At 67.7% G+C, this 98,213-nt stretch carries 77 protein-coding genes; 30 read left to right on the top strand and 47 right to left on the bottom strand.

Features of this window, described 5'->3' with window-relative positions; genetic code table 11:
* Positions 1-95: 95 nt before the first annotated feature.
* The 15 genes from ACWGCN_RS07050 to ACWGCN_RS06980 form a co-directional block, all read right to left on the bottom strand.
* A complete protein-coding gene (locus ACWGCN_RS07050; RefSeq protein ID WP_378632332.1) occupies positions 96-389 on the bottom strand; it encodes a WXG100 family type VII secretion target in 294 nt (97 codons plus the stop codon).
* Between the two features lie 31 nt (positions 390-420).
* The gene (locus tag ACWGCN_RS07045) at positions 421-750 is read right to left on the bottom strand and encodes a WXG100 family type VII secretion target (protein ID WP_378993625.1); all 330 of its coding nucleotides are present in this window, start codon (positions 748-750) and stop codon (positions 421-423) included.
* Positions 751-792: 42 nt separating this feature from the next.
* A complete protein-coding gene (locus ACWGCN_RS07040; RefSeq protein ID WP_378993626.1) occupies positions 793-1,584 on the bottom strand; it encodes an ESX secretion-associated protein EspG in 792 nt (263 codons plus the stop codon).
* The gene (locus ACWGCN_RS07035; RefSeq protein WP_452458625.1) at positions 1,581-2,561 is read right to left on the bottom strand and encodes a PPE domain-containing protein; all 981 of its coding nucleotides are present in this window, start codon (positions 2,559-2,561) and stop codon (positions 1,581-1,583) included. Before ACWGCN_RS07035 ends, ACWGCN_RS07040 begins: the two co-directional genes overlap by 4 nt.
* The gene (locus tag ACWGCN_RS07030; RefSeq protein ID WP_358062216.1) at positions 2,561-2,863 is read right to left on the bottom strand and encodes a PE family protein; all 303 of its coding nucleotides are present in this window, start codon (positions 2,861-2,863) and stop codon (positions 2,561-2,563) included. Before ACWGCN_RS07030 ends, ACWGCN_RS07035 begins: the two co-directional genes overlap by 1 nt.
* 28 nt (positions 2,864-2,891) lie before the next feature.
* Positions 2,892-4,226 (bottom strand): hypothetical protein, encoded by a 1,335-nt coding sequence (locus ACWGCN_RS07025; RefSeq protein WP_452458626.1) that lies wholly within the window; start codon positions 4,224-4,226, stop codon positions 2,892-2,894.
* Positions 4,227-4,258: 32 nt separating this feature from the next.
* Positions 4,259-4,570: a type VII secretion target gene (locus ACWGCN_RS07020; protein WP_378632320.1), complete on the bottom strand. Its 312-nt coding sequence runs from the start codon at positions 4,568-4,570 to the stop codon at positions 4,259-4,261.
* A 100-nt stretch (positions 4,571-4,670) separates the two neighbouring features.
* Positions 4,671-4,967: a YbaB/EbfC family nucleoid-associated protein gene (locus ACWGCN_RS07015; protein ID WP_452458627.1), complete on the bottom strand. Its 297-nt coding sequence runs from the start codon at positions 4,965-4,967 to the stop codon at positions 4,671-4,673.
* A 25-nt stretch (positions 4,968-4,992) separates the two neighbouring features.
* A complete protein-coding gene (locus ACWGCN_RS07010; RefSeq protein WP_378993630.1) occupies positions 4,993-5,325 on the bottom strand; it encodes a hypothetical protein in 333 nt (110 codons plus the stop codon).
* Positions 5,326-5,354: 29 nt separating this feature from the next.
* Entirely contained in the window at positions 5,355-6,137 is a 783-nt protein-coding gene (locus tag ACWGCN_RS07005; RefSeq protein ID WP_378993631.1) for an ESX secretion-associated protein EspG, read from the bottom strand.
* Positions 6,134-7,891 (bottom strand): hypothetical protein, encoded by a 1,758-nt coding sequence (locus ACWGCN_RS07000; RefSeq protein WP_378993632.1) that lies wholly within the window; start codon positions 7,889-7,891, stop codon positions 6,134-6,136. The genes ACWGCN_RS07005 and ACWGCN_RS07000 overlap by 4 nt, the downstream gene beginning before the upstream one ends.
* A 175-nt stretch (positions 7,892-8,066) precedes the next feature.
* Positions 8,067-8,543, bottom strand: coding sequence for a YbaB/EbfC family nucleoid-associated protein (locus tag ACWGCN_RS06995; RefSeq protein ID WP_452458628.1), 477 nt, complete (start codon positions 8,541-8,543; stop codon positions 8,067-8,069).
* Between the two features lie 97 nt (positions 8,544-8,640).
* Entirely contained in the window at positions 8,641-9,840 is a 1,200-nt protein-coding gene (locus ACWGCN_RS06990) for a hypothetical protein (RefSeq protein WP_378993633.1), read from the bottom strand.
* 16 nt (positions 9,841-9,856) lie between these two features.
* The gene (locus ACWGCN_RS06985; protein WP_452458629.1) at positions 9,857-10,606 is read right to left on the bottom strand and encodes a toxin-antitoxin system YwqK family antitoxin; all 750 of its coding nucleotides are present in this window, start codon (positions 10,604-10,606) and stop codon (positions 9,857-9,859) included.
* Positions 10,607-10,628: 22 nt separating this feature from the next.
* Positions 10,629-26,708, bottom strand: coding sequence for a WXG100-like domain-containing protein (locus tag ACWGCN_RS06980; protein WP_452458630.1), 16,080 nt, complete (start codon positions 26,706-26,708; stop codon positions 10,629-10,631).
* 315 nt (positions 26,709-27,023) lie between these two features.
* Between ACWGCN_RS06980 and ACWGCN_RS06975 the strand changes: the two genes are divergently transcribed.
* From ACWGCN_RS06975 to ACWGCN_RS06950, 6 genes are read left to right on the top strand one after another with little or no spacing between them, the layout of a single operon-like run.
* Complete coding sequence (locus ACWGCN_RS06975) at positions 27,024-27,407, top strand: hypothetical protein (protein WP_452458631.1); 384 nt, start codon at positions 27,024-27,026, stop codon at positions 27,405-27,407.
* Between the two features lie 46 nt (positions 27,408-27,453).
* Positions 27,454-28,476, top strand: coding sequence for a hypothetical protein (locus ACWGCN_RS06970; RefSeq protein WP_452458632.1), 1,023 nt, complete (start codon positions 27,454-27,456; stop codon positions 28,474-28,476).
* On the top strand, positions 28,473-28,964 hold the full coding sequence (locus ACWGCN_RS06965) for a DUF6301 family protein (RefSeq protein WP_452458633.1): 492 nt from the start codon (positions 28,473-28,475) through the stop codon (positions 28,962-28,964). The genes ACWGCN_RS06970 and ACWGCN_RS06965 overlap by 4 nt, the downstream gene beginning before the upstream one ends.
* Positions 28,961-29,404: a TY-Chap domain-containing protein gene (locus ACWGCN_RS06960; protein WP_452458634.1), complete on the top strand. Its 444-nt coding sequence runs from the start codon at positions 28,961-28,963 to the stop codon at positions 29,402-29,404. Before ACWGCN_RS06965 ends, ACWGCN_RS06960 begins: the two co-directional genes overlap by 4 nt.
* 57 nt (positions 29,405-29,461) lie before the next feature.
* Positions 29,462-29,947 (top strand): DUF6301 family protein, encoded by a 486-nt coding sequence (locus ACWGCN_RS06955; protein ID WP_452458635.1) that lies wholly within the window; start codon positions 29,462-29,464, stop codon positions 29,945-29,947.
* A complete protein-coding gene (locus tag ACWGCN_RS06950; protein WP_452458636.1) occupies positions 29,944-30,390 on the top strand; it encodes a TY-Chap domain-containing protein in 447 nt (148 codons plus the stop codon). Before ACWGCN_RS06955 ends, ACWGCN_RS06950 begins: the two co-directional genes overlap by 4 nt.
* Positions 30,391-30,402: 12 nt before the next feature.
* Here the strand turns inward: ACWGCN_RS06950 and ACWGCN_RS06945 are convergent, their stop codons facing one another.
* The 3 genes from ACWGCN_RS06945 to ACWGCN_RS06935 all read right to left on the bottom strand — a co-directional run bounded on the left by ACWGCN_RS06945 (position 30,403) and on the right by ACWGCN_RS06935 (position 33,552).
* A complete protein-coding gene (locus ACWGCN_RS06945) occupies positions 30,403-30,723 on the bottom strand; it encodes a WXG100 family type VII secretion target (RefSeq protein WP_301904962.1) in 321 nt (106 codons plus the stop codon).
* Positions 30,724-30,847: 124 nt separating this feature from the next.
* On the bottom strand, positions 30,848-31,648 hold the full coding sequence (locus tag ACWGCN_RS06940) for an ESX secretion-associated protein EspG (protein WP_452458637.1): 801 nt from the start codon (positions 31,646-31,648) through the stop codon (positions 30,848-30,850).
* A complete protein-coding gene (locus ACWGCN_RS06935; RefSeq protein WP_452458638.1) occupies positions 31,645-33,552 on the bottom strand; it encodes a hypothetical protein in 1,908 nt (635 codons plus the stop codon). The genes ACWGCN_RS06940 and ACWGCN_RS06935 overlap by 4 nt, the downstream gene beginning before the upstream one ends.
* 220 nt (positions 33,553-33,772) lie before the next feature.
* Between ACWGCN_RS06935 and ACWGCN_RS06930 the strand changes: the two genes are divergently transcribed.
* Together ACWGCN_RS06930 and dtd are read left to right on the top strand one after the other, a co-directional pair.
* Positions 33,773-35,308: a hypothetical protein gene (locus ACWGCN_RS06930; protein WP_378993642.1), complete on the top strand. Its 1,536-nt coding sequence runs from the start codon at positions 33,773-33,775 to the stop codon at positions 35,306-35,308.
* Positions 35,309-35,416: 108 nt separating this feature from the next.
* Complete coding sequence (gene dtd, locus ACWGCN_RS06925; protein ID WP_378993643.1) at positions 35,417-35,860, top strand: D-aminoacyl-tRNA deacylase; 444 nt, start codon at positions 35,417-35,419, stop codon at positions 35,858-35,860.
* Here dtd and ACWGCN_RS06920 read toward each other — a convergent pair whose 3' ends face one another.
* From ACWGCN_RS06920 to ACWGCN_RS06855, 14 genes are all read right to left on the bottom strand, one after another.
* Positions 35,861-37,147 carry an ABC transporter permease gene (locus ACWGCN_RS06920; RefSeq protein ID WP_378993644.1) on the bottom strand — a complete coding sequence of 429 codons (1,287 nt, stop codon included), beginning with the start codon at positions 37,145-37,147 and terminating at the stop codon, positions 35,861-35,863.
* Complete coding sequence (locus ACWGCN_RS06915) at positions 37,144-38,421, bottom strand: ABC transporter permease (RefSeq protein WP_452458639.1); 1,278 nt, start codon at positions 38,419-38,421, stop codon at positions 37,144-37,146. Before ACWGCN_RS06915 ends, ACWGCN_RS06920 begins: the two co-directional genes overlap by 4 nt.
* 8 nt (positions 38,422-38,429) lie before the next feature.
* The gene (locus ACWGCN_RS06910; RefSeq protein ID WP_452458640.1) at positions 38,430-39,947 is read right to left on the bottom strand and encodes an ABC transporter ATP-binding protein; all 1,518 of its coding nucleotides are present in this window, start codon (positions 39,945-39,947) and stop codon (positions 38,430-38,432) included.
* An 11-nt stretch (positions 39,948-39,958) separates the two neighbouring features.
* Positions 39,959-41,044 carry a BMP family lipoprotein gene (locus ACWGCN_RS06905; RefSeq protein WP_452458641.1) on the bottom strand — a complete coding sequence of 362 codons (1,086 nt, stop codon included), beginning with the start codon at positions 41,042-41,044 and terminating at the stop codon, positions 39,959-39,961.
* Between the two features lie 74 nt (positions 41,045-41,118).
* Positions 41,119-41,916, bottom strand: coding sequence for a type I methionyl aminopeptidase (map, locus tag ACWGCN_RS06900; RefSeq protein ID WP_449969507.1), 798 nt, complete (start codon positions 41,914-41,916; stop codon positions 41,119-41,121).
* Positions 41,917-41,942: 26 nt separating this feature from the next.
* Positions 41,943-42,488 (bottom strand): adenylate kinase, encoded by a 546-nt coding sequence (locus tag ACWGCN_RS06895; protein ID WP_378632266.1) that lies wholly within the window; start codon positions 42,486-42,488, stop codon positions 41,943-41,945.
* Positions 42,485-43,807, bottom strand: a complete 1,323-nt coding sequence (gene secY, locus ACWGCN_RS06890; RefSeq protein WP_378993648.1) for a preprotein translocase subunit SecY — start codon at positions 43,805-43,807, stop codon at positions 42,485-42,487. The genes ACWGCN_RS06895 and secY overlap by 4 nt, the downstream gene beginning before the upstream one ends.
* A gap of 164 nt (positions 43,808-43,971) precedes the next feature.
* Positions 43,972-44,415, bottom strand: a complete 444-nt coding sequence (gene rplO, locus ACWGCN_RS06885) for a 50S ribosomal protein L15 (protein ID WP_101464424.1) — start codon at positions 44,413-44,415, stop codon at positions 43,972-43,974.
* A gap of 2 nt (positions 44,416-44,417) precedes the next feature.
* The gene (gene rpmD / locus ACWGCN_RS06880; protein WP_056819257.1) at positions 44,418-44,597 is read right to left on the bottom strand and encodes a 50S ribosomal protein L30; all 180 of its coding nucleotides are present in this window, start codon (positions 44,595-44,597) and stop codon (positions 44,418-44,420) included.
* Between the two features lies 1 nt (position 44,598).
* Entirely contained in the window at positions 44,599-45,258 is a 660-nt protein-coding gene (gene rpsE / locus ACWGCN_RS06875; protein WP_378632262.1) for a 30S ribosomal protein S5, read from the bottom strand.
* 31 nt (positions 45,259-45,289) lie between these two features.
* Positions 45,290-45,697 (bottom strand): 50S ribosomal protein L18, encoded by a 408-nt coding sequence (gene rplR, locus ACWGCN_RS06870; RefSeq protein ID WP_266296784.1) that lies wholly within the window; start codon positions 45,695-45,697, stop codon positions 45,290-45,292.
* 2 nt (positions 45,698-45,699) lie between these two features.
* The gene (gene rplF, locus ACWGCN_RS06865; RefSeq protein ID WP_378993649.1) at positions 45,700-46,239 is read right to left on the bottom strand and encodes a 50S ribosomal protein L6; all 540 of its coding nucleotides are present in this window, start codon (positions 46,237-46,239) and stop codon (positions 45,700-45,702) included.
* A gap of 15 nt (positions 46,240-46,254) precedes the next feature.
* Positions 46,255-46,653 (bottom strand): 30S ribosomal protein S8, encoded by a 399-nt coding sequence (gene rpsH, locus ACWGCN_RS06860; protein ID WP_056818383.1) that lies wholly within the window; start codon positions 46,651-46,653, stop codon positions 46,255-46,257.
* A 267-nt stretch (positions 46,654-46,920) separates the two neighbouring features.
* Positions 46,921-47,652 (bottom strand): YoaK family protein, encoded by a 732-nt coding sequence (locus ACWGCN_RS06855; protein WP_378993650.1) that lies wholly within the window; start codon positions 47,650-47,652, stop codon positions 46,921-46,923.
* A 370-nt stretch (positions 47,653-48,022) separates the two neighbouring features.
* Here ACWGCN_RS06855 and ACWGCN_RS06850 point away from each other — a divergent pair, with 370 nt between their 5' ends.
* Complete coding sequence (locus ACWGCN_RS06850; RefSeq protein WP_452458642.1) at positions 48,023-49,579, top strand: alpha/beta hydrolase; 1,557 nt, start codon at positions 48,023-48,025, stop codon at positions 49,577-49,579.
* Here ACWGCN_RS06850 and ACWGCN_RS06845 read toward each other — a convergent pair.
* Together ACWGCN_RS06845 and ACWGCN_RS06840 are read right to left on the bottom strand one after the other, a co-directional pair.
* Positions 49,572-49,784, bottom strand: a complete 213-nt coding sequence (locus ACWGCN_RS06845) for a hypothetical protein (protein ID WP_378632256.1) — start codon at positions 49,782-49,784, stop codon at positions 49,572-49,574. The two genes, ACWGCN_RS06850 and ACWGCN_RS06845, sit on opposite strands and share 8 nt — an antisense overlap.
* 174 nt (positions 49,785-49,958) lie before the next feature.
* Positions 49,959-50,264, bottom strand: coding sequence for a hypothetical protein (locus ACWGCN_RS06840; protein ID WP_378993652.1), 306 nt, complete (start codon positions 50,262-50,264; stop codon positions 49,959-49,961).
* Positions 50,265-50,470: 206 nt separating this feature from the next.
* Between ACWGCN_RS06840 and ACWGCN_RS06835 the strand changes: the two genes are divergently transcribed.
* Positions 50,471-52,303 (top strand): sensor histidine kinase, encoded by a 1,833-nt coding sequence (locus ACWGCN_RS06835; RefSeq protein WP_452458643.1) that lies wholly within the window; start codon positions 50,471-50,473, stop codon positions 52,301-52,303.
* Positions 52,304-52,327: 24 nt separating this feature from the next.
* Entirely contained in the window at positions 52,328-53,896 is a 1,569-nt protein-coding gene (locus ACWGCN_RS06830) for a protein kinase domain-containing protein (RefSeq protein WP_452528981.1), read from the top strand.
* An 88-nt stretch (positions 53,897-53,984) separates the two neighbouring features.
* On the opposite strand, the gene ACWGCN_RS06825 is transcribed toward ACWGCN_RS06830, so the two are convergent.
* Genes ACWGCN_RS06825 through rplN form a run of 4 tightly spaced genes read right to left on the bottom strand, consistent with a single transcriptional unit; the run spans position 53,985 to position 55,428 of the window.
* Positions 53,985-54,170, bottom strand: coding sequence for a type Z 30S ribosomal protein S14 (locus ACWGCN_RS06825; RefSeq protein ID WP_056818387.1), 186 nt, complete (start codon positions 54,168-54,170; stop codon positions 53,985-53,987).
* A 4-nt stretch (positions 54,171-54,174) separates the two neighbouring features.
* Complete coding sequence (gene rplE, locus ACWGCN_RS06820; protein WP_056818389.1) at positions 54,175-54,738, bottom strand: 50S ribosomal protein L5; 564 nt, start codon at positions 54,736-54,738, stop codon at positions 54,175-54,177.
* 1 nt (position 54,739) lies between these two features.
* The gene (gene rplX, locus ACWGCN_RS06815) at positions 54,740-55,057 is read right to left on the bottom strand and encodes a 50S ribosomal protein L24 (RefSeq protein ID WP_056818391.1); all 318 of its coding nucleotides are present in this window, start codon (positions 55,055-55,057) and stop codon (positions 54,740-54,742) included.
* A 2-nt stretch (positions 55,058-55,059) separates the two neighbouring features.
* Positions 55,060-55,428, bottom strand: a complete 369-nt coding sequence (rplN, locus tag ACWGCN_RS06810) for a 50S ribosomal protein L14 (RefSeq protein ID WP_056818394.1) — start codon at positions 55,426-55,428, stop codon at positions 55,060-55,062.
* Between the two features lie 267 nt (positions 55,429-55,695).
* Between rplN and ACWGCN_RS06805 the strand changes: the two genes are divergently transcribed.
* From ACWGCN_RS06805 to ACWGCN_RS06760, 10 genes are all read left to right on the top strand, one after another.
* Entirely contained in the window at positions 55,696-56,139 is a 444-nt protein-coding gene (locus ACWGCN_RS06805) for a hypothetical protein (protein WP_378993655.1), read from the top strand.
* Positions 56,140-56,237: 98 nt separating this feature from the next.
* Positions 56,238-58,274 carry a M13 family metallopeptidase gene (locus ACWGCN_RS06800; RefSeq protein ID WP_452458830.1) on the top strand — a complete coding sequence of 679 codons (2,037 nt, stop codon included), beginning with the start codon at positions 56,238-56,240 and terminating at the stop codon, positions 58,272-58,274.
* Between the two features lie 81 nt (positions 58,275-58,355).
* Positions 58,356-59,333, top strand: a complete 978-nt coding sequence (locus ACWGCN_RS06795; RefSeq protein ID WP_378993657.1) for an ABC transporter substrate-binding protein — start codon at positions 58,356-58,358, stop codon at positions 59,331-59,333.
* 39 nt (positions 59,334-59,372) lie between these two features.
* On the top strand, positions 59,373-60,722 hold the full coding sequence (locus ACWGCN_RS06790) for a SagB family peptide dehydrogenase (RefSeq protein ID WP_379311870.1): 1,350 nt from the start codon (positions 59,373-59,375) through the stop codon (positions 60,720-60,722).
* A gap of 88 nt (positions 60,723-60,810) precedes the next feature.
* On the top strand, positions 60,811-61,326 hold the full coding sequence (locus ACWGCN_RS06785) for a YbaB/EbfC family nucleoid-associated protein (protein WP_452458829.1): 516 nt from the start codon (positions 60,811-60,813) through the stop codon (positions 61,324-61,326).
* Positions 61,323-61,643: a hypothetical protein gene (locus tag ACWGCN_RS06780; RefSeq protein ID WP_378656646.1), complete on the top strand. Its 321-nt coding sequence runs from the start codon at positions 61,323-61,325 to the stop codon at positions 61,641-61,643. The genes ACWGCN_RS06785 and ACWGCN_RS06780 overlap by 4 nt, the downstream gene beginning before the upstream one ends.
* Positions 61,643-68,161: a toxin glutamine deamidase domain-containing protein gene (locus ACWGCN_RS06775; RefSeq protein WP_452458828.1), complete on the top strand. Its 6,519-nt coding sequence runs from the start codon at positions 61,643-61,645 to the stop codon at positions 68,159-68,161. The genes ACWGCN_RS06780 and ACWGCN_RS06775 overlap by 1 nt, the downstream gene beginning before the upstream one ends.
* Before the next feature lie 19 nt (positions 68,162-68,180).
* A complete protein-coding gene (locus ACWGCN_RS06770; protein WP_378993661.1) occupies positions 68,181-68,669 on the top strand; it encodes an SMI1/KNR4 family protein in 489 nt (162 codons plus the stop codon).
* Positions 68,659-68,790, top strand: a complete 132-nt coding sequence (locus tag ACWGCN_RS06765; RefSeq protein WP_452458827.1) for a hypothetical protein — start codon at positions 68,659-68,661, stop codon at positions 68,788-68,790. Before ACWGCN_RS06770 ends, ACWGCN_RS06765 begins: the two co-directional genes overlap by 11 nt.
* A 29-nt stretch (positions 68,791-68,819) precedes the next feature.
* Positions 68,820-69,200 carry a VOC family protein gene (locus tag ACWGCN_RS06760; RefSeq protein WP_387446481.1) on the top strand — a complete coding sequence of 127 codons (381 nt, stop codon included), beginning with the start codon at positions 68,820-68,822 and terminating at the stop codon, positions 69,198-69,200.
* A gap of 49 nt (positions 69,201-69,249) precedes the next feature.
* On the opposite strand, the gene ACWGCN_RS06755 is transcribed toward ACWGCN_RS06760, so the two are convergent.
* The gene (locus ACWGCN_RS06755; protein ID WP_449969457.1) at positions 69,250-69,651 is read right to left on the bottom strand and encodes a MerR family transcriptional regulator; all 402 of its coding nucleotides are present in this window, start codon (positions 69,649-69,651) and stop codon (positions 69,250-69,252) included.
* Positions 69,652-69,724: 73 nt separating this feature from the next.
* On the opposite strand from ACWGCN_RS06755, the gene ACWGCN_RS06750 reads away from it, so the two are divergent.
* Complete coding sequence (locus ACWGCN_RS06750) at positions 69,725-70,579, top strand: NAD(P)-dependent oxidoreductase (RefSeq protein WP_452458826.1); 855 nt, start codon at positions 69,725-69,727, stop codon at positions 70,577-70,579.
* Between the two features lie 87 nt (positions 70,580-70,666).
* On the opposite strand, the gene ACWGCN_RS06745 is transcribed toward ACWGCN_RS06750, so the two are convergent.
* The 5 genes from ACWGCN_RS06745 to ACWGCN_RS06725 are packed head-to-tail and all read right to left on the bottom strand — an operon-like array spanning position 70,667 to position 85,722.
* Entirely contained in the window at positions 70,667-75,256 is a 4,590-nt protein-coding gene (locus ACWGCN_RS06745) for an amino acid adenylation domain-containing protein (RefSeq protein WP_452458825.1), read from the bottom strand.
* A gap of 43 nt (positions 75,257-75,299) precedes the next feature.
* Complete coding sequence (locus ACWGCN_RS06740; protein WP_452458824.1) at positions 75,300-80,510, bottom strand: amino acid adenylation domain-containing protein; 5,211 nt, start codon at positions 80,508-80,510, stop codon at positions 75,300-75,302.
* Positions 80,511-80,523: 13 nt separating this feature from the next.
* Positions 80,524-83,667, bottom strand: coding sequence for a nocobactin polyketide synthase NbtC (nbtC, locus tag ACWGCN_RS06735; protein WP_452458823.1), 3,144 nt, complete (start codon positions 83,665-83,667; stop codon positions 80,524-80,526).
* Entirely contained in the window at positions 83,660-84,973 is a 1,314-nt protein-coding gene (locus ACWGCN_RS06730; RefSeq protein ID WP_452458822.1) for a beta-ketoacyl [acyl carrier protein] synthase domain-containing protein, read from the bottom strand. The genes nbtC and ACWGCN_RS06730 overlap by 8 nt, the downstream gene beginning before the upstream one ends.
* Positions 84,970-85,722 carry a thioesterase II family protein gene (locus tag ACWGCN_RS06725; protein WP_379313202.1) on the bottom strand — a complete coding sequence of 251 codons (753 nt, stop codon included), beginning with the start codon at positions 85,720-85,722 and terminating at the stop codon, positions 84,970-84,972. Before ACWGCN_RS06725 ends, ACWGCN_RS06730 begins: the two co-directional genes overlap by 4 nt.
* Before the next feature lie 255 nt (positions 85,723-85,977).
* Here ACWGCN_RS06725 and ACWGCN_RS06720 point away from each other — a divergent pair, with 255 nt between their 5' ends.
* Positions 85,978-86,640: a GNAT family N-acetyltransferase gene (locus ACWGCN_RS06720; protein WP_452458821.1), complete on the top strand. Its 663-nt coding sequence runs from the start codon at positions 85,978-85,980 to the stop codon at positions 86,638-86,640.
* Between the two features lie 61 nt (positions 86,641-86,701).
* On the opposite strand, the gene ACWGCN_RS06715 is transcribed toward ACWGCN_RS06720, so the two are convergent.
* Positions 86,702-87,970 (bottom strand): SidA/IucD/PvdA family monooxygenase, encoded by a 1,269-nt coding sequence (locus tag ACWGCN_RS06715; RefSeq protein WP_452458832.1) that lies wholly within the window; start codon positions 87,968-87,970, stop codon positions 86,702-86,704.
* Between the two features lie 105 nt (positions 87,971-88,075).
* Here ACWGCN_RS06715 and ACWGCN_RS06710 point away from each other — a divergent pair, with 105 nt between their 5' ends.
* From ACWGCN_RS06710 to ACWGCN_RS06700, 3 genes are all read left to right on the top strand, one after another.
* Entirely contained in the window at positions 88,076-88,783 is a 708-nt protein-coding gene (locus ACWGCN_RS06710) for a siderophore-interacting protein (protein ID WP_379316193.1), read from the top strand.
* A 100-nt stretch (positions 88,784-88,883) separates the two neighbouring features.
* Positions 88,884-89,303, top strand: a complete 420-nt coding sequence (locus tag ACWGCN_RS06705) for a TIGR03667 family PPOX class F420-dependent oxidoreductase (protein WP_378993677.1) — start codon at positions 88,884-88,886, stop codon at positions 89,301-89,303.
* 74 nt (positions 89,304-89,377) lie between these two features.
* A complete protein-coding gene (locus ACWGCN_RS06700; RefSeq protein WP_378632188.1) occupies positions 89,378-90,589 on the top strand; it encodes a pyridoxal phosphate-dependent aminotransferase in 1,212 nt (403 codons plus the stop codon).
* Positions 90,590-90,736: 147 nt separating this feature from the next.
* Here the strand turns inward: ACWGCN_RS06700 and ACWGCN_RS06695 are convergent, their stop codons facing one another.
* Together ACWGCN_RS06695 and ACWGCN_RS06690 are read right to left on the bottom strand one after the other, a co-directional pair.
* The gene (locus ACWGCN_RS06695) at positions 90,737-92,473 is read right to left on the bottom strand and encodes an ABC transporter ATP-binding protein (protein WP_452458820.1); all 1,737 of its coding nucleotides are present in this window, start codon (positions 92,471-92,473) and stop codon (positions 90,737-90,739) included.
* Positions 92,470-94,302: an ABC transporter ATP-binding protein gene (locus ACWGCN_RS06690; protein ID WP_452458819.1), complete on the bottom strand. Its 1,833-nt coding sequence runs from the start codon at positions 94,300-94,302 to the stop codon at positions 92,470-92,472. The genes ACWGCN_RS06695 and ACWGCN_RS06690 overlap by 4 nt, the downstream gene beginning before the upstream one ends.
* Before the next feature lie 408 nt (positions 94,303-94,710).
* Here ACWGCN_RS06690 and ACWGCN_RS06685 point away from each other — a divergent pair, with 408 nt between their 5' ends.
* The 4 genes from ACWGCN_RS06685 (at position 94,711) to ACWGCN_RS06670 (ending at position 98,200) form a co-directional block, all read left to right on the top strand.
* Positions 94,711-95,286 (top strand): putative glycolipid-binding domain-containing protein, encoded by a 576-nt coding sequence (locus ACWGCN_RS06685; protein ID WP_378993683.1) that lies wholly within the window; start codon positions 94,711-94,713, stop codon positions 95,284-95,286.
* A 70-nt stretch (positions 95,287-95,356) separates the two neighbouring features.
* On the top strand, positions 95,357-96,298 hold the full coding sequence (locus ACWGCN_RS06680) for an RluA family pseudouridine synthase (RefSeq protein ID WP_452458818.1): 942 nt from the start codon (positions 95,357-95,359) through the stop codon (positions 96,296-96,298).
* A 126-nt stretch (positions 96,299-96,424) separates the two neighbouring features.
* The gene (locus tag ACWGCN_RS06675) at positions 96,425-97,159 is read left to right on the top strand and encodes a CPBP family glutamic-type intramembrane protease (RefSeq protein ID WP_378993687.1); all 735 of its coding nucleotides are present in this window, start codon (positions 96,425-96,427) and stop codon (positions 97,157-97,159) included.
* Positions 97,160-97,363: 204 nt separating this feature from the next.
* Positions 97,364-98,200, top strand: coding sequence for an SDR family oxidoreductase (locus tag ACWGCN_RS06670; protein ID WP_452458831.1), 837 nt, complete (start codon positions 97,364-97,366; stop codon positions 98,198-98,200).
* The last annotated feature ends 13 nt before the right edge of the window (positions 98,201-98,213 follow it).

The following is a 98,213-nucleotide window of genomic DNA, read 5'->3' as shown; positions in this document are numbered from 1 at the left end:
GGGACAAAGTGCCGAAGGCACGAGTCCCGCCCCGTTTTTCGGGTGGCCCCTCAGGGGCCGCGCTCGAGCGCGCCAGCGCTCCAATAACTCAGCTCCTAGAAATCAGCGAAACCGTCGCCGACCTTGCCGTCGGCCTCGAGCGCGCGGTTCAGCGCGGACTCGACCTGAGCGGCGAGCTTGTCGAGCTTGTCGAGCGTGTCGGTCAGCTCGGTGGTGACGTTCTTGTGCGCGGTGTCGAAGGTCGAGATCGCCTGGTCACCCTGCAGGTTGTTGCGGAAATCCGAAGCGGCGCCCTCGAGTTCGTCGATTTCGCCCTTCATCTTCCCGCCGTAGGTCTGCAGGTCGCTGAACAGCTCGTTCATCGCCGCGGGATCATAAAGAATGGTCATAGCTCAGTTCCTGTTCGTGTCTGAATCGCGGTCAGAGGTTGGTGTAGCCGCCGCCACCGCCGGTGGAACCGCCACCGGACAGGCCTTGGCCGTCCATGTTCACCAGGGTGGACTTGCCGGAGCTGACCGCTTCGGTGAGCCGGTCGAACTTCTTGTTCAGTGCATCGGACTCGTCGTGCCAGGCCTGGGCGACCTTCACGAACTCGTCGGAGGCGTCACCCTTCCAGCCGCGGAGCACGGCCTGGGCGGCGTCATCGATCTGGCCGACCGACGTGCGGAGGTTGCCGATGCTGCTTTCGAGCTTGGAGACGACGCCGTCTACGCCGCCTGCTTCTACACCTACTGGTCCCTGAGGGGGCATGTGCCGAACCTTTCCTACTTGATGGTTGAAACGAGAGATGGCTTAATCTGGCCGCCACCCCCCACCGGGAAGCCCCTCGAGGAGCGCACCGATCGCCTGCGTGAGGCGGTGATCGGTGCCCGGCGTGATGGTCGACCACACCTGCCCGTCGGGCGCCGTCATCGGCGCTACGACGATCCGGCCGCGCGCGGTGTCGTACACCGCGACCGCGCCAGGGGCTCGGGTGGTCAGCCCGTCGTGGTGGACTACGGCGACGATCTCGGTGTAGCCATGGCAGGTGCCGAAGGCCGCGCCGAGCACGGTCGCCTGGTGCGCGTCGATACCGAGCGCATACATCGCGTCCACGTACTGGGAAGTTGTGCCGGCCGCGTCGAGACGCGCCGCCAGGTCGTCGGCAGCGACGCTCACCGGCGCTACCTCGGCGGGCGCGCAGGTCGGCAGCGCGGCCAGTAGCAGGCGGGCGAGTTCGCGGTCGGATCCGTCGATGGCATCGGTGGCGATCTCGAAGGTCTCGCCGGTGCGTACCGCGCTGGCATGACCGGAACCGCGGCGGGCCAGGCAGATTCGCCGCCTGCCGTCGTCACCGTAGCCACGGGCGACGAGTTCGGCGTCGGGTTGGGCCAGGGTGTGCAGCGCGCCCGCCAAATCGGGTTCGACATCGCCGTAGCTGTCGAAGATGCCGGTGGCCGTGAGTTCGGTGACCGCGGCGTCGCGGGCCGCGCGCCAGGCGTCGAAGGTGTCCTGCTGCGGGCCGACGGCGAGCACCAGCGGCAGGGTCTGCACACCGAGCCGGTCGGCGACGGCGAGCAGCGCGTCGTTGGTGAGCGTGGTCATGGCCGTCCCTCCGCGGTGGCGGTGCCGCCGGTCTGCGCGGCGGCGCGCTCGGCGACGCCGAGCACCGCGGGCGCGGCCTGGATCTCGCCTTCGGCGACCAGCTGGTCGGACTCCTCGTAGGCCAGGCCCGCGCGCGGGAAGCGGGAAGCCGAGTCCTGGCCGCCGCCTTGCGCCATCGCGCCGGGGACGAGCGGCGCCGACTGCCCGGCCGGGGCGGTGGTGACCGGCGCAGTCTGTGCCGTGGTTCCGACCGTGGTCGCTGACTGAACGAAAGTCGGTGCACGGTAAGCAGTCTGGACCGGAGTCGGCATCGACGGCAGCGCGCCGAGGCCGATCGCGCCGATCCCGGGCATCGCCCCGGCGCTCGGCGTCGGCGACGCGCTCTGACCCGACTTCTCGCCGGTGAGCGCGGCTTCCGGGGCGATCGGCGGTGGCGGCGCGTGCAACCACGGCGTCGCCAGCGGTTCGGTGGCCGCCTCGTAGCTGCGCATCACCCGGGAGGCAACGGCTTTGGCCATGTCGGCGTCGGCGTCGGTCTGCGCCGCGATGGCCTTGATCGGCGCACCGAGGGCGGCGCCGACCTGTTCCAGTGCCTGCTGCATCGCCGTGATCGCGGCGATGTCGGCGGTATTGGGCATGGCGATGGCCGCCACCTCGTAGGCGAGGACCTGGGCTTGCATCCTGGCCGCGTTGGCGGTCGCGGCCGCCGCGGTCTCGAGCAACCACTCGCGCAGCGTCGAGATCCGTTCCCACACGAGCTCGCTGCTCCCGGACTTCCAGGAACCACGCAAGGTCTGCAGCACCTGCTCGTAGTCGAGCACGGCCGCGCCGAAGGCCGCGGCGAGCCGCGTCCAGGCGGCGGCCGCGTCGGCCATCGGCATCGGTCCGGCACCGGCGGTGAGGTCGGTGGCGAGCTTGTCGGGCTCGCGCGCCTCCCACACCACTCCGGTGAAGCCGGGCTGCGGTGGTTCGATCATTATCCGTTGAAGCCGCTGGTGTTGTCGGTTTCCATCTGGTCGAACTCGCTCACCTGCGCGCGCAAGGTGGCGGCGAGCTTGTTCATCTCGTGCGCACCCGCCTCGGCGCCGGTCAGGTAGTCGTCGGCGACGCCGTTGGCCGTGTTCGCGGCGCGCACCGACACCTCCTCGGTACCGGCCGGTGCCACGTGCAGCGCCGGTGCCACGGCGGTCAGTTCGGTGGTGAGCCGGTCGGCGATGCCGTCCAGCGCTGCCGCGGCTTTGCTCGCCGCGGCCGAATCGAATTCGAAGGTGTTACTCATCTGCCACTCCTGTCATGGTCGTGCCGCGTCACAGTGAGAGTTCTTTGTCCGGCGGAGCATCGGTGACCACCGGTTCGGCGGCGCCGACGACCGGGGTCGCCACCCCCGCGATCTGGCCGACGACTTCGTCGCCGTGGTTTCCGGTGACAAGCTGCGAGTGCACGGCCTCGTTGCCGCCGCCCTCCACCGCGCGCGCCATCGGCATGCCCGCGCCGGCACCGCCCATCGGCATCATTCCCGGCGACGAGCCGCCTGCCGATGCCGTGGTCATGTTCGCGCCGCCGGAGGTGGTGCCGCCCGCGCCGCCGACCGCACCGGTGGCACCCACAGTGGACAGACCACTGGCGCGACCGCCCTGCCACGGACTCAGTGGTGACGACGACGACCCGACGCCGCCGATCGCACCGACCCCACCGATCGCGCCGCCTCCGCCGCCACCGCCACTCGCGGCGGCCAGCTCCTCGGCGGATTCCTCACCGGTCGCGGAGATCTCGGTACCGGTGGTCGTCGAGCCGGTGGTACTGGTCGACAGCGAACTCACCTGTTCGGCAAGCGAACCGAGCGAGGAGACCGCGGTGCTCGCGGTACTGATCAACGGCGTGATCAGGCTCATCAGCTGGCTCAGCGACTCGCTGCCCGCGTCGACGCCGGACGGTGCGTTGGTCACCTCGACCTTCTCACCCGCCTGCACCATCTCGCCGCTGCGCGCCAGCATCTCGGCCTTGGTCTCGGCCGTGATCGCCAGACCCTCCGCCATCGCCTCCATGGTCGCCGCGATCAGCACCGCCTGACCACCCGGTGTGAGCACGTAGAGCGGAGCGAGCGCCAGGGTGGCCGAGTACCGGGCGATCACCGCGGCCAGCTTCGCGCCGCCGACCGCGACATTGCCCGCCGCCTGGGCGAGCACCGCCTTCTCCTGGGTGCTCTGGGTGGCGAGCTTGGCGCCGTCGGACTGGGCCGCGGTCGCCTTGGTGGTCGCCTCCGTCGCCGCGGCGCTCTGCCACAGCTGCATCACCGTCTGTAGCGCGGTCGAGCCGAGCGACATCACGGTCTCGAGCACCGAGGAGATATTCGTCAGTGCCTCAGCGGGATTGCTCGACGTACCGGTGCCCGAGGTCGCGCCGGTACTGCCGAGCGCACCGGTGCCGAACGCGGAGGCCAGCTCGGTGAGTGGCTGCATCAGCGCCGTCAGATCGATCGTCGGCAGCGCGGGCATTTCCGGCAGCTGGATGAACTCGGGCAGCTGCGGCAGCTGCGGCAACCCCATCGAGCCGAGCACCTGGCTCACCGGCTGATCGAGCATCGGCGCAAACGAACTACCGCGCAGCACCTCGAGCACAGTCGGATCGACCGACGCTGCCACGCCGGCCGAATCTCCCCCTGGATACGTCATCGCTACTGATCGACCGCCGAGATACCCAGCTTGGACGCGCCGTCGGCGCCCTCATAGGTAGCGGCGGCCTGGGTGGCGGTCAACGCGGTACCCGCGTGCACCGCGGCCAGCTGGGCCACCGAGGTGAGGTGGTTGGCCTGCGCGTACGCGAACGACATCAGGAATTCCTGGCCGATCAGGCCGAACACGGGCACCGCGGCGGCCATCGTGGCGACCTGGTCGACCGCGCCTGCCTGGGCGACCCCCGCCGCCATCGTGGCCGAGGCACCCGCGTACGCACGAACTGCGTCCGGAACTACCGCAACATGGTTCATGGCTATCGTCCAATCTCGAAACAGCCCATGGTGTTTCGTTACTTTATCTACCCGTCCGGCCCTGACACCACACAAATCTGCGGTGAAGATCAGTTGAATCTCACGTACCGGCCCGGTTGTACGCCGTTACCAGCTCGGCTCGCTCACCGAAGGCGCGGTGCGCGGCGGCCTGCGCGGTCTGTACCAGCACCCGCTCGAAATCCGCCGGTGACAACTTGGCGATCGCCGCGCTGAACTCGAGCCCGACCAGCGCGCCCGCACCGTCGACCGTCACCGTCACCGCGCCGTCGGGCGAAATTTCCTGCGCCCGGATGCCATTGGTGGCATCGGCCAGATCCTGCAACCGATAGAGCTGACCCTGCACTTTCGCGATCAGCTCGTCCATGGTCTCGACCATCGCCTTGTCCTCCCCTCTTCGCTCGCTAGACCGACCGCAGCCAGCTGTCCGGCTCGGTGTCGTATTCCTGCTCCTCGACGATCTCCGCCGCCGCGACCTCGGTCTCGGTGGGCAAACCCGTCGCCGCCAGCAGCGCCGGGTCGAACCCCGCCTCCGCCAGCTGATTACGCCGTGCCAGACCCGCCCGCTTGGCCGACTTCTGGCACAACCGCAGGATCTCGGCGGCCAGCTCGGCGGGGTCGCGGCGGACCTGTTCCCGATCCACCGTGATCCCCACCGGCAACCCCTGCTCGGTGGTACGCACCACGATCGCGCCCGTCACCGACGACGCGCTGAACTCGGTCGGAAACTCGTCCACGACTCCCCCTTCCGTCTGGCCCGGCATCATTACGCCCGATCGTCCCTGATGGCTCTGACAACTTCGGCGATCTGAGTGTTGATCAGCGACACCACCCGCCTGCGATCGGCACCGACCGCCACCCGCGGCGTGCCGGGCACCAGCACGTAGCGACCGTCGTCGGTCAGGTCGCGCCAGCCCAGCCGCAAGCGCACGATGCCGCGCGGACCGAATCGCGACCAGCCCTGCTCGATGTCGATGAAACCGTCGCGGTCGAGCGGCGCCTGCTGAAAGGTCAGCGTCCGCACCGCGGCATCGTCGTCGTAGTGCTGAACCAGCGAGCGGCCGTAGGAGTGATCGAGCTGGTCGTCGGCCGGTTCGTCGAGGCGGATCTCCTGGCCGCGCCCCGCTTCCGCCGGGGGCAGGTGGCCTGCGACGACGTCACCGAGAGACAGCGCATCATGGCGGGTGATCACGAATCCCTCAGCGTGGTACAGGGTGCGGCCGGGGCGCTGGCGCACCAGATAGCCCACGTCGCCCTTGCGCGCCGCGAGCATGCGCACCGAGAACGCGGGATCGGTGAGTCGCTCGCCGCCGCCGTAGCCGCGCACGATCAGCCGGATATCGGGATGGGTGAGCACGTCGATGATGTCGTCGAGCTCGTGCCCCCAGCGCTGCTTGATCGTCATCCAGTTGTGTTTCAGCGTGAACTCCGCCGCATCGGAGGTGCTCGGCTCACTGCTGTGGATGAACGGGTCCGGCATGTACTCCTCGTCGATGCCTGCCCACAGCGCATCGAACTCGTCGCCGGTGAATTCCCAGGTGGGCGTCACTGTTCCACCACCGGCCTCGCGACGATCGGCGCGTCACCGAGCGCTTCGTCCAAGTGGGTCGTCGAGTCGAGGTAGTCGGCCCGCTTGTGTTCCTTCTGCTGGCCCTGACCACCGCCGGCCCCACCCATCGGCGACATCGGCATACCACCCATCGGCGAACCGGCCGCCGACGACGCGACGCCCGTGCGGAAGCCCTCCATCCCTGTGGTGGCCGAAGCCCGCGGGAACAGCTTGGACGCGCTGTCCAGGCTGGGCGACAGCGGCGCGGCGCCCGCACCGGCGCCACCACCGCCGGAACCCGAGCCACCGCCGCCACCGCCGCCCTTGCTCGCCGCGCTGAGCGCCTTCTTGGCCTGGTCCTGCAGGGAACCGAGCGCCGCGGAGCTCGGAATACCCGCCAGGGCACTCTGTTCCGCGGCCGAGGTCGCCTGTTCCACGGCCGACTGCGCGGCGGAACTGGCCTGTTCGAGACCGGATTGCAGGGCCGAGGTCAGCTGATCGGTCGAGGACGACCCCGTCGATCCCGTCGAACCGGTCGACCCCGGCGAGCCGTTGCCCGTGGTATCCCCGCTGCCATTACCCAGCTGGCTACCGGACTTCTGTTCCTGCAGCTCCGCCATGGCCTTCTTGAACGCGGCGGAGGTGTCGCCCGAACCCGATCCGCTCCCCGAACCGGAGCCGCTCCCGCTGCCGTTTCCGGAGCCGTTCCCATTTCCGTTCCCGTTGCCGTTTCCGTTCCCGTTGCCGGTTCCGTCCCCGGAGGACGGCGCGGTCGGATCGGGCAGCGTGGGAATGTGGCTCGTGGTGCTGTTGAGTCCGGGAACGTAGGTGTTCCACATGACCTGGCGGCCGTTCTTCGCGCAGGCTTCCTTGTCGGCCTGTGCCTGCGAGCCGTTGGGATCGGAGTAGCACCGGGGCAACATGAGCGCGGTCGCCAGCCCCTTGGAGGTGGCGTTGATCCAGCCGACGGTGTAATCGAGTGCGGCGGCCACCTGTTTGGTCTGATCGACCAGCAGTCCGTTGGCCTCGTGATAGGCCGACATCGCCGACATGGCGCGCGTGGCGCCGCCCGGGCTGGTCCAGCTCTTCTTGCTCGCTTCGACTTTGGCGTTCAGGTCGTCGAAACCCGTTTTGAGCCAGCCTGCCAATCTGCCCCAATACAACGCGGTGTGAGCCAGATTCCCGGGAACCGTCGACAGGGAATTCATGATCGCCTGAAGTTCGTTGTAGTTGTAGCCGCCGGGGCCCTCCGCCTTCATTCCGGCCGGATCGAAGGTTTTGCCGTCGGACAGGATCTTCGGCAGGTTGACCGCGGTCGCCACCGCCGGAAACTGGACGACCGTGGGCGGCAGCGGCGTCTTGGCCATGCCTGCGCTTCTACCCTGCTCGATCTTGGTGCGCAGCGCGTCCAGATCCACCTTGCTGCCGTCCTCGGCGCCCTTGTAATGCCGGGCCGCGTCGAGAAAGGTGTTGGCGACATTGTCGAGTACCGTCTCGTGCTTGCCGAGCACGGTCTGCAGCTGACCGGCCTTCCCTTCGAACTGCTTCGACAGCTGTTTGCCCGACTCCAGCGAGGAGAACTCGGGCAGGTTCGAGACCATGTCCACCTGGGATTTCACCGAGTTGACCCAGTAGCGCGCGTTGTTGGCGGCTTCGACCAGGTTCGGCAGCGCCGACGGCTCGAGCATCAGCGATCCGTCCGAGGCTGCCGAACGCAGCCCCGCCCACTGATCCTGCGCCGATGGTCCCGTCATGAAGTCGACCCTCCCTGTCCGTACCGGTGTCGCCTCGCGCCCCGCCTGGCACCGCTACCACGACACCGCCGATTCGCACGGCTTGCTAACGATTCTACGGTCTGTCACATGAATTACGCATGTACAGCAGCGATCTCACTGGTGGCGATGGTTCGACCATCTCCGACCATCGCGATCACCAGCCCGCGTCGGTAGCGGGCCGCGACGGATCACGGGATCCGTCGTCTTCGTCGGTCGAGAGTCGTTCCCGCTCCGGCGAGTTGGGCGGCTCCAGCGAGGCTTCCACCGGCTGCGGAATCGCGAAACCGTCCATGTCGTCGACCAATTCGGTGATCTTCGGCAGGCGGGCGCGTTCGCTCTGGATCGGCGCCATCAGCGCCTGCGTCTTGCGGGCCACCTCGACCGAGGCCTGCTGCGCGGCCTCGGTGACGGCCTTGGCGATCTCGGTGTAGGTGAGGTCGTCGATGTCGGGGGTGAACTTCGTCTCGATGACCTTGTAGTCGGCGTTGACCGTCACCGTCACCCGTTTGCGCACGGTGGCGCTGGCGATGATCTTGGCGCGGTCCTGCTGGACCTGCGCGATCGCACGCATCTGGGTCTGGACAGTCTCGAGGATGTCCGCCATCTGTGCCTTGGCGTGCTCGTTGGCCATTCCCGGTTCCCTCCGACTCGCGGGCCGTCGCGCCCAGCCCGTCGGTTAGCGAGCACACCACAACTGCCACACCCACGCAACAGCACGACGCCGTACGTCAGGTCGCCAGGCCGACGGTGTGGGTGCCCGCCGAACCGGCGAGATTCAGCTGGAACCAGGCGGAATCGACGTTGTAGACATCGTCGGGAAAGACGCGGGTGAACGCCTCCCTGGCCACGGCCCCACGCTCGGCGGCCTCGACCAGGCCGGGGACCGCTTCCTTCTGCGCCTGACCCGCTTTCGCGCCGAGCAAGCCGGTCAGCACGTCGACAACGGTCCTGGTGTCCCACATCCCGGGGACGGCGGACGTCAGCGCGTCGGCGCCGGCCGACGCGCCCCGATACCAGCGGCCGCCCTCCCACCAATAGCAGAAACTCAGCAGACCGTTCTCGGCGCGGCGGTTGATCACCGGCTCGGCGACCCAATCGGGCGCCCCGAGGAAGAACTGCGGCATCGGGAGGTCTTTGTTGTAGACGGCGTCGAGTTCCGGTGCGTCCCACACCCCGCCGGAGAGCACCGCACGATCGCCCGGGAGCAGACACAGGGTGGAGCCGCTGTGTTTCGAGCCCTCGAAGACGTGGAAGGCCGGCGTCACCCGCGGTCCCCACTTGGAGCCGATCGCCACGAACGCGGCGGCGATCAGCGCCCACCGGCGGGCCAGGAGATCGAGCGGCGGGAATTCCACGTCCGGCGCCGACCCGATGGCGGTGCGGCCCGCCGCGGTATCGGCGCGCGCCTGCTCGGCCGCGGCCAGCGGCGTGCGGATCTGCCGGTTGCCGTGACCGATGTAGGCGGCCAGCCAGATCGGCAGCCGGTCGCGCGGATAGATCTCGATGTCGGTGCGGTACACCGTCGGCGGGAAGAGCTGGTCGTCCGGGAACGGGTCGTCGCCGTAGTCGTATTCGACGTTCATCCGGCCCGCGTTGCTCAGGGTGAGCAGGTAGCGCCACCACGGCCCGTCGCCCATCGACGCGGAGAGGTGCCGGTGCTCACGCAGCAGATCCAGCAGTTCCGGGCTCGGGAACACCCGGGCGAAACGCTCCTGCTCATCGTGGAACACGACCATCGACACCTCGGCCGCCGCCGTCAGCGCGAAGGAAGCCTCGACCTTGGTCCAGCCCGGCGGACCCAGCGCCGCCAGCGTTTTCGCGATGCGATGACTCAGGGCGGCGGCCCGATCCGTGATCCCGTCGTCGTCGGCCACCACCGTGGTGAGGGTGAATCCGACATCGGGATCCCCGGCCAGCTCGTCAGCCACTGCGCACTCCTGTTGCCTAGTCCTGGTTCTCGCCGTACCGCGCCGTCACGGTGCCTGCCTCGTCCCACACAGTCCGGGTGAGCAACGCGCCGCCGGGGGCGAAAACGGTTTCTTCCTTGCGATTCCCGGTGGGGAACCAGGTGCACCATCGGCCCACCTCGTGCCGATCGGCGTACTCGCCGGTGTAGCGCGGGGTGCCGTCGAGGTACCAGCCGCGCGTCGGACCGTCGGGGTAGCCGTCGGTGTAGCCGGCCAGGTCGGTGATGGGACTGCTCGGTGCCGGGCGGCGGAACTGCCTGCCGGTGAACGGCTCGGCGCCGTAGTACATGCGGCCTTCCTCGTCGTCCCAGCGGAACGCGGGATCGTCCGCGGGCAACGCGTCGGCCGCGATGTCCTTGCGGGTGCGCTCGTCCTCGAATTCGATCACCTCACCCGCCTGGTTCCAGACCGAGTGGGTGAGCAGCGTGCCCTCGATGTCGTAGACGTCCTCCAGGCGGCGGGCGCCGTCGGGATACCACTCCTGCCAGGTGCCCACGGGCCGGTTGCGGTAGAACTCGCCGTTGTAGCGCATGGTGCCGTCGGGGTACCAGCCCGTCCAGTCACCGTCGCGGTCGCCATCGTCGTAGCTCCAGTACTCGCGCCAGGTACCGTCGGGGCGGGTCTGGGTCACCGCACCGCTGTAGGGCTCACCCCGATACGACAACCTGCCGGTCGCCGCGTCGATCACCACATCCGGATCGCTCAGTTCGATCGGATCGTCACTCACCTTCGAAACCTCTCCGATCGCATCAGACTCGGTCGCTGAAGATTGTCATCCGGCCCGCCGGATCGGCAACCACGTTACGGATCAGCAGGCCGAGGTCCAGCTCCGGCGGCAGCGAACGGTAGATCAGCTCACCCATCGGCCTGCCGTCGACCGCGACCGTGAACCGCGTCATCCGCTGCCGTGAACGCTCCCAGCCCACGTGCGCGGCCCAGGTGAGCTCGATCGGCTGTGCACCGACCTGCACCATCAGCCGATCGGCGAGCCGATAGAAGATCACCGTCACCCCACCGAGATCGGCGTACAGGCCGTCGGCGCCGAGTTGTCCCGGCGCCGCGGGCCGCAACGAACCGGACCGCGGATCGAACTCGGCCAGCACGCCACCGCCGTACGGACGGACGAGCAGCACGATGTGCTCGGTCGGCGGCTGATACTCCGGCCGATAAGGCCTGCGGGTATCGCCCTGCCCGCCGGCAGGCGGCATCGCGGGCGGCGGATACATCGGCGCACCACCCTGCGGATTACCGGTACCCGGCTGCTGCCAACCGGATTGGTCGAGGGCCGGGTTTCCGCTCACCGGAGGGTAGAGCTGGCCATTGCCCGGAGGGTGACCATTGCCCGGCACGTACGGCTGACCGTTACCGGGTGGGTACGGGTGACCACTTCCAGGCGCGTACGGCTGACCGTTGCCGGGGTACGGCTGACCGCTACCGGGGAACGGCTGACCGTTACCCGGGGGGTACTGCTGCCCACTTCCAGGCGGGAACGGCTGACCATTACCCGGCTGGTACGGCTGACCACTACCCGGCGGATAGGGCTGACCATTGCCTGGCGGGAACGGCTGACCGCCTCCCGGCTGATCCGGCATGCCCGAGCCAGGGGGTTGCGTTCCCCACGGCGGAAGAGACGGCAGACGTGGATTTCCGCCCGGCGGTGTCGGCTGGACCGGCCACGACGGCACCGTCGGTTCGTTCGGAGCCGGCTCAGTCGGCGTCGGCTCAGTCGGCCACGGCGGCACAGGTGGCAGCGGCGGCTCAGTCGGTACCGGCGGCAGCGGCGGTACCGGCGGAAGCGTCGGCGCAGGCGGAAGCGTCGGTACCGGCGGCGCGGGCGGCAACGGTGGCACGGGTGGAACCGGCGGCAGCGGTTCGCCCGGCGGCAGAGGAGGTTTCGGTGGCACGAACGGATTCGGCTGATCCGGCGGGCACGGCGGATTTGGCTGGCTCGGCGGGCGCGGCGGTTCCGGCTGGCTCGGCGGTTCCGGCGGCAGCGGTGTCTCCGGCGTCAGCACCAGCGGCGGCACCGGCCATTGGACAGCGTCGAACACCGGCACGTCGAGCTCGACCTCGTACTCGTGCGGCGGATGCGGAATGTGCGAACGCATCGCCGACCCCGGCAATTGTCTGCGCACTCCCGGCCGCCCCTCACCATCGGGCGACCGCGGCGGACCCTGGCTGTCCCTGTCGGAACCACCGTCCCGATCCACCAGGTCGAAGCTCTTGTCGGGATCCCCCGAATCAGCGTTGTCCCCACCCTTGTCCGAGTCTCCGGCCGTGGTCGGCTCACCGTCATCGACACCCGAATCCGGATCGTCCACCGACGGCCGACGCGCACCCTGGCCCGTGTCGAACCCTTCGTGTTCGACCCGACCAGTATCGGCCTGTTCAACGCCCGATGTCGGTGTGTCCGGATCCGCTTCGCCCACAACTACATCCGCACCAGGCTCACGCGGGATGGACGACGGATCCGCCTGCCCAGCCGCAATACCGGGCCGACCCGTGCCGACGTCGCCATTGGAATCCGGCCCCGCAGGCAACGCCAGCGGAACCTGGTTGTTGCCGTTGACATCCGGACCCGCAGACAATGCCGGCGGCGCGGGTGTACCGGGGCGCGCAGGCGTGGCGGGATCAGGTGTGGGCAGTGCGGGGGAATCCGGAGTGGGAGCACCGTGGGTCGGCCCACCGTTTACCGCGGGCGGGGACGTGGGCGCGTCGATCTCGGGGTCGGTGACGAACGGTTCGTTGAGGAGCTCGCGCAGGCGGGCGATGTCGGCGGCGCGCTGCCGGATCTCGTCGCGGATCTCCTCGTGCACCCGCGCCAGCTGTTCGAGGGTCAGGCGTTCGTGCTTGTCGATGCGGCCGTCGCGGAACCACTCGTAAACCTGTGCCACCCGCTTGTCGTCGGCGTCGGTGAGGTCGACACCGAGCAGACGCGCGTGGTCGCGGCTCGGCCCGGGGACGGCGTCCTCGGGGGCGGCGGGTAGCGGCGACCGGTTGCCGAGGTCGTCGGCGCCCACTTCGCGCAGGAAGTCGAGGGCGTCGCGTAGGTGCACCGGAGGGTCGTCGCCGATGGCGCGCGGGTCGGTGTCCGGGTCGTAGACCAGGTTGTCGGCGTACGGATCGACCTTCGCGAGCGCCCGCACGTAGTCGGCGAGCGGCCCGACGAGATCGTCGATGTCACCGCGCGCGGCCCGGTTGGACAGCGCCTCGGCCAGCACCGCCGCGTCGAGCGGCAGCGCACCGCGCGGCAGGCCCAGATGGGGGGCGAGCGCGTCACGGGCGGCGTCGACGGCCGCCGGGTCGAGTGCGCGCAGCAGCTTCGCGTAATCGGTGAGATTCGCCGACCGCTGACGATGCAGCTCCACCCGCGTCGCCGGATCGGCGAGCCCACGGGCGATCACGTCAGGGCTGAGCGCCTCCGGCGTGACACCGAAGCGCAGCGCCAACGCACTGCGCGCATTGTGCAGCGCGTTGAAGTTGTCGATCGCGTCGGCGCTGCGCGCGTAGTCGACCAGGCCCTCGACCTGCCTGGCCCGCACCTGATTGGCGCGTTCCTGCTCGGCGAGCAGCGTGTCGAGCTGCTCCCCCGCCAGGTTCGACGGATCGTCGATGCCGAGCCGCTGCGCCACCTCGGCGATGTCGGCCCGGAGCTCGGCCAGCGAACGGGGTTCCGGCACAGGCTGATTCGTGTCATCCGCCACGGCGGGAAGACCGGCATCCGGCTCGGCGCCCGTGGGCGGCCGCTCGATCATCCGCCACGGCTGCGTCCCGTCGCGCACCATCGTCGCGTCAACCGTGCGCCCGTCCACCTCGGTGCGCAGGTGCCGCACCTCGGGCGCGTCGACCTCGAGGATGTGCACGCGGCCGCCGTCATCGATCCCGACCACCCGGATCTCGATGTCGACCTCGCCACGGTTGAGCCGGTCGATGAAGTCGGCATCGGCATCGGCGAGCGCACGGGCCAGCGCGGCCTCGTGTCCGGCCCCGGTGTCGACGATCGCGATCTTGCCGTTCTCGGGGTCGACGACGAGCCGATCGCCGCTGTCGCTGTCGTTGAAATCGGCTACTCGCTGGGTGAGTTCACCGAGTACTCCGACGTTGTCGTCCAGCTGCCCGCGCAGCCTCGCGATCTCGCCGTCGAGATTGTTGACCAGCGCCTCCAAGTCCGCCCCGGCCAGGTGTGCCCAGGTGGACCGTTCGTCACGCAGTCCGGCGCGGCGCAGCGCGTCGTCGAAGATCTTGCGTGCGTCCTCGGCGTGCACGGTCGGATCGCCACCGTCGTCGCTGAGATCGCCCCAGATGTTGACCCATTCGCCGCCGTTGTTCACCCCGCGCCAGTTGAGCATTCGCAAGCTGAACTCGTCGCCCTTGGCCGCGACGACTTCCTTGAGGTAGGCGCCGAGCGGGTCGTTGCTGTGGAAGTTGGCGGGCCGGAACGGGATGTCCGCGTGCTCGGCGTTGAAGAATCGCGCGGCCGCTTCCAGCGCCTGGATCACACCGTCGCGGCGCAGCAACCGGTATTCGGCCTCGGCGACAGCCTTGCGCAGCCCTTCTTCACTGAAATCGGTGAGCTGGACCCCGAGTTCGCGGGCCAGCGCTTCGAGCACGGTCGCATCGGCGATTCGCCCGTTGACCGCGTCGACCACATCCCGCAGCCACGGCGGCAGCGGTTCGGCAACGGCGGGAACTTCCTCGCCCTTGCTCGAAATCTGCACCGGCTCATCAGAATCCGCGAGTTCCTTCAGCTCCCGCGCAGCCAGCTCCCCGGGCGACAAGCTCTCCGGTTCGAGCAGATGCTCCAGCCCCGCGTCGCGCAGGTCCTGCTCGATCTGACGGCGCAGCTGCGGGTCGGCATCGGAGATCCACGGCTTGTACTCGCTGCCGTCGAGATTGCGCAGCGGCAGGAATTCGCCCGCCTGATCGGCGATCCGCGAGGACAGGTGCTTGAGGATCGGCACCAGCTCGCGGTTCTGCCACATGAGCACACCCTCTTTGAGGATGCGCGCCGGATTGAACTTGATCTGCAGCTGGTCGTATTCGCCACCTGGCTGGCCTGGCGTCGAGTCCTTCACCGTGGTCAACGGCAGCCCGGCACTGTGGCCGAGCATCGACTGACCGGCACCGTCCATGCTCGATCCGGACGGGTACTTCGGATTGTCGCCGTAGTAGCCGCGATTGACGAGCCGGTCCCACAGCTTGCGCAGCCAGTTCTTCTTCGGCGGCACCTCGACCGCCTTGTCCGCGGTCGAGGTGAACGGCTTCGGTTCGATGCGCGCGAGTGGTTCGAGATGCCAGGCGTCGGGCCCGTCGGCCACCAGCCGCACCAGCATCTTGTCGCCGTCGACGTCGAGCGACAGCACGCGGTCGTCGAGCTCGGTGCGCACCATCTGATACAGGTGCGCCATATCACCGGCGTCGCGCGTCACCCCTGCGCGCAACCGGTTGAGGTCGTCGGCGGCGCGGACGAGACCGGGGTCGGCAGGCAGTCCCAGCCGGGCCGCCCAGCGCCGAGCGATGGCCTCGCGCAGCGCCCGCTGCTGCGGATCGGTGGCGGCCTCGGCATGCCGGACCGCGGCGGCGAACGCCTCGACCGCACCCGCCCGCAGCAACTGGCGGTACCGGGCGGCGTCGAGGGAACCCGCATCGGTGAGATCCACACCGAACCTGGCGGCCAGGCGATCCATCGCCTGCTGCGCGGGCTCGATCCTCGGCCCGCCGGGCCGGCGCGCACCGTCTTCCGGCGGCAGTATCGCGGACGGGTGCAGCGGCGTGGCCTGCGGGTTCGGCTCCGGATCGGCGCCGACGGAGGGTCGGGCGTCGTCGAGTCCGGCCAGCCGCAGTTCCTCGGCCATCTCGGCACGCACCTGCGGATCGCCCTCGACCCGCCAGTGGTCGAGCCCGTCCTGCAACTCGTCGACGTCGAGCGGCTCGTAGTCGTCCGGATACCGCATGGGTGTGCCGAGTTCGGCGTCGGGATCCAGTGCGCTGTCGAGGAATCCGCGGGCCCGCGCCATATCGGCGATCTCGGCGAGCGCTCCGAGCGGATCACGCTGACCGGTGAGCGCGTCACCGAGGCCGAGCGCTTCGGCGAGTACGCGGACCTGCTCGGCTTGCTCCGGGGTGAGCGGTGGCGTGTCGGCGGTGGCCGAGGGCGGCAGATCGCTGAGTTCCTGAAGGAACTGGTGGACATCGTTGAGGAAGTCTCTGCGCTGGTACGCGCGCTGGGGTGCGTCGCCGGCGTCGACACCGTCGGTGACCGGCTGATCCAGCACGGCGTCGCCGGGTACGGCCAGTTCGGCGGGCGTCTTGGGCAGACCGAAGTCCAGTGGCGACGAATTCTTCGCAGGCTCTTCGGGTTCCGGGCTCGGCGCGGTCGGCGGACGCGACGGCGGCTTGGACGGCGGGCCGCCGGGCGCCGTCTGCGCCGCGGGCGGATCCCCCGAATCGTCGTCATCGCCACGCGAACCGTCGTCCTCGCGCGAACCGTCGTTGTCGCGGGAACCGCCCTCAGAACGCGAACCGTTGCCGCTCTCGCTTGTCGACCCGTCCCCACTGTCCGGCGTCGTGGCACCACCCTGCCGTTCGACCGCGGCGGCGAACCGGGCGGCCATTTCCGCACGGGCAGCGTCGAATTCCTGCTGTGCCCGCAGATACGACTCGAGGGCCTGCGCGTCGGCCAACGCCTCGGCGTCGAGCTCGTCGGGCCGTGTCTGCGCGGCCTCGGCGAGTTCGGCACGCAACGCGTCGAACTGCTGCTGCGCGGCGAGGTAGGACTCGAGCGCGGCCAGGTCGGCCGCGCGCACGGCGAAATCCGCGTCGGCGTCATCGCCGCGCTGCGCGGCGGTCTCCGCGTCCCTGGCCGCCAGTTCCTCGAACCTGGCGGCGATGTCCGCCTGCGCGGCGTCGAAATCCCGTTGGGCGCGCAGGTACGACTCCAACGCGGCCAGATCCGCGTCGACACCGTCGAGATCACGCAGCGTGTCCTCCAGGGCGGCATCGGCGCCGTCGGCGCGGCGCTCGTCCGCCTGGTCGTGCAGCTTGTTCTGGCGTTCGACGGCGTCGTCGATCATCGCCAGCGGATCGACCGGCTCGCCCGGTCCGACCAGATCGTCCAGCGAGGGAATCGGTTCGGCCAGTTCGCCGGCGACCTCGTCCAGCTTGCGCATGGTCTGGTCGAGCTTTGCGTCGGCCCGATCGTCGAGGTCGCGGCCGCGTTCGGGCGGCACCTCGGAATCAGGTCGGCCCGAATCCGGTTGCGGGCCAACCGGTCGCGGACCCCCGCCCGACTTGCCGCCCTCCGGCGCCGCGGGCAGCCCGCGCCGCCCCTCGGGCAACGCGTCGGGCTGCGAGCCGGGGTGCTCTCTGGCCGGCGTTCCCTCGGCGGGCGGCAGGTCGGCCACCGGCCGGTAGAACTCGTCGGTGAGCGCCTTCAGCTGCTCGAGCTGCTCGGTTCTGAGGCGGATCTCCTCGCGGATGGCCGCGATCTCGGCGGCCAGCTTCTCCGGGCTCAGACCCTCGTGCTTCTCGATCTTGCCGTCGCGGTAGGCCTCGTAGATCTCGACGAACTTCGCACCGTCGGCGGTGGACACATCCACTCCGACCAAGCGTGCCCAGTCCCGATTCGGCTGTGGCCGTGGATCATTCGGTCCGACCGGCTCGTCCGCGCCATAGGAGCGGGCGATGTTGCCTGCGACCTGGGCGGCGAAATCGGCGGGATTCGCACCGGGCTCGGCGGCGCCGACCACATCACGCAGGCCGTGGATCGCGTCGCGGTCGTAGATGTGCGGGTCGCCGGTGGTGCGCGGATCAGCCGCTCTGGTGCCCGCGGGATGATCGGTGTAGGGGTCGATGCGCATCAGCGCGTCGGCGTAGGCGGCCAGCGCCTCCCGCGCATGGTCGCCCGCGCCGAGCCGGTGCATCCGCGTGACGAGTTTGCGCAGCTTGGCCGGATCGATGCCGCTCTCGGCCGGGCCGACCTTCGACCGGCCGGTGCGCGGGTCGGTCTTGCTGACCTTCGGGCGCAGCGCCTCCGGATTCCCCGGGCTCAGTGCCTTGATCAGCGCTTCCTGCGCCGCCTTGACCGCGGCCGCGTCGACGTTGCGCAGCTGCTGGGAGTAGCCCGCGGTCTTGCTCGGTTCGCGCTGCTGCCCGTCGAGCAGGTCCTCGAACTGCTGCTGGCGTTTGCCGCGCCGCTGTTTCGGATCGGTCAGGGCCTCGGCGATCCGTCTCGGCGTGAGCTCGCTCTCCGCGATACCGAGCCGCGATGTCAGCTGATCGCGCGCGTCACCGATCAGGTAGAAGGTCTCGATGTCGGCCATCGTGCGGGCGTAATCGAACAGCGCCTCGGCCTGCCCGGCGCGTACCGCGTTGTCCAGGTGCAGCGCGCGGATGGTGGCGTCGATATTGTCCGGGTGCAGCGCGGCCGGACCCAGACCGAGTTGCCGTGCCAGATCGACGATTTCGCGAACCATGTCCGCACGGTCACGCGGGGCGTGCGGCGGTTCCGGTGTCGCCTGGACCGGGCGCCACTCGCCGTCCTCGCCGCGCATCATCGTCACCTGCAGTTCGGCGCCGTCCACGGTGCGCCGAATGTGCTGCACCTCCGGTGTGGCCACCGGATCGAGGAACTGCCTGCCCGCGCCGTCGGCGTGCACGGCCCGGAAGTCGGGCCGCAGTACCCCGTTGTCGATGTCGATCGCCAGCTCCGGGTTGTCCCGCAGCGCGCGGGCCAGCGCCTCCTCACGGTCGAGCGCACCGTCGACAACCAGCAGCCGGTCCGGCCCGCCGTCGGCATCGGGCACCCGCGCGACCTGATCACCGTAGGACTTGCCCACCGGTTCGGCGCCGTCACCCTGCAGGATCGGCTGCGCGGCGGCGATGAAATCGGCGAGGTTCTGTGCCCGCTGCCGTGCCGCGTCACGCAGCTCGTTGAGCGTCGGCTCCATGCGATCGCCGGACAGATCGCTGAGGTCACGGCCGAACATCGCCGCCCAGCCGGACAATTCGTCACGCAGCTGGTCGCGGCGCAGCGCGTGTTCGAAGAACTCGCGGGCCCGCGCCTCGTCCCGGCCCGGCTCCCGATCATCGGAGAAGCTGGCCCATTCGGGCAGCCGGTCCGCGCCGTTGCCGACCCGGTCGTAGTCGCGCAGCGAGGTGACGCCCTCGAAGGCGACGATCAGGTCGCGCAGGAACCGGCCGAGCGGATCCTTGTCGAGGAAGCTGACCTCCCGCGAGAACGGCACCGGGCGTGGGGCACTGGTGTCGCCCCAGTGACTCCGCGATGGGTCGGCGCTGCCCGGTTCGTCGTCGTCGTAATAGTCGGCGTCGTCGCGTGGTTCGTCCGACTCGAGCTCGCGCAGACGGTCCGGTCCGTGCAGGGTCCGGTCGTCAGGGGCAGGCGCCGGGTCGGCGGGATGATCCGCACGCCGGTACGGGCGGGTCTGTTCCTCGTCGGCTCGGCGTGCCGCGTCGGCCAGGCCCTCGATCGCACCGATCTCGCGCAGCAGCCGGTGACTCTGGAGATCGATCGCCCGGCGCACATCCCGAGCTCCCTCACCGTCGAGATCGATACCGAGCCGCTCGGCCATCTCGGCCAGCGTCTCGCCCTCAGGCGGCGGACCCTGCTGTTCCGGCGGCGCCTCGGCGGGCGGAAGGGGTGCGTCCTCCATCGCCCGCGCCTCGTCGGTGTCGATGAGTCCGTTGAATTCCAGATCGTCGATCAGGTCTTGGCGCAGCCGCGGATCGCGAGCATCGGCGAACAGTTGCTTCAGGATGTCGCGGACCTCGTCGGCGTCCATCCGGTTGGCCCGCAGCTCGCTGAGCACGGTGTCGCGCACCGCATTCGGATCGGCGTCGGAGATCCACGGCCGGTATTCGGTGCCGTCGGGGAAGTACACCGGGCGGTAATCGCCTGCCGAATCCGCCTCGCGTCCCAGTATCCCGCCGATAACCGGAATGTGCTCACGGTTGTGGTACCAGGTGAGCCCCTCCTTGCCGATCCGCGCCACGTTCAACGCGGGATCGCCTGCGCCGGGCGGCGGTTCGCTGATCATCGGACCGTCCAACGGCGGCGCGGGATGCGCGGGTGCCGGCGACGCGGGCGGGTCGGTCAGCAGATGCGCGCCGCCACTGACGCCGTCGCGCAGCGCGGTCTGTCCGCGCCCGTCGAGACCCGATCCGGACGGGTACTTGAGATTCAGCCCCTGATACCCGGCATTGAGATCGTCGACCAGTTTCCGCAGGGCATTCCGGTTGTCGACTTCGGGAATGTCGGCGTCATTGCGCGCGGGCACATTCTGCGTGGCCTCGTCGCCGTCGTTCCGCGCGACCACCCACTGCCCGTCGGCCAGCTGGATGTGCAGCGCGACGACTTCTCCGTTCGCACCGAGTTCGACGCGCACCTCACGCTGCGGCGTTTCGGGTTCGGGATCGGCGAAGTCCGGCCTGCGCTGACGGTTTTCGCCGTCTTCGTCACCCATGAAGTCGGTGCCGTCGTCGATACGCGGCGCGCCGTCCCACGAGACCAATCCTGGCTTGCGGGGGGTGCCATCGGGATTCAGCTGGCCGTTCAGGTCGGCACGCCGCTCGGGTGCGATGGGATCCTTCGGATCGAAGCCATCGTGATTCCGGTAATGGCCTTCGGCACTTTCGGTCCCGGACACCATTCTGGTGCAGTTCGCACAGCAGAGCATTCCGGGGTGGTCGCGGTTACCGACACTCACCGGAGCGTGCACCAGCGAGCGCATGGCATCTCGATCGGTCGGCGCACCTTGCCGGTCGCGATCGTGCAGAGCTTCGTTGGTAGTCCGTACCTCGGCGTGGCGCAACGGATCGTCACCATGCGGGAACGCCTGCTCGCTCCTCACCCCGCGTGCAAGCTGCGCTATGTCCTGACCTGTGGCCCTGACGTTTTCGTCGACGCGCGGATGGAGCTCGTCGACCTGGATGCGGCTGCCGCTGGGACCGTTCGCAGCCTCATAGACCCGGCCGGTGAGGCGATCGATCGTGACAGCCATGACCGGGCCGATGGGGTTCTGGGTGTCGTACGCCCGAACACAGTCGCTCTGCGCGCGGTCGAGTTCTTCTCTCAGACCATTGAACGTCGCCTCAGTTCGCTTCAGCTCCTGGACAGCAGCACGCTTGTCCTCCGGCGCCGCCTGTTTGAGCGCGGCGATCGCGTCCACTTTCGCTCTCTTCGCCGTTTCGAGCCGCCGCTCGACTTCGCTGCGCTGGGCCTCCGCAGCCACGATGTCGGCAGCCCGCTGGCTCTTGGCAGCATCGGCCGCCGTCGCGTAGTCGGCCGCGCGGTCGGCGGCAAGTCGACGCGCGTAGTCGTCGATGTACTCACCATCGATCGACACGATCTCGCCGTCGGCGTCTCGGACGATGTCGCCGTCCAGTTCACCGAGCAGGTGTGCCTTCGCATGGGGCACATCACTGGAACCCGGATCATCGGCAGTCTCGGGCACCGGTGTGATCTTCGACATCGCCGGCCCGAGGTCGGCCGCATCGTCGGTCCGGGAGGCCGGAGTTTCGGACGAGTCCGTCGGCAAGACATCGTCGTCGTCCATGTAGTCGATCCGGTCGTCACCGTTTCGAGTTTCCGAATGACCGTCCGGTGCCGGTGAATTGTTCAGGGCTGCTGCTGGATCGGCGGCGAACGGCAAGGGCACATCAGCCAGCAGGTTCGTGCCGTCTCGCTCGAGCAACAGTTCGGTGACCGTCACCTTGCCCTTCTCGGATGCGTGGACGAGCTTGTACTCGACCTGCAACGTGCCGTTGTCGCGGGCTGTGCGCAGCGCATCGACGGCTTCTCGCAGTGCGCGCCCTTCGGGACTGTCGGGATCAATACCGCGGGCGCGCATCTGTTCCGGTATCTCGTTGAGAACGCGCCGCAGATTCTGATCCATGTCCAGCGTGCGCCGGAGGTACTCGGGAGAACCCTGTTCCGCGCGAGCGATCTTCGAACCACCGAGTCCCGCGCCGACGCCCTTGGCCTCGATCACGAGCAGGGTCGGCGGCGAATCAGCATGGGCGGGTGGCACATACGACGCGATATCGACGACGCCTGCACCATCGAACGCGCCGACGAACGGCGTGAGCAGCACCGCCCCGGGTCGGCTCAGCGCCACATCGAGTCCCGCTGTCTCACCGAGCAACTTCGAGACGCCGACCATCTCCGTGCCGAGCTTGTAGTACTGCTCGGCCACGGACTCCAGATCCGCCAGGGACTCCAGCTTGGCGACCATCTCCTCCGGGGTCAGCGATTCGTCGGCCATGACCTCCGCGGTGAGATCTTCGATCTTCCCAGCGACCTTCTCCGGCGCCAGATCATGTCGGTTCTTGACATCGAACTCACCCATGAGGCGATCGAGGTCGTCTCGTACCCCGTTGCGCTCGGTTTGGAGTTCTATCCGACGGTCGGAGGCATCGCTCAATGCGTCAGCGCGATCCGAGTCGCGCATGGTGTGCGTCTCCGAATCACCCTTCTGCACCTCATGGAGGTATTCGCTGTCGACGAGCGGGTCGCCGCGCAAAAACCCACCTTCGGGGCGCTGGAGACGGAATCGCTGGTCTCGAACAGAGTTCGCCGGGTCATCGACGTGATGCCAGGTCCCGTCCGGATCTCGATAGCTGTCCAGCCGATCGCCAGGCCGGCGCAACAACCCGTCGTCGCCACGAACCATTCCGCTCGAGACCGAATCATCAGATCCGCGATCCGGACCGGCGACATCATCGTCGTCGCCCATGAAGTCGGTCTCCGGATATTCGGGTGAGACCAACCGGGGTTCGATGGGATTGCCGTCCCTGGCCGCCTGTTCGAGATCGGCGTGCCGCAGCGGGTCGACCCGGGGTGCCCCTTCGTCGATGATGTGGCCCGCGGTGCTCTCGGTGCCCTGCACCACCCGGGTGCAGTTGGCGCAGCAGGGCGCTTCGACGCCACGACTGGGGACGAACGGCGAGTTGAGAATGGAGGCCAGGCCGTCGAAATCGGTCGGCAGCTGGTCGTCCGGCCCACGCTGCTGGTTGAGCAGTTCCCGGTCGTGCAGCGCGGCGTTGGTGCCGCGCACTTCGGCGTGGCCCAGCGGGTTGTCCGTGTGCGGGAAATGGGCCGGGTCGCGCCCGTTGTGGTAGGCGTCGGTGGGGTCCTGGTAGCGGGCGACGTTGTCGTGCAGCGTCGGGTGCAGCTCGCTGGGGTGGATGCGCTGCTCGGAGGTGCCGTTGGCGGCCTCGTACACGCGACCGGTCAGGCGGTCGATGGTGATGGATGTGACGTGGCCCCGCCGCTTGCCGGGCAGCCGCTCGGCTTCGGCCTTCTCCAAGCGCTTGGCGGGCGAATTGCCTGCCTCGGCTTCGGCCGCGTCGGCGGCCAGGAAGTTGTCGAGGGCGGTCTTGGCCGCCGCGGCCTGCTGCTTGGCGTCCGCGACGCCTGCTTCCGCGCGTTGCACCCCGTCCGCGGCGTCCGCGGCGGCGCGGTCGAGCGCGTCGGCGTCCGCGGCGCCACGGTTGCGTGCGTCCGCGGCGGCCTCGACCGCGCGGGTGTGTGCTGCCCGGGCGTCCTTGAGGGCCATCGCGGCATCGCGCACCGCCCGGCCCTTGTCGGACTTCGCGGTTTCCAGCGCCTGCTGCTGGGCCTTGTGCTGCTCGTAGTCGGCGACCAGGGCCGCGTCCGGCGTGGACGCGTCGACGAACGCCTGGCCACGCTCCTCGCTGAGCCGGTGGGAGAACTCGTCGATCGGCTCCCCGCCGACATGGGTGATCCGGGGTGGGTCGCCCGCGGTCTGCACCATCGGGTCGTTCGGATCCAGCACGCCCAGCAGATGCGCGTCGACACCGGGCGTTCGGCTGAACGGTGCGTTGACGGTCCCGGGTTCGGGTTGGAGGAACGACATCGCGGTCGGGCGGGTCGGCGGGTCCTGGTCGCTCATGAAGTCGACGAGATCGCGATCCAGTGGTGGGCCGTCGCCGTCGAGAGTGTCACGATCGCGAGGATCGGACGGATCGGAATCCGTTCTGGGCGAAGGTGTATCGCTCGGTGTCGTCGCGGACTCCGGGCTGAACGTGCGCCACTTGCCACCGCGATCGATCACCGGGTCCGAGCCCGGCTCGCGCCGCACACCGACGCGATCGGTCGGCGCGGTGACATCGACGCCGAGCTGGTCGGCGATGTACTGCGCCCAACCCTTGCTGTTGCCCGCGTGGCAGGAGAGCAGCCGGATCGGCGTTCCTGGAACATAATTCGGGTTGCTGCGGATCGCGTCGACGATGTCGCGCGGGTGGACCGGGTCCCCGTTGCTCGGCGTCACCGAACCGTCGCGCCGCCCGTGCACGACCACGTCGTGGGAGCCGTCGTTGCGGACATTCTCGCTCACCCGGTGCGTGCGGGCGTCCTCACCGATGGCCGTGCCGGTCGGATGGTGCACGACGCCTTGGCCGTTGGGCAGCTGGGTGTCGTAGACCGGGCCGCTGTCGTTGTCGTCTGGCTGCGGTTGCCTGCGATCATCGCCGGAGTCGGCGCGGTCCCTCGGCGAGGCGGTGTCGTCGGCGCCCGGTCGCCCGGGACGACCTGTCTCCGGGCCCGGCCGGGCCGGGCTCGCGCCCGGATCCGCACCGACGATAGGCACCACCGGCGGAATATCGGCCAGCGGGTCGGACTCCGGGCGAACCTCCGAATCCCCGGCACGAGTCCGGTCGGCGATTGCCTCGGGCTCGCCCGCGCGGGTCGGCGGCGCTTCGCCCGGCGCGGCCTGCAACCCCTGCAGCGGCGTCTCTGCCACACCGGCGCCGCGCTGTTCACCGACACCCGCGCGACTCTCACCATCGGGTCGACTCGTCGCACCGGGATCTTCGGCGGTGCCCTGCGGGTCCGCCACCCTCGACTCATCGACAGTCGGGTTGTCGGTTCTGACTTCCGGTGCGCCGGAACGAATGTCGGATCCGGGCTGCACACCGTCGGTCAGCCCCGCGCGGACTTCCGGAGCGCCGGGGCGGGCCGCCGGCTGCGAACCCTGCGCGGGCGCCTGCTGGCCCGGCGTGGACTGCTGCGGCGTCGACTGCGTTGGCGCAGTGGGCGATTGAGCGGGGCTCGCGGCGGGCTGACCGGTCGTCGGCGTCGCGGCCTGATTGGTGACCGGCGCCTGACCGGTCGCGGCAGGCGAGGGCCCCGCCGTCGCCGCGGGCCCGGCACCTGTCATACCCGCGCCGACCGGCGCCCCGGCCTGCGTCGCGGTGTCCCGGCTGGTCGCCGGAGAATCGTTGACCTGCGTCACCGGCTGACCACTCGACTGCGCGTCGGTGCGCGTGCCCTCGCCGACGCTCGCGCCGTCGGCCTGGTCGGCCTCGCCCGCCCGGGACTTGTCCTGCCCGGAATCCGACTGTGCCGCAGGGCTTTCCCCTTCGGCACGGCCGCTGCCGTCCTGACGACCGCCGTCGCCCGCCTGCGATTCACCGCCCTGCACCTCGGGCTTGGAATCCTGTCGCCCAGCGCCCGCGCCGCCCTCTGCCGAGGACTGTCCGTCGTCGCCGGACTGCTGATTCGCCCGTCCCTCTTCGGAATTCGTCGGCCCTTGGGCTTCTCCTTCGGGCGACTGCGTGCTACCGGCGGGGCGCATCGACTGGCCGTCGTCACCCGCGCCGGCCCGCGACTCACCCGAGCCCTGGTCGCCCATGGTGTCGTCGCCCGCACCCGCGCGCACGCCGTCGTCACCACCGGCACCGGTCGCCTCGTCGTCGGCTCCGGCCCGGTTCTCGCCCTCCCCGCCGGGACGGTTGGACGACCCGTCGCCGCCCGCACCGTCGTTCTGCCCGAACGTTCCGAGGTCGTGGCCGGGCATGGCATCGCGAACCTGCGAGCTGAAGCTGGGGCGCTCGAACAACCCGGGCTTCATCGCCGACCACGCGGAATTCGCCCCGGCCTTGTTCAGCCCCGAAAGCCCACCGTTGGTGGCACCCGCACTCCACATGAGCGGGTCGGACGCCGCGGTCTTCAGGTTGTTCCAGGCCTGATCCCACCCCTGGGTCATGCCCTCGTACCCGAATTGGCCGAGCATGCCGCCGCCCGCGCCGACCAGGCCGGCACCGGTGCCGGTGATCGCACCCTTGAGCCAGGGCGACATCCCGTCGCCGAGCCGCTTGCCGAGGAAGTGGCCGAACGGCCCGGCCGCCAGACCACCGGCGGCGGAGGAGACCGCGGCCGCCTTGACCTGGTTCCAGTCGACCTCCTTGCGGTGGCCCTGATCCACCTGCCACTGCTGGACGCCGAGTTCCTGCAGGGTGCCCAGCGCCGTGTCGATCGCGACGTGCTGGCCGATGAACTTCAGGACCCGGGTGATCACGGCCTTCGCGCCGTGTCGCAGGATCGCGGCCAGCACGCGCCCGAAGATTCCCCGCGCCACCACGCGGGTCACGCCGATCGCGGCGGCCTCCACCGCGGGCGCTGTCGGCGGAAAGATCCACGCCGCAGCGATTTCCAGCGCCAGCAAGCCCAGCGAGGACAGGAACATGATCTTGGTGTATTCGATCTCGGTGCCGGTCTGATACACCGAGTCGCCGAGGATGTCGAACAGTTCGCCCAGCTTGGTCACCGACTGGTCGCCGCGGGCCATCCCCTCGAAGGCCTTGAGCATGTCCTCGACGCCGTCGCCCTGCGGATATGCCTTGAACGCAGCATCTTTGGCGGCGTCGACGTCGTCTACCAGGCCACGAAGACCATCTGCGGCCGTGCGCCAGTCCTCGGCCATGGCCCACATCTCGTCTTCATTGCCCTCCGGCCACTCCATGCCGGCAAGAATCGAGAGCCAATGCAGCCCAGATGGGAGATCTATCATGGAGCGCTACGTCACCAACTCGAGTCCGTGAACGTCGCCATCGCCCCTCATCCCTCAATAGTGATGCCCGGTCGAGCACACCACAACTCGTTCGCCTGCGCAACAGAGTGACAGCTACCGACGAATCCGTGGTGACGACAGAATGAACGCCAGGCAGCCGGAACGAACCCCGTGCGGGCGACTTGACGACCAGCCGGTGCGGGCGAAGGATCGGGGTCGGGGCACGCCGAAGCGCTGGCACGACGGGGCGCCCCGAGCCGACGAGCACGCCGAGCCGGACACAGACTCCATGATATCGAGAACGGGACGCACGCAATGGAATTGAAGCCGGTGGCCATGTACCGCGAGATGTACGAGCGCGGGCACGACGAGCTGCCCTCGGTCTTCGACGCGCCCACCGGTACCGTCGAGGGCGACCGCGACCGGATTCTGAACTACATGCGCAAGGTTCGCGCGATCTTCGACGTCATGGGCGAATCCCCCGACCTGTTCATCAGAGACGCCGACATCGAGGGCGGCCCCTCCCTGTACTCCGACGGCGTCTGGATCTGGCGCGAGGACTCGCTGAAGTACCTCGCCGAGCAGGCCCTCGTCCTGCCCACCGAGTTCGTAGAGCACGTCCGCGCGCTGGACTACGTCCCCCAGAATTTCGACACCCGCGACCCCGATTTCGACGCGGCGTTCCTGTCGTACTTCTGACGGCATCCCGGGTCCGATCGAGCAGTCCGAAAGCGGAGGGTTCACGTTGGCAGACGACGAATACATCTACGACGAAGAGATCCAGAATCTCGTGGATAGCCAGATCAGTCTCCACGACGCCGATTTGCGGATGGACGGCAACACGGCACTCTACAAAGGCAAGCCGTTCACCGGCGACATTGTCGACGACAGCAGTGGCACCATTGTCGAAGGCTACGAATATGTCGACGGCGTCCGTTCGGGTTACTGCTACGGGCGCTATCCAGACGGCAGCCCACGGTTCTTCGGCGAGTACCGTCGCGGTCTCCCAATCGGCCGCTGGACAGTCGAGAACATGGCGGGAAGCCTCGTCGAGGAGTACGAATACGATCCGAGCGGCTGTCTGCGATATCGCAAACGCTGGAACGACAACGGTGTCCTGATCGAAGATTTCGACGCCAAGACGATCGCCAAACCCACCATCACCGGGGTCCGCGACCGCGAAGACCCCGACATCCACTACGACTCAGCGACCGAGACCCGCTACGACCGCAGCGAATTGTTCACCGGACAGCTCGCCGAATACACCTGGGTAACCCGCGACATCGTCGAACTGTCCTGGTACACCAGTGGACACTGGGACGGACCACAACTCGCCTGGTACACCGTTGGCAGTCGCAAATACGCCGGCACCTCGACCCACGGCCAGCACTTCGGTCTCTGGCTCGCCTGGCACGAAGACGGAACCCTCAGCCAGCGCTCTCTCCTCGGCCTGGACGGTACGACCCTGCTCCTCGAAAAATGGGACGGAAGCGGGCAGCGCACCGAACACACCACCGATCCCGACATTCTCATCGAGGAACTGCTCCACACCGACTACGACGACGGCAAACTCATCCGAGCTGGGATGTTGACCCCCACCGGCCCCATCGGTTACTGGTGTACCTGGGATACCACCGGCCGAATCCGTCGGGAAGACCATTACAGCCCTCGACACCAACTGCTCCTCCGCCGCGAATGGGACGAGGAAGGCGTACTCGACCGACCCGCCGAAGGCTCTGCGCTCCAACCGGACAGGACACCACGATGACTACTTGGCACACGCGAACCACCGAGGAAGTCGCTGACCTGGCAACCCGATTGCGCGCCATCGACTGGACATGGCAGCTCACCGAAATTCCCCGAATCGCTGAACATTTCGGTTGGAAGGTCATCTCCAGCAAACCCGCCTGGGCTCTTCTCGACACCGGGCTCGGCCCGGCCAGCGGAAAGGCCTTCGCCGACAACGGCCACGTCGAACGCCTCCAAGTCGACGCCAGCACCATCGGACCCGACACGAGCGAGGGTCGCGCCGAGGTCCACGCCGCCTACTCGGCGATGGCCGAGACACTGGTCGCCACGCTCGGCCCACCGACCACTGAAATCAATGGCGATCTCGAAGAACTTCGATGGGCGGGATCGGACTCCACCTTGCTCCTGCAGGAGCTCGCACGGTCGATCAAGCTGGCCCTGGTCACCAACGAATGGCTGACCGGATTCGACCACCGAGTCCAACTCTCCCGACAGGGACAGCTATGAGCGACTGGGCGATCTTCACCGACCGCCTGGCCTCGGAGCTCGACGAACTCCCCATCACCTCCCGCCTGATCATTTTCGAACCCAAGTCGGTCTCCGGCCGAAGGTTCGTGCAATTCGCGAGAGATGAGGACGTACTGTCGGCCCAACTCGTCGGCAGTAAGTCACTCGACCCGGAGTGGCAGCCCGATGCGGCAGGCTGGCGGGCGATCACCCGCGCGGGTTGGCACCAGCCCGACGCGGCCAATGCCCACCTGTGGTGGGTCGACTTCGACGCGCCGGTCACCATGGACGACTGCCGACGAGCTGCCGCCATCGCCGTCACCGGCCTCCGCGACGGATACGGCATCACCAGCCCGGACGCCCTCGTGTACGACGCCTGGGCGGGACGGACCGGGACCATCGACCTACCCACGCTGGGGCTGAAGCAACAAAGGATGTAAGCCGAGCGGCCGTGTTCTCGACTGGGAATACGATCCAGCGCGCGGGAAGACAAGCGGATGAGCAAATGGCGGTCGATCCCCAATGTCGAGGCAGCCGACCTCGCAGACAAGCTGCAGGCCCTCGACTGGTCATGGAACACGGATGCCGCCCCCGCAGTCGTCGAACGATTCGGTTGGCACACAGTCTCCAGCCGGCCGCGCCGGATCACACTCGAGACCGGGTTCGGCCCGGATGGCGGCACGATTCGCGCCAAGAACGGCCAGGTCACAGGCATCGAACTGCGACTCACCGACTTCGCCGATGCAGGCGAGAACGTCGAGGTAGCAATGGCTTTCGACAACATCGCCGCGGCGATCTCCGCGAAGCTCGGCGAGCCGACCGGGCGCGTGGCCGGTCCGCTCCTGCAGTACCGGTGGGCCGGGGCCGAGGCCACGGTCGTGCTCCAACCCTCCGCCGACTCGGTGTGGCTACACCTGGTCACCAATGCGCGGCTGGCCGCCGACGATCGCAATATCGCGCTCGACGAGCAGGGCCTGCTGTGACCGACTGGACCGATTTCGCCCGTGGGCTCGCCGCCGAACTCGCGGCCGCACCCGAGAGCACGGTGCTGGTGATCGGCGAAACGGCATCACCGGGCGCACGACGCTTCGCCCAGTTCCTCAAGACCGGCGAGGCAGTGTCGGCCGAACTCGCCGGCGACGAATGGCTCGAGCCCGCCTTCCGCCCCGATGACGACGGCGCCCGGACGATCATCGAAGCAGGTTGGCGTCTCCCCGACGAGGCCCACATGGGCAACTGGTGGGCCGAATTCCCCTGGCCGGTCGACACCGACGCCTACCGTCGGCTCGCCGCGATCACCGTCACCGGACTCCGCGACGGCTTCGGCATCGACTCCCCGCTGGCGCTGGGCTACCAGGGCTGGGTCGAGCGTGCCGGAAACAGCAGCCTGCATCTGCCGGGCCTCGGTATCCCGGACGCGAGTTGACCGACTGCCTGACTACGTCAAGCCGTCGCGGTTGCCCTTTTCCATCTTGTCGATGTAGTCGGCGCTTTCGGTCTGGCCGTCGGCGAACTCGCCCATGGACTTCGCCATCGTCTTGACGTTGTCGCTGGTGTTGGTCCACGACGAGTCGTAACCGTCGTTGCCGCCGGGGCCGTCGTTGAAGCTCTGACCGAGTTTGTCGTTGCCCCAGACGTTTCCGCGGCCGTTGAGCGAGCTGTTCAGCGTATTGATGATGCCGGTGAGTTGCGTGCTGACGTTGCGCGATTTTCCGGCCGCGGTCCGGAAATCGTCGGCGTCGTACTCGAAGGTGCCCATCGCCCTCATCCCTCCACGAGTGGTGGCTCTGAGCACACCACAACTCTTTCGCGTGCGCAACAGCCTCGCACGACAGAACGAACCCGAGATGAAAGCGCTGTGAACGGTGGGTACCTCGCGGCTCCTATGCGCTTGCTTCCCAATGTGATTCCACGCGCGACATCATGCGCTGGATGGACGTGTTGACCTTCTCGGTCAGGTCCGATCGCGACATCGGGGTGGCGATGGGATTCTCGCTGGGGAGTTCGATGACATAGCGCCCGTCGTCGGGAAGATCACGCCACACCAGGATGTCGCGATGCATCCCCCGCGAGCCGAACATGGACTGATTCTGCAGGATATTGATGGTTCCGGTGCGGTCGGCGGAATGGCTGAAGAACTCGGTGCTGCGCTCGACGATCGAGGTATCGGCTTCCTCGAAGAACATCGAGGATCGCTGCCCGTACTCGTCGCCGGCGCCGGCGCTCGCGTCGGTGACGAGCGGGATCATCCCGCCCGTGCCCGCACCGGTGGCCGGCATCAGGTCGACGATGGCGTCGGCCAGGCCGTGGGGACCGATGTCGACCACCGTGTAACCACCACTGTGCGTGGGGGTTTCACCAGGCAGCTGGTAGACCAGGTACCCGTTGGCGCCGGCTCGTGCGGCCCTGGCCTTGAGCCACTGGCCGGCGTCGTCTCGCGCACGATCGTTCCAACCACGCAGCCGCACATACACTTCCGGTCGCTCCAGCACATCGAAGACCGAGCGAAGCGTCGGATCGACCGTGTGTTGCAGACGCTGCCAGACCTGGTACTTCTCTTCCTCGTAGTCCTCGTGCAGGCGAGTCCTGGTCTGGAAGGTGAGCGGACGCGGCAGATCGGTGCCGACGAATCGCTGCCACAGCACCCGGAATTCGATGTCGGTGAGCTCCCACTTCCGCGTCACGCCTGCGCCTCCGGCCGTGCGTGCGCGAGCGAACCGGCGGCGCCGACTTCCACGGATTCGACCGGTACTTCCACAACCTGCGCGGGGGCTTCGGTCGCCATCGACTCGGCGAGCAAGCCGGTGAGCGGGGTGACGACCTCGCCCAGACCCGAGAGGTTGGAGAAGTCGGGCAGCGAGGCGCGCGGGAATGCCTCGCCCGCAGCCGTTTCGGCGCTCTCCTCCGGCACTCCCGCCCCGTCGACGGTCGTCGTCACGGTGTCGATGCCGAGCAACTCAGCCAGCGGCGAGAGGGCGGGGTTGTCCGCGATCAGCTGGTTGAGCTCGGGCGACTGCGACAGCAGTTCGGTCAGGTCGGGGAACTGCCCGAACAGGTTGCCCAGCTGGGTGAAATCGGGCAGGCCCGAGATGGCGCCGGTACCGCTGGTGTCGGCGGACACCTGCTGCAACGCGGTGGCCAGCGAGGGCAGCGCCTGGGTGAGTGAGGAGACCGCAGACGTCACCGCCGACATCACCGAGGACAGGATGCTGGACATGTCGCCCGATCCCGACCCGCTCGACCCCGTCGACGACCCGGTGGATCCAGTTGATCCGATGGAACCCGCCGTCTGACCGTTCGCGCTCTGCTGCGAACCGTTGGTGCCGTTCTGCTGCAGCTCCGCGGCCGCCTGCTGGGCGGCTTGCTGCGCCGCTTGCTGGGCAGCCACCGCGGCCGGCGACGTCGCCTGCTGTTGGCTCCCACCCCCGGAATTACCACTGCCACCGGAATTTCCGCTACCACCGGAGTTGTTGTTACCACCGGCATTGTTATTGCCGTTGTTATTACTGTTGCCGTTGTTGTTATTATTGTTGTTGTTATTGTTCTCCGGCGGCTTCACCGGCCCCTTCGGCGCCGCGGGCTCCGCGGCCGCAGGGAAGAGCTTCTCGGTCTGCCCGACACCGTCGACGTAGTGGCGCTTGTACCGATCGCGGTTCTCCTGCAGATCGTCGTCACACTTGTCTTCTTTGTCGATCGGCATACACACCTTGGTCGCGTACAACCAGTTCGCGGTGTACTCGAGGTTCTGCTGCATCATCGTGAAGGAGTCGCTCGCGGTCATCGCCGACTTGCCGAACGTGGAGATCGCGGCGAACGCGGCGTCACCGCCCTGGCTCTCCCACCGGTCGCGGGTGATCTCACCGAGCTTCTGCTCGAGGTTGTAGGCGGCGCCGTGCACGGCATGGGCCATCGCCTCCCAGATCGGAGCGTCGTTGGCCACCTCCTGCCAGGACAGCCGCTGACCGAGGTCGTACATGTCCCGCCAGGACATGTTGTCCGCGGCGCGGACGGGTATCCGCACACCGACCGATTCCGCCGTCGCGGTGCCCGCGTGCTTGGGCACGTTCGCGGTCTCGATGTCGTAGTTGTGCTTCTCCATCTTGATTTCCATGCCGGTGCCCTGCCGCACCTTGACATCGACTTCCCAGTGGGCCGGCGTGTAACCACCGGCCTGGGAGACCTCGCCCTTCATATCCTTGGCACCCGGCGAGGAGTTCACATTCTTCAGATCGCCCTTGAGCGCGGCGATGTTGTCGCCGGAGCCCTTGTCGGTGTCGGTGTACGACTCACCCGCGGCCTTGAACATGGAGACCAGATCCTCGAGCGAGTCGATATAGCGCCCGAGCAGGTCCTTGGCCTGGGTGGCCTCGGAGATGAACTTGGTCCGCAGCGGCGGACCCGCGTCGACTTGGCTGCCGCCCAGCTTGGACTCGTCGTAGTTGTTGAGGTCGTGGTCGCGGAACAGGTTCTGGCAACCCTTGAACACCTCGATCGCCGTACTGCACGCCTTGGCCGCCTCGAGCGCAGCTCCCGTCTCGACCTTGACTTTTGCCTTGCTGGCCAGTCCTGACCAGGGAGAATCGCCCACGCTAACCGCTCCTCGAAGCACCCCACCGCCGACCCTCGCAGCCGACTCGATCGCATCGCATTCTAGTGAGCAATGCGAAATATGCACAGCACCAAGGAAACACCGGCATCGATGCCGGATGAACAGCCGGTTCCGGCGAACGATCCGGCAGCCGACACCGATCTGTGACAGACTCGATCAAAGCGCTAGCGGCCGCCGGACGGCCATGAACGAACGAACGATGGGTGCCCAGCTTGACGTCGCGATGGAACTGCTCATGACCGATCTGAGCGGCCTCGAACGGCGCGTGGCAGCCAATCGCGCCAACACCCGCAGCCAGCACGCCGACGACTACCTGCGCTTGGCCGGATCGCTGACCGAATTCGCCCAGGGTCTGCTCACGACCAGGGACGATCCGTCGGGGCGCGACCGCACGGCGGAGGCGCTGGAACCCGCGCAGGAAGCGGTGGCGATCCGGCTGCACTGGCTGGTCGGCGGGTACGTCTCCTACGAGTACGCGGGTGCGTTGCAGGACGCGTTGCGGTTGTTCGAGCAGGCGACGCGGCTGGTCGGGCACCGGCAGCTCGCGACCAACACCATTCGCAGCGCCTGTTCGGCGTATCGGCAGGTCGCGCAGGACTATCCGGATGTTTCGGCCATGTGCGCCGACGGGTTGTCCAAGTGCGGCGTGTGGTTGATGCGGCTCGATCACGACGCTGCGGTGGCGGCCAGTGAGTCGGCGGTCCGGATTCGGGCGGCGATGTACGCGCGCGCTTCCGAACAACCGGGCAAGTACCTGGCGAGTCTGAGCACTCTGCTGCGCACCCTGATGGTGGGGCGCTCACGTAAACAGGCCATCGCGACCTACCGCACCCTGTATTCCGAGGTGACCACCACCGCGAGCACGGCGAAACTGCGCGAAACCCGGGTCGAGGAGCTCGACCTCACGGTCAAGACCACGCAGGCGCTGGTGAAGCTGGGCGCACCGACCCTCGAACGCGCGGGACGGCTCACGCAGCAGCAGATCCTGTACCAGTCGGGTGGCGACCTGGCCACGATCGACGAGATCAATTGGCGGCTGGCCCTGGTGGGTCTCAAACCCCTTGCGGCAGGGGCGATGCCGGAGCCGCCGTCGCGACCGGTCGAGATCTCCGCGACCTACGGCGCGATCGCCGTCCGGTGCTCGGCGCCGGACGCGCTGGAGCAGGTACGCGCCGCGATCGTCGCCGCGTACGCCCAGGACGGCGCGAATCCGGTCGACGCGGGCCGCTTCGCCGGGGTGCACGACAAGCACTGGGGTGTCAAAGAACCCAAGACCAACCTCGAGACCGAGCTCGGCGCCGATGTGGTGCTCGTCGAAAAGTCTTCGGGCAGCTGGATTTCGGTGAAGAGTCTCAACTGGGAGATCGGCGCCCTCGGCAAACACCCACTCGCCGTGGCCCTCTCGATGAAATGGCCGGTCCTCACCGTCGCCACGATCGAGAAGATCTCCTACGAACTGTGCCTCTACGACAACGGCGTCGCCACCCAGTACGCCGCCCTCGGCAGGCCGGCGGGCCAGGCACCCCTCGATACCCCGCTGGCGCCCCTGGATTTCGCGACCCTGGCCGACTACGGCGCCGACTACGCCTCCGAAACCCAGGTCAGAGCCGCCTTCGGCAATGCCGAGATGTTCGCCAAGGTCACCGAGCTCCCCGGCGCGGGCATCCGCCAGTCCGCGGAGAAGGCCCCACTCACCGACTACGGCCCGAATATCCTCTTCTTCGGCAAGGATTGAATCGTCACCGCGAAAAGCCGCGGTGCCCAGCAGACCCGTGGTGATCGCACCGACAGATGAGTCGCCCCCGAACGCCGCACAGCGCGGTCACCCGGCATGATCGGAGCTGTGCGAGTACTGCTGCAACGTGTGACCAGCGCCCAGGTGAGCGTCGACGATCAGGTCGTCGGCCGCATCGACCCGGCGGCGACGGGAGTCCCCCACGGCCTCCTCGCTCTCGTCGGCGCTACCCACACCGACACCGCGGCCAACGCGAAAGCTCTGGCCGACAAGGCCTATCGCCTGCGCATCCTCGACGGTGAACGCTCCGCCGCCGACCTGGACGCCCCCATCCTGGTGGTCAGCCAGTTCACCCTCTACGCCAACACCGCCAAGGGCCGGCGCCCGTCCTGGAACGCCGCCGCCCCCGGTTCCCTCGCCGAACCCCTCGTCGACACCTTCGCCGAGGCACTCCGCGAACTGGGCGCCACCGTCGCCACCGGAAAATTCGGCGCCCACATGCAGATCGAACTCACCAACGACGGCCCGGTCACCGTCCTGCTCGAAGGCTGACTACTTGTCGCCCGGCCGGTACGGGATGCCGTCGGCGGCGGGCGCGACCGCCTTTCCGATGAATCCGGCGACCACGACCAAGGTGACGACGTAGGGCAGCATGCCGAGGAATTCGGTGGGGATCGGGTTGCCCGGCATGGTGTTGAGGAAGCGTTGCAGGGCGCTGGAGAAACCGAACAGCAGGGCGGCCAGCAGCGCGCCGACCGGCTTCCAGCGGCCGACGATCATCACCGCCAGGGCCACGAAGCCGAGCGCCGCGGTCATGTTCTTGCTGAAGGCCACATTGTTGGCGATGGTGAAGAAGGCGCCGCCGAAACCCGACAGGGCACCGGCACAGGTGACGTTCCAGAAGCGCAGGCGGTTCACGTCGATGCCCGCGGCGTCGGCCGCGGCCGGATGTTCGCCGACGGCGCGGGTGCGCAGGCCCCAGCGGGTCTGGAACAGCAGATACGACAGCCCGAACACGCAGGCCAGCGCCACATAGACGAACAGGTTCTGGTCGAACAGCACCGGCCCGAGCACCGGGATGCCGGTCAGGAAGCCGAGGCCGATGTCGTGGAGGAACCCGCCGATACGCGGCACCGTGCTCGGCTGATTGAGCGAATGGTCCATGCGCATGAGCCGTTCGAACAGGAAGCCGGTGAGCCCCAGCGCGAGCAGATTGAGGATGACACCGGTGACCAGTTGGTTCACCTCGAAGCGGGTCGCGAGCCAGGCCAGCAGCAGCGTCGACAGCATGCCGCTGATCACCGCGGCCACAATTCCGGCGTAGGGGCTGCCGGTGATCGAGGAGAACAGCACCGCGGTGAACGCGCCCGCCAGGAACTGGCCCTCGATGCCGAGGTTGATCACGCCCGACCGTTCACAGACCACGCCGGACAGCGCACCGAAGATGAACGGCAGCGCCAGGAACAGCGTCGACGCCAGCACGAACTCCACCGGGAAGCCGACGCCCGGCGTCACCACCCACGACAGCGCCGCGATCACCAGGGCCGCCACCGCGATGCCGACGATCGCCCCGTGCGCGCGCCGCGAGAGCGGCCGCGCCGCCAGCACCCCACCGAGCACCGCCGTCACCACGCCAAGGATCAGCACGATCGTGAGAGTGTTGACAGTCCAGCCACTTTCGACGGTCTGATCCAGCCGGAAAGTGGTCGTCCGCCCACCGTCGACGAACAGCAGCCCGAGCACGCCGAGACCGATGCCGAGCACGATGAGCACCACCCCGGCCACACCGTGCCTGGCTGATTCGGCCGTGACGACCGGTGACGCGGTGGTGGTACTCACCAGCCCCTCGCTTCCAGAGTGTTGAGACCACCGCGCGGTGTGCGCAGGTGCAGCAGGGTTTTCACCAGCGCGGGCGCGGCGACGAACAGCACGATCACCGCCTGCAACAGCGTGGACATCTCGACCGGAATGGCGGGCTGCATGTGCAACGTGCCCGATTTCAGCGCACCGAACAGCAGTGCGGCGGCGACGATACCGCCGGGATGCGCCCGCCCGAGCAGCGCGACGGTGATCCCGTCGAACCCGAATTCGGCGACCGTGCCCGGATTCACCGTGTACGGGTTGAGCCCCAACACCAGTGCGGCGCCACCCAACCCGGCCAGCCCGCCCGACACCGCCATCGTGGTCACGAACGTGCGCCCGATATCGATACCCGCCGTTTCCGCCGTGTGCGTATTGGCACCGACCGCGCGGATCCGGTACCCGAAGGTGGATTTGCGCAGCAGCCACCAGATTCCGGCCGCGAGCGCCAGCCCGAGTAACAGCCCCGCGCTGACCCGCAGGCCCGAGCCCGCCCAGCCGAGCAGCCGGGGCAGTCGGCCGGAGAAGTCCACCTGCTTGGACACCAGTTCCTGCGAGGTCGTCGAGTCGATGAACGTGGTGCTCAACGCCCAGAGCAGAAAATAAGTGGCGATATTGTTCAGCATGATCGACGAGATCACCTCGTGCGCGCCGGTTTTGGCCTTGAGCACGCCGGGGATGGCGCCGAGCAGACCGCCCGCGAGCGCACCCGCGAGCAGGGCCAGCGGAACATGCAGCAGGGGCGGCAGGTCGAGCGCGAACCCGACCATCACGCCGCCGAGCAAGCCGAAGATGAACTGCCCGTGCCCGCCGATATTGAACAGTCCGGCCCGGAAGGCCAGGCCGACGGCGAGTCCGGTGAAGATCAGCGGGGTCGCGTAGGTGAGCGTCTCCGAGATCGGGCGCAGCACCTGGGCCAGGGTGGCGTCACCGTCGACATACTGCTGCACGCGCCCGAAGTCGATGATCGCGCCCTCGAACATGTCGCGATAGCCCGCGCTCACCGCCTGCCACGAGAAACTCAGCGCATCGGCGGGCCGGTTGAAGAAGTAGCCCCAGGCACCCCGCACCGCCGCGTCGGAGACGATGATCAGCAGGGCCCCGATCGCGAAGGCCAGCAACAACGAATAGATCGTCACCATCACGCTGTTGGCTTCGGTCAGGTACCCGATGAATGTGCGGCCGACGCCGCGCCTGTCCGGTTCACGCTCACCGGGTGGGTCGATGTCCGGCTCGATGGTCGTACTCGGCATGGGTGTCCTCAGCTCGCGGGTGCTGGATCGGCGGGACGGTGGCCTGCCATCAGCTGACCGATGATCTCGCGCGGTGTGTCCGGGGCCAGGACGCCGACGATCTGCCCGTTGTGGATCACCGCGATGCGGTCGGACAGGGCCAGGATCTCGTCCAGCTCCGCGGAGATGAGCAGGACGGCGGTTCCCGTGTCGCGTTCGGCGACCAGACGGCGATGGATGAACTCGATCGCGCCGACATCCACTCCTCGCGTCGGTTGCGCGGCGACCAGAACCGAACGCGGCCTGGAGAATTCGCGCGCGATCACCACCTTCTGCTGATTGCCGCCCGACAGCGCCGACACCAGCTCCCCCGGCCCCCTGGTGCGGATGTCGAAATCGGCGATGGCCTTGTCGGCCAGCTTTCGTACCGCCGCCGCGTCGACCACGCCGCGATTCGACAGGGGTTTGTCGCGGTACTGGTTGAGGACGAGGTTCTCGGCGACGGTGAAATCGGCGGCCAGCCCGTCGCGGCCGCGATCCTCCGGGATGTAGCCGAGCCCGGCCACGATCCGCCGGTACGGGTTCCACCCGGTGACCGGGATACCGCCCATCTCGATCGAGCCGCTCTCGGGCGTGACGGTCCCGAGCACCGCCCTGGCCAGTTCGGTCTGCCCGTTGCCCTCGACCCCGGCCAACCCGACGATCTCACCGGCCCGCACAGCCAGACTCAGTCCGTCGAGCATCGGCGTCCCGCGCTCGCCCAGCACGGTCAGATCCTTGATGTCCAGGGCGATCTCGCCCGGCTGCGCCTGCGGTCGATCCACGGTCAGCACGACCGACCGCCCGACCATCGCCGCCGCCAACTCAGCCTCGCTGTCCTGCGGCGACGCCTCGGCCACGACCCGCCCACGCCGCAGAACGGTGATCGTGTCCGCGATCGCCTTCACCTCTTTGAGCTTGTGGCTGATGAAGATCACCGACATCCCCGAGGCCGTGAGATTGCGGATGATCCCGAGCAACTCGGCCACTTCGGGCGGGGTGAGCACCGCGGTCGGCTCGTCCAGGATCAGCAGATCGGTCCTGCCGGACAGCGCCTTCACGATCTCGACCCGCTGCTGCACACCGACCGGCAGGTCCTCGCAGACAGCGTCGGGATCCAGCGCCAGACCGTACCGCTCGGACACCTCGCGCACCGCCCGCCGCGCGGTCGCCCGATCGAGGCCGCCCCGCTTGACGTGTTCGCGACCCAGCTGCACGTTGTCGGCGACACTGAACGGCCCGACGAGCTTGAAATGCTGATGCACCATGCCGATTCCGGCGGCGATGGCGTCGCCCGGCGATCGCAGCCGTACCGGCTCGCCGTCGATCAGGATCTGGCCGCTGGTCGGTTCGAGGATGCCGTACAGCATGTTCATCAGGGTCGACTTGCCCGCGCCGTTCTCGCCGAGGATCGCGTGCACCTGGCCGGGTTCGACCACCAGGTCGACGCTGTCGTCGGCGAGAAACGTTCCGAAGGCCTTGGTCAAGCCCTGTGCTTCGAGTCGCATGCGCCTGTCCTCTACAGCTTCGGGGCGGCCGGGGAATTGATCACGATCTTGCCGTCGACGATGTCGCGCCGAAGAGTGGTGAGCTCCCGCTTCAGCGGCTCTGGCACCTTCGCGTCGAAATCGTGGAACGGCGCGAGCCCGACCCCGGCATTACTCAGGGTGCCCACGTACCGTCCGTCTGTGACGCCGTCGCCGAAGGCATTGTCGATCGCCACCCGTACCGCGGCGGAGATGTCCTTCATCGACGAGGACAACATGATGTCCTGGTACTCCGGAACCGCCTCGTAGCCATCGGAATCCACCCAGATCATGGAAACGTTCGACGAGTCCTGCACGGCGGAGGCCCCGCCCATGCCGACCGGTCCCGCGACCGGGTGGATCACGTCGGCGCCCTGGGCGATGAAGTTCTCGGTGAGCGAGCGGCCCGCGCTCGTATCGTCGAAATTGCCGGTGAACGAACCGTTCTGGTCCTCGACATCCCAGCCGAGCACGGCGATCGCGGTCCCGTGCGCCGCGTTGTACCCGGCCACTCCGGCGGCGAACCCGTCCATGAAGATGGTCACCGCGGGGATCTGCATGCCGCCCCAGGTGGCGACCCGGCCGGTCTTGGACACTCCCGCCGCGAGATAGCCTGCCAGATAAGAGGATTGGGCGGCGTTGAACTCCATCGAGTAGACATTGTCCAGCTCGACGTGCGCGTCGACGATCGCGAAACGCTGATCGGGGTACTCCGCGGCCACCTGTGCCACCGCCTCGGCCATCAGGCCGCCGACGCCGATCACCAGATCGCAGTCGTCGTCGGCCGAGGCTCGCAGGTTGGGTTCGTAGTCGGCGGAACTGTTGGACTGGCGGTAGGAGCCGTAGACGCCGGGGTTGGCGTCGATCGCGGCTTTCACCCCGTTCCAGCCGGATTCGTTGAACGACTTGTCGTCGACGCCGCCCGCGTCGGTCACCATGCAGGTCTCGAAACCCGCGTTCGCGGTGCCGTAGGTGTTGCCCGATCCCGTATAGCGCGCGTCCGGCGGCGGCTCACCGCAGCCGACGAGCAAGGCCGAGGCCGCGCAACCGACGGCGACCAGCGCGATCCGGGATCTCATCACTCAGAGATACAGGATCGCGCAGGCGACCAGACAGATTAGAACGATTACTTCACCGAAAAGCCGTCGGTGAACTACTCAGGGCGCAGCGTGAGAATGCGCGGCCCGTCCTCGGTGACGGCGACGCTGTGCTCCCAATGCGCCGCGCGCGTCCCGTCGGTGGTGACCACGGTCCAGTCGTCGTCGAGCGTCTTGGTCTCGGTGGTACCGAGCGTCAGCATCGGCTCGATCGCCAGCACCGACCCGACCACCAGGCGCGGGCCCTTACCGGGCGCGCCTTCGTTGGGCAGGAACGGATCCATGTGCATCTCGCGCCCGATGGCATGGCCACCGTAACCGTCGACGATGCCGTACTGCCGGCCGTGCGCCTGCTCGGCCGCGCGCGTACCCAGCTCGATGGCGTGCGAGACGTCGGTCAGCCGGTTGCCCGGCAGCATCGCCGCGATGCCGGTCTCCATGGAGAGCCTGGTGGCCTCGCTCAGCAACTCATCGGCCTCGATGATGGCGCCGATGCCGAACGTCCACGCCGAGTCGCCGTGCCAGCCGTCGAGGATGGCGCCGCAGTCGATGGACACGAGATCGCCCTCGACGAGAATGTCACTCGCCGAGGGGATCCCGTGGACCACACGATCGTTGACCGAAGAACAGATCGAGCCGGGGAACCCGTGATAGCCCTTGAACGACGGAACAGCGCCCGCGTCGCGGATCGTCGCCTCGGCGACCTCGTCGAGCTCCAGCGTCGAGACGCCGGGCTTGGCCGCCGCGCGAACGGCGACCAGCGTCGCACCGACGATCGCACCGGCCGCCTGCATGGCGTCCAGCTCGCCCGCCGAACGGAACGGCACGACCTTCTTCTTACGGTTGAAGACCATCCGGCCTCAGTACTCCGATCCGCTGATTACTGACCGAGCGCCTTCAGCGCCCGCGCGTTGACCTCATCGACTTCGCCGATGCCGTCGACGGTCACGACCAGACCGTCGTAGTGCTCGAGCAGCGGCTCGGTTTCCTCACGGTAGACCCGCAGCCGGTTGCGGATGACGTCCTCGGTGTCGTCAGCGCGCCCACGGGCGAGCATGCGCTCGACCACGGTGTCCTCGGCGACCACGAAGCACAGCACCGCGTCGAGCGTGGTGCCGTTGTGCTCGAGGATCTTCTTCAACGCGTCGGCCTGATCGACCGTGCGCGGGTAACCGTCGAGCACGAAACCGTTCGCGGCGTCGGGCTCGCCGACACGCGCCTCGACCATGCGGTTGGTGACGTCGCTGGGGACCAGGTCGCCCGCGTCCATGTACTTCTGCGCCTCGCGACCGAGGGCGGTCTGCTGGCTGATATTCGCGCGGAAGAGGTCTCCGGTGGAGATGTGCGGAACGCCCAGCTTCTCTGACAGCAGGACGGCCTGAGTACCTTTGCCGGCACCCGGCGGACCGAGCAGAACAACTCTCACTTGAGGAACCCTTCGTAATTTCGATTCATCAGCTGGCTCTCGATCTGCTTGACCGTGTCGAGACCCACGCTGACCATGATGAGCACCGCGGTACCGCCGAACGGCAGGTTGGCCGCTCCACCGTTGGCACCCATGTCCAGGAACAGGTTCGGGAGAACGGCGACCAAACCGAGATAGATCGAGCCAGGCAGGGTGATGCGGCTCAGAACGTAGTTGAGGTAGTCGGCGGTCGGCTTACCGGGCCGGTAGCCCGGGATGAAGCCACCGAACTTCTTCATCTCGTCCGCGCGTTCCTCCGGGTTGAAGGTGATCGCGACGTAGAAGTAGGTGAAGAACACGATCAGACCGAAGTAGATCGCGATGTAGACCGGGTTGCCCGGATTCACCAGGTATTTCTGGATGATCTCCTGCCACCAGCTCGGATCCGTCGCCGTATTCGAGTTGGTGAGCTGCGCGATCAGGTTGGGCAGGTAGAGCAGCGAGGACGCGAAGATCACCGGGATGACACCGGCCTGGTTGACCTTCAACGGCAGGTACGTCGATGAACCGCCGTACATCTTGCGACCGACCACGCGCTTGGCGTACTGCACCGGGATCCGGCGCTGACCCTGTTCGACAAAGATCACGGCCACCAGGATCACCAGTACGGCGACACACACCGCACCGAAGATCAGGCCACCGTCGGTGTCGAGGATCCGCTTGCCGTCGAGCGGCAGTCGAGCGGCGATACCGGCGAAGATGAGCAGCGACATGCCGTTGCCGACACCGCGCTCGGTGATCTGCTCGCCGAACCACATGACCAGCGAAGCACCCGCGGTCATCACGAGGACGATGATGATCATGCCGAAGATGCTGGTATCGGCGAGAATCGGCTCGTTACAGCCCTGCAACAGCTGACCGCGCGAGGCCAGCGCGACCAGACCGGTGGCCTGCAGGATCGCCAACGCGACCGACAGGTACCTGGTGTACTGCGTCATCTTGGTCTGGCCGGATTGGCCTTCCTTGCGCAGTTCCTCGAACCGCGGGATGACGACGGTCAGCAGCTGGATGATGATGCTCGCGGTGATGTACGGCATGATGCCGATCGCGAACACCGACAGCTGTAGCAGCGCCCCGCCGGAGAACAGGTTGATGAGCTGGTAGATGCCGGCGGATTCACCGCCGGAGACCACCTTCACGCATTCCTGAACGTTCTGGTAGTCGACACCGGGGGACGGCAGCGCGGCACCCAACCGGTACAGCGCGATCAACCCCAGCGTGAAGAGAATCTTCCGCCGTAAGTCCGGAGTCCGGAAGGCCGATACGAAGGCGGAAAGCACAAATCCTCCTGGCGAACGACATGGTCATGCCATGCGACTGAACCACTGGACAGCATGTGGAATCGTCAGCCGATGACGAGCTTGGCAGACAACACTTGGAACTCTAACAGTGACACCGGACGAGCTCGCGACTCGTCCGGTGTCAGCTGCTGACTACAGTACCGTCAGGCCAGTTCGGTGACAGTGCCACCGGCGGCGGTGATCTTCTCCTTGGCGGAGCCGGTCACCTTGTCGGCGGTCACCTGGATGGCGACACCGATCTCGCCGTCGCCGAGAACCTTGACGAGCTCGTTCTTGCGAACGGCGCCTGCCTCGACGAGTTCTGCCTTACCGATGACGCCGCCCTGAGGGAACAGCTCGGCAATGCGGCCAACGTTGACGACCTGGTACTCGACCCGGAAGCGGTTGGTGAAGCCGCGAAGCTTCGGCAGACGCATGTGCAGCGGCATCTGGCCACCCTCGAACGCCGCGGGGACGTTCTTGCGTGCCTTGGTGCCCTTGGTACCGCGACCGGCGGTCTTACCCTTGGAACCCTCACCGCGACCCACACGGGTCTTCTCGGTCTTGGAGCCAGGGGCGGGACGCAGGTGGTGCAATTTGATGGTCATGTCTAGACCTCCTCAACTGTTACGAGGTGGCGCACGACGTTGATCAGACCGCGGTTCTGAGCGTTGTCCTCACGAACCACCGACTGGCGGATCTTCCGCAGACCAAGCGTCCGCAGGCTGTCGCGCTGGTTCGACTTGGCACCGATCGTGCTCTTGATCTGAGTCACCTTGAGATCAGCCATGTCAGGCTCCCTGTCCTGCACGCGCACGCAGCATGCCCGCCGGAGCGACATCCTCGATCGGCAGACCGCGACGAGCGGCAACCTCTTCGGGACGCTGGAGCATCTTGAGCGCGGCAACCGTCGCGTGAACGACGTTGATCGCATTGTCGCTACCGAGCGACTTGGCCAGAATGTCGTGAATGCCTGCGCATTCGAGCACGGCGCGAGCCGCGCCGCCCGCGATCACACCGGTACCGGGCGAAGCCGGACGCAGCATGACCACACCGGCCGCCGCCTCACCCTGAACGGGGTGAGTGATGGTCGAGCCGATCATCGGGACGCGGAAGAAGCTCTTGCGAGCCTCCTCGACACCCTTCTGGATGGCCGCGGGAACTTCCTTGGCCTTGCCGTAGCCGACGCCGACCAGACCGTTGCCGTCACCGACGATCACGAGGGCGGTGAAGCTGAAGCGACGACCACCCTTCACGACCTTGGAGACACGGTTGATCGCGACGACGCGCTCGAGCTGGTTCTTCTCGGCCGCGTTGTCACGACGGTCGCCGCCACCGCGACGATCGCCACCGCCACGACGGTTGCCCTCGGGGCCTCCGGCGTTGCTGTTGGAGTTGCTGTTGGGTCCGGCGGGTCCGTTGCCGCCGTCACGCCGCTGACGTCCCGGCATCAGACGTTCCTTCCGTTCGAAATAACAGTCATCAGAACTTCAGCCCACCTTCACGAGCGGCATCGGCCAGCGCCGCGATACGGCCGTGGTAGTCGTGACCACCACGGTCGAACACGACCGCCTCGATACCGGCAGCCTTGGCACGCTCGGCGATCAGCTGACCGACCTTCGCGCCCTTGGCGGACTTGTCGCCCTCGAGCGCACGCACGTCGGCCTCGATCGAGGAAGCGGCGGCAATGGTCTTGCCCACCGAGTCGTCGATCAGCTGAGCGTGCAGGTGCCGCGCGGAGCGGTTGACCACCAGGCGCGGACGCTCGGTGGTGCCTTCGACCTTCTTACGAAGACGGAAGTGACGGCGGGTCTTCGACAGGCGACGCTTCGTGGAAGCGTCCTTGCCCAGCGGAATCCGCTTCGCCTTCTGGTTAGCAGTTTGCGCCATGATCACTTACCCGTCTTTCCGACCTTGCGGCGAACGACCTCGCCGGCGTAGCGGATGCCCTTGCCCTTGTACGGGTCGGGCTTACGCAGTCCGTGGATGACAGCGGAGATCTGACCGACCTTCTGCTTGTCGATTCCGGACACCGAGAACTTGGTGGGCGATTCCACCGCGAAGGTGATGCCTGCCGGGGCCTCGATCGGCACCGGGTGGCTGTAACCGAGGGCGAACTCGAGGTTCGAACCCTTGGCCTGAACGCGGTAACCGACGCCGAAGATTTCCATCTTCTTCTCGTAGCCCTTGGTGACACCCTCGACCATGTTGGCGATCAGGGTGCGGGAAAGGCCGTGCAGCGAACGGTTCGCGCGCTCGTCGTTGGGACGAGCAACCTCGAGCTCATTACCTTCACCCTTGGTGACGATGATGGGCTCGGCCACGGTGTGCGAGAGGGTGCCCTTGGGCCCCTTGACCGTGACAACCTGGCCGTCGATGTTGACGTCGACGCCGGCCGGAATCTCGATGGGCTTCTTACCAATACGCGACATTTGTCCTGACCTCCCTTACCAGACGTAGGCGAGGACTTCGCCCCCGACGCCCTGCTTGGCCGCCTGACGGTCGGTGAGCAGACCGGTCGACGTGGAAATGATCGCCACGCCGAGGCCGCCGAGGACCTTGGGCAGGTTGGTGGACTTCGCGTACACACGCAGACCCGGCTTCGAGACGCGACGCAGGCCCTGCAGGCTGCGCTCACGGCTGGGGCCGTACTTCAGATCGACGACGATGGCCTTGCCAACGGTCGCGTCTTCGGTGCGGTAATCGGCGATGTAGCCCTCACGCTTGAGGATCTCGGCGATGTTCACCTTGATCTTCGAGTGGGGCGCCTTCACCTGATCGTGGTACGCCGAGTTGGCGTTGCGCAGACGCGTCAAGAAGTCTGCGATCGGATCAGTCATGGTCATGGTTAGACCTCGACACCTTTCTCGCTGCGGTTCCCATGCAACATCTCCCGCACTCTCACGCGGTCGACCGTGGGCCTACAACAATTCGGCTGGTCCGGTCGGCACTTACCGACCGGATGAGTTCTCTTGCGAGCTCTCGGCGCCTGGCACGGTCCCACCCGCGCCGAAGCGCGCAGCGGACACAGATCTGCCCAGGCAACCGCTCTAGTGTAGGCAACGCCGTGGTCAGGACCAAACTCGGGGGCCGACGGACCGGGGCGATCTCCGTCACGCGGCGGTGTGGCCGGCCCTCCCACCCGTCTTGTAGGTGATCAGGATCGCCACGGCCGAGACACCGGCGGCGACGATCAGCATCATCTCACCACCCACCACCGTGCTCATCAAGCCGCCGAGCAGGGCGCCGACGGCGAACGCCGCGTACTGCATGCCGTAGCCGAGCCAATCGCGCGCACTACCCCCGCTGACATGGCTTTCGATGCCCTGGCTCAGTTTCACGACCGTTCCGGTGGCATAGCTGAGCGGAACGCTGGTCTCGCCGTTCTTGACGAACGCGGTGTTGAGCGCGCCCACCGCGAACGCGACGAACGCGATCGGGATGAACCCCACCTCCTGGCCGCCGGTGCGGTCGAGGGCGAAGTCGACCACCGCGGCCACGGCGAGCGCCACGGTGGTCACCACGGACGCGCCGTAGTGACCGCGCCGCCACAGCCGCCGTCGCAGCAGCGAGGCGACGAACACACCGAGGCCGAACGAGAAAAGCAGCGTGATCGCCCCGGTGGCCAGCAGCTGATCATTGTCGAACCAGCCGAGAACGGCGCGCTCGGTATTACCGGTCATGAATGTCACGAAATATCCGGCGGAATGCGTATAAGCGGCCGCTCCGATAAATCCGGCCAAAATAGAAAGAAACGCGACCATCGGCATCGCGCCGGCCGGAATTCCACGCAGAGACACCCGGTGGGCCACGTCACGTGGCTTGTTTACTGTGGTCGGGGTCACGAACTCACATCCTCTGCATTCACTCGGCAAGGGATCGACATTGACGCCCATCTGCTCGCTGCATTGTCACGCAACGACCCCGACAGTAGCCACGAAATTAATTGCCGACCAGCAGGGAGATCACATTCTCGGGAAAGACACAGAATTATGAGGAGCCGGTAATGCCGCGGTAATCCAGAAATCCGAGGACAATTCTGTGGACGACCACATCCACCGCCGCGCGAAGGAACCCGACGACCTGCGGCGATGCCGTCCGAACTGCATCGCCGATCGAATTGTGTTCGATACCAACCACTTTGCGTTAGTAAGCGCCGCTCACGAATGTGGTAGCTTCGCGTGGTTCGTCGGAACCGCGCAGGAGGCTCGGCCGTTGTCTTCCCACTGTGCACGCCGCCGGGGCTCGGCTTATCTGCTCGCCGTACTGCTCGGGATCGGCGCGCTCGTCACGCCCGCGCGCGCTTCGGCCGATCCCTACGTCGACCAGCTCGCCGAGGGTGCCGCCACCCCGACACTGGCGTGGGAGTCCTGCGCGGACGGGTTCGAATGCGCGCTGGCTCAGGTGCCGATGGACTACAACAGCCCGCAGGCCACGCAGATCGACCTGGCTGTCATCAAGTTGCCCGCGTCCGATCCCGCGCGCCGCATCGGCACGTTGTTCGTCAACTTCGGTGGGCCCGGCCCCTCCGGCGTCGACCGCTTGCGCGAGCGGGCTCGCTGGCCGTGGCTGTTCTCCGACGAACTGCGCGCCCGCTTCGACCTGGTCTCCTGGGATCCGCGCGCGGTCTCGCGCAGCGCGGGCACGCAGTGCTTCCCGAGCGCCGATGAGCAGACCGCGTACCTCGGTTCCTTCCCCGGCACTCCGACCGATCCGGGCGACGAGCCCGCGTTCTTCGCCGCCTCGGCCGATATCGCGACCCGCTGCGCGCAGCACGCGGGGCCGATCCTGCGCCACGCCTCCACCGCCAACACCGCCCGCGACCTGGACCTACTGCGCCGCGCGGTGGGCGATGAGGCGCTGACCTACCACGGCATCTCCTATGGCACCCAGGTCGGCGCGGTTTACGCCAACATGTTCCCCGGCCGGGTCCGTGCGATGGCGTTCGACGGTTCGCTCGACTTCGAGGGCAATGTGAACGGCCACGGCGCCGACGGCGTGAATCTGCCGCTCGACACCCGCCAGGGCGTGGCCGCCGGCATCGCCGAAACCTTCGACACCTTCCTGCGCGACTGCTCCGCCGCGGGTCCACGCTGCGCGTTCGCCGCGGGCGATCCGAAACTCAAGTGGATCGCGCTGGCCGAGCGGGCCCGCCTCGCGCCGATCACGGTCGCGGGCACGCCGTGGACCTTTTCCCAGATCGTGAGCGCCGCGGGCAGTCTCTCCCGCGACACCTACCCCGACCTGGCGATCCTGCTCCAGAACCTCTTCGACGCGGCAACAGTCCTGCCCGCCAGAGTCCCCGACGCCCTCTTCGCGGAGAACCACCCCGCCAATCGCGTCGAGGCCTTCTACACCATCCAATGCTCCGACAGCACCGTCCCCACCGACCCCACCGTCTACAGCCGGGTGGCCGCCGCCGAAGACCTCCAGTCCCGCTACTTCGGCCGGATCGCCGTCTTCAACGCCACCCCCTGCGCCTTCTGGCAGGCTGAGGACCGGGACCGCTACACCGGCCCATGGAACCGCGAAACCGCCGCCCCGATCCTCGTCCTCAACAGCCGATACGATCCCGCCACCCCACTACGGGGAGCCAAAGCCGGTGCGGCCCAACTGAACCGGGCCCAGGTAGTCGTGATCGAAGGCGCGGGGCACAGCTCCATGTACGTCCAGAGCACCTGCGCCGAACACCTCAAACGCGACTACCTGTTCACCGGCCAGCTTCCGCCCGCCGGCGTCAGCTGCGGAATCGACCGCTCCCCGTTCAGCTGAGCAGGCAGAGCAGGTCGTAGAGCGGCGGCTTCTCCACACTCCCCGTGGCGAACAACAACTGCGCGATCGGCGAACAGATCAACTCCGTCTCCGACGACCCCGACCCACCCCCGGACCCGGAACCGGCGCTGGGGGCGGCGGATGCAACAGCGGGCGCCCCGAGGAGCGCGACGGAAAGAACAGCGACTGTGGCGAACTTCTTCATGCGCCAAGAGAACACATCAGCAGCCACCCCGGGAGTGAAATGCTCACATTTCATCCATCCTCGTGACAACACACAAGCCCGTACCCTCGGACTGTCATCGCACCATGACGAAGGCGCATCCCCAGTGCCCGATCTGCCCGCCCAAGTGGCCGGACAGATCGGGACACGGATCGGTCAGCCCGCGTTCTTGAACTGCACAGACCCGTCGGTGCAGACCCCGATCACGGGGGTACCGGGGACGAAACCACCGATCGCGGGTGCGTTCAGAGACGTGGCGACGCCCCAGGCGTAACCGAGCCCGTACACCGAGCAGCTGTGCGGGACCGGGGGCGGGAGCGCATCTTCGATCGTGACTGTCCCTGACCCCACGGGGCCGGGGTGGATGGTGACCGGAGCGGCGGCGGCTACGCCCGATCCAATGGCGATCGCCGCTGCCAGCGAACCGAGCGCGATGGCAATTCGGCCTGTGTGGTTTCTCATCAGATCTCCTGGTTGAGGCCGCCGGAAAGTGGCGGTGTCGGTGTCGGCCACCGGTCGGCGGCACACCACAAAATTACGTTCCGACCTGCAGTTTTCTCGTCCGTGAAGGCACGGAATCCACTCAGTGCCAGCACGGATTGCGTGGGTGGTTGTGCACCCGTTTCCAGCAGAGGATCCTGAGTAGGTCGGTAGTTGGAGGCTGTTCGATGACACCTCGTACGATCGCGCTCATCGGTGGGGTGACGGCATGTGCCGCCGCGCTGAGCGTCGCCGTGGTGCTGTCGGTCGACTGGTCAGAAGCCGCCCTTTACGACCCGGCCCGGATCCTGCTGCTCGGGCCACGTGAGGCATTCTCGGCAGCTCAGCACTCGCCGGTGTTCGGGCGGGTCGAGCTCACCCTGTTTCTGCTGGCCGGGGCGTCGTTCGTCGCATCGGGGTTGTTCACCTGGACAAACCGGCCGCGGGATCTGGCCGGACCGCTGTTCGTGCTCGCCGGCCTGGTGTGGCTGGCCTGCGGTGTTCGCCGGTCGAGCGACCCGGTGCTGTTCACCGCGGGCGCGGTTCTGACGAATATCTATCTGCCGGTGATGATCCCGGTGCTGCTCGGCTTTCCATCGGGACGCCTGCACCGCTCGTGGGAACGCTGGTGCGTGCGGGCATGCTGGGCGCTGGCCGTGTTCGGGGTGTGGGCCGAGTGGATGTTCTTCGATCCGAGACAGGTGCCCGCGCCACACCGGTCGACCTCGGTGAATCTGTTGCTCATCCGGCACGATCCGGTCCTCGCCGATCGGATCCAGCTCACCGTCGGAGCGCTCGCATTCCTTATCGGCGTTGTGCTGATCACGATCGTGATCGTCCGCTGGCGGTCGGGGACCGCGGCCTACCGCTCAGGCTTCGCACCGGTTCTGGTCTTCGCGACGATCGCCGGGCTGATCATCCTGTGGATCTTGTCGACTGCGGTCCTGTCCCCCGGCTCCCTCCACGCCTGGACGCTTGACCTGCGCTATATCCCGATTGTGCTGCTGCCCATGGCCATCGCGTACGGACAGGTGCGGTACCGCATGGCGCGCGCGGCGGTCGGCGACGCGATGGTCGAGATCGGAGCGACCCCGATCAACGCGGGCTTCGTGGAGGCACTGCGCCGGGCACTGCACGACCCCACTCTCGAGCTGTGGAACTTCGACGCCGAACGCAGCGGCTACGTCGACGACCACGGTGCCCTGCGGAAACTCCCGCAGGGCACCGATCACCGGATGGCGACGATCCTCGAGCTGGACGGCGCCGCGGCGGCCGCTCTTGTCTACGACAAACAGTTGCAAGCCGAACCCGAACTGCTGGCCGCCGTGCGCGGTGCGACCGAGCTCGCCCTCGGCCACGAACGCCTGCGCAACGATCTGGCCGCCCAGCTCGCCGAGGTCCGCCGCTCGCGCGAACGCATCGTGGCGGCGGGCGATGCCGAGCGCCGGCGAGTCGAACGCGATCTGCACGACGGCGCGCAACAACGCCTTGTCGCGGCGGCGCTGCTGCTGCGCAGAGCACAGCGAGCCGGCGACACCTCGAACCGGGACGACCTGGTCACGCAAGGCGCCACCGAACTGGATACCGCGCTCGCCGAGCTCCGCGAACTGGCCAGGGGCGTCTTCCCGCCGATTCTCGCGGAGCGCGGTCTGACGGCCGCCTTGACCGCACTCGCCGAACGCGCCCCGATCGCCGCCCGAATTCACGGCGACCTGGTACCAAGGCCGGCGCCCGGGGTAGAACTGGCGGCGTATTTCATCGCCGCGGAAGCGCTCACCAACGCGGCCAAGCATTCCGGCGGCACCCATGTCGACATCGAGATGGGTGTTGTCGACGAGTCCGTTCAGCTGACTATCGGCGACGACGGGCGTGGTGGAGCCGATATCCGGCCAGGCGGCGGGCTCAGCGGATTGTGCGATCGAGCCGCGGCGCTCGGCGGTCAGCTGCGGATCGCCAGCGCGCCCGGCACCGGCACGGTCCTCACCGCGATGCTGCCGCTTCGCGCGAAGGACACGACATGAACACGCGTGCCACGGGGGTGTGTCGTGAGCGGTTCTGACCTCGAACCCGGAACGGTCTTCGCCGGCTACACGATCGAGCGAACGCTCGGCGCAGGCGGCATGGGCACCGTCTACGCGGCCCGGCACCCGACGCTGCCACGTACCGTGGCACTCAAGGTGCTTCATCCCTTCCTGACCGGAGATGAGTACGTCCGCACCCGGTTCGAATTCGAAGCCGATCACGGCGCTCGGCTCGACCACCCTGCCATCGTCGCGGTCTACGACCGTGGCCGCGAGGGCGATCGCCTGTGGATCGCGATGCAGCTGGTGCCGGGAACCGATGCGGCCCACCTGCTGCGCGAAGGAGCGGTGGCGCCGGAACGCGCCGTACACATTGTCGAACAGGTCTCGGCCGGTCTCGACTACGCGCATCGGGTGGGTGTGTACCACCGCGATGTCAACCCGGCGAATATCCTGCTGGCCGAGTCCACCCAGCCCGGCGAGGCCGAACGAGTAGTGCTGACCGATTTCGGCATCGCGAAAGCACTCGATGACAACGTCCACCTCACCGCCGCCGGAATGATGGTCGCCACGCTGCGTTACGCGGCACCCGAACAGCTCGAAGGACGAACCCTCGACCATCGAGCCGACCAATATTCACTGGGCTGCACCCTGTTCCACCTGCTCACCGGCTGTCCGCCCTATCCGGGGCCGAGCCCGGCGGCCATCATGAACGGCCATCTGAACGCGCCGGTGCCGCTACCGAGCGCCCAGCTGCCTTCGCTGCCGAGGGCCTTCGACGCGGTGATCGCGCGGGCGATGGCCAAGGATCCAGCCGACCGGTATCCGAACTGTGGGGAATTCGCCGCCGCGGCGCGCGCGGTGCTCACCGCGGCGGTCGACGCCACCGCGGAACTTCCGACGGTCCCCGAAAACATCCCCGAGCGCGACCGATCCCCCCTGCGCGTTGTGCTCGCCGACGACTCGGCGCTGCTCCGACAGGGAATCGCCCGACTGCTGGAGGACGAGGGCATGGAAGTGACCGGACAGGCGGGCGATGCCGAGGCACTGTTGAGCCTTGTCCACACGCACCGCCCCGACGTCGCTGTGGTCGACATCCGGATGCCACCGACCTGCACCACCGAGGGCATCGATGCCGCCGTAGTCATCCGTCGCGACTTTCCCGAGACGGCGGTGCTGCTGCTGTCGCAGTACATCGAAACCGAGAGCGTTCTCGACCTGCTCTCGGGCGGCGCGCGCAGCCTCGGCTATCTGCTCAAAGACCGGGTTTCCGATATCGACGAGTTCGTGACGGCCCTCCAGCGGGTCGCCGCGGGCGGCTCGGCGATCGATCCCGACCTGGTCGGCCGCTTGGTCTCGCGACCGCACCACGGCGCCCTCCCACTCGACGCGCTCTCCACCCGCGAACGAGAAGTCCTGCGGCTCATGGCCGAAGGCCGCTCCAACCGCGCGATCGGCGCCACCCTGTTCCTCGGCGAACGCACCATCGAAACCCACGTCCGCAGCATCTTCGTCAAACTCGGCCTACAGCCGGAACCCGACGACCACCGCCGCGTCCTAGCGGTACTGACCCACCTCCGGGTCTGCAACTGAACGCACGAAGGCACGGACTCCCGTCGGGAGTCCGTGCCTTCGTCGATATTTCGCCTAGGCGGCGGGTGCGCTCACGAGGAGCGCAAGCTCACCAGGAGCTCTTGTGCACGCCCGGAAGCTCACCGCGGTGCGCCATTTCGCGGACGCAGATACGGCACAGGCCGAACTTGCGGTAGACCGCGTGCGGGCGACCGCAACGCTGGCAGCGGGTGTACGCGCGGACGGCGAACTTAGGCTTGGCCTCCGCCTTGATGCGCAGTGCTTTCTTAGCCATGTGCTCAGTTCTCCTTGAACGGGAAGCCGAGGTGCTTCAGCAGCGCGCGGCCTTCTTCGTTGTTGGTCGCGGTGGTGACCACGGTGATGTCCATACCGCGCGGGCGGTCGATGGAATCCACGTCGATCTCGTGGAACATCGACTGCTCGCTGAGGCCGAACGTGTAGTTGCCGTTGCCGTCGAACTGCTTCGGCGACAGGCCGCGGAAGTCGCGGATACGGGGCAGCGCGATGGACACGAGACGGTCCAGGAACTCCCACATACGGTCGCCACGAAGGGTGACCTTCGCGCCGATCGGCATGCCCTCACGCAGCTTGAACTGCGCGATCGACTTGGTGGCCTTACGGATTTCGGGCTTCTGGCCGGTGATCAGCTCGAGGTCCTTGACGGCACCGTTGATCAGCTTCGCGTCACGGGCGGCGTCGCCGACACCCATGTTCACGACGACCTTGACGACGCCGGGGATCTGCATCACGTTGGCGTATTCGAACTCGCCGTTGAGCGCGTCCTTGATCTCGGCGCGGTAGCGCGCCTTCAGCCGGGGCTGAGTCTGCTCAGAGGTGGTCATGTCAGATGTCCTTCCCGTTTTTACGGGAGATCCGGACGCGCTTGCCGGACTCTTCGTCGGTGCGGTAGCCGACGCGAGTCGGGTTACCGTCGGAGTCGACGACCATCACGTTGGAAACCTGGATGGGGGCTTCCTGGGTGACGATGCCACCCGAGGACGCGCCACGCTGGTTCGCGGAATCCGCGACGTGCTTCTTGATGCGGTTCACGCCTTCGACGAGAACCTTGCCGGTCGCCGGGAAGGCCTGAATGACCTTGCCCTTGGCGCCCTTGTCCTTGCCCGAAATGACGAGCACGGTGTCACCCTTGTGCACCTTCATAGTCAGAGCACCTCCGGGGCCAGCGAAACGATCTTCATGAAGCGCTTGTCACGCAGCTCGCGGCCGACAGGGCCGAAGATGCGGGTGCCACGAGGATCGTTGTCCGGCTTGATCAGCACGGCAGCGTTCTCGTCGAACTTGATGTAGGAACCGTCCGGACGACGACGCTCCTTGGTCGTGCGAACGACGACAGCCTTGACGACGTCGCCCTTCTTCACGTTGGCGCCGGGGATGGCGTCCTTCACGGTGGCGACGATGATGTCGCCGATACCGGCATAGCGACGCGACGAGCCACCGAGCACGCGGATGCAAAGGATTTCCTTCGCTCCGGTGTTGTCGGCGACGCGCAGTCGCGACTCCTGCTGAATCACTTCAGCACCTCCTGGACCTGGATGTATACGTACGCCGGATTGCCGACCCGACGCACATGGTCAGTCACCCTCCGGACGCGCGCCTGCCAGCGGAAATACCTTCCACTGGGGGTTCACTGCCGGATTGCGAGGGCATAGCTCCCGCAGGCAACCGTTCTAGTGTAGGTGAACCCCCAGCACGAACCGAATCGGGGTGCGTCGACCAATCTGAAGTAGATATGTTTCAAACTTGCTTCGTCGCGCACGGCCCGTTGCTAACGTCCCGCCATGAACATCACCCTGCCGATGAGGCGCCGGCTCGCGACCACGGCCGCCGCGTTCGCCGCCGTCGTCACCATGGTGGCACCGCACGCGAGCGCGGGCCCCGTCATCGACATGCTCACCGACACGCTCACCGTCGGCTGCACCTCCAAGATCGACGTCGTCGGCCTCGACAACTATGTCGGCGCACAGGTCGACTTCCTCGCCAACGGCAAGTTCTTCGCCAGCGACACCGTCGACCTCGAGGTGAACGTCGCGGGCGTCACCGTCGCCAAGGCCACGGCGTTCTACCACGTCGAAACCGAGGTCGAGGTGCAGCTGTCACTGCTGCTGCACGCCACCGGAACACCGCTGGTGACCAAGCGCGTGCCGACGGTCATGCGAATCGTGAACGCGGGCAGCGGACTCGCCTGCGACCTGGCGACAGGCAGCTCGAGCCTGTCTTCCTAGCCACCACTCCACCGAGACGGCGTCGCGCCGGTAGCCTGTGCGAGCTAGCTGGATCGCAACAAGCAGGGTGCGGCTGCCGCATCGGGGAAGGAAGTCCTGTGACATCGTCCGGTCGTCCGTCGGTGGTCGACCGCCGCGCATTCCTGATCGCCATGGGCTTGGTGCCCGTGGCCGCCGCGCTGGCGTCGTGCTCGCCCGAACCCACCGAAATCCAGCTCACGGGCGTCGACCTGGGCGGCGGCGACCCCACCATCCGCCCGCAGGACGATCTGTACCGCCACGTCAACGGCACCTGGCTGCGCGATTACCAGCTCCCGCCCGACAAGGCCTCGGTCGGCGCGATCACCGACGCCAACGACCGGACCCTGGATCAGCTGCGCGCGATCATCGAGGGCATCAGGGATCCGAAGCACGGCTCGGAGGCGCAGCAGATCAAGGATCTCTACGACGCGCGCCTGGACCTCGACGAGATCGAGCGACTCGGCATCACGCCGCTCAACAGCCTGTTCGCCGCGATCGACAAGGCCGCGGGCAAGCCGGAGCTGGCGAAGGTGATGGCCGAGGCGCCCATCGCCGGGCTGATCGGGATGGGCATCGGGATCGACCGCAAGAACTCCAAGGCCTATATTCCCAGCGTCGGCCAATCCGGGCTCACCCTGGGCGAGCAGTACTACCGCAAGCCCGAGTTCGCCGCCCAGCTCGCGGGCTATCAGATCTACCTCGAGCAACTGGCCGCGGGCCTCGGCCTGTCCGACCCGGCCGGGGTGGCGCAGCGGACGGTCGATCTGGAGAAGCGCATCGCCGCCGGGCATTGGGACAGCGTGCGCCTGCGCAACACCGATGCCACCTACAACCTGATGAGCTGGCAGGAACTGACCGCGCTCGGCCCACAGTTCGATTGGGATCCGTGGCTGGCGGGCATGACCGACCGGCCCAAGTCGCTGTTCGACAAGATGGTGGTCGGCCAGCCGTCCTTCGTCACCGCGGCCGCTCAGCTGTGGGGCGAGGTCGATATCGCCCAGTGGCGCGACTACCTCAAGCTGCATGTCGCCAACAGCTACGCGCGCTTCCTGCCCAAGGCCATCGCCGACGCGCGGTTCGAGTTCGTCGGCCGGGTGCTCAGCGGTATCGAGGAGAAGCCGGAGATGTGGCGCTCCGCGGTGGGCGTGGTCGACGACAATCTCGGCGAACCGCTGGGAAAGCTGTACGTGGACAAGCACTTCCCGCCCGCGGCCAAGGAACGCGCGTTGGAGATGGTCGCCGACCTCACGGCCGCTTATCGCGACAACTTCACCAATTCGACCTGGATGACCCAGCCGACCCGTGACGCCTCGATCGCCAAGCTGGACAAGATCGTCGCCCAGATCGGCTACCCCGACAAGTGGGTCGACTACTCGTCGGTGCCGGTCACCCGCGGCAAGCTGATCGAATCCCTGTTGGCCATCAACACTTTCGAGTCCAAGCGCGCATTCGCCCGCCTCGGCACCGAGGTGGACAAGATGGAGTGGAGCATGTCGCCGCAGACGGTGAATGCCTACTACAGCCCGACCACCAACCAGATCGTCTTCCCGGCCGCCTACCTACAGCCCCCGTTCTTCGACAAGGACGCCCAGGCCGCGGTCAACTACGGCGCGGTGGGTTCCACGATCGGCCACGAGATCGGGCACGGCTTCGACGACCAGGGCTCCAAGTACGACGGCGACGGCAACCGTCGCGACTGGTGGACGCCCGAGGATCTCGCGGCGTTCGACGCCAAGACCCAGCAGATCATCGCCCAGTACGACGTGCTCGTTCCCGAGGGCGCGCCCGAGGGGCAGCACGTGAACGGCGCGCTGACCGTCGGCGAGAACCTGGCCGACCTGCGCGGCCTGCAGATCGCATTGGCCGCCTATCAGAAGGTGGCCCAGCGCTCCGGCGAGCAGCCCGATTTCCGGACGATGTTCCTGTCGTGGGCGCGGCAGTGGCGCGACAAGCAGACCGAGGAAGCGACGCTGCAGGGGCTGCAGGACACCCACTCCCCCAACGAGTTCCGCTGCAACCAGGTGGTTCGCAACATCGGCGAGTTCTACACCACCTTCGAGGTGAAGGACGGCGACAAGCTGTTCATGCCGCAGGACCAGCGCGTCACGCTATAAGGGCACAGCTTCCCGCCGAAAAGCGACGTAGGTTAGCCTAGGCTGACTTACGCTGGAACTTGCTCTACGGAGGGTGTACCCATGACGACTGTTCGGACTTCGCGCGGCTGGCGGCGCGCGGCGGTGGCCGCGCTCGCCGGTGCCCTCGCCTTCGGTGTCGTGGCCTGCGGTTCCAGCGAGGACGAGGCCGCCTCGGGCGAAGCGGTGACCATCACCCACGCCCGTGGCGAGACCACCGTCCCCGGCACCCCGAAGAAGATCGTCGCCCTCGGTAACCAGTGGCTCGACAGCTCCCTCGCCCTCGGCGTGGTCCCCGTCGGCTACATCGACAACGTCTCCGCGGTGTCCAAGAGCACCCCGCCGTGGACGCCGGAGTCCTTGAAGGCGGCCACAGCCCTCAACACCACCGGCAATATCGCCGAGCAGGTCGCGGCGCTCGAGCCGGACCTGATCCTGGCCGACCCGTTCATCGCCGATCAGAAGACCTACGACGACCTGTCCAAGGTTGCCCCGACCCTGCCCGCGCTGACCAAGGACGCTGTCACCCCGTGGCAGGACCAGGTCACCGCGCTGGGCAAGGTGCTGCACAAGGAGTCCGACGCGAGCGCGGTGATCAAGAAGGTCGACGACAAGGTCGCCGCCATCGCCACCGCCAACCCCGGCCTGAAGGGCAAGACCTTCGCCAGCACCTGGCTCGCCAGCCCCGCACAGCTGATGGTGCTCACCGACCCCAACGACGGTTCGGCCAAGGTGTTCACCGCACTCGGCATGGGCATTCCGGCCAACCTCACCGCGCTGCCCGCCAACCAGGGCCGCCTGGCGCTGTCGCCGGAGAAGGTCGACGAGCTCACCGCCGACCTGCTGCTGGCCGGCTACTCCCCCGGCCTCGACGAGAAGTACCGGCAGCTGCCCGGTTACGCCGATCTGCCGTCGGTGCGCAAGGGTTCGGTCGTGTTCCTGACCACGCAGGAGATCAGCGCGATCAACCAGCCCAGCGCACTGTCGGTGCCGTACATGCTGGACAAGCTCGAGCCCGCGTTCGCCGCCGCCGCGAAATAGGCTCTGCCCCAGACCGGTTCTACCCCCGAGGATTTCACCGTGCTCGCCTCCGCTTACCCCGCCCAGACCCGATTCGCCCTGCGCGCGGGCGTCACCTGCCTGACGACTCCCGTCGGCGCGGTGCTGCTCAATCCGCCGCGCAACGAGAAGCTGACCGGTCTGGGCGCGGGGGCGCTGCAAGCGCTGAAAACCCTGAACCAGGGCCCGGCGACCGCGGCGGAAATGGCGACCGCGGCAGCCGGTGACGACATCACCGCACTGATGCGCAAGCTCACCGACGGCGGCTGGCTGTCGGTGACAGTCCGCGACGGCGGCCGTGACCTCTACAGCATCCGCCCCTTCGCCGACCCCGCCCCGCGCCCCACGGTGGCCCTGCCCACCTGGTCGGCGACCCTGTCGAAATTCGCTGTCCTGCACCGCGACAACCAGGGCTTCGTCCTCGAACACCCGCAGGCGTGGTGCGACCTGCGCATCCACGACCCGCGCCTGCTCGCCCTGCTCGACGGCCCCCTCGCCGCCGATTCGCCGGTGCCCGCCACCGTGAAGACCCAGTTCATGGCCGACCTGCAGTGGTGCGGCTTCCTGGTCGACGGCGACGAGGAGGAGCGCGAGTTCACCACTCGCTCCTGGAACACCCCCGACCTGTGGTTCCACCGCCGCAGCACCCTCGGCGCCCGCACGGTGACCTGGGACGATTTCGGCCCCACCCGCTGGGCCGACGGCCAGTTCCCCGAATTGCCCTTGCGCCGCGCGTCGTTCGACGGCGAGCCGGTCGCCTTGGCGACGCCGGATCTGGTGTCGCTGCGTGTGTCCGATCCGAGTCTGGCCGCCACCATCGAAGACCGGGTCTCCACCCGCGCCTTCGACGACGCCGCCCCCATCACCTCGATCCAGCTGGGCGAATTGCTGTTCCGCACCGCCCGCACCCGCGAGGACGGCTCCCGCCCCTACCCCTCCGGCGGCGGCGCCTACGAACTCGAGATCTACCCCGTGGTGCGCAATGTCGCGGGCCTGGAAAACGGCATGTACCACTACGATTCGGCCGACCACGCTCTGCGCCCGGTCGCACCCGCCGACGCCCCCGCCGTCCAGAAGCTCCTCAAATCCACCTCGGCGACCCTGGCCGGCGGCGCGCAACCCCAAGTCCTGCTGCTGGTTTCGGCCCGCGCGGGCCGCGTCATGTGGAGCTACGAACAGGTCGCCTACGCCAACATCCTCAAACACGTCGGCGTCCTCATGCAGACCGTCTACCTGGCCGCCACCGCCATGCACCTCGGCGTCGTCGCCCAGGGCTTCAGCGACACCTCCGCCTTCGCCGCGGCCACCGGCCTCGACGAACTCGAAGAGTGCAACGTCGGCAGCATCATCGTGGGCTCACCGGCCCGCTAGCGGTAGAGATCTACGTCACACCATGCAACCCTCGACGGGTCTCGCGCGTCCAACCATATGACGTGCATTCCGACAGATCGAGGGTCTCATGAACGAGGACTGGTCGGCGCCGACACAGGCGTCGAACAACGCTTTACGTGCGCAGATCGATTCGATGCTCGATACCTTCACTGCTGAGAAGTCGGCTCTACTCGATGCCCGGTCCCAGGCCACCCAGCTCGTGACCGCATGGTCGGCGGACGGGTTGGTCCGCGTCTCGGGGACCATCGCGGGGATCTCGGAGGTCCACCTCGAGCCGGATGCCTTCAAAAGGTCGACCCCGGAGTCCCTCGGCCGATCGGTCACCGAGGCGATCGCCGAGGTGGCCGCCCAGGCGGCCCAGACCCAGCAGCAAGCCCTCGCCCCCTTGTCCGACCTGAGCGCGGATATGCCGGACCTTCCCGACCTGATCCCGGGCGCCCCCAGCATGAAAGACCTCATCGCCCAGCTGACCCCGCCACCGCCACCGGACCCCGAACCGGTCACGGACTCACCACACAGTCTCGTCGATGACACCGACGACGAAGAAGGCGAATACTTCCGCAATCGCGGATACCTCCGATGAGCTCGCTGAAAGCCGACCCGCAAGCGCTGCGCGGCACTCAACCGTCGTTCACCTCGGTCGCCGACACGATCACCACCGGCGCCCAGAAGCTGGCGGCGGTGATCGCGGCCGAGGGTGAGTGCTGGGGCAGCGACGAGATCGGTCAGTCGTTCGCCAAGAACTACACCCCGGGCGTCGAGCCCGGCCAGAAGGCGGTGACCGGCCTGGCGACGGTGATGACCCAACTCGGCGAGAACATGGTCAAGGTCGCCGAAGCACTACAGACCCAGGACACGACGCGCGCCGGTGAAATCGACAAGGCCACGGGGTCGCTGTAGTGGGCATCGAAATCCCCGACGAGCTCGCCTGGGTCGCCAAGTACATTCTCGGCGCGGGTGATTGGCCCGAAGGTGACGAAACGGCGATGCGCCGGGTCGCCGACGGGTGGACCGCCATGGCCAACACCCTCGACACGGTCGACGACAACGCCGCCCTCGCACTGAACGCCGCCCTGACAGCGCTGTCCGAAGGCGAAACCCACACCGCCATCACCGCTTACCGCGACAAGCTGCTGTCGGGCGACGAAGCGACCTTCACCGCTGTTCGTAAGTGGTGTGCGAAACAGGCCGAACTACTCGAAGACGGCGCCAACGATATCGAGCACACCAAACTGGTGATCATCGCGACGATGGTCATCGCCGCGGTGGAGATCGGTGCGGCGATCGCGACCTCGTGGACAGGTGTCGGCGCCGTCGCCGGTGTGGCCGCCCGGGTGGCCGCCCAGGTCGCGGTGCGGGTGGCGATCAAGCAGCTCATCGCCCGTATGCTCACCCGCGGCGCCGCGAAGGCGGCCGCCCGGTTAGCGCTGCGCGGCGCCGCGTTCGAAGCACTCGAGGAAGGCGGCACCGATCTCGGCGCACGGCTGATCCAGGTAGCCAAGGGCGACCGCTCCACCGACAAGTTCGGCTGGACCGATCTGGGCCTGGCCACCTTCGGCGGCGCGGTCGGCGGCGCGGCAGGCGGCCTGCTCGGCGGCGGCACCGGTGCGCTCGGCGATGTCGCGTCCTCTACCGCGGGCAAACTCGCGGGCAAGGTCGTCGGCGGCACCGTCACCGAACTGGGCGCCGACCTCTCCGCCCAGGTCGCCACCGCAGGAGTCGGCGCGGCCTTCCTCGGCCAGGAATTCAAACTGGATGTCGGCGTCGACACCTTCACCAGCGCTGGAGCGGGTGGCGTCCAGAGCGCGCTGGAATCCAGTAGCCACGGTGGTAACAGCACGGCCCCCACCGTTCCCGATCTGGGCACCGACGTTCCCGGGTCCACCACGCCCGCGGGGACCGATACCCCCTCCGGTGATCAGAGCCCGAACGCATCCGACAACACCGGCCCGAATGCGCCGGCAACGCCGAGCAACGGCGAATCAACGAACCCAGCATCCACCGCTCCTACCGGGGACGGCGCAACCCCACAAAATGGTTCGCCCAACTCCTCGGCACCGGGAGAATCCACTCCTTCGAGCCCAAATGGCAACGGCGCGAACGACACTCCGCCCACTGGCGACTCCACACCGTCGAGCCCGAACAACAACGGATCCACCGACGCCGGGCAAACCGCACCCTCGTCCAACGGATCCCCCTCCCCCGGCGACACGGCACCGTCCAGCCCGAACGGCAACGGGTCCAACCCGACCCCGCCGCCCGGCGACACCACACCATCGACTCCGAACAGCGACACCCCCACCGCGACACCCCAGACCGGCGAGTCGCCATCGACCCCGAACAGCAACGCCCCCACCGAAACACTGTCGACCGGCGACACCTCGCCCTCGAACAACCCCACGAACACATCGCCCACAGGCGACACCTCGACGCCCAACCCCACCGGCTCGTCGCTGGACCTCCCGACCCAGGATTCCTCGACCCCGCCGAACACCCCCACCGATACGACCCCGAATACCAATAGCGGGCAACAGAACCCGACTCCGAGCGACAACGGACACGCCGCCACCACTCCCACGACACCGGCGAATCCCCAACCCACGACACCAGCCCCCACCAACACACCGGATTCGACCACCCAACAACCGACCACATCGACACCCACGCAGGAGTCGGCCACACAGCAATCACCGACTTCGACTCCCGCCGCAACCACCGGTTCGCCGCTGTCCACAACCTCCCAACCGGCAACTCCGTCGAACAACCCCACCCACACCCCTGCCGACACCACTCGTCCGTCCTCCACGGACACATCGACAGCGACCGCCACCACCGCGACAGCGCCCCAAACCACGAACCCCACAACAACACCCACCACGTCGACCCCGGCGCCCACTACCACACCGACGTCCACGTCGACGCCCCCGATCAGCCAGATCCCACCATCAGCACCGCCGTCGCCCAGATCAATTACGACGCCCCCAGCAACCACTGGAACCCCACAACCCACGCCCCCACCAACCTCACCGACAGCCTCCGAAACGCGCCCGGCGACGGGCCTCGACAGTCGGCCGAGCACCACCACCCCCACCAACGCTGCCCAAACGACACCACAAAACACCACGCCCACAACAACTTCGACTCCGACGCCTGCTCCGACAAACGGATCACCCGACCCGGGTTACAGTCCCGATGCCCGCCCCTTGCGCGACGCACTACGCCATCAACCGCCGCACGACGGCCGAACAACCACCGTCGGCGCGAACCAGAATTCGACCCAACCGCGCCCCTCCTACCGGATTCGCCGCTTCCAGGTCGGCAACCGATGGGTCTCGGTGGCCACGATCCGCGCCCACATCCCCAACGCGCACCTGATGTCTCCAGCCGAACTGAGCCAGGAGATCGAATTCGCCCAGCGCGCAGTCGATGCCGCCTTCAATCATGCGCAGGACCTTCACAGCGGCGACCAGTTCCTCGTCGACCTCGAGCTGACGACCGACCCGGCTGCCGCCGACCTGCGGCTGAATTTGCAGCAACACCCGTTCGACCTGTCCAACGACCTCCGCGAGCACATGGGCTTGCCGCGGAGCGCACCGGACACGCCGCTGAGCCCCGACGACCTTCGCTCGATCAGCAACGACATCGCCCGAGCCAACACGCCGTCGCCCCTGGCCGACATGCCCGGGACGCGAGTGTTCGCCCCCGGCTACCTGCGCGGCGTCGAAATTCCCCAGCACCAGCACGCGGTCGAAGACGCCCTACGCGACGGCAACCGGTTCATGGTCGGTGCCGATCCGAGAACAAATCCCTACGGGCGGTTGATCAACGACGGCGGACCACACGTCACCGGGCGAAATATCAACTGTCTCGACGCCTCGCTTGCCGCGCTGGCGTCGTTCAACGGCCGACCAGAAGTCTCCGCACCTCGAACGGTGGATTTGCTTCCCGACGGAACTGTCAGCCGACAAGGAGAACGGAACGGCCCAGATCGCGCCGCAGCATGGCTCGGTGGCCAATGGCAGACCTTCGCGAACCCCAACCAGTCCGTCCCGGAACGGTTTCAGGCCCTGCACGACTGGATCAGCCAGATGGGACCCGGTTCGTCGGCACTGGTCCTCAACGACTGGCAGGGCGGCGGCGGGCACGCGACCGCTATCGTCTACCCGATCGGTGCGAGCGGTCCAGTCTGGTGGGACCCACAACAGCGGACGTTCTCGGATTCTCCACCGGCGAGCCTGACGTCTCAATCCTCTTCGTTCAGATTCATGACGGTTGACCAGCAGGGAGCAGCGAATGGAGCCGCCACAACTCCGAACAGCGGAACAAGTGCGGGACTACCTGGCTCAGATATTCCCGGCGCGGGAGTTCAGTCTCCTTCAGAGCCGACACGCCTGGATCTGCCGCGAGATTCTGACCCCGGCGGAGATCGCGGAGGGGACGGGTCTAGGCCTGGCGAGCTACGCGGTGGACAAGGAGACCGGAGTGATCACCACGCAGTCGAGCCTGGCACTGACGACGATCGGCGAGATGTACGACGCAGCGATCGAGACCGGGACTCCGATCCAAGCCGAACAGATCTATCCCCCCCTGAATCGACTGACGCTCCAACAGATCCGGCAAGACCCGGAGACGATCGAGTACCTGGTGACGGTCGAATCGCTGGCGACAACCCCGCCGACCAGAGAAGACCTCAATCTGACCATCGACAAGGTGACCCTGGAAGCCACTCCGTACACACCGTTGGCCCCGATGGTGGCCGCGAGGGCGGCGTGGAGTCGGCAGCGCAACGGCACGTGGCCGACAACGGAGACATTCGAGGTGTAGTCGATACGTCGGACGCGAGCCGCCCGGCCGATGCAGGGACCGCGTCCCAGTCGACAGACGGCACCACCTCGCCGACGTCGCAGTCATCGGTCAATCAGACTCCGCAGCCCGCCAGCCAGACCCAGACTTCGCTGCCTCCGTCGCCCACTCCCCCACCCACGACTCCGGGTACCTCACCAGCACCTGTCAACAGCACAACGCCCGCTGCACACCAGTCGTCTACGCCGGCGCAATCAACCCCGACAGCACAGCAGGTAGACAACGCCAACCAGTCACGCGCAGCGCGCGAGAACCTGCGTTCCCAGCATCCTGACGGTGGAGTGCGCCAGGTCGCCAACCCACAGGGTGGCCGCAGCTTCGCCTGGGGCAGATTCACCACCGCTTTCGCGGCGCCGGTGTCGGTGCTCCGAGTCGGCGTCTGTGTAACCGGCACCGGCAACCTCGATCCGGCGGTCGTCCAAGCGCTGCTGGAGCAGGCCCAACTCGCCGTCGACCTGCACTTCAACCGAGGCGAGCAACTCTTGTCCGGCGACTGGATGATGGTCGACCTGGTCCCGGTCAGCGACCCTGCAACAGCTGACATGACCATCGATCTCGATCCGTCCAACCCCCACAGCACACCTGCCGACGCCGACCTGGACACCCTCACCGAGCTGCTGCGAGAACAGCTCGGACTCCCTCCCGGCGGCACCGACCTGGATGTGGACGACATCCGCGAATTGAGCAACAGCATCGCTCGCGCCAATACACCGGCAGCTCTCGACGGTCTCCCGGATACCCGTGTCGAGGGACCCGAGCGACTCGACAGCCTCGAACACGCCGAGTACCAGCACGACGTGGAAGATGCTCTGCGAGATGGCAACCGGTTCTTGGTCGGCGCGGACCCGCGGACCAACGACTACGGGCGCCTGATCAACGATGGCGGGCCGAGCGCTCAGGGCAGGAGCAACAACTGCCTCGACGGATCTCTGGCCGCATTGTCATCGTTCAACGGCAGGCCCGAAGTCGGTTCACCGCGCTGGCCCGACCTCGACGCCGACGGGAACCTCGACACCCGATCAGGCGAGCAAAGCGGGATCGATCGAGCAACCGCCTGGTTGGGCGGTTCGTGGCAGCTCGGTGACATCAACCTTGCGGTTTCGGCTCAGTTCCAGGCGCTGCACGACCAGATTCGCAGCATGGGCCCAGGAGCGTCAGCGCTGGTCGTCAACACCTGGCACGCGAGAGACGAAAAGACTGGTGAACTGCTGTACGAGTCGGACGGTTCGCCCACGATCGACGGTTCCCACGCGACCGTCATCGTCTATCCGCACGGCGCTGCGGGTCCGGTGTGGTGGGATCCGCAGACATCCGAATACTCGGACACGCCACCGCACAACCTGACCAGCGGGTCGGTCGAACTCTGGTCGATGCCCGTCGATACCCAAGGAGTAGCCAATGCCGGTTCCACCGCTGGTCACCAAGGAACAAGTGCGGGAATTCCTAGCGGAAGCGTTTCCAACCCAGACCTTCTCGGTGATCGAGTTCAACCACGGGTGGGTGTGCCGACCGGAGCTGAGCCCGGAACAGAAAGCAGCGGGCCAGGGACTCGGCCAGACGAGCTACGTTCTGAACAAACAGACCGGGATAGTGACAGTGCACCCCAGCCTGCACCCGTGGACGATCGGCGAGACGTACGACCAGGCGATCGAGACCGGTCAGCCGGTGAACGGGCGTCAGATCTATCCCAAACGCCGACGGGCGGCGTTCCATCGACTGACGGAGAACAGCGAAACGATCACATACCAAGTGACCGTGACGTCGTTGATCAATCCGCCGGAACCAACCGAGACGTACCAGCTGACGTTCAACAAACTAACCCTGGAACGGGACCGACGCGGACCCATGGACTCACTGGTGATCTCGAAAGCCCAGTGGCTCAACCGCAGACAACAGAGTTGGCCGACGGACGGGACGATCGAGGACTAGTCAGTCCGACCGCATCGGATCAGCGAGGGCTCGACGATAGCCCTACCGGTGTTCTTCGACCGGATGCGGGAGACCCCGACACGGGTCGTTCAGACGATGACCTCGAACGCGAGCCCAGGTTCAGCATGGTGGATGCCGCGGCAGCCGAGGTGTCCGATCTGGTCGAGCTCCAAAGGCTGGCCAGGCGCGCCGCGAACGTCGGATGGAAGACAATGGGCGGTGCGCTGGATTTCATGGTCGGAGAGCAGACCGGAACATTCGCCGGATTCAGCGGCACTGCCGATGTGTCCAGGAACGCAGCGGTCGGCACGCAACTTCCACCGATAGCTCCCCCCTCGCAGAACAATTCGATCGTTCCCGATATCAGCGAGGACGAGATTCGAAGGAATGATGCGGAAAACAACCTGCTCGAGCATCTCCATTCACAGCTCAGCGACCGGTACCCGCTGGATGAGAACAACCAAAATCAGGTATCGGGCCGCGTCCGGCTTTTCTCCGAACAAGAGCCCTGCCAGTCATGCAATCCGACAATTCGCGCATTTCAGAGGATGTATCCGAACATCGAAATAGAAGTGTACTATGTCCTCCCGTACCCCCCGCTGCGTCGCGATAGACCGACACTGTAACTCGCGCGAAGGAATACAGATGACGTACATACAAGATATTGCCCGACCGCTGACGGAATCCGGTCTCGTCGCCCCCGAAGCCATCAAAGGATGCACCCCGCAAGAGGTTGATTCCCTGATGGAGGCTCAACACGTATCGCACATACCCGAATCCTATAGGGAATTCTTGTTATTCGGCGGCCGCGATCCATACTGGCTCAACCGTGGTGGCGAGTGGGACTACGACTGGCTGCTCGAAGGAAAGGAAATTGCCCGCGAAATTGTCGAGGACGACTACAACGAAGATTTCACACCGTTTGCCGAGTCGTTCATTTTCCAAACCCACCAGGGCTACATGTTCAACTTTTTTCGCCAGGAGGACCTGGAAGATCCTGACCCATACTTCTGGATCTACACCGGCGACAGACCTCTCCGAAAAAGCACTACCCGTTTCACCGCTTGGATCAAAATTCTCGCCGAGGAGCTCCCCCGGGCAATCGAGCTGAGAAATCGAATGCATGGCAACTGAGATGAACCGGATCGATGCCGAACTTCAGGCGTTGATTTTCGCGGTGCGGGTGGCGGGGATGGCGATACGGGGGCATCGGGTCGATGGGGTCTGGCCCAAGGCTGGTGTTCATCAGGCGTGAGGCGTCGGGTGCGGGCGTAGGGTCGCCTCATGGCATGCAAGATCACCGAACTCGTCATCGATTGCGCCGACCCGGAACTGCTGGCGGGATTCTGGTGCGAAGTGCTCGGCTATGTCGTGCTCGATCGGGACGAGGGTGACGTCCAGATCGGCGCGCCGGGAACCGAATTCGGTGGGCCGCAGCCCACTTTGCTGTTCAGCGTCAGCACCGACCCCAGGCGGGGGAAATTGCCGATGCACCTCGATGTGAACGCTACCGACCGCGATCAGGACGAAGAACTCGAGCGTCTGCTCGGTGCGGGTGCCCGCAAGGTCGACATCGGACAGACCGGCGACGAAACCTGGCACGTGCTGGCCGACCCCGAGGGCAACGAATTCTGCCTGCTGCGGCGGCGAGTGGGGACAGCCTGAGCCACTCGGCGGTCGGGTCTGCCGACCGGATCCGGCCGACGACCATCGCTCAGGCGGGGGTCGGTTCGGATCCGTCGAAGGGTGGGTAGGTGTCGCCGGTGGTGCGTTCGGCGGCGGCGATGTAGACGGCCAGGGCTTCGCGGGATTGCGTGAGGCGGTCGATGTGGTCGTCGATGCGGTTCAGGCGGGTTCGCATGGCGGACAGCAGGTCTGGGCAGGCGGGGAGGGTGGGGGTTTCGCCTTCCGCGCAGGGTAGGAGGTAGGCGATGTCTTCGGAGGACAGGCCGGCGCCGAGCAGGTGGCGGATCTGCTTCACGCGTAGCGGGGCGGTGTCGTCGTATTCGCGGTAGCCGTTCGGGCTGCGGTCGGCGACCATCAGGCCCTGGGCTTCGTAGTAGCGCAGTTGGTGGGCGTTGACGCCCGTGCGGGTACTCAGTTCGCCGATTCGCATCGCAACCTCACTTGACCTTCATACCGGTATGAACGTTGATGATGCTGCCATGCACAACGCAACCGAAACACCTGTGACTGTCATCGGACTCGGCCTCATGGGTCGATCGCTCGCCGGCGCGTTCCTCGCGGCCGGGCATCCCACCACCGTCTGGAATCGGACGCCCGCCAAGGCCGACCGCCTGGTGGCCGAGGGCGCGCGACTCGCGCCGGCCATCGGTGACGCCCTGCGGGCGAGCGCGATCACGATCGTCTGCGTCACCGACTACCCGGCCGTGCGCGATCTGTTCGCCGCGAGCGATGTCGACGGCACGACCCTGCTCAATCTCACCTCGGGCGACTCCGCCCAGGCCCGCGAAACGGCCCACTGGTTCGAACAGCGCGGCGCCCGCTACCTCGACGGCGCGATCATGGCCATCCCGCAGGCGATCGGAACTCCCGACGCGGTGATTTTGCACAGCGGTCCACAGGCCGACTTCGACGCACACCGGAAAACCCTCGAAGCACTCGGCACCGTCACCTATCTCGGCGCCGACCACGGCCTGGCCTCCCTGTACGACGTGGCGGGTCTGACGATGATGTGGAGCGTCCTCAACGCGTGGCTCCAGGGCACCGCCATGCTCCGGACCGCCGGTGTCGACGCCGCGACGTATGCCCCGTTCGCACAGATGATGGCGACCGGGGTGGCCACCTGGCTGCCTAGCTACGCCGAGCAGATCGACAGTGGTTCCTATCCCGCCGAGGTGGCGGCGCTGGAGACCGACGCGCGAACGATGGCGCACCTGATCGAGGAGTGCGAGGCGCTCGGCGTCAATGCCGAGCTGCCGAAGTTGTTCAAGGCCATGGCAGATCGGTCTATCGCCGCAGGTCACGGCGGTGAACAGTATCCCGTGCTGATCGAGGAGTTCGCCAAGCCACACAGCGACTGACCTGCCCCCGCGTGAGCGAGAGGTAGCCCGCGTGCCAGACACGACGATGCGGACACACAGCACCGACATCGCCCAGCGATCGGCGCCCTACCCGTGCACCACGTCGGCGAGCGTGATGATCGCCTGCTCCCAGAGTTCAGCGAAGCGCGCGGCCTGGTCTTCGGTGAACAGGGACGCGCTCCAGCGGAAGTTGGTGGTCAGGGCCGGCCCGTCGGGGGTGGTGCCGATGCCCGCGATGACGTCGATCGCGTACCGCAGGGGAAGGTCGGGTTCAGGGTCGAGAGGTAGGGCCTGGTCGTGCTCACCGACGAGCAACGACCAGGGATCGGATTCGTTGCCGCTGAGGTCGATTCGGCCGAGGTAGTTGAATTCGACCTGGGGCTCGGCGGCGGAGCGGAGTTCCGCCGCGCGGTTGACATAGCGCAGCAGACCGTAATCCAGTCCCTGGTTGGGGATTTCGCGCAGATGCGTCGAGACGGAGTCGAGCAGAGTACGGGCGGCAGCCGGGTCCGCTTGCGCGCGTGCGATATCCACCGCGTTGTCGCCGACGCCGAGGCGGACGGGGAAGACGCTGGTGAACCAGCCGAGGGTGTTGGCCGTGTCGGTGTCGAGGGTGGTGTCGGCGCGGCCGTGACCCTCCATGGCGATCAAGGCACCTGCGGCCGGGTCGTTTCCGTTGTCGGCGTGCAGCGAGGCCATGGTCATGGTGAGGGCGGTGAGCAGGAGCTCGCGGACGCCCTCGTCCTTGCCGACACGATCGAGGAGTCGGTCGGTGACCGCCACCGGCGTCGCGACCGTGCTGACGCGCAGGCTCGACCAGGTGTCGGTGGCCGGTGCGGGATGCCGGGAGCCGAGGGCGGCGTCGGGCTCGCAGACCTGTGCGGTCCAGTAGTCGCGCTGGGCCAGGACTTCCGGTGCTGACGCACGCTGCCACATGGCCTCGGACCACTGCCGGTAGGAGGTGAACTCGGGCAGCATCTTCGGCGTCACGCCTGCTTGGATCTGCTGCCAGGCAGCGGCGAGGGCATCGAGCATGATGTGCCAGGACACGACGTCGACCGCGAGGTGGTGCACGGCGAGCAGCAGGATGTCGGCACCGGCGCCGGAGCCCGGCACGTCTTCGACAGCAGACTCGGTTCCCGCGAACCACACGGCCCGAACCATTTCCCCGGCCCGTGGGTCGATCGCATCGTTCGCGATTCGCGCGTATTTCGTGATGGCCGTGTCGAGTTCGGTGCCGCTGAGCCCTCGCGGTGCGTCGACGACGAGCTCGCCCGCGTTCACCACGCCGGGCGCGCGCGTGACCATGCGCGGGCCGTCCGGTGTATCGGTGAGCACCGCGCGCAGGGTGTCGTGCGCGTCGAGCAGCGCCTGGAGGGTGGATTCCAGTGCCGCACGGTCGATTCCGGTAGGCAGACGCAGCAGCGCGGCCTGGGTGAAGCGGCGGTAGTTGCCGTATTCGTACATCCAGGAGACCACCGGCAGCGGCGGGACCACACCGTAGGCGTCGGCACCGGACTGCGCGGCGGCGGCCGGTGCGTCATCGACGGCGGCGGCGAGTTCGCGAATGGTCGGGCAGGCCAGCACCATGCGCGGATTGAGGGCGAGTCCACGGCGGCGGGCCTTGTTGACCAGCGAGATCGCGACGATGCTGTCAACGCCGAGTTCGTAGAAGTCGGCGTCGATGCCGGGCGCGCGGCCGTCGAAGAGTTCGGCGAACAGCTCGCTGAGCGCGATCTCGGTGGGCGTCTCGGCGGCCGCGTTACTGTCGGCGACCGACAGCGACTGCTCGGCGAGCTCGTTCAGCGCGGGACCGTCGAGCTTGCCGTTGACGTTCACCGGCAGCTGGTCCAGCACGACGATTCGCGCGGGAATCATGTACGCGGGCAGGCGTTGCGCGAGATCGGCACGCACCCGGCTGACGATCACGGCGCGACCGGCCTTGCCGACGACGAAGCCGACCAGCGACGCGCCCCCGGCACGGCGGACCACGGTCACCGCGGCGGTGTCGATATCGGCCGAACGTCGCAGCGCGGTCTCGATCTCACCGACCTCGATGCGATAGCCACGCACCTTCACCTGGGCGTCGGCGCGGCCGAGGTAACCGAAGCGGCCACCCGGGAGCCGGCGCACGAGGTCGCCGGTGCGGTACATGCGCGCACCGGGGCGCATCGGGTCGGCGACGAAACGGTCCGCGGTGATGGCGGGCTTGCCGAGGTAGCCGCGGGCCAGCTGCACGCCCGACAGGTAGAGCTCGCCGACGATGCCCTGCGGGACCGGCCGCAGCCGGGAGTCGAGGACGTAGCCGACCATGCCGCCGTTGGCGGTGCCGATCGTGGGGATCTCCGAGGTGGCCACGGGCGCGACCACCGCTTCGACCGTCGTCTCGGTGGGCCCGTAGCAGTTGTACACAGCCGTCGCGGGGAGCGCGCGCAACCGCGCCCACAGTGCGGTGTCGATCGCCTCGCCGCCGAGGGCCAGCACCGGCAGGTCACGATCGAGCAGGCCCGCTGCCGCCAGCTGAGCGAGCATCGACGGGGTGGTGTCGATCATGTCGATGTCGAATTCGGCCATGCCGGCGACGATGCGGTGCGCGTCGCGCATCTCCTCGGCGTCGAACAGGTGCAGCGCCTGCCCGGCGAGGAACCCGACCATCGGCTGCCAGGAGGCATCGAAGCCGAGCGACCAGGCGTGCGCGATCCGCAGGGGGCGGCCGAGCTTGTCCATGGCCGGACGGTAGAAGCGCGCGAGGTGATCGGCGAAGTAACCCGCCAGGGCGGCGTTCGTGCCGACGACCCCTTTGGGTTCGCCGGTCGAGCCGGAGGTGAAGATGATGTAGGCGCTGTGGTCGAGTTCGCGATTCACCGCAGGGGCCTGGGCGGGCCGGGCCGCGACCCGTGCGATGACGGCAGGATCGTCGAGCGCCAACACGGGCACCGATCGGTGATCGGCTGTGGTCTCGGTGACGCCGTCGAGCAGCGTCCGATCTCCGTCGAGGACGACGGCGAGGACCGGGTTCGACTGGCGCAGAATCGAGGCGATCCGGGCGGCCGGGAGCGTGATGTCGACCGGGACGTAAGCAGCGCCCGCGGCGAACGTCGCCAGGATGGTGATGATCGAGCGCGGGCTACGCGGGAGCATCAGTGCGACAACGGTTTCCGGGGCGACGCCGTGCGTGGCGAACTCCCCGGCCAACCGGCAGGCTTCGTCGTGCAGCGCCCGGTAGGTGAACACCTCGCCCGCGGTGGTGGTGAGGGCGATCGCGTCCGGAGTAGCGGTGGTCTGCTGCTCGAACAGCTCCCACGGGGTGGCGGTCGGCGCCGGAGTCGTATTCGTTGCGGCGATGCGGAGTTCGGCGTGCTCGGCCTCGGTGAGCAGGTCGATCGCATCGGTGGTCGCGGTGGCGTCGAGGGTCGGCAGGGTGCGCAGGACGGTCAGCATCCGGGCGCCGAGGTCGGCGGGGTCGAGGTGTCCGAGGAGCGCGGGAATCGCTTCGACGAGGACGAGGAGTTCGCCGTCGCTCAGGTGGGAGACGACCGTGAGCGGGTAGTGCGCGAGGCTTTCCATCTCGATCGGCCGGAACCGGGCGCCGTCGGGGGCGGTGACCGTCTGGATGGCGTCGTCGATGGGGGCGTTCTCGAAAACGAACAGGGTGTCGAACAGGGCACCGTGACCGGCCGCGCGTTGCAGGGTCGACAGGCTGAGATACCCGATGTCGCGCATGGTCGCCGAATCGCGTTGCAGGCGTGCGCATTGCGCGACGACCGGCTCGGCGGAGTCGAGGCGGTGCACGACCGGGACGGTGTTGATGAACAGCCCGACCATGCCTTCGACGCCCGCGAGTTTCTCGGGGCGGCCGGAGATGGTGGTGCCGTAGACCACGTCTCGGCGGTCGGTGATGCGGCCGAGCAGCAGCGTCCAGGCGAACTGGACGGCGGTGTTCAGCGTCATCCCGTTGGTGCGCGCCCACTGCTGCAATTGCTCGGTTTCTTCGGCGGACAACCGGAGTCGCGTGGTCTCCGGGACTGCGGAGCCACGATCACCGGTGCCGTCGGCCAGCACCAGGGGTGCGCTGACCTGCTGGAGGTACTCGGCCCAGCGGCGGGCCGCGGCGTCGTGGTCCTGCGCGCCGAGCCAGCCGATGTAGTCACGGTAGGGACGGGGCGCGGGCAGACCGTCGAGGGTGCCACCCGCTCGATAGACGGCGAGCAGCTCGGTGAAGAACACCGCGACCGCCCAGCCGTCCATCAGGATGTGGTGCGCGGTGAGGATCATCCGCTTGCGCGGCTCGGGCGCGTCGGTGACGTCGAGCAGCAGCACACGCAGCGCGGGACCACGGCTCAACACGAACGGGACGCGGCGCTCGGATTCGGCGATCGCCTCGAATTCCGTGGTGAGCGCGTGTCGTTCGGCCCACGGCAATTCCGCGCGTGAGGGGATGATCTGCACCGGTTTGGGCACGTCGGTGTCCCAGAACGCGGCACGCAGGTTCGGATGGCGGTCCAGCATCGCCTGCGCGCTGCGACGCAGCAGGTCGGTGTCGACCGGGCCGTCGATATCGACCACGAACTGCATCGTGTACAGGTCGATCTCGGTACCCGTCAGCCGGGAGAGCGAGAAGAGCCCCTCCTGCAGCGGACTCAGCGCGAGTACGTCTTCGATCTGCGGCGCACTCATGCTGCGTCCCTTCCTAACTGCTCGTTCATCCCGACGTTCGTGCTCATCCCTGCGCGGACCAGGCGGCCGTCAGCGCGGACAGGGCGTCGGATTCCAGGCCCGACGCGCTCATCGGCGCGTGCGAAACCTGTTCGGGCTCATCGGCGTGCGTCGCGTCACCGGCGGCGGCGTCGACGGCGGCGGCCAGTTCGGTGATCGTGGCGCATTCGAACACCAGCTGCGGCGACAGCGGCAGGCCGAGGGCATCGGCGCGGGCCGACCACTGGATGGAGATGACGCTGTCACCACCGAGGGCGAAGAAGTTGTCCTCGCCGACGACGTCGTCGATTTCCAGCAGTTCCTCGATCAGCGCGATCAGGGTGCGCTCGGTGTCGGAGTCGGTCGCCGCACCGGTGGCGACGGCGCTCGCGGCCACCGGGGCGGGGGTGGCCAGCAGACGCTCGAGATCCGCGGCGGGCAGCACACGCAGGTCGGCCACCGGCAGGTCCGGCGTTTCGGCGAAGGCGCGCAGCGTGGCGGCGAGCGCGTCGGCGATCAGCGCGGCGGTGGCCGGTTCGTACAGATCGGCGTTGACGACGACGCGGACGTCCATGCCGCCGTCGGCGGTCACGTTCAGGCTCAGGTTCAGATCCAGGAACGAGACGTCGAAGTCGGCGGGCAGCACGGTGACGGTGCTCTCCCCCGAGGTCGCGAACGGGAGCGTGGTGGGTGCCCAGTCGGCGCCACGGAAGTGGATCATGCTCTGGAACAACGGGTTCCGCGAGCGCGAGCGACGCGGGTTGAGCGCTTCCACCAGGCGCTCGATCGGCAGCTCCTGGTGGGCGTTGGCGTCGAGCACCACATTGCGTGCCCGAACCACGGTGTCGCGCAACGTCGGTGCGTTCGACAGGTCGTTGCGCAGCACGACCATGTTGGCGAACAGCCCGATCAGGGCGGTCGTCGCCGGATCGGTGCGCGCCGCGACGGGAGTGCCGAGGGTGATGTCGGTGCCGCCACCGAGGGTGTGCAGCAGGGTGGCGACCGCGGCCTGGCACACCATGAACTCGGTGGCGCCGCTGCGGACCGCGAGCGATTCGAGCCCGGAGCGCACGGCGGCGGGCAGCGAGAAGCTCACCACTTCACCGCGCTTGCCGAGCACCGGCGGACGCTGCCGATCGTGGGCGACCGCGATCTCCTCGGGAACATCGGCGAGCGTGGACCGCCAGTACTCGATCTGGTCGGTGGCGAACGCGCTCGGTGCGGCCTGGTCGAACAGTTCGCGTTGCCACAGCGCGTAGTCGGCGAACTGGACCGGCAGCGGCGCCCAGGTCGGGGCGCCGCCCTGTTCGCTGCGAGCCCGGTAGGCGGCGGTGAGGTCGTCGAGCAGCACGCCGAAGGACGCGTGATCGGCGACGATGTGGTGCACCAGCAGCGAGAGCACGTGCGCGCCCGCGTCGAGCACGAGCAGTTCGGCGCGGATCAGCGGCTCACCGTCGAGGGTGAAGTGGTAGCCGGCGATCTCGGCGAGTGCCTCGGTGAGCTGCCCGGCGGCGAGCTCGCGCACCGGCAGCGGGACCGGTGCGGCGGGGTGCACCACCTGGTAGGGCACGCCGTCGTGTTCGGGGAAGGTGGTGCGCAGCGACTCGTGCCGGGCGACCACGTCATCGAGCGCGGCACGCAGGGCCGCGATGTCGAGTGCGCCGTCGAAGCGCAGGGCCAGCGGCAGGTTGCCGACCGAGCCCGCACCCTCCATCCGGTACTGGAACCACATCGCCAGCTGCGAGTACGACAGCGGAACGCGCTCGCCGCGCGGGCGCCCACCGATCGCCGGGCGGCTGGACCGCCCCGGTCCGGCGGTCGCGGTATCCGCCGTCACGGTTTCGGCCGGTTCGGTGGTCGTGCTCTCGGCGGGGGCGTCGTCGAAGTCGTTGTCGACGGCGTCGAGGTCGATATCGAATTCCGCCAGGAAGCGGGCGACCAGATCGGCGGCCAGGGCGGCGGGGGTCGGGCTGTCGAACACGACGCGCACGTCGAGCTCGATGCCGAACTCCGCGCGGACCTGGGCCACCAGGCGCGCCGCGAGCAGGGAGTGCCCGCCGAGTTCGAAGAACGAGTCCTCCGCGCTGACCTCGTCGAGGTTGAACAGGGCGCCGAACAGGGCGCACACCTTGCGTTCGGTGGCCGTGGCCGGAGCGCGGTGGGTGCGCACCACGGCGGGGGACGCCGCGGGCAGGGCGCGCTTGTCGAGCTTGCCGTTGACGGTGAGCGGGATCTCGGGGATCACCGCGAACGCGCTGGGCACCATGTATTCCGGCAGTCCGCCTGCCGCGAACGCGTGGACCTGTTCGAGGTCGACGGTGCCCTCGGCGGGCACCACATAGGCGGCGAGCATCGCGCCGATGGCGGGATCCTCGGTCACCACGACCACGCAGTGGGCGACGGCGGGATGCGCGGCGATCGCGGCCTCGACCTCGCCGAGCTCGATGCGGAAACCACGCACCTTCACCTGTTCGTCGGCGCGGCCGACGAACTCGAGCTCACCGAAGGCATTGCGGCGCACCAGGTCACCGGAGCGGTACATGCGGGCGCCCACCGCGGGGCCGCCCTCGGCCGCCGCGAACGGGTCGGCGACGAAACGCTGCGCGCTCAGCGCGGGACGGTCCAGGTAGCCGCGGGCGAGCTGATCACCACCGAGGTAGAGCTCACCGACGACGCCGTCGGGCACCAGCTGCAGTGCCTCGTCGAGGACATAGGTGTAGACGTTGCGGTTGGGGATGCCGATCGGCACCACGCCGGTACCCTGCGGACCCGCGACCGGCATATGGGTCGAGCAGACCACGGCCTCGGTCGGTCCGTAGTGATTGCGGAGTTCGGCCTCGAGGGTGTTGAAGAACCGGTCGGCGACTTCGCCGGGCAGCGCCTCGCCGCCGACGGGGATCTGGCGCAGCGACTGCCATTCGCTGATCTCGGGCAGCAGCAGGAACGTACTCAGCATCGACGGCACCATGTGCAGCACCGTCACCTGGCGGCGGGTTATCAGGTCGGCGACGTAGCGGATATCGCGGAAAGCGTTGGGCTTGGGCACGATCAGTTGCGCGCCGACCGTGAGGGTGATCGCGATGTCGACCAGCGAGGCGTCGAAACTCACCGACGACGACTGCATCAGGCGGTCGGCGGCGGTCATGTTCCAGTCGGCGGTGAAGCAGACGATGTGTTCGGCGATCGCGTTGTGCGGCACCGGAACACCCTTGGGCTTGCCGGTGGAGCCGGAGGTGTAGATGACGTAGGCCAGGTTCGCGGGGAGCAGCGGACGCAGGCGCTCGGCATCGGTGGGCGCGGTCGCGGGGAGACCGGCGGCCATCTCTTCGGCAGCGGCCAATTCGACTGCGCCGAGCAATAATCGAGGGTTCGCGTCCTCGATCAGGTACTCGATGCGATCCTGCGGGTAGGCCGGATCGATCGGGAGATAGGCGCCACCGGCCTTGAGGACGGCGAGCACGGCGACGATGAACTCCACCGAGGTGCCGAAGCGAAGGCCGACGAGGTCCTCGGTGCCGACACCCTGCCCGATCAGCCAGTGGGCCAGGCGATTCGCGCGCGCGTGCAGCGCGGCGTAGGTGAGCTCGGTGTCGTCGGAGAGCAGTGCGAGCGCGTCGGGGGCGGCGGCCGCGGCCGATTCCAGCAGTGCGACAAGGGTGGTCGCCGGTTCATCGACGAGGGCGCCGTGCGAGCGATCCAGCAGGGTCGCGCGGTCGGTGGCACCGAGCATGTCGAGGTTGGCGAGTCTGCGTCGCGGCTCGCGCAACGCACTGTCGAGGAGCTGACCGAAGTGCGCGAGCAACTGGTCGACGAGGGCCTCGGCCAGCACATCGGTCTGGTACTCGGCTTCCACCACCGCGGTGCCGTCGGCGTCGAGCACGATGGCCAGCGCCAACGGCACCTGCGCGCTCGCCGCGCCGAGTTCGAGCTGGGTGGAGCTCACGCCGTCGAGGGCGAAACCGTCGGCGCTCTTGCGCACCGAGAAACCGAGGCGGACCAGCTGATCCAAGCCGTCGCGCCCGGCCACCCGATCCGGGTTCGCCTCGCGGACGACACGATCGATGCCGACACCCCGATGCGCGAAGGCGCCGGTGCAGGTGTCGCGGACCGCGGCGACGAGCTGGGTGAAGTCGGCGTGGGCGCCCATGGTCGCGCGCAGCAGCAGCGTGTTGCCGAAGTAGCCGATGAGCTGTTCGGTGCCCGCGGGGCGATCGGTCACCGGGATGGAGACGAGGAAGTCGTCGGCGGCGGTGTAGCGGTGGATCAGCGCGTCGAAACCGGCGAGCAGCACCATGAACGGGGTCGCGGCCTGTTCGCGGGCGAACTGTTCGGTGCGGGTGACGAGCTCGGCAGGCAGACGGTGGGTGCGGCGCTGGGCGTTGCGGCCGGGGGTGGCCGAGGCGGAGCCCGGCAGTTCGAGGGGTTCGGGCAGCGGGCGCAGGGCCTCGCGCCAGAACGCCACGTCGGCCTCGGCGGGTTCCGCGGTCGACGCGATGGCCGCGAATTGCACGGTGTCACGGCCGAGCGCCGAATCGCCGTGGCCTGCCGCGTTCGCTTCGTCGAGTGAGGCGGCCGGGGCGCTCGGTGTGGACGATCCCGCGGTGCTCGACCCGGCGGCGGCGCTCGGCTGCCCGGCCCGGTACGCGGCGTTCAGTTCGGCGAAGAACACCGCCCAGGAGTCGTCGTCCCAGGCGATGTGGTGGATGGTGAGGAGCACGACGTGCTCGTCGGTCCCGGTGCGGATCAGCGTCGCGCGCAGCGGGAGTTCGGTGCCGAGCGCGAACGGACGACCGAACTCACGCTGGGCCAGCACCTCCACCCGCAGGTCACGACCCGACTCCGCGAGCTCGGTGAGGTCGTGGGTCGACCATTCGGCCGGTGCGTCGGCGGCGAACACCTGATACGGCGTGCCGTCGACGTCCGCGCCGTAGGTGGTGCGGAGGATGTCGTGGCGAGCCACCACCTGGTCGAACGCCGCGTGTAGGCGATCGGCGTCGAGCGGGCCGGTGAGGCGGTAGGCGACGCAGATGTTGAGGGCGGTGTCGTCGGCGTCGCGGGTCTGCAGGAACCACATGCGGCGCTGGCCGGGGGTGAGCGGGCGCCGCTCCCCCACCGGAATACGCGGTACGGCAACGGGTTCGGCCTTCACGACGGCCATGCCGCGTTCGCGCAGCTTCTGCTGGAGCAGCAGTTTGCGGCGCTCGGCGACGGACAGGGTGGCTTCGGTGTCAGACATGTTCTTCGGCCCCTCAGCCCTGGTTGGTGTTCTGTGCCATGAGCAGCACGACATCGTCGAGCGATGCGCCGCCGAGAATCGCCGCGACCGGCAGATCGCGATCCAGTTCCGCTCGCACGCGCTTGCGGAAGTCCAAGGCCTGCAGGGAATCGAGGCCGAGTGCGACCAAGGGCATGGTGGCGTCGATGGATTCGGCGCTGTCACCGCCGATCACCTTGAGCAGTTCGGTGCGCATGCGCAGGTCGAGCGGGAAATTATCGGTGGGCGCCGCGGGCGCCGCAGCGGCAACGTCCGCCGGAACCGCACTCACCGTGGCGGCGGGCGCCGGTGTCACCTGCGGTGCGGGCGTGGCGGATTCGAGACCGGTGAGCACGCTGGCCTGGCCGAACGCGCCGAGCACCTCGCGCAGGAAGTCCCAGTCGGCGGCGATGATCATGCCGTCGCGCACCGGCGCGGCGAGCCCTGCCTCGATCGCGTCCGCGGGCACCATCGGGAACACGCCTGCCTCCTCGACCCGGGCGAACCCGGCATCGTCGAGCGGGCCTGCCACGCTCCACAGCCCCCACTGCAGACTCGCGGCGGCGATGCCACGGGCGCGCAGCCTGCGGGCCGCCACGTCGAGCATGCGGTTGGTCACCGCGTACAGGACCTGTCCGCGTCCGCCCAGCGTCGCCGCCATCGACGAGCACAGCAGAACCCGGCAGTCCACGGTCAGCGCGACCGCGTCGATCAGGTTGTCCAGACCGCGCAGCTTCGCGGCGGCGGCGGTGCGCACGGCGTCGCCGGTGATCTGGTCGAGTTCGGCGTCCACATAGTTGACTGCGGCGTGAATCACCAGGTCGACCGGGCGATCGGCGATCTCCGCACCGAACGCCTTCGCGGCGTCGACATCGCTGACATCACACGACCGCACCACGATCTCGGTCGCGCCGATACCGCGCAGCCGAGCCAGTTCCGGTGCCAGCGCCTCGGTTTCGCCGCTGCGGCTCAGCAGCGTGACGCGGCCCGCTCCGGTGCGCGCCAGCTGATCGGCGAACCGCAGACCCAGCTGACCGGTACCACCGACGATCACCACGTGATCGAGATCTGTTCCGAGCGAACCGGTTTCATTGGTGGTATCGACGACCAGGCGCTTGACGAACAGCTTGCCGGCGCGCAGCGCCAACTCGGCTTCCCCGCTGGAGTGCACCGCACCGACGATCTTGGCGGCCTGGGCGGGAGCGGATTCGTTCGCGGCGAGATCGAGGTGCCGGAACAGGATTCCCGGGTTCTCGATACCCACACTGCGGAATCCGGCGCTGACGCCCGACTGGAACAGCCCGGGAATCGGGTCACCGTCGTGGACGGTCTCGCCGCCGACGGTCAGCAGCCAGCACTCGCCACCGGGACGCAGCGCGGACAATGCCGGGGCCCAGGCGCGTTCGGCGTAGAACCGCACCAGCGCGTCGATCGCACCGGCGCTGTCGTCGTCGCCGGCAGCGGGCAACAGCACGACCACGGAGTCAGCGGTGCCCACAGCGTGGTCCCGGGCGTCCTGGCCCGAAGGCGCGTCGGCGGCTCCGATCACGCGCGCGTCGGCGCCGTGGCGGTCCGCGGCGGCCACCAGGGCCGCGGCCAGCTCGGCGCATTCGCCGGTGTGGTCGACGACGAGGAGACTGCGCGGCGCGGTCAGCGCGCGACGCTGTACCGGAATCCACTGTTCCACCAGCCGTTGCGGTTTCGGGGTGGAAACCACGAGTTCGGCGGGGGTCTCATGGGCGCCGAGGGGAGCCCACAGTCGCTTGGCGTTGGTGACGGTGTGCGGGAAGTCGCGCAGCGGGAGGCTGACGGTGTCGTCGACGCGCAGTGCGTCCCAGCGGTAGTCGATGTCGAGGACAGCGACCTGGGCGAGATTGCGGGTGAACTCCGAGAGCCCGTCCGCGGTGCGCAGCGACGTGCCGAGGACGCGGAAATCCCGCGCGGGCAGACCGGGACGGTTCGGGACCAGGCTGAGGTTTTCCTGGATGGCCAGTTGCAGCACAGGGTGTTCGGCGACCTCGATCAGCAGGTCGACGCCGTCACTGCCCGCGCTGACCACGGCGCGGTCGAACCGGACGCGGTTGCGCAGGTTCCAGTACCAGTACTCCTCCTGCTTGAGGTCGGGCGTGATCATCTCGCCGAGAGTCGCGCCGTAGCACGGGATCTCGGAGGCGGAGAAGTTCGGTGCGCTCATCTCGTCACCGAGGAAGCCTTCGAACTCGGCCCGTACCTCGGCGACGATGGAGGTGTGTGCCGGGAAGGCGACCCGGATCTCCCGCGCGAACTGGCCGCGCGCGGTAGCGGCGGCCACCAGATCGACGACGGCGCCGCGTTCACCGGAGATGGCGATGATGTGCGGCGAGTTGACGACCGCGAGCTCGGCCCACCCCGAGTGCCGCGCCATCAGCGCTTCCACGCTCTCGCGGTCCATCCCGAAGACCGCCATCGAATAGCCGCGCGGGGACAGCCGGTCCGCGAGCAGGGCGCGATGGGTCACCGCGAGCACCGAATCACGCAGCGTCATCACGCCGGAGACCGCACCCGCGGCGAGTTCGCCCTGGCTGTGGCCGATGGTCGCGTGCGGATCCACCCCCGCGGCTCGCCACACCGCGGCCAGGCCCGTCATGTGGAACATCAACGCGGGCTGCACTTCCCACACCGTGTCCTCGTACTGCCCCTCGTTGCCGAGCAGGTAGTGCAGCGGCTGGGAATGCCCGAAGCGTTCGGCATGAATGGCGGCGCATTCGTCGACCACCGCGCGGTAGTCGGCCGACAGCTCATAGAACGTCGCGCCCATGCCGGGCCGCTGACTGCCCTGGCCGGGGAAGACGAACCCGATCCGGCGCGCGCTCGCCGGCACGTCGCCGTGCACGACGAGTGCGTGCTCGGAGCCGGTCGCGATCGCGTCGAGTGCGGACAACAGCTCATCGGTCGCCCCCGTCGGCGACGCCAGGATCAGCGCCCGGCGACGACGGGGCACGCGGGTGCGCAACAGCATGTCCGACAATCGTTGCGCGCTCGCCTCGGGATGCGCGGCAACATAGGCACGCAGGGCGGCCGCCTCGGCGCGCAGTCCCTCGACACTGTCGGAGGACAGCAGGACGGGAACGCTGCCGTCCGGTAAGCGGTACTCAGCCATGGTTGGTCTCCTCCAGCACCGGCAGGCCGACGATGGCGTGCGCGTTGGTTCCCGCGACGCCGAACGAGGACACCGCGGCATAGCGCAGGCCGTCCGCGCGCGGCGCCCAGTCGGTGAGTTCGGCGGCCAGGCGCAAACTGGTCGCGTCCCAGTCGATCTCAGTGTTGGGCGCGTCTGCCCACAGGCTCGGTGCGATGGCGCCGTGCGCACCGCACAGCAGCACCTTGATGAGCCCGAGCATCCCCGACGCGGCCTGGGCGTGGCCGGTGTTGGACTTCACCGAGCCGAGCAGAGGTCCGTCGGTGCGGTCCGGGTTGCCGTAAGTCGCTGCCAGTGCGGTCAATTCGAGCGGGTCGCCGACGGCGGTGCCGGTGCCGTGGCCTTCGATCAGGCCGATGTCGTCGGCGCTGATCCCGGCCGCGGCGACCGTGTCCTCGATCAGCCGCTGCTGAGCGCCCGCGCTCGGCACCGCGATCGGGGCGCCGGAACCGTTGTGGTTGACCCGCGAACCGAGCAGCTGCCCGTAGATCCGGTGCCCCAGCGCCTTCGCCCGCGATTCCCGTTCCAGCACGATGACTCCCGCGCCCTCTGCCCAGAGGGTGCCGGTGGGGTCGGCGGCGTAGGAACGGCAGTGGCCGTCGGTGGCGAGGGCGTTGTTCTTGGAGAACTCGTAGAACGCGCCGGGCGAACCCATCACGCACACTCCGCCGGCCAGCGCCCATTCGCACTCGCCCGCGCGGATCGCCGAGGCCGCCTGGTGCACGGCGGTCAGCGACGACGCGCACGCGGTGTCCACACTGATCGAGGGACCGACCAGGCCGAGGCCGTGGGAGATGCGCCCGGCGACCGCGCCGAGCGCCGTCCCTGTGGCGCGATAGCCGCTGTACTCGTTCACCGAGCCCACCCGTGGCCCGTATTCGACGGTCGAGACGCCCATCCACACACCGGCCGAATCACCTTCCAGCGCACCGGGATTGATGCCCGCGTGTTCGAGCGCGCGCCACGCGACCCGCATGGCCACGCGCTGCTGCGGATCCATCGCCACCGCTTCGCGCGGGGTGATGCCGAAGAACTGCGCGTCGAAGTCGGTCGCGCCGTCGAGGAACCCGCCCGCGTCACGGACCGGCGCCCAGCCTTCGAGCCTGCCGAGGGCGAACAGTTCGTCGAGCGGCCAGTCACGGTCGCGCGGGAACGGGCCGATCAGCTCACGCCCGGAAGCGAGGGCGGACCAGAAGTCGGGCAGGGTCTCGACGCCGCCGGGGGCTTCGACACCCATCCCGACGATCACGATGGGATCGGAGTTCATCGCGCGAGCGCCTTGCCGACGAGCGCCTCGGCGATGCCGTCGATGTTCTCGTCGAGGTAGAAGTGACCGCCCTCGAACAGGTTGACCTCGATCTCGGCGGTGGTGCTCTGGTCCCAGCCGTAGAGGTCGCGCGGCCCGACGAACGGGTCGTCATCGCCACCGAGCACCAGCACGGGTGTCGCGACAGCCACGTCGGGACCACAGGAATAGGCGTCGAAGGCGCGGTAATCGGCCTTCAGGACCGGCAGCGCCATCCGCATCACCTCACGGCTGGCCATCACGTCGGCGCCGGTGCCGTTGAGCGTGGCCATGTGGTCGAGCAATTCGTCGTCCTCGGTGGGATGTGCGGGGAGCTCGGCGATTCGGTGCGGTGCGGCGGCAGCGGAGACCACCAGCAAACGCACGGACAACCCCGCGGCCTCGGCCAGCCGGACGAATTCGAACGCGACGATGGAGCCCATGCTGTGACCGAAGACGGTGAGCGGTGCGCCGGTGTTGTGCGCGGAGTCGCGGAACGCCGCGAAGGCGCCGGCGGCCAGCTCGGGCAGAGTCTGCGCGGCGGCTTCGCGCGCGCGGTCCTGACGGCCGGGGTACTGGACGATCGCGGTGTCGAAGTCGGCGGCCATACGCTTGGCGAACACCCGATATGCCGAGGCGCCCGCACCCGCGTGCGGGAAGACGATCAGCGGCGGTAGGGAATCGGTCCTGGGGGCCTGAAATTGCCTGATCCAGCCGAGTTCTCTTGCCATGTCGCTCTCCCTTACCGGCCGCGCAAAGCTGCGCGGCCGTTTCGCACTATCCAAACGCCGCGCTCACGCACGGGCCCGCCCGGCGCTGTCGTCCGGAACGGGGCGAATCCTGTTGCATCCGAATCCGACCCGAATCGGGAACGGCCCGGCTATCACCGGGCGATCGGTCGGGCAACAGTAACACCCAGCCATTAGTATAGGCTAGCCTTACCAATCGAGGTGACCAAGGTTACGATTGAACGGAGCACCGAGTAGATGAACCCCGCCGGGACCCCCACCGCGCTGCCCCGCGAGCAGACCGATCTGCCCGCCGAGGTGGCCGCCGCGCCCGCACCCGTGCTGCCGGTCTTCGCGGCGCCGTTCAGCCTGCGCCTGGCCGATCCCGACGGCACCGATCCCGAGCTGCTCGCCGAATGGATGGCCCGCCCACACCTGCTCGAATCCTGGGAACAGGACTGGGACGCCGACCGCCGCCGCGAGAACTTCCGCGCCCAGCTGGCCGGAACCTATTCCCGCCCTTGCATTCTCAGCCTGGACTTCGCCGTCCTCGGCGAGCCCGAACTCGGTGTGCGCGACATCGCCTACCTGGAGTTCTACCGCGCCGCCAAGGACGAGATCGGTCGCTTCTACGACAGCGACCCCAGCGATACCGGCTTCCACATCGCCACCGCCGACACCGCGGTGATCGGCAAGGGCATCATGTCCGCCTGGATCTCCACCATGACCACCGCCGTCTTCGCGGCCGATCCCGCTTGCCGCCGCGTGTTGGCCGACCCCGACCACCGCAACGTGGCGATCGCCCGCAGCCTGGCCAAGGCCGGGTTCCAGCCGATCGGCGAGATCGACGTCCGTCCCGACCGGCGGATCGCGTTGCAGTACGTCCCGCGCACTCCGGAAGACATCATCACGCCGCGTTGAGCGCAAGAAAGCCGAACACAAAAGAGCCCCTCTCGTCGAGAGGGGGCTCTTTTGTGTGCACTCAGCGCGCGATGGCGGCAGCCCGCGCCCGAGCAGGCACCGTTTGCAGCACCCGGTCCGAAAGTTCGCCGAGGCAACTGAGGTTCGGGAACCCCGGCCCCTGCGCCATCGCGGCCATATTGGGCAGATAGAGCTTGCCGCCGAGCCCGGTGACCGCCAGGTCGTAGCCGATCGACGACTCGATCCGCGACTGCGTCAACGCACCGCCGACGGCGAGCTCGAGCCGATCCGCGGTCCGCTGATCGAACATCTCGAGGAACCACAGCGGCTGACCACCGGTGGCATCCACCACCAGGTCGAAGTTGTGGACCTGGTCGGCGCGCAACTCGTTGCTCAGCGTCAAGGCCAGTGATTCGCCCTGCGGCGCGATCTTGGTGACCCGCCCCTGCAGGTGATGAACGCGGTTGTCGCCCAACAGACTTTCCTGCACACGCACCGAGAACACCCCGCGGTCGGTGCGCCGGATCACGTCGCGCCGTTCCTGGATGCTCAGCGCCGCCCACTTCACGGGGTCGCTGAACAGCGAGTTCTCGAAGAAGCTCTCGCCACGGGTGTAGAGGGTGGCCAGCGGCGAGATCACCGAGATGGTGAGCATCTCGTGGCGAACCAGCTCGTCCAGCGCCGAACCGCCGGTCTCGCCGCCACCGATCACCGCGGCGCGGGAGGCGGCGGGCAGCGTGCGTTTGCCTGCCCGGTCCCAGAATTCGGCGATGCTGAGCACACGGGGATGGTCGAGGAGGGCACGGCTGCTGCGGCCGGGGCCGGTGATCATCAGGCCGTCGGCGGTGAGCCGGCTCTGCGCGCCGTCGGCGTCGACCACGTCGACCTGCCACTCACCGTCGCCGTGACCGATCTTGTCCACCCGACCGAGCACCAGCTCGAGGTCGATGGACTTCGCGACCCACTGCAGGTACTTGGCCCACACATGGTGTTGCGGACTCGGCCTGCCGCGGTCGATCCACTCGGCATAGGTGCCGTGTTCGATCAGGAACGTGGTCCAGCTGAAGGCGGCCATCGCGTGATCGATATCGCGGTTGCGCCCGCGCGCCCAGGTGGAGTGGTACGGGAAGCCGACGTCCTTCTCGGGGCTGGTGCCCAGCCGGTGCTGCCCGTCGGTCCAGCCGCCGGTGGGCAGCCAGTTGCCGCCGACCGCATGCGCCTCGACTGCGACCACGCGCGGAGCGGGCATCCCGAGGGAGCGCAGAACGTGTGATTTAGTCGCCACCGCAAGGGCTTTCGGCCCAGCACCGACTACCAGGAGGGTATCCACCGGTTCGTTCTCCACTCTCTCACGCACCAGCCCATATTTGCATAGGCTTACCTTATTTAACCACCGGAGCAGACAAACAAGTGTCGTTAGGCTAACCTAACGAACATGGGTAAGGGATTGAACGGTCTGATAACCAAGGCCTGGGGCGGCGCCGACTACCGGCTGACGGTGACCTCCAACGAGGAGATCACCGACAAGTTCATCCGCATCGGCTTCACCGCGGGCGGCCTGCTCGCCGACCACCCGGTGCACCCCACCCAGTGGATCCGCCTGTGGATTCCTGACGCGACCAGCGACAAGCTGCACCACCGCGGCTACACGCTGGTCGACCAGAACCCCGACGAAGACACGATGAGCATAGATTTCGCTCTGCACAACGGTCCGGCGGCCGACTGGGCCCGCCGCGCGAAGCCGGGCGACCTGCTCGACGCCACCGTGCTCGGCTCGGACTTCCAGCTCCCGGAGCAGACCCCGAGCGAGTACGTCATCTTCGGCGACACCGCCTCGCTGCCGGCCATCAACTCGCTGCTCGACGCCATCGGCGACACCCCCGCGCGAGTCTGGCTGGAATGGCAGTACGAGTCCGACAAGACCATCCCGGTCAACAACAAGCCCCACCACACCCTCACCTGGCTCCAGCGTGTCGACGACGGCCGCCTGCTGCGCGAGGCCGCGCAGGAAATCACCTGCGTCCCCGGCACTTACGGCTGGGTCACCTGCGACGGCCACACCACCCGCTCGATCGTGAAGTCTCTCAAGACCCAGCACGCCCTGCCCAAGACCTCGATCAAGGCGCAGGCCTACTGGAAGTAAGCGAACCGGTTCCGCGACAGCCCGCGAGGCGGGTGGCGGGCCGACGGGATTTCGGCGAGGGTGGGGGTGGAAGTTGTCCCCTGCCTGCGAGGAGAGCACCGTGTCCATTCTCGATGCCGCTACCCCCTTCGGCGAAGAGGTCGGCAAGCGACTGGCCGAGGAACACGTGATCTGGTTGACCACCATCGGCGCGGACACCACCCCGCAGCCGAACCCGGTGTGGTTTCACTGGGAGAACGACGAGTTCCTCATCTTCACCATGCCCGAGGCCAAGAAGCTGCGGCACCTCGCGCACAATCCGCGGGTCGCGCTCAACTTCAACGCCACCGAGAGCGGTGGCGAGGTCGCCGTCTTCACCGGCACGGCACGCGTGAACGAAGCGCCCACCGAGGACGAGATCGCCCACTACGCAAGGAAATACACCAGGGGCTTCGTCGACATCAAGATGACCCAATCGGAATTCTTCGAGGCCTACTCGGTGCCGATCCGTGTCGCCCCGGACCGCCTGCGCGGCTTCTGAACTGCCGCGGTGCGTGCGCCGGAACCCGGCGAGTACTGTGGCGAGCTCCGTCCGTATCACGGTGGGGAGCCGACATGCAGTTCAAACAGTCGAGCAAGCTCGCGAATGTTTCCTATGAGATCCGCGGCCCGATAGCCGAGCACGCCGCTCGACTCGAGGTCGAGGGACACCGGGTGATCAAGCTCAATACCGGTAACCCGATGCAGTTCGGCTTCGACGCACCATCGGAGCTGCTGCGCGACATCATCGCCAACCTGCCGTCGTCGGCGGGCTACGCGACCTCCAAGGGGTTGCTGCCCGCCCGGCGCGCGGTGGTGCAGTACTACGAGGGCCGCGGCGTCGACGATCTCGATATCGAGAACGTCTTCCTCGGCAACGGCGCGTCCGAACTCATCATGATGGCGATGACCGCGCTCATCGAGAACGGCGACGAAGTCCTCGTCCCCGCACCCGATTTCCCGCTGTGGACCGCCGCCGTGCATCTCAACGGCGGCAAGGCGGTGCACTACCTGTGCGACGAGAGCGCCGACTGGTATCCCGACATCGCCGACATCGCCGCCAAGATCACCGACCGCACGCGCGCCATCGTGATCATCAACCCGAACAATCCGACGGGCGCGGTGTATCCGACCGAGGTGCTCGAGCAGATGCTCGAACTCGCCCGCCAGCACAATCTGATCGTCTGCTCCGACGAGATCTACGACAAGATCCTCTACGACGACGTCGCCCACACCGTCACCGCCTCGCTCGCGCCCGACCTGCTGTGTCTGACGTTCAACGGCTTGTCCAAGGCGTACCGGCTCGCCGGTTTCCGGTCCGGCTGGCTCACCGTCTCCGGCCCGACCCGCCATGCCGAGAGCTACCTCGAGGGCCTGACGATGCTGTCGGGACTGCGGCTGTGCGCGAATGTTCCCGCACAGCAGGCTGTGCAGGCGGCGCTGGGCGGGCACCAGAGCATCCACGAACTCACCCTGCCCGGTGGTCGACTACTCGAACAGCGTGATCGGGCGTGGACCGCCCTCAACGCGATTCCCGGCGTGTCCTGTGTGAAGCCGAAGGGCGCGCTCTACGCCTTCCCCAAGCTCGACCGCGCGACCTACCGGATCGACAACGACGAGAAGTTCGTGCTGGACCTGTTGCTGGCCACCAAGATTCACGTCGTGCAGGGCACCGGCTTCAACTGGCCCTCCCCCGACCACTTCCGCATCGTCACCCTGCCGCAAGCCGATGAGCTCGACCAGATCATCGGCAGGATCGGCGAATTCCTCTCCACCTACCACCAGTAACACAAGCGGCCGGCGCCGCACTTCTCGGCCCTGTTCCCCACCTCTTCCCTCCCTCCGGGCACTCCTTCGTCGCACCCTCCACTCAGTCCAGAGGCGGGCGGGCCGAGAAGCCTCGGCGGTGTCGCGACACCGCCGAGGCCCTGGCGTTTATGCGGAGACCGGTTCCAGACGCCAGCCAGTTGCCCGCTCGCGCTCGTTCCAGAACGCGGCGTAGCGACCGTTCAGCGCGAGCAGCTCCGCGTGCGTACCACGTTCGGCGATCCGGCCCTTGTCCAGGAAGAGGATCTGGTCGGCATGGGCGATCGTCGAGAGACGGTGCGCCACGACGAGAACCGTCTTGTCCCTGGTGAGTTCGTGGATGCCACGGACCACCACGGCCTCGCTATGCGGGTCCAGCGCACTGGTCGCCTCGTCGAGCAGGACGATCGGGGCGTCCTTGAGCAGGGCGCGAGCGATCGAAACCCGTTGACGCTCACCGCCCGACAGCGAGGTGCCGCCTTCGCCGACGGTGGTGTCGAAACCGTCCGGGAGGCGATCGACGATCTCGTCGACCCTGGCCGCCACCGCCGCGCGGTGCAGCTCGTCGTCGGTGGCGTCGGGCTTGCCGATGCGGATGTTGTCGGCGACCGAGCGGTTGAACAGGTAGACGTTCTGGAAGACCAGCGAGAGCTGGTCGAGCAGGGTGTCCGAAGGTTGCCTGCGCACATCGTGTTCGCCCACCGAGACCGCGCCGGAATCGACATCGTAGAAGCGGGCGGCCAAGCGCAGCAGGGTGGTCTTGCCGGAACCACTGGGTCCGACGATGGCGGTGGTGGTGCCGGCGGGGACGGTGAAGGTCAGATCCGACAGGACCGGTTCGCCGGGGCGGTAGCCGAAGCTCACCTCGTCGAAGACCACCGCGGGCGCACCGGGGGTGACCGGTTCGGTCGCGGCGGGCAGGGGTGATTCGGCGAGCAGGTCGGTGATGCGGTCGGCGGCCGCGGCGGCCGAGCGCAGGGCCGTACCCAGCTGGGCGGCCTGGTTCACCGGTTCGATGAAGCGCGCGCTCACCGCGATCAGCGCGATGGCCGCGGCGGCCGAGATCGCGCCATCGGTCACCTGGACGACCGCGATATACGCGAGCACCAGGAACACGGCCTGCACGAACAGCGCGAACACGGTCAGCCCCGGCACGGTCGCGACCATCATCTTCAGCACGGCCGAACGTTGCCGCACCAGTGCCGAATCCAGCTTCTTGTTCCCCGCGCCGACCGCACCGAACGCGCGCAGCACCGGCTGGGCCTGCGCGAACTCCACCACCCGCGAGTCGGCCTCGGCCGCGGCGGCGTGCAGCCGGGCGTCGGCGCCGGTGTAGGCGCGATTGGCGAGATTGTTCACCAGGTAGAGCACCGGTGCGGCGAGCAACATCGCCACGCCCACGCGCCAGTCGATGAACAGCATCCCGATCGCGACGACCAGCGGCACGATGACGCCGGTGAGCACCTTGGTGAGCAGATAGGCGATCAGGCCCTGCATTTCGCGCACCTGCTCGACCATCACCCGCGAGAGTGGGCCCGCGTCACGATCTTCGAACCAGCCCAGCGGCAACGCGTTGAGCTGATCGCCGAGCCGGGTCTGCAGACCGCGCTGCATGCCGAGGCCGATCCGCAGACCGATCACGGCCTGCAGGTAACCGAAGACGACCACACCGGCCACGGCGACGGCCATGCCGAGCGCCCACAGCCACGCGCCGCTCAGATCGTCACCGAACAGCGCTTCCAGCACCGGAACCAGCAGCAGATACGCGATGGCCTGGCACAGCGCCTGCACCACGATCACGCCGAGCAGCCGCGAGATCAGGGGGGCGAACTCGTCGGGGACGAGCCGGAAAACCTTGCGAATCATCGTGTTTCCTCCACCAGGGCGAGCGCGCCGAGGGCAGCTTCGTTGATCTCCCACAGCCGCTGATACAGGCCACCGCCGGCCCGCAGTTCCGCGTGCGTGCCCTGTTCGACCAGGGTTCCGTTGTCCATCACCAGGATTCGATCGACTCCGGTGATGGTGTGCAGGCGGTGCGCGATGACCAGCACCGTGCGCCCGGCGACCAGGGCCGCCAGTGCGTCCTGGACCGCGGCCTCGGATTCGGGATCGGCGAACGCGGTCGCCTCGTCGAGGACGAGGACCGGGGTGTCGGCCAGCAGTGCGCGGGCGATCGACAGCCGCTGCGCCTCGCCGCCCGACAGCGTGGCGTCGACGCCGATCTCGGAGTCGTAGCCGCGGGGCAGCGCCAGGATCCGGTCGTGGATCTGAGCGGCCCTGGTGGCGCGTTCGATGGCCTCGGTGTCCGCGCCGGGGCGGGCCAGCAGGAGGTTCTCGCGAATGGTGCCACGGATCAGGCGCACGTCCTGGAACACGAATCCGACCGTGCGATAGAGCTCTTCGCTGGTGAATTCGCGAATATCGCGGCCGTCGATGGTGATTCGCCCCGCACCCACGTCGTAGAAGCGCGGCAGCAGCTTCGCCAGGGTCGACTTACCGGAACCGCTCGGGCCGACCAGGGCGGTGATGGTGCCGGGGGTCAATTCGAGGTCGATGCCGCGCAGCACGTCGTGGCCGGTGCGGTAGGCGAACTCGACGCCTTCGAAACCCACGATGCCGGTCTGCGCGCCCGCGGGCGTTTCGGCGATCTCCAGTTCCGGGGTCTGCAGGAGTTCGTGCAGGCGCAGGGCCGCGGCGCCACCGGCGCGCAGGGCCTGCGAACCGTAGCCGAGGCCGAGCAGCGAACTGCCGATACCCAGCCCGACCAGCAGGAACGGCAGCAGATCGAGCGGGTCCACCCAGTCGAGTCCCACACCGGCGAGACCACCGAGGACCACCACCAGCATGACGAACACGGGCATCACCACGATGTCGGAGGCCGCCTGCACACGAATGATCGGCGTCTTCATCCGATGCGCCGCCTGGACCTGACCTTCGACGGCGTCCTGGAACTCCCTGTGCGCCTTGCCCGCCTGACCGAACGCCCGGACCACCTGGATACCGTCGACGAACTCGACCGTGGCGGCGGACAGCCGACGCTCCCACCGGGTGTACACCGCGAGGCGATCGCGGCCGTCGCGGTCCATGATCTTGCTGAACAGGATCATGTAGGCGATCAGCGGAATCATCAGAACCAGCGTGAGTCGCCAGTCGACGGTGAACAGGTAGCCGAGAGTGACCAGCGGGACCACCAGCGCGCCGATGAAATCGAGGCGGGCGTGCGCGACCAGGAAGTGCAGGGCGTCGACATCGTCGCGCAGATAGCCTTTGACCTCACCGGAGCTGCGCTCGCCGAACCAGCCGAGCGGCACCCGGGTGAGCTTGGCCGCGAGCAGCCTGCGCAGCGTGAGCTGGTAGCCGGCGTCGACCGCGTGCGACCAGCTCAGTGCCACGACCTGGAGCAACGCCCGCACAACGAGCACGATCACGGCCGCGCCGAACAGCCACCACACCCGGTCGGTGTCGACCGGAGAGTTCAGCAGTTCACGGCAGGCCGCCACGATCAGCAGGAACGGGACAACCGAGCACACCGAGGCGAGCGCGACGATCAGGCTCGCCACCGTCAGCATCCCCGATACCGGTGCCAGAATCTCCTTGCGCGCCAGCGCTTCCCGCTGCTTCTGCGCTTTCGCTGCCGCCTTGGGCAGCCGGTTCCCCGACTCCGCCCCCGGCGGCGGCGCTACCTGCACCGTCATATCGTTCTCGCCTCTCGACCTGTCCGCGGCAACTCCGCCAAAGGTAGGTTAGCCTAAGTTGAGTGCTTGTGGACGATCGGGGAAGGTTGTGTGAACTGCCCGTCAACCCGTCGGCAATTCACTCTTTCGGGCGTAATTTCCTCCCTACCTCTTGATCTCGTGTAGCGGTGGGAGAACGAAAATGTTTGTCACGTCAATCATTTCAGCAATCGCCGATTGCCATTCCGACCCTGGAAAGCTGTCGCCCGAACAGGCGCATCGGGCGATGCAGATACATCTCGAATGCAGCGTCGACCTGTGCCGGGTGCGACGGCGTGCGCGTCAAGTCCTCGTCGAAGCGAAACTGATGGTGCTCGATCAGCGGGCAGGTTAGCGATTGAGCGACGGAATTGCGGGAATGCGTTTCCCATGTTCACTCCGCTGCCTTCTTCGGCCGCCTGGTTACACCGGGACGCGCGTACCGGATTCGAGGTCACGTATTTCCGTGACGATGCGCGCGGAGTTCTCGTCGAAGGGTGCGCGACGGCGGTCGAGGACGGGATCACCTGGGTGATCGACTACCGGCTGCGGCTCGACGGGAGCTGGCACACCCGGTCGGCGCAGATCGTCGGACGGTATCCCGAGGGCAGGCGGTCGGTGACCGTGCAGTCCGATGGGCTGGGGCGCTGGCAGGTCGACGGCACGGTCGCGCCCGAGCTCGACGGGTGTCTCGATATCGATCTCGAGGCGTCGGCGTTCACCAATGCCTTGCCGGTGCACCGCCTCGGGCTCGCGGTCGGCGACGGTGCCGACGCGCCCGCCGCCTATGTGCGCGCCGCCGACCTCACCGCGGCCCGATTACCGCAACACTATCGCCGGATCGCCGACGGGGTAGGTCAGCGCTACGACTACCGTGCTCCCGAATTCGACTTCCACGCCACCCTGGACTACGACGAGTCGGGTCTGATCATCGACTACCCCGGGCTGGCCACACGCACCGCGTGATCGACGACGTCGAGCAGGTTCCGAGGGGCCGAGAGCACCCGGCTCCACCGGCTCGACAACACTTCTTCCTATGCGACGTAGGCAGCAGCCGCCGCTGCCGAAACGGCACGGCCTCGATCCCGCCCGACTCCGGCTCCCGGAGGACGGGCAGTGGACGACCGTGCGCGACCACCTCGTCGAGCGGTTGCCGCGGGTGGATCCGGCCAGGATCGACGCGATGCTGGTGGCGGGCGAGATCGTGGATCTGGAAGGTCCGCTGAGACCCGACGCGCCGTTCGTGCCGGGCGGCGCCGTATGGTTCCACCGCGATCTGCCCGTCGAGACCGAGGTGCCGTTCGAGATCGGGATCGTGCACCGCGACGACGACATCCTCGTGATCGACAAGCCGCACTTCCTGGCGACGATCCCGCGCGGTCAGCACATTCTCCAAACGGCGCTGGTGCGGTTGCGCAACGAGCTCGAACTGCCCGACCTGATCCCGGCGCACCGACTGGACCGGGTCACCGCGGGCCTGCTGCTGTTCGTGGTGAATCCGGCCCGGCGCGGCGCCTATCAGACGATGTTCCACCGCAAGACCGTGCGCAAGGAGTACGAGGCCATCGCGCCCTACGATCCCGCGCTCGCGCTGCCGCGGACCGTGCGCAGCCGGATCATCAAGGAGAAGCAGGTGCTCGCCGCTTTCGAGGTGGACGGCGAGCCCAATGCCGAGACCGAGGTCGACCTGGTCGAACACCGCGACGGGCTCGGGCGCTACCGCCTTCGCCCGCACACCGGTCGAACCCATCAGCTGCGCCTGCATATGAACGGGCTCGGCGTGCCGATTCTCGGCGACGATTTCTACCCCGTGATCACCGATAAGTCGGTCGACGATTACACGCGGCCGTTGCAATTGCTGGCGGCCTCGCTCGAATTCACGGATCCGATCAGCGGGGCCCCGCGACGGTTCGAGACGCGGCGCGAGTTGCAGGCCTGGACCGATATGGCCGGATGGTCCGGGTCGGCTGTCGAGTAGCTCACAGCACCGCGCCGACTGTCGATCTTGGTGGGCTCATTCCGGGCCGCTCAACGCAGGGGTAGCGGGTTTTCACGCATTCACCGGACCGTTTTCGTTTCGTGATATTTCCGTACACTCGGTCGGGTGCCCGTACCCGCCGTCGCCGATTCCCCGCCGAAGCTCCATGCCTACATCGATATCGCGGTGGTCGTCGTCGTGCTGGCAGGCACCAATCTGATCGCTCACTTCACGACCGCGTGGGCCAATATCGTCACCGTTCCCGTCGCGGCGTTCGCGCTCTTGGCGCTGATGCGCAGGCGGGGGCTGGGCTGGGCGGAACTCGGGCTGTCACCCAGGCACTGGAAGCGCGGCACGGTGTACGCGCTCGGTGCCGTCGGGATCGTGCTCACCGCGGTCGCGATCGGCGCTCTCTTGCCGCTCACCAGGCCGTTCTTCCTCGCCGATCGCTACGCCACGATCTCGGGCGCACTGATCGCGTCGATGATCGTGATCCCGCTGCAGACGGTGATCCCCGAAGAACTCGCCTTCCGCGGGGTACTGCACGGCACACTCGACCGGGTCCTCGGTGTCCGCGGGCTCTTCGCCGCCGGCTCGCTGATGTTCGGCCTCTGGCACATCGCGTCTTCGTTCGGCCTCACCTCCGGCAACAAGGGACTGTCCAGCATCGTCGGCGGCGGCGTGCTCGGCCAAATGGCCGGGATAGCACTCGCCGTAGCGGCCACGGCCGCCGCGGGCGTCGTGTTCACCTGGCTGCGCCGCCGCAGCGGTAGCCTTCTCGCACCCATCGCCCTGCACTGGTCGCTCAACGGCGCGGGCGCACTCGCCGCCGCCGTCGTCTGGCACACCGCCCTGCGCTGAAGCCGACCCGAGCTGGGCAGTTGAGCGGCGCGCTGTCGGCCGAGTGTTGTGCATCAGTCGAACGCAGCAGGCGCCTGGTGATCGAGTGTCCAGAAGTCAGCGCTGAGGCTATCGCCGCGTTGTGATGGCGTGGAATACTGGCGACAATTTCTGGCATGACAACATGCCAGATGTAGCGGTTTCCACCGAGAGGGCATGTCCGCCATGAAACGTACGCACACCGGCAGGGTCGTCGCGGTGACCGGCGGTGCCGCTGGGATCGGGCTGGAGATCGCGCGGCAGTTCGCAGGCGCGGGGGCTCGGGTGTGTCTCGGTGACCTGTCGGGCAGCGCGGCGCGCGCGGCCGCGGCCGGGCTGCCGGGAACTGTGCACGGGTGCGAACTCGATGTGACCGACGAGCGGTCGTTTCATGACTTTCTCGCCGTCACCGAGGCGATCCTCGGACCGATCGACGTGCTCGTCAACAATGCCGGGGTGATGTGGGTCGGGTCGTTCGACGCCGAACCCGACAGCGCGACCGCGCGCATGCTCGCGGTGAATCTGCACGGAGTGATCCGCGGGGTGCGACTGGCGGCGCCTGCGATGCGGACACGCGGGCGCGGGCACATCGTCACCATCGCGTCGATCGCGTCCAAGGTCTCCCCCGCCGGTGAAGCGACCTACGCCGCGACCAAACACGGAGTGCTCGGGTATCTGACAGCGGTTCGCGAGGAATTGCGCGGGAGCGGCGTGCGGTTGACGGCGATCATGCCCGGGGTGGTCGATACCGAATTGGCGGTCGGAACCGATACCGGCGCAGCACAATTGCTTCAGCCCAGCGATGTCGCCACGGCAGTGCTCGAGGTTGTCGCACGGCCGCGATTCGAGGTGACATTGCCCGCGCATCTCGGGCCGCTACTCGGCCTGTCCGGTGCGCTGCCACAGTGGTTGCGCGACTTCGTCTTGCGGCGAACGGTACCGAATCAGGTTGCGGCGGTGGCCGGATCGTCGAGCCGCGCGTCGTATGAGAAACGGCTGCTCGACGGCGACACCGATTCCTGAATTCCGGCGTGTC

The sequence above is a fragment of the Nocardia sp. NPDC055050 genome, from assembly GCF_053608345.1.
This window is presented reverse-complemented; position numbering and strand designations above follow the sequence as displayed.

What these genes read in the sequence shown, in the direction of transcription:
- ACWGCN_RS06765 (WP_452458827.1), top strand. Translation starts at nt 68,659, where the DNA reads ATGGCAACTGAGATGAACCGGATCGATGCCGAACTTCAGGCGTTGATT.
- map (WP_449969507.1), bottom strand. Translation starts at nt 41,916, where the DNA reads ATGGTCTTCAACCGTAAGAAGAAGGTCGTGCCGTTCCGTTCGGCGGGC.
- ACWGCN_RS06755 (WP_449969457.1), bottom strand. Translation starts at nt 69,651, where the DNA reads ATGCGAATCGGCGAACTGAGTACCCGCACGGGCGTCAACGCCCACCAA.
- ACWGCN_RS06975 (WP_452458631.1), top strand. Translation starts at nt 27,024, where the DNA reads ATGGAATTGAAGCCGGTGGCCATGTACCGCGAGATGTACGAGCGCGGG.
- rplX (WP_056818391.1), bottom strand. Translation starts at nt 55,057, where the DNA reads ATGAAGGTGCACAAGGGTGACACCGTGCTCGTCATTTCGGGCAAGGAC.
- ACWGCN_RS06700 (WP_378632188.1), top strand. Translation starts at nt 89,378, where the DNA reads ATGCAGTTCAAACAGTCGAGCAAGCTCGCGAATGTTTCCTATGAGATC.
- rplE (WP_056818389.1), bottom strand. Translation starts at nt 54,738, where the DNA reads ATGACCACCTCTGAGCAGACTCAGCCCCGGCTGAAGGCGCGCTACCGC.
- rpsH (WP_056818383.1), bottom strand. Translation starts at nt 46,653, where the DNA reads ATGACCATGACTGATCCGATCGCAGACTTCTTGACGCGTCTGCGCAAC.
- ACWGCN_RS06960 (WP_452458634.1), top strand. Translation starts at nt 28,961, where the DNA reads ATGAGCGACTGGGCGATCTTCACCGACCGCCTGGCCTCGGAGCTCGAC.
- ACWGCN_RS06725 (WP_379313202.1), bottom strand. Translation starts at nt 85,722, where the DNA reads ATGGCAAGAGAACTCGGCTGGATCAGGCAATTTCAGGCCCCCAGGACC.
- ACWGCN_RS06945 (WP_301904962.1), bottom strand. Translation starts at nt 30,723, where the DNA reads ATGGGCACCTTCGAGTACGACGCCGACGATTTCCGGACCGCGGCCGGA.
- ACWGCN_RS06825 (WP_056818387.1), bottom strand. Translation starts at nt 54,170, where the DNA reads ATGGCTAAGAAAGCACTGCGCATCAAGGCGGAGGCCAAGCCTAAGTTC.
- ACWGCN_RS06685 (WP_378993683.1), top strand. Translation starts at nt 94,711, where the DNA reads ATGTTCACTCCGCTGCCTTCTTCGGCCGCCTGGTTACACCGGGACGCG.
- ACWGCN_RS06910 (WP_452458640.1), bottom strand. Translation starts at nt 39,947, where the DNA reads ATGCGACTCGAAGCACAGGGCTTGACCAAGGCCTTCGGAACGTTTCTC.
- ACWGCN_RS06740 (WP_452458824.1), bottom strand. Translation starts at nt 80,510, where the DNA reads ATGTCTGACACCGAAGCCACCCTGTCCGTCGCCGAGCGCCGCAAACTG.
- ACWGCN_RS06770 (WP_378993661.1), top strand. Translation starts at nt 68,181, where the DNA reads ATGACGTACATACAAGATATTGCCCGACCGCTGACGGAATCCGGTCTC.
- ACWGCN_RS06845 (WP_378632256.1), bottom strand. Translation starts at nt 49,784, where the DNA reads ATGAAGAAGTTCGCCACAGTCGCTGTTCTTTCCGTCGCGCTCCTCGGG.
- rplR (WP_266296784.1), bottom strand. Translation starts at nt 45,697, where the DNA reads ATGGCGCAAACTGCTAACCAGAAGGCGAAGCGGATTCCGCTGGGCAAG.
- rplF (WP_378993649.1), bottom strand. Translation starts at nt 46,239, where the DNA reads ATGTCGCGTATTGGTAAGAAGCCCATCGAGATTCCGGCCGGCGTCGAC.
- ACWGCN_RS06840 (WP_378993652.1), bottom strand. Translation starts at nt 50,264, where the DNA reads ATGAGAAACCACACAGGCCGAATTGCCATCGCGCTCGGTTCGCTGGCA.
- ACWGCN_RS07030 (WP_358062216.1), bottom strand. Translation starts at nt 2,863, where the DNA reads ATGAGTAACACCTTCGAATTCGATTCGGCCGCGGCGAGCAAAGCCGCG.
- ACWGCN_RS06730 (WP_452458822.1), bottom strand. Translation starts at nt 84,973, where the DNA reads ATGAACTCCGATCCCATCGTGATCGTCGGGATGGGTGTCGAAGCCCCC.
- rpmD (WP_056819257.1), bottom strand. Translation starts at nt 44,597, where the DNA reads ATGGCTGATCTCAAGGTGACTCAGATCAAGAGCACGATCGGTGCCAAG.
- ACWGCN_RS06930 (WP_378993642.1), top strand. Translation starts at nt 33,773, where the DNA reads ATGGGTGCCCAGCTTGACGTCGCGATGGAACTGCTCATGACCGATCTG.
- rpsE (WP_378632262.1), bottom strand. Translation starts at nt 45,258, where the DNA reads ATGCCGGGACGTCAGCGGCGTGACGGCGGCAACGGACCCGCCGGACCC.
- nbtC (WP_452458823.1), bottom strand. Translation starts at nt 83,667, where the DNA reads ATGGCTGAGTACCGCTTACCGGACGGCAGCGTTCCCGTCCTGCTGTCC.
- ACWGCN_RS06965 (WP_452458633.1), top strand. Translation starts at nt 28,473, where the DNA reads ATGACTACTTGGCACACGCGAACCACCGAGGAAGTCGCTGACCTGGCA.
- ACWGCN_RS06780 (WP_378656646.1), top strand. Translation starts at nt 61,323, where the DNA reads ATGAGCTCGCTGAAAGCCGACCCGCAAGCGCTGCGCGGCACTCAACCG.
- ACWGCN_RS07040 (WP_378993626.1), bottom strand. Translation starts at nt 1,584, where the DNA reads ATGACCACGCTCACCAACGACGCGCTGCTCGCCGTCGCCGACCGGCTC.
- ACWGCN_RS06760 (WP_387446481.1), top strand. Translation starts at nt 68,820, where the DNA reads ATGGCATGCAAGATCACCGAACTCGTCATCGATTGCGCCGACCCGGAA.
- ACWGCN_RS06995 (WP_452458628.1), bottom strand. Translation starts at nt 8,543, where the DNA reads ATGGCCAACGAGCACGCCAAGGCACAGATGGCGGACATCCTCGAGACT.
- ACWGCN_RS06905 (WP_452458641.1), bottom strand. Translation starts at nt 41,044, where the DNA reads ATGAGATCCCGGATCGCGCTGGTCGCCGTCGGTTGCGCGGCCTCGGCC.
- ACWGCN_RS06955 (WP_452458635.1), top strand. Translation starts at nt 29,462, where the DNA reads ATGAGCAAATGGCGGTCGATCCCCAATGTCGAGGCAGCCGACCTCGCA.
- ACWGCN_RS06710 (WP_379316193.1), top strand. Translation starts at nt 88,076, where the DNA reads ATGGGTAAGGGATTGAACGGTCTGATAACCAAGGCCTGGGGCGGCGCC.
- ACWGCN_RS06805 (WP_378993655.1), top strand. Translation starts at nt 55,696, where the DNA reads ATGAACATCACCCTGCCGATGAGGCGCCGGCTCGCGACCACGGCCGCC.
- ACWGCN_RS06745 (WP_452458825.1), bottom strand. Translation starts at nt 75,256, where the DNA reads ATGAGTGCGCCGCAGATCGAAGACGTACTCGCGCTGAGTCCGCTGCAG.
- ACWGCN_RS07035 (WP_452458625.1), bottom strand. Translation starts at nt 2,561, where the DNA reads ATGATCGAACCACCGCAGCCCGGCTTCACCGGAGTGGTGTGGGAGGCG.
- ACWGCN_RS06785 (WP_452458829.1), top strand. Translation starts at nt 60,811, where the DNA reads ATGAACGAGGACTGGTCGGCGCCGACACAGGCGTCGAACAACGCTTTA.
- ACWGCN_RS07015 (WP_452458627.1), bottom strand. Translation starts at nt 4,967, where the DNA reads ATGGTCGAGACCATGGACGAGCTGATCGCGAAAGTGCAGGGTCAGCTC.
- ACWGCN_RS06795 (WP_378993657.1), top strand. Translation starts at nt 58,356, where the DNA reads ATGACGACTGTTCGGACTTCGCGCGGCTGGCGGCGCGCGGCGGTGGCC.
- ACWGCN_RS06690 (WP_452458819.1), bottom strand. Translation starts at nt 94,302, where the DNA reads ATGACGGTGCAGGTAGCGCCGCCGCCGGGGGCGGAGTCGGGGAACCGG.
- ACWGCN_RS07000 (WP_378993632.1), bottom strand. Translation starts at nt 7,891, where the DNA reads ATGACGGGACCATCGGCGCAGGATCAGTGGGCGGGGCTGCGTTCGGCA.
- ACWGCN_RS06695 (WP_452458820.1), bottom strand. Translation starts at nt 92,473, where the DNA reads ATGATTCGCAAGGTTTTCCGGCTCGTCCCCGACGAGTTCGCCCCCCTG.
- ACWGCN_RS06680 (WP_452458818.1), top strand. Translation starts at nt 95,357, where the DNA reads ATGCGACGTAGGCAGCAGCCGCCGCTGCCGAAACGGCACGGCCTCGAT.
- ACWGCN_RS06720 (WP_452458821.1), top strand. Translation starts at nt 85,978, where the DNA reads ATGAACCCCGCCGGGACCCCCACCGCGCTGCCCCGCGAGCAGACCGAT.
- ACWGCN_RS06670 (WP_452458831.1), top strand. Translation starts at nt 97,364, where the DNA reads ATGAAACGTACGCACACCGGCAGGGTCGTCGCGGTGACCGGCGGTGCC.
- rplO (WP_101464424.1), bottom strand. Translation starts at nt 44,415, where the DNA reads ATGACCATCAAATTGCACCACCTGCGTCCCGCCCCTGGCTCCAAGACC.
- ACWGCN_RS07045 (WP_378993625.1), bottom strand. Translation starts at nt 750, where the DNA reads ATGCCCCCTCAGGGACCAGTAGGTGTAGAAGCAGGCGGCGTAGACGGC.
- ACWGCN_RS07050 (WP_378632332.1), bottom strand. Translation starts at nt 389, where the DNA reads ATGACCATTCTTTATGATCCCGCGGCGATGAACGAGCTGTTCAGCGAC.
- ACWGCN_RS07020 (WP_378632320.1), bottom strand. Translation starts at nt 4,570, where the DNA reads ATGAACCATGTTGCGGTAGTTCCGGACGCAGTTCGTGCGTACGCGGGT.
- ACWGCN_RS06835 (WP_452458643.1), top strand. Translation starts at nt 50,471, where the DNA reads ATGACACCTCGTACGATCGCGCTCATCGGTGGGGTGACGGCATGTGCC.
- ACWGCN_RS06980 (WP_452458630.1), bottom strand. Translation starts at nt 26,708, where the DNA reads ATGATAGATCTCCCATCTGGGCTGCATTGGCTCTCGATTCTTGCCGGC.
- ACWGCN_RS06915 (WP_452458639.1), bottom strand. Translation starts at nt 38,421, where the DNA reads ATGCCGAGTACGACCATCGAGCCGGACATCGACCCACCCGGTGAGCGT.